Here is a 90,628-nt window from a genome sequence, read left to right as displayed (position 1 = left end):
CGTACATTGAAATAACAGGAAGCCATTGGAATAGGCGCCATAGAGGGTGACAGCCCCGTACTGGTAAAATGATATGTCGTTAGAGTAGGGCGGGACACGTGAAATCCTGTCTGAACATGGGGGGACCACCCTCCAAGCCTAAGTACTCGTATCTGACCGATAGTGAACAAGTACCGTGAGGGAAAGGTGAAAAGCACCCCTATAAGGGGAGTGAAACAGATCCTGAAATCGGACGCCTACAAGCAGTCGGAGGGACTTCATGTCCTGACGGCGTACCTTTTGTATAATGGGTCAGCGACTTAATCTCTCTAGCCAGCTTAAGCCGATAGGTGTAGGCACAGCGAAAGCGAGTCTTAATAGGGCGTTTGTTAGAGGGATTAGACCCGAAACCCGGTGATCTAGTTATGAGCAGGATGAAGGTGAGGTAACACTTACTGGAGGTCCGAACCCACTTCTGTTGAAAAAGAACGGGATGACTTGTGACTAGGGGTGAAAGGCCAATCAAACCGGGAGATAGCTGGTTCTCCGCGAAATCTATTTAGGTAGAGCGTCATTCGAATTCCTCTGGGGGTAGAGCACTGGATGGGCTATGGGGCCCCACCGGCTTACTGATCCTAACCAAACTCCGAATACCAGAGAGAACTGAATGGCAGACACACTGCGGGTGCTAAGGTCCGTAGTGGAAAGGGAAACAGCCCTGACCGACAGCTAAGGTCCCTAAGTTGTAGTTAAGTGGGAAAGGATGTAGGACTCCCAAAACAACCAGGAGGTTGGCTTAGAAGCAGCCATCCTTTAAAGAAAGCGTAACAGCTCACTGGTCTAATTAAGGGGTCCCGCGCCGAAAATGTAACGGGGCTTAAACTACACACCGAAGCTTCGGGTGTGCACTTTGTGCACGCGGTAGCGGAGCGTTCCGTAGGCGGATGAAGGGTAATCGTGAGGTTGCCTGGACGTATCGGAAGTGAGAATGCTGACACGAGTAGCGATAAAGAGTGTGAGAGACACTCTCGCCGAAAGTCCAAGGGTTCCTGCGTAAAGCTAATCTGCGCAGGGTTAGCCGGCCCCTAAGTCGAGGCAGAAATGCGTAGACGATGGGAACACTGTTAATATTCAGTGGCCAAGGGATGTGTGACGGATTGCGTATATTGTTCACCCTTATTGGATTGGGTGGGCCGTGAAGCAGTCCCTGGAAATAGCCTCCCTATTAGACCGTACCCTAAACCGACACAGGTGGACTGGTAGAGCATACCAAGGCGCTTGAGAGAACTGCGTTGAAGGAACTCGGCAAATTACTCCCGTAAGTTAGCGAGAAGGGAGCCCCGTTCGGAGGCAACTCTGGGCGGGGGGCACAGACCAGGGGGTGGCGACTGTTTACTAAAAACATAGGGCTCTGCGAAGTCGCAAGACGACGTATAGGGTCTGACGCCTGCCCGGTGCCGGAAGGTTAAAAGGCGATGTGCAAGCATCAAATTGAAGCCCCGGTAAACGGCGGCCGTAACTATAACGGTCCTAAGGTAGCGAAATTCCTTGTCGGGTAAGTTCCGACCTGCACGAATGGCGTAACGACTTCCCCACTGTCTCCAACGCAGACTCAGCGAAACTGAATTCCCCGTGAAGATGCGGGGTACCCGCGGTCAGACGGAAAGACCCCGTGCACCTTTACTATAGCTTTGCAGTGGCATTAGTGACAATTTGTGTAGGATAGGTGGGAGACTTTGAAGCCCTGGCGCTAGTTGGGGTGGAGTCGTTGGTGAAATACCACCCTGATTGTTATTGATGTCTAACCGCGGACCGTTATCCGGTTCCGGGACCCTGCATGGTGGGTAGTTTGACTGGGGCGGTCGCCTCCCAAAGAGTAACGGAGGCGCGCGAAGGTTGGCTCAGAGCGGTCGGAAATCGCTCGTTGAGTGCAATGGCATAAGCCAGCCTGACTGCGAGACTGACAAGTCGAGCAGAGTCGAAAGACGGCCATAGTGATCCGGTGGTCCCTCGTGGACGGGCCATCGCTCAACGGATAAAAGGTACGCCGGGGATAACAGGCTGATGATGCCCAAGAGTCCATATCGACGGCATTGTTTGGCACCTCGATGTCGGCTCATCGCATCCTGGGGCTGGAGCAGGTCCCAAGGGTTTGGCTGTTCGCCAATTAAAGCGGTACGTGAGCTGGGTTTAGAACGTCGTGAGACAGTTCGGTCCCTATCTGCCGTGGGTGTAGGAATATTGAGAGGATCTGCCCTTAGTACGAGAGGACCGGGGTGGACGTACCTCTGGTGGACCAGTTGTCGCGCCAGCGGCACAGCTGGGTAGCTATGTACGGACGGGATAACCGCTGAAGGCATCTAAGCGGGAAACCCCCCTCAAAACTAGTATTCCCTTGAGAACCGTGGAAGACCACCACGTTGATAGGCCGGGTGTGGAAGTGCGGCAACGCATGGAGCTAACCGGTACTAATTGTTCGATTGGCTTGATCATTTCTCATGCCAGTTGCTATGCCGCAACTGCGTATGAAGCATTATCTCATGCGTGGCGAACGGTCCGTTTCAACGGATCCTGCCACGAGCGTAACTGACATTAAAAACTCTCGCAATTTCAAAAGCCGTTTTCGCCGGCCTGGTGATTATGGCGCAGGGCCCCCACCCGTTCCCATCTCGAACACGGTCGTTAAATCCTGCAGCGCCGATGGTACTACGTCTCAAGGCGTGGGAGAGTAGGTCGTCGCCAGGCCTGCAAAGACGGCTTTTGAAAACCCTGTATGATTTGAAAAACACTTGGCAGGACGCCGCCCTTCGGGGCGGCGTTTTTGTTTGTCCGGACGCTTTTTCATCATTCCTTGCTCATGATTCCGCTTCGTTGGGGTATTGGCACGTTCCGTGCACCAATAGCACGATAACCAGTTGGGAGATGACCATGGATGAGCGAGTGCTGCGCGAGCAGGAAGCCTGGGATGAGGGGTTCGACCGGACCGGGTTCGAGGCCGTCTGGTCCCATGCCGGCGCCTATTGGGACGAGGAGGTCGACGCGCTGCTGAAGGCCGCCTTTGCGCCCCACGCCGATGGCCGCTTCCTCGAGATCGGGTCGGCGACCTGGCAGAGCTGGGTCCATCGCCTCGGCACGCCGGTCAAGGACCTGGTCTGCATCAACATATCCCAGACCGAAATCGACAACGGCCGTGCCGCCCTGACCGCAACCACGATCCAGCCCGACTTCCAGCTGATGGACGCCCATGATCTGGGTTTTGACGATGAAAGCTTCGACGTCGTCTTCGGCAAGGCGATCCTGCATCACCTCGACTATGCCGTCGCGCTTGACGAAATCGCCCGGATCCTGAAGCCCGGCGGGACGATGGTGTTCATGGAGCCGCTCGACTTCAACCCGGTGATGAAACTGGTCCGGCATTTAACGCCGGCCCTGCGCACGCCGGACGAAAAGCCGATCGATCATCCGCAATGGCGCCTGTTCGGGGAGCGATTCGACATGCAGCTGCATCCGATCCAGCTCGCCGCCGCAGCTGCCAGCCCGGTGTCGCAGAAGCTGTTCGCGAACCCGCAAAACCCGCTGACCCGCGCCGCCTGGGGACTTGACCGGCATTTACGGTCGGTACCCGGCCTCAGACTGTGGTTCCGCTCCGGCCTCATCGTTGGCCGCAAACGCGCGGACAGCGAAAAGCAGACACTCACCGCCGACTCACTCCTTCATTAAACCCTGTCGCCGCCGCGGCTCTGCCGCAATCGCGCGTGACAAAGGGGAAAAGGGAGAGAGATTCATGAAAAAACTTCTGTGTCTTGCGGCGCTTTGCCTTCTGGCGGGCTGTGGCGAGGTCGAAATGGCCCATGAAGAGGCTGCGATGATGGAGCCGGCGCCTGCCTTCGCGCCGCAGGCGGATTATGCTGCCGGCAGCGATGCCGCCTCCGGGCGCAAGATGGCGCAGCCCGCTGCGCCTGAAGGCGAATCAGAGCCGGTCGGCGGGCGCATGCTTGCCTATGAATACAGCGCAGAGCTGCAGGTGCCAGCGGCCAGGGTCAGCCCGGTGATGAAGGCTCATATGGCGGCGTGCGAATCGGCTGGCGCGGCAATCTGTCAAATTATTGCCAGCAATCAGGGCGGCTCGGGGGAAGACTGGGGCTGGGCATCGCTGGAGATGCGCGCCGCACGCGACTGGATGAGCGATTTCCGCACCGGACTGGAAGGCGATGCGCAGGCCGCCAATGGCAAGCTTGCCTCATCCTCCATGCGCGCCGAGGACCTGACCCGCACCATCACCGACATGACGGCCCGGCTGGAAGCCCAGAAGACCCTGCGCGGTCGGCTGCTCCTGCTGCTCGAAAAGGACACCGACCAGGTCGGCGATCTGCTGCAGATCGAGCGCGAACTCGCCCGCGTCCAGGGCGAGATCGAAAGCGCCGAAAGTTATCTGCGCGTCCTGCAGGCGCGGGTATCGATGGACAGGATGAACCTGTCCTATCAGACCCTGCCGCAGGCGGTCTCTTCCAGCACGTTCGACTCCCTCGGCCATGCGTTCAAGCGGTTCTTCGGCGTGCTGGCCGACAGCCTCGCGACCATGGTCCTGTTCTTCGCCGCGATCCTGCCCTGGCTGATCATCGCCGTGCCGGCATTGTGGCTGCTGGTCCGGGTCATCCGTGGACTGTTCAAGCGGCGCAAGACGGCTTGACCCGGGCAAGCCCGCCTCTCCGGGCGGGCCCGTTCCGGTGGATCATATCGTCGGAAGGGTGCCGCCGTCGATGACGAACTCCGCGCCGTGAATGGCCCCGGCGCGGTCCGAAACGAGAAAGGCGCACAACTCTGCCACTTCCTCCGGCATGGCGGGCCTGCCGAGGGGGATGCCCCCGAGCGCATCCATGATGCCCTGCCGGGCCGTTGCTTCATCCGTCCCAGCGCTTTGGGCAAGGCGGGTCACCAGTGCCTCGGACGCACCGGTCATGATCCAGCCGGGTGAAACGGTGTTTACCCGTATGCCTTTCGGCCCGATTTCTTTTGACAGCGCCTTGCTGTAGCTGGTCAGTGCGGCCTTCGCAGCGGCATAGGCCATCGTCGAGTCAGGCAGCGGCAGGCGCGCCTGTATCGACGAGACATGGAGGATGGCACCGGTTCCACGCTCGACCATGCCAGGCACGAGCAGCCGATCAAGCCGGACTGCCGCAAGCAAGTTCAGGTTCAGCTCCTGTTGCCAGAATTCTTCGGTCGCCTTGCTGAAACCGCCGCCGGGTGTCGATGATCCACCGAGACTGTGAACGATGATGTCGGGCACGCCGAACTCTGTCTTGATCGTGCGCGCCAGCGTCTCGATGCCGTCGATGGAAGACAGGTCGGCCTCTATGAACAGATCGGCGTCGCGCCGGTCCTCGGGCTGCTTGCGGGCGCTGGTGGCGATTATGGCGCCGGCGTCGGAGAAGCGTTTCAGGATGGCGCGGCCGGCACCCTTCGTGCCGCCGGTGACGAGGACCTTGAGATCATTGAATTCTTCCTGGTCTATCTGGAATTTTCGGGACATGATCACACCCTTGTTTCCAATGTGCTGATTTTGCCATCGCTCAGCATGAAGAAGAATCTGACGGCGACCGGGCTGCCGGGAAAGCTGCCCGTAACGCGGGCCTCGACTATCGTGTTTTCATTCTCGGCACGAGACGAGAGGACTTCAGCGGTCGGCGCATATTTCCCGGCGGCGTCCTTCATCCAGGCCTTGATTTCCGAATGGCCCTTGTAGGCATGACCCTCGTCTCTCACGCTGGCATCGAGGGCGAAGGCCGCCATGGCCGTATCGAAGTCACGCCTGTTGGTGGCCTCGAAATATTGATGGATACTGTCATGGAGGTCAGTCATGGTTTACTCCTTTATGGCTATTGATCTTGTTGTCGACCCCACATGGCGATAGGCTGAAATAATGACAAGTACGGACAAAAAAGTCGGGGACTTACCTGCAGGTAAGCATGAGCCGCTGAGCCGCGAGACGGCAGCCGCGGGCGTCGAGTCGGTCCTGAAAATGCTGGAAGGCCGCTGGAAGCTGGTCATCCTGTTCCATCTTTTTGGCGGCCAGGTGCTGCGCTTTTCCGAGCTGGAGCGGGCCATCCCCGGCATTTCCCAGAAGATGCTGATCCAGCAACTCCGCCAGCTGGAGGATGATGGCCTGGTCCACCGCGTGGTGTACCCTCAGGTTCCGCCAAAGGTAGAATATCGTCTGACCGATTGGGGGCAGGCGCTGTGTCCGGTGCTCGATCGCCTGTTGACCTGGGCGGCAGGCGGGCCCGAAGCGGGCCAGGGTGAAGCGTCGCGCGAGCCCAAGGCGCGGTAACCCGCGCGCTGACCGCCACCACGATACTGGCTGGGCGCCCGCATTCCGCCCCGATGCCGCGGGTGCGACCTAAACACCTGTAAAGGTGGGGAAATTTTCGTCAAAAAAACCGCAAAAAGCCCTTGAGTTTCTGGGCCGGGAAGCGCATAAGGCGTGTTCCGAAACGCCTGATCCGACAGGCACAGAGTTGATGCGGGATGGAGCAGTCCGGTAGCTCGTCAGGCTCATAACCTGAAGGTCATAGGTTCAAATCCTATTCCCGCACCCAATCAAGCCCTTGAAAACGTTACGGTTTTCGAGGGCTTTTCTTTTGGGCGGCGGGGGCGGGAAGGGGCGTGTCAGTTCCAGGTCCATACCATAAATAGCGACGAACAAGTCACTCAAGCGGGCGGCGGGTGCGCCAGCGCCGCCTCACCGTTACACGGGCGAACCTATCGCCCGGGCTGGTCGCGCCAGGCGGCCAGGGCGGCGTCTACCATTTCGGTGGCCTCGGCCGCACTGCGATAGCCGCCGAGCTTGATGGAAGCGGCGTCTTCCGGGTCTGGCAGTTGCTTGTAGACCCTGAAGAAGGCCTCGATCCGGCGCAGCTCGTCTGCCGGTAAATCCTCTGGCGACCGCACCCCGTCAAAGGCCGGATCCACGTCCGATGCCGGCACCGCGAGGATCTTGTGATCGGCCTCGCCATCATCGATCATCTCCAGCATCCCGATCGCGCGGACCCGGATCATGGCGCCGGGATGGACCGGCTGGCGCGTCAGTACCAGTGCATCGAGCGGGTCGCCATCGGCACCGAGCGAAGAGGGGATCGATCCGTAATTGGCCGGATAGGCGACCGGCATGGACAGGAACCGGTCGACGAAAAGATGACCCGTCTCGCTGTCGATCTCGTATTTTATCGAGGAGCCGGCGGGAATTTCGACGACGACGAAGAACTCGCCGCCGCCGTCGCTCTGGGGATAGGCGAAAGGATGGGTGACCGCACTCTGTGCGGCGGCCGGCGCTGCCAGCATGGTAGCCGGCGCCGCCAGCATGAGAGACAGGCACGCAACCTGTACGGATCGTCGCAACAGTCTTATCATCTGGCCACGCCCTTTGCTTCTGTTTGCCTCGCAGGTCACCCCTGCCAGGTCATTCCCGCCCGGTCATGTCGGCGAGACGCCATGCTACTCGGCGCTATCGCCGGCTTCGTCATCCGTGACCGGACCATGCATCATGACCGGCAGAAAGAAACTGTACTCATGGCGCTCAAGCGGTTCCGGATTGCCGGTCTGATAGGTATCGACCTGAACCATCCTGTCAGACATCACGGTGACCACACGGAACATCGGCGTGTGATTGGTCTCGTCGGGGATCTTGGTCCGCTCCAGGGCGGGCATGTGCAGATAGTGCACGCCGTCGATCTCCTTGGAATGGACGGTGCGGTCCATATCCATATGCAGATCGCCGGAAAGGATGGCGGCGAGGTTCGGCTGTGCCAGAACGGCGGCAAAGTTCGGATTGGTGATACCCTTTTCCGGGTTCTCCGGATAGGCACCGGCCTGCGCGCCATGCACGACCAGGAAGACCGGTTTGGGCAGGGCCGCCTCGATCTGCCCGACCATCCAGTCGATGCCCTCATCGTAGAAATCGCGGCTGTAATCGGGGGAGGCGAAGACCATCACGACCGGGCCGGCATCCAGGACATAGCGGTGGCTGGGGAACTCGGCTTTCCCTTCGTTCCAGCGGTTCGCATAGTCCAGGAACCGTTCAACGGTCGAATTGTATTCTTCATTGCCCATGATCGGATAGAAGGGCAGGGTCAGCGCCTGCAGCACCGGGGTTGCTGCCTCATATTGCAGCTCCGTCCCCTTATGCGCGATATCGCCGACACCGATCACGAAATCGATCCGTTCGCGCTGTGCCATCGCATTGATATCGCGCACGGCGTCGATGAAGTTCGGAAATTCGGCCAGCGGCTTGGGCTCGCCATCGCCCAGTACGGCAAAGCGCAGATCGACCTCCGCGGGCTGTTCCGCCATCGCGGTGCCGCTGGCTATCACTGTCAGGCTAATCATGCAAAGCGCCAGCAAATGCCGGGCCTTCTGCGCAAAAGGTCCTGCCATATGGCGATTGAAAAACGTCATGTTCTGATCTCCTCGTAAGCTCCGGAAAAGGCCCGGTCAGAAAATGCGTTGTCCCGAACGAGACCGCGCGATCGGTAGTAGAGTAAAAACATTGCCGAAGGCCGGCGTCCCCCCCATCAAGTGTTGTCTAGACGGATCATTCGTTGCACGCAACCCTCGGATCGCAACCCCGATTGGTATTCACAAAGCACAGTCGCAAAAAAGAAAACCGTGCGCAAACGGAAACAGGAAAACGGTCACAAAAGTGTTACTGTCCGAGGCTATGACTGCCCTCGGTATTTTATCAAACAGGGGAATTACAAATGAAGTCACTGTCAAACTGGGGCAGCCGTTTCCGGCGTGGCCTTTTCGTGTCGACCTGCCTGGCGACCTCGATCGCCTGGGGCGCCGCGCAAGCCGGAACGCTGACGGGCGAAGTCGCTGATGCTTCCGGCACCAGGGGCCTTGCCGATGCGCAGGTCACGATCGTCGAGCTTGGCCGTACGGAATATGTCGCCGCCGATGGCTCGTTCCGCTTTGCCGATGTTCCCGCCGGCACCTACACGCTGCGCGTCCGCTATCCTGGCGCCGAGGAAGTCGTCCGGACCACGACTGTCGGCGAGACCGATACGGTCACCGAAACCTTCGCCCTCGTCGCGATCGGGGACGACACGAATGGCGGTGACACGATCCTGGTCATCGGTCAGCGCGCCAACCTGCTCAGCGGTATTGCCCGCCAGCGCGCTTCCGACACGGTCGACACCGTCCTGACCCGCGACGCCATCGGTCAGTTCCCTGACCAGAACGTCGCCGAAGCGCTGCGCCGCGCGCCGGGCATCAACGTGCTGAACGACCAGGGCGAAGGCCGTTTCGTCTCGGTTCGCGGCCTCGACCCGAACCTCAACTCCTCCTCGATCAATGGCAACCGCGTCCTTGCAACCGGCGGTGACGAGCGCGCCGTTGCGCTCGACGTCATCCCATCCGAGCTGATCGAATCGATCGAGATCAAGAAATCGCTGACACCGGACATGGACGGTGACACGATCGGTGGCTCCATCGAGATCAACACGACCAGCGCCTTCGACCGCAAGAAGGACTATTATTCGGCCTCGATCGAAGGGTCCTATAACGACCTGAACGAAAAAACCTCGCCGAAAGGCAGCTTCGACTTCATCAAGCTGGTCGGTGACAATCTCGGCTTTTCCGGCGGGATCAGCTATTATGACCGCGAATTCGCAACCGACAATATCGAGATGGATGGCTGGGAAGAGACCGATGACGGCCTCGTCTATGCCGAGGATGTCGAATATCGCGACTATGATGTCCGCCGCGAGCGCTACGGCTTCACCCTTGGTGCAGACTATCGCCTGAACGAGAACACCACGCTTTATGCCCGCGGTCTCTATTCGAAGTTCGACGATACAGAACTGCGGCGCCGGCTGATCTTCGGCTTGAGCGAGGAGCCCACTTCCGGTTCTGACAATACAGCCTCCTTCGATTCCGCCGATGGCCGTATCCAGGTACGCCGGGATCTGAAAGACCGCGGCGAAGCCCAGACCATCAGCACCATCTCAGCCGGTGGTGAAACGTTCACCGGCCCCTGGACCATAAACTATGACGTGTCCTATTCCGAAGCCGATCAGAAGGAGCGTGGCTCGATCGATCCGATTCGTTTCCAGGAACGGTTCCAGTCTCCGGGCGATCTTGGTGTAACCTTCGACTATTCCGATCTCGAACTGCCAACCTACAACATCGATTTTGGAGCAGCGGCTTTCAACGATCCCTCGACCTATGGGTTTACGCTTCTGGAGCGGACCACCCGCGAGGACGCGGATGACAAGGAATCGTCTGTAAAGATCGACGTCGCGCGGGAGTTTGTTCTCGAGAATGGTACTTTCGAGGTTCAGACCGGTGCAAAGCTTCGCCAGCGTGACAAGACGCTGAACTTTGTCATCGATCTGTATGAAGACTTTGATGGTGACTTCACACTCGCCGATGTCGCCGGTTCCCAGACTTACGGTCTTGCTGATCTTGGTGTGCTTCCGGATCTTGGTGCAGTACACGACTTTATCGCGACCAACGGCCTTGAGTCTTTCGAGCTGAACGAGCTGGAGACAGAATTCGTGTCGACAGTTGAAAGCTATGAAGCTGACGAGAGCATTCTCGCCGGCTATCTGATGGGCAAATACAAGGCCGGTCCTTTGGGTGTCGTTGCGGGCGTCCGTATCGAGCGCACCGACGTCGACACCAGCGGTAATCGGGCTGAACTGATCGAGGAAGGTGCCGTGGTCGATGGTGTCACCCTTGATGAAGACACCTTTGTCGTGACGCCGGTCTCCTTCTCCGAGGAATATACCGATGTCCTGCCCAGCGTGAACGTCCGCTACGACGTATCCGAACGGGTTGTCGCCCGCTTCGGCGCGTTCCAGTCCATCGTCCGCCCGAGCTTTGGCAAGTTTGCTCCACGCTTCATCGTCGAGGAAAATGAGGACAACGAACGCTCCGGCGAATTCGGCAATCCGGAACTCGATCCCTACCGGGCTACGAACCTCGATGCCACGCTGGAATTCTACTTCTCGCCGGAATCAGTCATCCAGGGCGGCGTCTTCTACAAGAAGATCGACGACTTCATTGTCGACCAGGAATTCGAGAATGGCACCTTTGCCGGCATCGACTATGACGAAGCCGTCATTCCGGTCAATGGCGACTCCGCCGAAGTCATGGGCCTCGAGATTTCCTACGCCCAGGCCTTCACCATGCTGCCGGCTCCGTTCGACGGCCTGCTCGCCAATGTGAACTACACCTATACCGACGCCGAAGGCGAAGTGGATGGCCGCACCGTGCCGCTGCCGACATCGTCGAAAAATACCTACAACATCGTTGTTGGATATGAAAAAGGCCCGCTCAGCCTGCGTCTGTCGGGTGCCGGCCGGTCCGGCTATCTCGACGAGCTCGGCAGCAGCCCCGAGAGCGATCGCTACGTCAAGGACCACTTCCAGGTCGATGCCGCAGCCAGGTACCGGGTCCTCGACAGCGTGCAGCTGTTCGTCGAACTCGTGAACCTGAACGACGCCACCTACACCGCCTATCAGCGCGGACCGGTGCGCGACCGCCTGCTCCAGTATGAAGAGTACAGCTGGACCACCAAATTCGGTGTCAAGGCAACCTTCTAGGGTTCTGCCACCACGGCTACGCTTAAACGACCGGGGCCACGCATCGCGTGGCCCCTTTTATATTGGCGCGAGGAGAAATGCGGCTCGACTGTCACGTCCTCGACCAACTCGGTGGTGGTCTTGCCCCGATCGCGCGCAGAGCAATATTCAACTGCGGGCGGTTGTGAAGCGGGAAGGGCAGAAGATGTGCGGGCTGGAGTTCGTTCCGAATAGAAAGGCAGGTTTGGCGCGGCTCGCAGAGTTTACCCCCCGTGCCGGGATACCCTATGCGACAGGGCGGAACGTCGACCATGGACCTGGCGGGCCCAACAGCGTTTCAGCTCTGTCGCCATGGCTGCGGCACCGTCTGATCCTTGAGCAGGAAGTTATCGGCGCCGTCTTATCGCGCCATTCGCTCGCCGCAGCCGAGAAGTTCATCCAGGAGGTCTACTGGCGGGCGTATTTCAAGGGCTGGCTGGAACAGCGCCCGCAGATTTGGCAGCGCTACCGCGCCGATGTCGAGAGCCTTGTCGCCGAACTGGAGAACAACACAGGCCTGCGCACCGGCTACGAAAAGGCGGTTTCGGGGGCGACCGGCATTGAGTGCTTCGATCACTGGGCCCGGGAACTCGTCGATACAGGCTATCTGCACAATCACGCGCGGATGTGGTTCGCGTCGATCTGGATATTCACGTTGACACTGCCATGGCAGCTTGGGGCCGATTTCTTCTACAGGCACCTGGTCGATGGCGATGCTGCGTCGAACACGCTGAGCTGGCGCTGGGTTGGTGGCTTGCATACCAAGGGCAAGACCTATCTGGCGCAGGCGGACAATATCGCCAGATTCACCAATGGCCGTTTCAATCCGGCAGGCCAGCTGGTGGATAATGCTCCAGCGCTGCAAGAGCAGGAGGACGAGGCGATCGGTCCACTGCCGGCGCGTACCGAAATTGATCCGTCAGCGCCTTATCTTCTGCTTCTGCACGAGGATGATTGCCACGCCGCCAGCCTTGCCCTTCCGGGACGGCCGGCCGCCATCGCCGGTCTTGCCGCATCGCAAATGCGATCGCCCCTGCCGGTCAGTGAGGCTGTCAGCGACTTTACCGGCGCGGCGCTCGCCGATGGGTGCCGTGCCGCGACCAGCCATTTTGGTGCGGGCAATAACGCTGTCGTATTGCAGGCGTCAGAAGCTGGCTGGGCTGATCGCCTTGTCGCCCTGGCGCATTCCGCCAAGGCACGCCGGATCGTGACGCCTTACGCGCCTGTCGGCCCGGTTGCCGAAGCGCTGCAGCATGAAGGCCCTGCCTTCGATAAGGCAGGGCTGACATTCTGCCGTATACTGAGGCCGTATGATGCCGAAGCCTGGCCCCATGCGACAAAAGGTTTCTTCAAGCTGAAAAAGAAAATCCCGGGGCTGATAGAGCGCTTCTAGAACCGCCCGGCCACACCCGGGAAGACGACCGGGGTTTCGCTGCCGTCCTGTGCGACGGCGGACACGCCGAAGAAATAATTGTCGATGACGATGTTCTCCAGCGTGTATTCGGTGACATCGCCGACGAAGCGCGAATGGGTCCATTGCGGTTCGGTCGTCAGACGCCACCAGACGCGATAGCCGGCGAGATTGCCGGAATTTGCCGGCTTTTCCCAGGTCAGGGTCGTGTCCGGCGAGACCGCGCCTTCGATCTCGACATTGGCGGGGAAGGGCGGGGCGCCGGCAATGCCGGCCATGGTGATGGCATTCAGCGCAGTGAGCTTGGCGGCGTAATTCTCGTCGACGCCGGCCATCGTGTCGCCATAGACGGTTCCGTCCTCGGTGCGAAGATCCTGGTGCTGACGGTCATAATGCTCATGAACCTCCATGATGCGCACACCGGGAATGCCGGCCTCGTTGAAGGGGCGGTGGTGGCCGCCGCGGCGAAAGCGGTCGAGGCGATAGACCATCATCACGTCGAGATTGGTCATGTAGTCATCTGACAGCCTGTCGATATAGCGGGCGAGGTTGCGGGAGGGGGAATCGACCTCGCCGCCGGTGAAGCGGCGCAGATAGGCTTCGCGTTCGGTCTCGACAGCGCGCGTGCCTTCGGAAAAGACGCGCACGGTGGCATTGTCGATCACGCCGTCAATGCCCTCGATGTTGGAGATCATGTCATTGTTGAGAACGGCCTTGATCTGCCAGCCTTCCTCCAGCGCGTGGGCGGCGACGATCTCGCCGCCGAACAGGCCCTGTTCCTCGCCGGACAGGCCGGCATAGATGATCGAGCCGGCAAATTCGTATTTGGTCAGTACACGGGCCGCTTCCAGCGCGCCGGCCATGCCGGAGGCATTGTCATTGGCGCCGGGGGAATCGTCAGTGCCGTTCAGCGGGTCCGTCACCCGGCTGTCGATATCGCCGGACATCATCACGAAGCGGTTCGGGTCGAGCGTGCCACGCTGGATGGCAATGACGCTGACGACTTCCGTCGGCTCGGGGATACGGTCTTCGCCCTCGATCGTGTCGGAGATATACATCACCTCGAGGCAGCCGCCGCACTCGGCGGAAATCTTCTCAAATTCGTCAAAGATCCAGCGGCGGGCCGCGCCGATGCCGCGGGTGTCGCTCTCCGTCTCCGACAGGGTATGGCGGGTGCCGAAATCGACCAGCGTCTGGATATCGGCGCGGATGCGCTCGGGTGAGGGGGCATTGGCGATATCATAGAGCTTCATCACCTCGCCGGGAGGGGCGGTATCCTGCGCATAGGCGAAACCGGAAATGGCGGGAAGAAGGGCGGCGACGGCCGCGCTGGCGAATTTTTTCATCTCGGATACCCTCTTTGTCTGCGAAAGAGAGTAGCGGTGGTGGCGCAAAAGGCAAAGGCCAGGCGGTCAGGCAGAAGCGATACCGCCTATTGGCGTTTCATCAGGCCGGTTCGACGGTCGGCCAGGTCCGAAGTCGAAGAGTCGCCCTCAAGAGAAGCAGGCTGATCGCCACCGCCCTCGATCCAGAGTGTGCGGGTCGGATAGGCAAAGTCGATGCCTTCGTCCTGAAATTTCCGGTGGATCGATAGCAGGATCTTCTGATTGACGTTCATATAGTCCATCATCTCGCGGGTCAGCACGAAATAGACGATCTCGAACGAGATGGCGCTGTCGGCGAAGCTGAGCAGGTGAGCCCGGTCGAAGCGCACATTCTCGGTATTCTCGATGATGCCTTTCAGATAGCCGGGGATTTTCTCCAGCTGGTCATGCGGCGTCTGATAGGTGACGCCGATCTGGAAGAGAATGCGGCGCTCGGTCATGCGGCGGTAATTGCGGACCTCGGCGGCCAGAAGCTGGCTGTTGCCGATGACAAGTTCCTCGCCGGACAGCGATTTGATGCGCGTTGTCTTCAGGCCGATCTTCTCGACCGTGCCAAGCCGCGTGCCGTCCGAGCCATACTGGATGAAATCGCCCTTGGCGAAGGGCTTGTCGAAGAGGATCGACAGGGAGGCGAACAGGTCCTGGAAGATGTTCTGTGCGGCCAGGGCGATGGCGATGCCGCCGACACCGAGACCCGCGACAAGGGCGGTGACATCCACATTCATGTTCTGCAGGATCGTCATGCCGGCGATCAGGAAGATCACCACGTTCACAAGCACCGTCAGCACCGACATGGCGTTCTTGATGGTGCTGTCGTCGGAGGTGCTGCGCTCGGCCGCCCTGGTCAGGAAAGCCTTGGCCAGAACCCGCGCCCACAGGGCCAGCTGCAGGATGACGAGCACGGTGAAAGTTGTGCGCAAGAAGGCCAGATTGTCGTCGGACAGACTGAACACGAAAGGGGCGATCAGCGCGGCCACCCCGAAGATGATCACCAGGCTGTTCGTCCCTGAAACCAGGCTGGCGAGGACATTGCGAAAGCTGTTCGAGGGGTGCTTGCTGCTTTTCAGAACGCCCGCAATGATGGCGCGCAGGAACCTGAAAAACAGGTATAGAAGGGCGACAATGCCGATCCCGATCGCCCATTCCGGGCCATTGGCCTCGACGATCTGCCAAGCGGATATCAGCTTTTCCTGTATCTCACCGAAGAACCCGCTGGTCTGCTCGGCAATCTCGTCAAGCTGGATAAGCTCACCGTCATCCGGTCTTGTCTGGAAAATCATGTGCGCCCCTGCACCCATTCTATCGATACAAGCCTAATGCCTACAGGTCCTTTTGGTTCATGTTAACCCTGACCTCCCCGTGACAAAGAGAAAAGTTGCATCCTGGTCCGAGACGCCTATTAGTTTCTGCGAATAATGGAGTATTGAATGGCCGATCTTGTCCTTTCCGAAACGCTGAAACGTGTGAAGCCCTCGCCGACACTGGCCGTGACCCAGAAGGCCCGCGACCTGAAGGCCAAGGGTGTGAATGTCATCAGCCTTGGCGCCGGCGAGCCGGACTTCGACACGCCCGAGCACGTCAAGCAAGCCGCCATCGAGGCGATCGAGCGCGGCGAGACGAAATATACCGCCGTCGACGGCATCCCCGAGCTGAAAAAGGCGGTGGCCGAAAAGTTCAGGCGCGATAACGATCTGTCCTATACGACAGACCAGATCATCGTGACGCCGGGCGGCAAGTTCATGATCTTCGCCGCCATGATGGCAACCCTCAACCCGGGCGACGAAGTCATCATCCCGGCGCCATACTGGGTGTCCTATCCCGATATGGTGCTGCTTGCCGGCGGCAAGCCGGTGATCATCGAGACCAAGGCCGAGGACGGTTTCCGCCTGCGGCCCGAAGCGTTGAAGAAGGCGATCACCAAGAAGACCCGGTGGTTCATCTTCAACTCGCCGTCGAACCCGACCGGCTGCGCCTATTCCGCCGGCGAGCTGCAGGGCATTACTGACGTGTTGAAAGGCGCCGAGAAGGTTTGGGTACTGAGCGATGACATGTATGAGCATATCATCTATGACGGCTTCGAGTTCGTCACGCCGGCCCAGGTCGAGCCGGCACTGTTTGACCGCACCCTGACCATGAATGGTGCATCCAAGGCCTATGCCATGACCGGCTGGCGGATCGGTTATGCCGGTGGCCCGACCCAGCTGATCGCCGCCATGCGCAAGGTGATGAGCCAGTCGACGTCGAACCCGTGCTCGATCTCGCAATGGGCGGCCGTTGCCGCGCTTAACGGCGATCATGGCTTCCTGAAGGAGCGCAATGCGGCGTTCCGCGAGCGCCGCGACCTCGTCGTCTCCATGCTGAACGATGCCAAGGGGATCGAGTGCATGTCGCCGGAGGGGGCGTTCTACGTCTATCCGTCCTGCGCCGGGTGCATCGGCAAGACGTCCAGCACGGGTATCAAGATCGAGGATGACGAGAGCTTTGCCGCCGCATTGCTGGAAGAAGAGGCTGTCGCTGTCGTGCCGGGTGTCGCGTTCGGCCTGTCGCCGTTCTTCCGGATTTCCTACGCGACCGACAAGTCATCGCTCGAAGACGCCTGTTTCCGGATTCAGAAATTCTGCGACGCGCTGGAATAGGCCCCGACCGGTGCATTAATCAAATCGATATGAATTAGAGAGTTTATCGCCTTGATTAATGTCCCTGAGAGCCTATCTCATAGTAGAGATGAACAAGGGAGACCAGAACATGTCTGTTGATATTGGTATTGAAAAAGGCGACCGCGAAAAAGTGGCCGAGGCGCTGTCGAAGGCTCTCGCCGAGACCTACGCGATCTACATGAAGACCCATGGCTATCACTGGAACGTCACCGGCCCGCAATTCCGCACGCTGCACCTGATGTTCGAGGAGCAGTATCGCGATATGTGGGCTGCGCTCGACGAGCTGGCCGAACGCATCCGCGCACTGGGTGTCTACGCCCCGGGCTCGGGCCGCCGCATGGCGGAATTGAGCCAGATCGAGGAAGGCGACAATGACGTGCCCAGCGCCGACGTCATGATCGCCAACCTGACCAAGGACCATGAAGCGATCGCGACGCATCTGCGCGACTTCATCGAAGTCGCCGACGAGGCCGATGATGATGGCACCGAAGACCTTCTGATCGCGCGGCTGCAGTTCCACGAGAAGACCGCCTGGATGCTGCGCTCGATGCAGGGCTGATCTTCAGCTAATCCTGGATTTGGCGCTCTGTCTGAACAGCGCTGATAACAGGGCAAGGGAGGCTTCGGCCTCCCTTTTTTCGTGTCCCGGTAGCGAGTGTCTGTGCTGTGGATATACGGCTCGGACGGACAGGGTGCTTTTTGCGACCGCCAGCTTACATGGTGCTTACCGGCAATTGGATCATGGAGGATCTCATGACCTACTATTTCGCAAAAACCGTCTCAGGATCTTTTGAAGACGTTATTGAGCGGGTGACCGCAGCTCTCAAGGACGAAGGGTTTGGCGTGCTGACCGAAATCGATGTGTCGGCCACGATGAAGAAGAAGCTTGACAAGGATTTCCGTCCCTATCGCATTCTTGGCGCCTGCAACCCGCAAATGGCGTGGCAGGCATTGCAGGCAGAGGACAAGATCGGCGTCATGCTGCCCTGCAATGTGATCGTCCAGCAGATCGCGAATGACGAAGTCGAGGTGGCCGCGGTCGACCCTGTGGCGTCTATGTCCGCGGTGGGAAACGACAGTCTCGCCGGTATCGCTGCGGATGTGCGCGACAGACTGCAGAAGGTCATCGAAGGTCTCTGATCGAAAAAAGGCCGCCCGTCCGGGCAGCCTTCCGTCATTCCGCCGCTTCGGCGAGATGGTGTTCGGCCAGATATTTCTCTGCTTCCAGCGCCGCCATGCAGCCCATGCCGGCGGCGGTGACGGCCTGGCGATACGTCTCATCGGTGACGTCGCCGGCCGCGAAGACGCCGGGAACGCTGGTCGCCGTGGAATCTGGCGCAGTGATGATATAACCGCTGTCCTTCATGTCGACCTGGCCCCTGAACAGCTCCGTTGCCGGGCTGTGGCCAATGGCGACGAAGAAGCCATCGACCTCGATGTCAGAGGATTGGCCGGTCAGGCGGTTGTGCAGTTTCAGGCCGGTGACGCCAAGCGGCTGCTCCGTGCCCAGAACTTCCGCGATTTCCGTGTTCCAGATCACCTCGACCTTCGGGTTCTTGAACAAGCGGTCCTGCAGGATGCGTTCTGCGCGCAGCTCGTCGCGGCGGTGGATCAGGGTGACTTTCGAGGCGAAGTTGGTCAGAAACAGCGCCTCTTCGACGGCAGTATTGCCGCCGCCGACAACGGCGACATGCTTGTTGCGATAGAAGAACCCGTCGCAGGTGGCGCAGGCCGACACGCCGAAGCCTTGGAATTTCTGCTCGCTCGGCAGGCCCAGCCATTTGGCCTGGGCGCCGGTGGCGATGACGACGGCATCGGCGGTATAGATCGTGCCGCTGTCACCCTTGAACGTATAGGGACGCGTCTTCAGGTCCGCTTCGATGATGATATCGGAGATCATTTCCGTGCCGACATGCTCTGCCTGCTTCTGCATCTGCTCCATCAGCCAGGGGCCCTGGATGACATCGGCAAAGCCCGGATAGTTCTCGACATCGGTAGTGATCGTCAGCTGGCCGCCCGGCTGCAGGCCGTGCACGATGACAGGCTCCAGCATGGCGCGGGCGGCATAGATCGCCGCGGTATAGCCGGCCGGGCCGGACCCGATGATGAGAAGCTTGGCGTGTTTCTGGGACATGTCGTTTCCGCCTTTCAGAAGCTTGGTCAGCGGTGTTTATGTACTGGTCTTGGGGCCCGGTTCAAGGGCGGATTTACTTTGCCGCCATCCGTCCGAGCCAACGTTTGACCAGTTCCTTTGCCGCCCGGTCGGTCTCGCGCAGGGGTGAATAGGTCCAGTCGGCCAGTGGCAGGGCAAGGGGCCGGGTAATCCCTTGTTTTTTCAGGCTGTCATGGAAGCTGGCGAACTTGGTGCTGCCCTTTTCCATCGGCAGGATGTGGACCGGCTTGCCCGTCGTTGCCGCCTCTGTGATCATGTTGGTCGATTCCTGCGTCACCAGGATGTGATCGGCCAGTCCCAGCATGCCGGCATAGGGGTTCGCCAGCTGGCCGATCCTGTCGCCCTGCCAGAAGAAGACATTGTCGAAGCCGCCAAGGGCGTCATGGATCAGCGTTTCATTGATCTTGCCCGTGCGCCGGGACGTGGTGATCATCACCCCGGCGCCGTCAGTGGCGAGGGTTTTCAGCGTGCCGATAATCGTCTCGATCACCGCCGGCGTCATGCGGAAGGCCTTGCTGTCGCCGCCGATGAGGGCCGCGATGCGTGGCCGGGGCAGGTGGGGCAATGCCTCTTCCAGCAGCTTGGCATCCTCGGCCATCAGCGTTGCCGTGAGGCGCGTGGGCGCACCGTGGATGGAGATGACATTCGCGCCGGAGACGCCGTCATGATGGGGCGGAATGACCAGATCGAACCCGTCCAGCGGCACGCGCGGGTCCTGGGTCTGGACGACATAGCTGCGCCGCGTCTGGCGCACGGCGATCGAATACGGGATCGACAGCCGCCCGCAGCCGATCCACAGATCGGGCCATGGCTCATCCAGGCCCTGCTTGTCGGGGATATTGTCGCCATCGAGGACCTGGGCCAGCTTGCCGAAGGGGCGGCTCGCCCACATCCGGGCGGGCAGGGACTGCCACGGCCATTTTACCGAAATGCGCTTGATCGAGATGTCGAGGGGCACGAGGCGTCCGACCGCTTCCGCCAGCCCGAGGGCCTGGTTCTCGATACCTGCCCGACCGTCCGAGACGATCCAGCAGCTGCGCTTTTTGTCGGTGTCGCTCAAATCTCGTGGCGCTCCAGGTGGGTTAACGATGTAATATCAATTCATTAAGCATATGGACAGTAGATCGCAATCTTTCGATAAATGCTCTAAACAGGTAATCGGCCATGACGTTCCGGACTCTTACCCTCTTCCTGTTGCTCACGGCGCTTGCTGCCTGTGCCAGCGTGCCGGGCAAACGCCCTGTCCCATCCCTGACCAAACCGGTGGAGGGGCTGCAGACATCCGGCTTTTCAGGCGGTGGTCCGGGGCGGCGCAAGCATGACGGACTCGATATTTCTGCCCCCTATGGCGCGCCGGTCGTCGCGGTCACCGATGGCCGCGTGATCGCGGCGGAGAGTTACGGTGCCTATGGCCTGATCGTGCGGCTCGACCATGGTGGCGGGTTGCGCAGCATGTATGCGCATCTTTCCGTCATCGACGTGCGGGTCGGACATGAGGTCAAGGCGGGGCAGAAGATCGGCGAGATCGGAACCAGCGGTAACGCCACGGGGCCGCATCTGCACCTCGAGATGAGCCGGGATGGCGAATTGATCGACCCCGGCCGGTTCTTCATCTATCAGGAATACCGCCGCTGACCGGATCAACCCGCATTCAAATGAAATCGTTTGAATGCGGAAAAATTCATCTTCCAGAGTGCAAGGGCAGCGTCCCTGGCTCGATCCGGACGCCGGCTGAGCGAGGTCTGTGCTTTCAATCGCGTGGGCAGGTCTTGACCTCGCGTGTCAGTCCGTCGACGTCATATTGCCGGCTGAGGTCGATATCCTTGGTCAGGACAATGAAGTCGGCATCGGCAGCCATCTGGATATAGCTGGAGACCCGGACCTGGCCTAGGGGCTTGCCCTCTTCAAGGCAGGGCTGGACCATCAGGCTCATCGTGCCGCGGACCTCGCCCGGCGTTTCCGTTTTCCAGCGCTTGGCGGTGGCCTGGAACTGGCGGAAGCGGGCGCGGTCTGTCTCCGCCACCCAGAAGGTCACGATGTGATAACCCTCCTTCTGTTCCTTCGCCAGCATGGGGCTGTCGACAATGTCGGTCTGGGCCAGCGTGAACTTCTCCGCCACGCGCTCCTGCGTTTTCTCGCGTTCGACCGATAGCGACATGATCGCCCGACCGGGCGCAATATCATAATGCTCCGGCAGGCGCGCGGCGGCGCGAACCTCGGCCGGATCCATCGATAGCGGATCGGCATTGCGCATCTGCCACATGGTTGACAGCGGCATCGACGTACAGGCTGACAGCGTGAGAGCGGCGATGGCTGCGGCAAGACGTTTCATGGTGGTATCCATAATTGACGATGAAAAATTATTGTATTACGTTAAATTATGAATGCAAAGCGAGTGATCTGTCAATGCTGAAAAAGCGAACCATCATCCTCAGTGCCATGATGACGTGGGTCATCGTCGGCCTCATTCTCTCGATTATCGGATCGACGATCTGGGTTGTGTTCAATCCTGAGATCGTCATTGCAGAGCTGGCCCGGGAAATGGCCAATCTCGACGTGCCGGGTGATATCAGCCACACCAAGCGAGTGTTGATCGGGCTGCTGACGGTCCCCGCCATGGCGGTCTGGCTGATAATTCTGCTCAATCTGCACCGGCTGTTTGCCAATTTCGCCCGGGAGACCGTCTTTCACCGGCAGACCGTGGTCGCAGTGCGCCGTGCCGGCTTCTGGCTGATGGTGCTGGTTGTGGTTCATTTCTTCGCCTCGATGGGGTCAAGCCTCGCGCTCACCTATGATTTTCCGCCCGGCGAACGCACGCTGGCAATCACCTTCACCTCGCAGCACTTCATTCTGCTGTCGCTCGGCTTTGTCCTGTTGCTGATGGGCGTTGTCATGGACGAGGCGTTGAGGCTCGACGATGAAAACAGGCAGATCGTGTGATGGCGATTATTGTCAGGCTCGACATGATGCTGGCGCTCAGGAAGATGAAGGCCAAGGACCTGGCCGAGCAGATCGGCATCACCGAACAGAACGTGTCGCTGTTGCGGCAGGGCAAGGTGAAGGGCGTGCGGTTCGAGACGCTCGACCGCATCTGCGCAGTGCTCGATTGCAAGCCCGGCGATATTCTGGACAGGGAGGAATGATATGAGGCTATTACTGGCGAGCCTGGCTCTGAGCCTGGCGCTTGGTCTGTCGGCGTGCTCATCCTTGACGCCGTATGATTACGACGATCCGCGAAACAAGCGTCAGCAGGAAAGAGACAGCTGCCGCGAGGATCCGTATCAGGACCAGTGCCAGCCCGGCAGTTACTGAAATGAAAAAACCCGGCCGCGAAGGCCGGGTCTTGTGTCACTCTCTTGAGGCAGAGCCTATTTGTATTCCACCTTGAGAATCTCATAGGCGCGGGCGCCGCCCGGCGCAGCCACTTCGATCGAGTCGCCTTCTTCCTTGCCGATCAGGGCGCGGGAGATGGGCGAGGAGAGGGAAATCTTGCCCGCGGCAAGGTCGGCTTCGACATCGCCGACGATCTGATAGACCTTCTCTTCATCGGTATCCTCGTCGACCACGGTTACCGTGGCGCCGAACTTCACGGTCGAGCCGTTCAGCTTTGACACGTCGATCACCTGGGCGCGGGTATACTTGTCCTCGAGGTCGAGGATCTGGCCCTCGACCAGGCTCTGGCGCTCCTTGGCAGCGTGATATTCCGCGTTTTCCGACAGGTCGCCATGGGCGCGTGCTTCGGAAATCGCCTGAATGACGGCCGGTCGCTCCTGGGACTTCAGCCGCCTGATCTCGGATTCAAGTTTCGAATACCCCTCGGCGGTCATGGGGATCTTTTCCATGTCGGCTCCGTCTCCTTCGGAAAATAATAAAGGCCCGCATCATAGCGATGCGGGCGTCATGTAATCGTTTCGCGATCAGCTACAATAGGCCTGTAGCGGCAAAACTTCAAGAGTATCCTTCTGGAGGACCTCAATCGCCCGAACGGCGGCGCGGGCGCCGGCCACGGTGGTGATGCAGGGGATCTTGTTTTGCAGCGCCGTGGTGCGGATCGAACGGGAATCGGCGATGGACCGTGCCGTTTCCGTCGTGTTGAAGATCATCTGGACCTCGCCATTGACGAGGGCGTCGACGATATGCGGACGGCCTTCCAGCACCTTGTTGACCCGGCGGCATTCCAGCCCGTTTTCAACGAGGAATTCCTGCGTACCGCCGGTTGCCATCAGCGAAAAGCCGATCTCGGTCAGGCGCTTGGCGGCAGACAGGACCAGATCCTTGTCGGCATCCTTGACCGAGATGAACACGCAGCCTTCCAGCGGCGTCCTGATACCGGCGGCGATCATGCTCTTGGCCCGGGCGCGGTCGAAATTGGTGTCGAGGCCCATGACTTCTCCCGTGGAGCGCATTTCAGGGCCGAGCACCGTGTCGACGCCGGGAAAGCGCGAGAACGGGAAGACGACTTCCTTGACGGCGGTGTGATTCAGCTCACGGTCTTCGAGGTTGAATTCCGACAGTTTCATCCCGGCCATCACCTTGGCGGCGATGGCGGCGATGGGATAGCCGATGGTCTTGGCGACGAACGGCACGGTGCGCGAGGCACGCGGATTGACCTCGAGGATATAGATCGTGCTGCCCTGGATTGCATATTGGACATTCATCAGGCCGATGACGCCCAGTGCCTTGGCGAGCACTGTCGTCTGGGCCTTCAGCGCGGCGATGATGTCCTTGCTCAGTGTATAGGGCGGCAGGGAGCAGGCGCTGTCGCCGGAATGGACCCCGGCTTCCTCGATATGTTCCATCACCCCGGCGATGAAGACGTCCTCGCCATCGCAAATGGCATCGACATCGACCTCGACGGCATTTTGCAGATAGTGGTCGAGCAGCAGCGGCTCCTTCTTGTTGAAGGCGATCTCCGCACGGTCGAGATAGTTCTTCAGGCCTTCCGGTCCGCGGACGATTTCCATGGCCCGGCCGCCGAGAACATAGGAGGGCCGGGTGACCAGCGGGTAGCCGACCTGTTCGGCGAGATCCAGCGCTTCCTCGCGGGTCGAGGCAGTGGCGTTGTCCGGCTGCAGCATGCCAAGCCTGTTGACGAGGCCCTGGAACTGGAACCGGTCCTCGGCCAGGTCGATCGCCTCGACCGGCGTGCCGAGAATGGGCACGCCAGCGGCATTGAGCGCTTCTGCAAGCTTCAGCGGGGTTTGCCCGCCATATTGCACGATCACGCCGGCAAGCGTGCCGTTTTCGGTCTCGGCACGGACGATCTCCAGCACGTCTTCGGCTGTCAACGGCTCGAAATAGAGCCTGTCCGATGTGTCATAGTCGGTCGAGACGGTTTCCGGATTGCAGTTGACCATGATCGATTCGATGCCGATGTCGGCGAGCGCGAAGGCAGCATGGCAGCAGCAATAATCGAACTCGATGCCCTGGCCGATCCGGTTCGGGCCGCCGCCAAGGATGATGACTTTCTTCGCATCGGTCGGCTGGCTCTCCGACATGAACTTGCCGCCGACCGGCGGTTCGTAGGCGGAATACATATAGGGTGTCTTCGCGGCGAATTCCGCCGCGCAGGTGTCGATCCGCTTGTAGACCGGGTGGACGCCGAGCTTGTAGCGGTGGGCGCGCACTTCTTCTTCCGTGCCGTCGGCCAGTTGTGCCAGACGCTTGTCGGAAAAGCCCATGGCTTTCAGGTAGCGCAGGCTTTCCGGGTTCGAGGGGATGCCCTCGCGGGCGACTTTCTCTTCGGCCTCGACGATGCCCTGGATCTGGTCGAGGAACCACGGATCATAGGACGTGATCGCGCGCACCTGCTCGATCGGAATGCCATGGCGCAGCGCCTCTGCGGTCACGCGCAGGCGTTCCGGTGTCGGTGCGGCCAGCGCCGCGCGGAAGGCATTGACGTCATCGTCGCCGCCGAGCCCCTCGATCTTGATCGGATCGAGCCCGCACAGGCCGGTCTCCAGCGAGCGCAGCGCTTTCTGCAGGCTTTCCTGGAAGGTGCGGCCGATGGCCATGGCCTCGCCAACGGATTTCATCGCGGTGGTCAGCAGCGGCTTGGCACCGGGGAATTTCTCGAAGGCAAAGCGCGGGATCTTCACGACGACATAGTCGATGGTCGGCTCGAAACTCGCGGGTGTTGCGCCGGTGATGTCATTGTCGAGTTCATCGAGCGTGTAGCCGACGGCGAGCTTGGCCGCGATTTTTGCGATCGGGAAGCCGGTTGCCTTGGACGCCAGCGCCGAGGAGCGTGACACGCGCGGGTTCATCTCGATCACGACGAGGCGGCCATTTTCGGGGTTCACGGCGAATTGCACGTTGGAGCCACCGGTCTCGACGCCGATCTCGCGCAGCACCGCAATCGAGGCGTCGCGCATGATCTGGTATTCTTTGTCGGTCAGCGTCAGGGCCGGGGCGACGGTAATCGAATCGCCGGTATGCACGCCCATGGGGTCGATATTCTCGATCGAGCAGACGATGATGCAATTGTCCGCCTTGTCGCGGACGACTTCCATCTCGAATTCCTTCCAGCCGAGCAGGCTCTCGTCGATCAGCACCTGGCCGGTGGGCGAGGCCTCGATCCCGGCACGGACGATATGCTCGAATTCCTCGCGATTATAGGCAACGCCGCCGCCGGTGCCGCCGAGGGTGAAGGCGGGCCGGATGATGGCCGGCAGGCCGATCTCGTCGATCTGTTCCATGGCGATGGCAACGCCGCGGACGCGGTCATAGCCGGTGACCTTGCCGGCTTCGTTCTTGATCTTGGGCGAGGAGGCAATGGTCGCGCGCGGGTTTTCCAGGCCGATCCTGTCCATCGCCTCGCGGAAGCGCTCGCGGTCCTCGGCCTTGTCGATCACGTCGGCCTTGGCGCCGATCATCTCGACATTGTATTTTTCAAGAACGCCTGAGGCATCGAGGGCGAGAGCGCAGTTCAGCGCGGTTTGGCCGCCCATGGTTGGCAGGAGGGCGTCGGGACGTTCCTTCGCGATGATCTTTTCGACGAATTCCGGGGTGATCGGTTCGATATAGGTCGCGTCGGCGAGCTCCGGATCGGTCATGATCGTCGCCGGGTTCGAGTTGACCAGGATGATCCTGTAGCCTTCCTCCTTCAGGGCCTTGCAGGCCTGAACGCCGGAATAGTCGAACTCGCAGGCCTGCCCGATAACGATAGGGCCGGCGCCGATGATGAGGATGGAGGAGATGTCAGTTCTTTTGGGCATTGCTTACCTTCGAGCGCCTGTCAGGCGGACGCACGGACTCGCCCAGTCGGTCGATCCGCGTCATTGAATACATATTGTCGGCTAGAAGCGCGTTTTAGGGGAAGTCTGTTGCAGGTCCAAGACTTTTTCTCGCAAAAAATGCGAATTGGAATATGCGCCAACATGAAACTAATTGGTTGCCTTTTTATGGGAAACCAATTAGTTTCACAATATGACATACCAGGCATCACATGATTTGACACAGGGCGTCTTCCGGGCGCTCGCCGACCCGACGAGACGGGCGATTCTCCAGCAATTGCGCGACGGCCCCAGGGGCGTGAATGCGCTGGCGCAGGGCTTCGAGATGAGCCGGCCGGCCGTCGCCAAGCATCTGAAAATCCTCGAGGAGGGCCGGCTGATCACCGTCGAGCAGCGCGGCCGCGAACGGCTCAACCACCTGCAGCCGGAAATGCTGGCCGTGGCCCAGCGCTGGCTCGGCTTCTTCGATGCCTTCTGGGACGACAAGCTCGCAAACCTGAAACTTGAAGTGGAGAGAGATGATGACTGAAGCAACAAGAGCGGGGATGACCATCACCAAGACGCTGTTCCTCAAGGCCTCGCCCGAGCGGGTCTGGCGCTTCCTGACGAAGAAGGACCTGCTCGCGACTTGGTTCATGGCGGGCGGTGTGGATGTGGTCGAAGGCGGTGACTGGATCGCCGTGACCAATTCAGAAGGCAAGGAGGGCGAGCCGGTCTGTACCGGCACGGTGAAGGAATTCACACCGCCTGCCGATGGCAAGGACGGGAAACTGGTGCATAGCTTCACCCATAAATGGCTGGAGGGCGTCGACACCCTGTGCACCTGGACACTGGTTCGGGCCGAGGGCGGCACCATCCTGACGCTGGTGCATTCAGGCTTCGAGAGGGTCGCGGAGAACCCGTTTGCCATGGCAGCCGATCACGACAAGGGCTGGGACGAGCATTTCGTTCGTTTGCGCTTCGTCGTCGGCTAGGGCGCCGAGGCGGCTACCGCCTGCCGGCCAGCACCCTGTCGGCGACGAAGGGGTTGGTCTGGCGTTCCTGGCCGAAGGTCGACATCGGCCCGTGGCCGGGAATGAACGTCATGTCGTCACCAAGCGGCCAGAGCTTGGTGACGATGGACTCGATCAGGGCAGGGGGATCGCTCATCGGGAAATCCGTGCGCCCGACAGAGCCCTTGAAGATGACATCGCCGACAAAGGCGAGCCGCGCGGCCTGCGAATAGATCACCACGTGACCGGGCGTATGGCCGGGCGTCGTGACGACACCGAATTCGTTGCCGTCCAGCTCCAGCGTATCGCCGTCGCTCAGCCAGCGGTCGGGCGTGACATCCTCGCCGCCTTCCCAGCCCATCTTTTTCCAGCTCTCGCGCACGCGTTCGAGCCAATAGGTTTCGGGCTTCGCCGGCCCCTCGATGATGGCGCCGGTGCGGCGCTTGATCTCTTCTGCGGCGCCGGCATGGTCGAGATGGCCGTGGGTCAGCCAGATCTTCTCGATCCTCGCACCGATCTGCTCGGCCGCGGCCATGAGCTTGTCCGGCTCGCCGCCCGGATCGACGATCGCGGCGGCGCCGGAGGCGGCCCTGATGATCGAGCAATTTTGCTGGAACGGCGTGACCGGCACGATCTGGATCTTGAACGGGGGCTGTGGAGTCTGGTCTGTCATAGCCATCACTATAGGGGGTTTGACGGCGCATTGCATCCGGCTACTCGCGCAAATTTTTCTCAATTCTTAGCGGTCACACGGTAACCCGTCCTTTACCATATTGCGATTTGGCCAAGAAATTCAGTCAATTGATCCGGACAGGGATGGTTCAGGGTTAAGCGCCGTTAAGTCTGTTTGTTACGAGACTGGTAAGTCACGCATGTTTTACTCAAGCTGCGACAAAAGTGACATCGGGGGAACTTATGATGCACAGATCAGCACTTCTTACCGGCGCGGCGATTGCTGCAATTGCCACCTCTGCTTTGCCGCCGGCGATGGCTGCGGGGAGCGACGGACAGGACGAGGGTGAGATCACTGCCTATTTCGGACATATCGACCCCTTCTTTGGCCAGATCGACCCCTTCTTCGGGCAGATCGATCCGTTCTTCGGTCACATCAATCCTTTCTATGCGGATGGAAACAATAACAGCTTCGGCGACATCTCCCCATTCTGGGGGACGATCGAACCGTTCTGGGGAACGATCAATCCGTTCTTCGGCGACATCGCGCCGTTCTGGGGCGATATCAGCCCGTTCTTTGGCCATATAGATCCGTTCTACGAAACCGATCCTGAATTCTACGACAAGCTCTATGCCCATTATGGCGATCTTCGTCCTTTCTGGGGCGACATTGCCGCCTTCTGGGGCGATGTCGGCCCGATGTTCGGCGATATCGATGCCTTCTGGGGCGATATCCGTCCGTTCGAGGATCATGCAGGCGACTGGAGCGAGCTCGCGGCGATGCTGTCGGAAGTCGATGCCCAGGCCGGTCAGGTCTGGGGAGCGGCGATCGAGGCCAGGACCGGTCTGTCCTATCGCGAGGGTTTTGCCGACGCGCTTTACGCCAAATACGGGATCGACCTGGATGATCCGTCCACGCTGGAAGACCTTTCCGCCGGTGACCGGTCGATGTTCTTCATGGAGTTCTATGACGGGCTGATGGGTTTTTCCGGCGTCGACCATGTCGACCACTGGATGGCGACGATCAACTGGCGTCCGTCCATCACCCAGGATCTGGGGGGCGGGGCTGACGCCAGGATCGGGCTGCTCGATGCCAATGTAAACTTCAATGACGACCTGCTGGACAACATCTCCAAATCGGAGGGCTACAAGATTACCGGCAATTTCCACGGAGCCGCCGTTGGCAGCCTTCTGGTCGGCGCCCATGACGGCAAGGGCGTCATGGGGATTGCTCCCGATGCTGACGTCATTCTCTACAATCCTTTCGACGAAACCGGCACCAGCAACTGGGATGACATCGGCACGGGCATCGAAAAGCTGACCAGGCACAAGGTCGATGTGATCAACATGTCACTCGGCATGCCGGGCTGGACCTTCAATGAAGGCTGGTCGCAGATTCTCGGTAACAGCAAGCATCGCAACAAGCTCGAGGATGTCCTTGTGGTCAAGGCGGCCGGCAATGATGGCATCGCCCAGCAGATGGATGTGACCTGGAACGCAGATACGAACCTTCTCGACCAGTTGATCATCGTCGGTTCGGTCGGCCCGACGAAGCAGATTTCATGGTTCTCGAACACGCCGGGCGAAGCCTGTATCGTGACCTGGAACTACTGCGCGGAGCACAACAAGCTGAAGTACAAATATGTCGTCGCGCCGGGCGAAATGATTCTCGTCGCGGACGATGATGGCGGTGTACAGCGTGTCTCGGGCACGTCCTTCGCCGCGCCGCTGGTTTCCGGCACGGCGACGCTGATCATGGACCGCTGGCCCTGGCTGCAGCGCAACCCGGAACTGGTCGCCGATATCATCTTCAATACGGCTGAAGACCTGGGAGAGCCTGGCGTCGACAGTGTCTATGGCTGGGGGCTTCTCGATGTCGAGGCCGCTCTGTCGCCATACGCTTTCGACAGCCTCAGCATCTTCTCCGGGTGGAATTATGTCGCCCCGCAAAAGCTCAAGGACGCGATCCTGACGCCCGGGGTTCTTGATGTCTGGGAGGAAAAAGGTGTCGTCCTCTCCTCCTTCGAATATTACCCCGGCGGATATCGCGACTTCCTGATCCCGTTGTCTTCCCGGGTTGCCGGCGAGGAATATTCCAACTGGGCCAGCAAGCGACAGCGTACCCAGGGCTATCTTTACAAGCGCCTGATCGACTGGGCGAAGAACGGGTCCGGTTTCGCCGAGCAGCCGGGCTACACCGCCCCGGTCGGCGCCGGCCAGAACTGGCGCCTGTCGATGACGGCAACGCCGCGCTCCGTTGCCGAAGAACGGCGCATTGGCGAGGTGCCGTTTCATTCCGACCTGATGCTGGCCAGCGTCGATGGCGCCCTGACCATGCGCGCCGGGACGGGCGAGGCGACGCCGCTGTTCGCCGCCAGCGAGGCCTTCGGCTTTGCGTCCGACATCGACCCGATGTCCGGTGGCGTCAATCCCGTCTTCGGCTTTGCTTCGGGGTCCGGCTATGCTGGCACCGCCCTGAGCCTGACCGGGAATGCACAGGTCAGCCTGTCCTTTGCCGCTCGAATCAATGACCGCAAATATCAGGATGTCGATACCGGTCAGTTGCTGGCGGATGAGACCGGCCTTGCACCCTATCAGGCGCAGGCTGCCAGCCTTGGTTTCGACTACAGGCTGACTGACCGCGTCTCCATGAACGTGTCCTATACGGTGCTCGACGAGACCGACGGCCTTCTCGGCGCCCAGGGCGGCGGTGCCCTGTCTCTCGATGGCAAGGCCGGGACGTCCTCGACCACCATGGGTGTCGACGTTGCCTTGCCCCGCAATATGCTGCTCGGCATGTCGGCAACGCGCGCCGAAACGCAGGAAACCGAGTTCGAGGATTCGATCCTGTCACTGACAGATGGGGCAAGCTCCTCCGCCTATGAGGTCGCGATTCTGAAAAGAGGCATTGCCGGGATCGCCGACCAGTTGCGGTTCAGCTTTGCCCAGCCGCTTCACGTCGAGGACGGCGCGCTGGAAATGACCATGCTCGCCGTTGTCGATCGGGAAACGGGCGACCTTGGCCAGATGACCCAATATGTGCCGCTGGGCGGCAGCCGTCGCCCTTACGTGGCGGAACTGCTCTATGCCAGCCCTGTATTGAAAGGGCGTGGCAATCTCGGCACCTTCACACGGGCCGAGACGAACACCCGCTCGAGCAATGCCGGCATCGTGGAGTATTCCTTCGGCACAAATTTGAGACTTTCTTTCTGAAGCTGGACTGACCCCTGAAACTTGCTCCTTTTTCAGCAAGCCGGATCCCTCGGGATCCGGCTTATTTCTTAAGCCTTTTAAAGGGTTTTAAGTATGCTGAACAATTCCTGTCCGATGACGTTAGCGGAGGGATTTTCTAAACTGAATATCAACTTTGAGCCGCTAGGGTGGGTATCAAGGGGAAGGTTCTGAATGCCGGTTAATAAGCGTCTCATCAAGGCCGCAGTCCTTACGATCGGTCTCTGGCTCTCTCTGGCTACCGGACCCGCCATGGCGGAGAACGGTATTGCCGAGGCCGGTATGGCCGATACAGGCACGGTCGATAAGCCGTCCGAGCTGTCGACCGGCGATCTGTTCAATACCGCCAAGCAAATCATGATGGCCGATCCGGAGCAGGCCCTGCGCTATGCCCAGAGCGCCGAAACGCTGGCCCGTCGGGCCGAGGCCAGCGCCAGGCAGAAACAGGATATTGCAACCGCCTTCTGGCTCCAGGCTGAAGCGCTGCTGCGCCTCAACCGGTCGGAGGAGGCAGCCCCGCTGATCGAACGGGCGATCATCCTCGTCGGTAACCGCAAGAAACGCGAAAAGCTCGGCGGCGACCTGATGCTGACCCGTGGGCGCGTCTCCCGCGACAAGGGCGACATAGAGGATGCGCTGAAGAGCTATCAGGAAGCCCACGATATTTTTGCCGCCCTCGATGTCAGCCGCAGCCAGGCGATGGCCCTGCAAAGCATCGGCTCGATCTACAACGATGCCCGCGATTACCCGCGTGTCGTCGAATATTACCAGCGCAGCGCCGAGGTCTTCTCCGGCGACCCCGCCCTCGACATGTCTGCCACCAACAATCTCGCCAATGCCTACAAGAGCATGGGCGAGTATGAAAAGGCCGAGACCTATTACAACAAGGCGCTGGAACTGTCGCAGGGTTTTGAAAGCCCGATACTGGAAGCCCGCATACTGACCAATATCGCCTTCGTCCAGCTTCTTGCCGGCAAGCTGAATGTGTCCCAGCGGACACTCGAGGCCGGTTTCGCAGCGTCGGACCGCGCGGAGACGGAAGCCTGGGAGCCGTTCCTGTGGGGCGTGCAGGCGCATCTGGATTTCGCCCGCGGCGATCATGAAACCGCAGCAGCCAATATGGGCAAGCTGTTCGCCGGGACGCCGGTATCCGAAACCACGCTGCCATACATGGAATTTCACGAAACGGCAGTGCTGATCTATGAGCAGGCCGGTGAATTGCAGCTGGCGCTGGCCCATGCCAAGGCGCATCAACGCCTCGAGCAGACCGCTCTTGAGGCCGCAGGCTCTGCCAATGTCGCCCTGATGGGGGCGGAATTCGACTTCGCCAGTCAGCAACTCGAAATCGAGAAGCTCAAGACCGGCCAGCTGGAGCGCGATATCGCGCTCGCCCGGGCCCGAGACCGTCAGCAATACATGATAGCCGGCTTCTTCGCCCTGTTCGGTTTCGTCGTCGCCGCGGCGATGGCGATTGCCTATATCTCCATTCGCCGCAGCCGCAATTCCATCCGCAAGGCCAATGAGGAACTCCAGCGTTCCCACACCGAAATGCAGAAGACCAATGATGCTCTCGAAAAGGCAAACAATGCGAAGACGGAGTTCCTGGCCACGACCAGCCACGAGATCCGGACGCCCCTGAACGGCATTCTCGGCATGACGGAAGTCATTCTGAAGCATAACAATCTGGGTGCCGAGGACCGCGAGCGGGTCGAGACCGTGCGCAAGGCCGGCAATTCGCTCCTGCTGATCGTCAATGACATACTCGACGTCGCCAAGATTGAATCAGGCCGCATGAAGGTCGTGACGGCTCCGGTCAATATCCATGAAACCATTTCCGAGACGATCGGCCTGTGGCGTGAAAACGCCATCAACAAGGGACTGCGGGTCGAGACTGACCTCGACGACCTGCCGGGCATGATCGAGGCGGACGAGAAATATATCCGCCAGATCGTCTTCAACCTGCTCTCCAACGCGATCAAGTTCACCGAAAAGGGCGCCATTGCCATCAATGGCTGGACCGGCCCCGACCAAACCTTCAGCATACAGATACGTGACAGCGGCATCGGTATCCCGGATCACGAGCTTGAAAACATCTTCAAGACATTCCAGCAGGTCGACTCCGGCGCGAACCGCAAATATGGCGGCACCGGTCTTGGCCTGTCCATCTGCCGCAAGCTCGCGCGCCTGATGGAGGGCGACCTGGTGGTGGCAAGCGAGATGGGTATCGGCTCGACATTCACCCTGACCCTGCCGCTGAAAATTCTCTCCAATACGCGCAGCACCGCGGCAGCGGTAAAGGCGGAAAGCCTGCCAGCGCGTCTGATGCAGCTCGACGTGCTCGTCGCCGAAGACAACAAGGTCAACCAGATCGTCATCGACTCCCTGCTGAAGGGATGCGTACGCAGCGCGGATATCGTCGAGGACGGGACCCAGGTCCTCGAAGCCCTGAAGCTGAAGCAATATGACCTGATCCTGATGGACAAGCAGATGCCCGGCATGGACGGCGTTGCCGCAACCCAGGCGATCAGGACCGCCAACAAGCCCTGGAGCAACATCTATATCATCGCCGTGACGGCGGATGCGTTCGATGGCGCGCGGGAAGAACTGATGGCGCAGGGCATGGATGACTATCTTGCCAAGCCGATCAGCCAGAACGCCCTTGTCGCCGTCATGCAGCAGGCACTCGACCGCAAGCTGACCCGGCAGGACGACCGCAAGCAGCGCGCCTCCATCTCCGCCTGACGGGCCCGATCCTCTGCGTCTTCGAGTATCGGCGCAGCAGGTTCCTCCGGACGATCTGAGCCATCAAGGGTTTTGCTTTCAAATGCGTTTTGAGCATCCCGGGGTTCACGCCACTGGTGAGACCCGGCATGGATGGCGTCGTATATCGCGCGAGGCTGGCTCCTGGCGGAGCAAGGATGGTGACCCCGACAGGATTCGAACCTGTGGCCCCCAGATTAGGAATCTGATGCTCTATCCTGCTGAGCTACGGGGTCATCCGGACTTGCCTTAGCCGGTTTTGGCAAGCGCGAAAAGACCCGGGCTTTCAATTAAACCACGGTAAAACCAGTTATTTACCATATGAATATCGCCTTGCCCGCGTCATAATCACGCCCAATAACGAGGAGAGGCTGCCAGCAGGCAGCCGAGGGAGAGTACTCATGGAACGCAAGGGTCTGATTATCGCGGGTGTGTTCGTCCTGATCGCCTTTGCGGCGGGGCTGTTCATCGGGCGGGTCGGGTCGCGGCCGATCACGGCGGGCGATTTCGCCCAAAACACGCGCCCGGCGATCGAGAGCGTCTCCCAGGCCAACCAGGCCTTCGACCAGCAGCGCGAGTTCGAGACCATCCGCGCCGAGGATGCGCCCAGAGCGGGCGATGGCGCGGGCGATGGGGCGGGAGAGGACGGCTTCGGCTTTTCGCGCCTGTCGCTGGATACCTCCGGCGATGTGCCGCGCGCGTGCTTCTCCTTCACCGGCAATCTCGTGTCCTCCGGTACGGTGAATTATGCTGACTATGTCCGGTTCGAGCCCTCGGTCCAGGCCGTCACGGAAGCGACCGGCAACACGCTGTGCGTTTCCGGCGTGGCGTTCGACACGACCTATCAGGCGACCCTGCGCGAGGGCCTGCCCGGCGCCGACGGCGCGGCGCTGGAGCGCGCCGAGGGCGTCACCGTCGCCTTTGGCGACAAGCCGTCTTACGTTGGCTTCGTCGGCAACGGCGTGATCCTGCCGCGCATGGAGGCTGACGGTGTCGGCTTCGAGACCGTCAATGTCGAATCCCTGAAAATCTCCGTCTACCGCGTTGCCGAGCGCGGCCTCGTCTACAAGCGCATCACCGAAGGCGATGGCGCGGCGGAAGGCAGCTATGGCTATCCGTGGGGGGATGAAAGCGCCCTCGATGACGGGGTCAAGGTCTGGGAAGGCGAACTGCCCGTGGCGATGGATCGCAATGAGCGTGTCGTCACCGTGTTCCCGCTCGGGGCGGCCCTGGGCGAGGCGCGGGAGGAAAGCGGCGGGCTGAAACCCGGTGCCTATTTCCTCGACGTCGAGGATGCCTCTGATGGTGTCGACGAGTACCAGCCGGCGCGGGCCTGGCGATGGATCATGTTCACCGACATGGCGCTGTCCGCCTATTATGGCGACGATGGCATCGACCTCGTCGTCCGCTCGCTCGAGACCGCCCGGCCGCTCTCCAAGGTCGCGGTCAAGCTGATCGCCCGCAATAACGAGGTGCTGGCCGAAGGCACCACCGATGGCGACGGCCTCGTGCGCTTCCCCGGTCCGGTCACGCGGGGCGAGGGCGCGCTGGCGCCGCAAATGATCGTCGCCTATGGTCCGAAGGACGATTTCGCTGCCATCGACCTGTCGCGCTCGCCGCTCGATCTGTCAGACCGCAATGTCGATGGCCGTTATACCAGCGGCGCCGTCGACAGCTATATGTGGTTCGATCGCGGCATCTATCGCCCCGGCGAGACGGCGCATATCTCCGGCATGATCCGCGACGATTCCGGCAATGCCATCGAGGGGCGCCCGGCGACGCTGACCCTGCGCCGGCCGAACTATACCGAGGCCGAGGTGATCCGCATCGAGGAGATGGTCGTCGGCGGATTCACGACTGACTTTGCAGTACCCGCTTCCGCCCCGCGCGGTATGTGGACGGCGACCCTCGTCGTCGATGGCACGCAGGAGGAATATAGCGAGAGCTTTGCGGTGGAGGATTTCGTGCCCCAGCGCATCGCGGTCGAGGTCGAGGCGGATGAAGACACGGCGCTGTTCGCCGGCGAGCGCCGCGCGGTCGAGGTCGATGCCCGCTTCCTCTATGGCGCGCCGGGCTCGGGCCTCGCCGTGGAGGGCGATGCCCGTCTGCGGGTCGATCCCAATCCGTTCCCGGACTATTCCGAGTTCCGGTTCGGCGATACCGAGAGCTATTTCACCGAGCGCTATCTGCGCCTTGGCGAGACCATGACCGATGGCGACGGCGAGGCGACGCTGACGCTCGCCATCGACACTGACATCGAGGCCAATGGGATGCCGCTGCGGGCCGATCTCGTCGTCGGCGTCGCCGAGCCCGGCGGCCGTTTCGTCCAGGAAAGCGCCCGCGTGCCGGTGCGCACGCTGGAGCGCTATGTCGGCATCCGCCAGGATGAAGGCGAGCGCCGCTCCAATGACGAGAATCTTGCCTTCTCCCTGCTGGCGCTCGACCGCGCCGGCGCGCCGGTCGATGAGGCGACTCTGGAATGGCGCCTGATCGAGGAAGACTATCGCTTCGAATGGTACCGCCAGAATGACGAATGGCGCTGGCGTCGCGACTATCAGGATATCCTGATCGCAACCGGTACGCTCGACACCGATCAAGACGGCCTCGCCAAGCTGTCCAGCGACCTCGACTATGGCTCCTACCGGCTGGAAGTGAGCGACGCCGAGACCGGCGTGCGTACCAGCCATCGCTTCTATTCCGGCTATGCGTCCTATGCGTCCGGCGCCGACACGCCGGACCAGGCGAGCCTGACCGCGCCCGACCGGCCGGTCAAACCCGGTTCGCGTGCCAAAATCACCCTGTCCGCGCCCTATGCCGGCGAGGCGACCATCGTCGTCGCGACCGACCGCATCCACTCGATCCAGCGGGTACGGATCGATGAGGCGACGCGCGAGATCAATATCGAGACCGACCCGTCCTGGGGTGGTGGTTTCTACGTCCTCGCGACGGTCGTCACGCCGCGCGACGCTGTCGACCAGCCGGTCCCGCGCCGGGCCATGGGCGTTGTCTATGTGCCCTTCGACATGGATACACGCACCCTCGACCTCGCCTTCGATATCGATGACATGATCCGTCCGCGCCAGCAGCTTGCCCTGCCGGTGGAGGTGACCGGCGCAACGGCGGGCGAGGCGGTGATGATGACCGTTGCCGCCGTTGATGAAGGCATTCTGCGCCTGACCAAGTTCGCGGCGCCCGATCCGGCGGACTTCTTCTTCGGCAAGAAATCGCTCGGCGTGCAGATCTATGACGATTACGGACGGCTCCTTAACCCGAACCTTGCCGCGCCGACCCGCTTCGGCGGCGACCAGCTCGGCGGGGAAGGGCTGACCGTGGTGCCGACCAGGACCGTGGCGCTGTTCAATGGCATCCTGACGATCAATGGCGATGGCACGGTCGATGTGCCGCTCGACATTCCCGACTTCAATGGCGAATTGCGCCTGATGGCCGTCGCATGGACCGACGACAAGGTCGGCTCGGCGGCACAGGCCCTGACGGTGCGCGATACCGTCCCGGCGGAGCTGGCGCTGCCGCGCTTCCTCGGGCCGGACGACACCGCCTCGACGACGCTGCTGATCGACAATGTCGATGGCCGCAGCGGTGTCTATACCGTCACTGTCGACGGCGTCGGACCGGTCGATATCGACGAAACCCTGAACCTCAACCTCGCCAAGGACCAGCGCCAGGACGCGCTGTTCTCGCTCACCGCCAGCGATGTCGGCATCGGCGAGGTGCTGCTGGCGGTCGACGGCCCGCAGGATTTCGCCGTCCAGCGCGCCTATCCGATCCAGGTGCGCGCGCCGTATTTCCCGGTGACGCAGGTGACGACCGAGGCGATGCAGGCGGGGGCGACCTATACGCCGTCGCGCGACCTGATCGCCGGTTACTATCCGGGCTCGACCGAGGTGACGGTATCGTTCTCGCCGCTGCGCGGGATCGATCCCAAGCCGCTGCTGGAAAGCCTCTACCGCTATCCCTATGGGTGTACGGAGCAACTGGTCTCTACGTCCTTCCCGCTGCTGTTCGCCGATGACCTTGGTGCTATGGCAGGGGCGCAGACCGACATGTCGCTGCGCCCGCGCGTGCAGGAGGCGATCAACAAGATCCTCGCGCGGCAGTCGACCGACGGCGCGTTTGGCCTGTGGCGGGCCGGTGACGGCAATGCGGAAGGCTGGATCGGCGCCTATGTCACCGATTTCCTGTACCGGGCGAAACAACAGGGCTACGCCGTGCCGGATACGGCGCTGGCCTCGGCCTATGACGCCATCGAAGAACTGACGAGTACGGATCGCTGGCTCTCGGTCGGCTACATCACCCGCGTCGAGGAAGGCACTATCTATGCCGACCGGCAGGAAAACCTGCGCCGCCGCGCCGCCGCCTATTCCTTCTATGTGCTTGCCCGTGCCGGCCGGGCGGACCTGTCCGACCTGCGCTACTTCTCGGACAATTTCCTTGGCGATGTCCCGAGCCCGCTCGCCCGTGCCCATGCCGGGGCGGCGCTGGCCCTGATGGGCGATCGTGCCCGCGCCAATCGTGCCTTCGATCTGGCTGCCGAGACCATCGGCTACAGCAATGCGGAGAATTACTACCAGTCGCCGCTGCGCGACGTGGCGGCGATGATCCCGCTCGCTGCCGAAGTCGGTGCGGACGCTCTCGTCGCCCAGCTGACGGAGGATCTGGAAGGCCTGCAGAGCGAGGCGAGCTATCTCAACACGCAGGAAAAAGCCTTCCTGCTGCTCGCCAGCGCTACGCTGCTCGACCGGGCGGGCGACGTCGCCATCGCCATGAACGGTGCCGAGGCAACAGGCCAGGCGGCTCCGGCCTTTGATCTCATGCCCGCCGACATCACCGGCGGCGTCACCTTCACCAATGCGGGGCAGGGCACGGTATACCGCTCGGTCGCCGTTTTCGGCACGCCGGTCGAGGCACCGCCCGCTGTCGATGAAGGTTTTGCCCTGGCCAAGTCGGTCTTCACCCTCGATGGCCGCCCGGCGAGCCTCGATACGGTCAGCCAGAACGACCGCTATGTCATCGCGCTCAGCGGCCAGCCGCAGGACCAGCTGCTCCATGCCACCATTATCGTCGACATGCTGCCGCCGGGCTTCGAGATCGAAAGCGTGCTGGAGCCGGGCGATGCTGGCGAGGAGGGCATCTATCGCTGGCTCGGCGAGCTGTCCTACACCAAGGTCGCCGAGGCCCGGGATGACCGCTTTGTCGCCGCGCTCGATATCCGCCGCAGCGCCGACCGTGCCGGCTCGGGCCGGTTCGCGCTCGCCTATGTCGTGCGGGCGGTGACGCCGGGCGAGTATGTCTTCCCCGGCGCCGTCGTCGAGGACATGTACCGCCCGGGTATTTTCGCCCGCACCGGCACCGGCCGTCTCACGGTCGCTGCGGCGCAATAGGGGCAGGCGGATGATCAGCCGCAGACCGTTCTGGCAAAGGGCGGGGATTGCCCTGGTTCTCCTGCCCCTTGTGCTGTTGGGCGGCATCGTGCTGGCGGACCGGCTGTTCCCGCCACCGCTCGACCAGGTCCGCACGAGCGCCGTCGCCCTCGACCGCAACGGAGAATGGCTTCACGGATTCACGGTGGTCGACCGCGACGGCGAGCGCCGCTGGCGGCTGCAGGCGGATCTGGAGGATATCGACCCGGTCTTTGTCGAGCGCCTGATCGCCATCGAGGACAAGCGCTTCCATAGCCATCCCGGCGTCGACCCGCTGGCGGTTTTCCGCGCCACCGGCTCGCTCATCCGCCACGGCGAAATCGTCTCCGGCGCCTCGACCATCACCATGCAGACCGCCCGCCTGCTCGAGCCGCGCCCGCGCACGATCCCGTCAAAGCTGGTCGAGATGGTCCGTGCCCTGCAGCTGGAGGCGCGCCTGTCCAAGGCGGAGATCCTCGAGCTCTACCTGACCCTCGCGCCCTATGGGGGGAATGTCGAGGGCGTGCGCGCCGCAAGTCTGACATGGTTCGGCAAGGAGCCGTCGCAGCTGACCGATGCCCAGCAGGCGCTGCTGATCTCGCTGCCGCAGGCGCCCGAAGCACGCCGTCCCGACCGCCGGCCGCAAGCTGCCGCTGCCGGCCGCCGCATCATCCTCGCCAAGCTGGAACAGGCCGGAGCGATCAGTCCATCGCTGGCCGACGAAGCCGATGAGGCGGTTCTGCCCTCGGCCCGCCAGCCCTTGCCCCGCCACGCCTGGCATGCCGCATACGCTGCCGCCGCGGCGATGCCGCAGGGCGGGGAGGCGCGCCTCAGCCTCGACGGGCGGCTGCAGGCGATGGCCGAGCGCATGGCATCCGATTACAGCAAGACGTCGGGCGACACCGCCAATGCCGCGATCCTGGTCGTGCAGAATGACGGTCGCAAGGTGCGGGCGCTGGCGGGCTCAGCCGGTCTCGATCTGCCCGGCGGCTGGATCGACATGACCGCCGCGCGCCGCTCGCCCGGCTCGACGCTGAAGCCCTTCATCTACGGCCTTGCCTTCGAGGATGGCCTTGCGACAGGGCGTACGCTGATCGATGATGCGCCCTATTCCTTCGATGGCTACAAGCCGGAGAATTTCAACCGGGAATTCAACGGCGATGTCACCCTCGCCGAGGCCCTGCAGCACTCTCTCAATGTGCCCGCCGTGCTGACGCTCGACAAGATCGGCCCGGACCGCTTCGCCGCGTCGCTGAAGGCATCCGGTGTCGTTGCGCAAATGCCCGACACTACCGACCATCGCGCCAGCCTCGCCATCGCCCTCGGCGGCCTCGGCCTCAGCGCCCGCGATCTCGCCATGCTCTATGCCGGGCTCGCCGATGGCGGCGAGATCCTGCCGCTCGACTGGCTGGCTGACGGGGAGGGGCGAGGGTCTCAGTCCTACCGTCTCATGAGCGCCGGCAATGCCGCCGAGATCACCGCGATCCTCAAATCCGCGCCGACGCCTGCCGGCCGTACGCCGACGGCGCTCACGGCCCGCGCCCCGCAGATCGCGTTCAAGACCGGCACGTCCTATGGCTATCGCGATGCCTGGGCTGCCGGGTACACGGATGAGTATACCGTCATCGTCTGGACCGGCCATGCCAGCGGTCAGCCGCGCCCGGGCGAGACCGGCCGTGATGCCGCCCTGCCGGTCATGTTCGCTGTCTTCGACCGGCTGGAGGCGCTCTCCCGTCCCGAGGCAAGACCCGCCCTTCCCGAGGACACGCTGAAAGCCGGCGATGCGCTGGCGCGGCTCGACCGGGACGAGCGCAGGGGCGCGCCGGAAATCGTCTTCCCTGAAAACGGCATTGCTCTCTACCTCTCCAGCCGCGACAGCGCCAAGGGTTATACGCTGGCTGCCCGCGGCGGGCAGGGGGGCTATCGCTGGTATGTCGATGGCTTTCCTGTCATGCGTGACGAGATCGGCAACAGGCCGGTGTGGAAACCGTCCGGACCCGGTTTTTATGAGATTACCGTCGTCGATGCCGCCGGGCGCGCCGCGACCTCATCCATCAGCGTGACGAGCGCCGGGTGATCGGCGCCGCGCTGAGTCTCGCCCTGGGCGCTGCCCTTCAGGCCGGCGCTGACAGCGCGAGCGATGGGCGATGCTTCGAGTATGAAGCTGCAGCCTATTGCCTTGCCGGTGTCGCAGCGCCATCACGCGTCGATCTCGATCCGGCGGAAAGTGCGATCGCAGACGCCGCCGCGGCAGCCCTTCAAGCGGCCCTCGAAGCGGCCATTGCGGCTGGCGATCTTTTCCTCGAACCCGTTGGCGCGCCTGACCGCTGGGGCCGCATGCCCGTTCTCGCCTTCGCTGAAGACACCACCGAGCCGCTTCAGGTCAGATTGATCGAACAGGGCCATCTCTCCATCCTGCCGGATCAGCTGCCCGCCGCGTTCGACGACCGCTTCCGCGCCGCGCAGCTGACGGCGCAGGTCACCGGGCGCGGCGTTTGGGCGACCGAGTCGCTTCGTGTTCTGTATGCTGATGATGCCGGTGAGGGCGAGGGGCAGTTGCGCTTCGTGCGCGGCCGGGTGCGCTATGCCTATGAGGGGCGCGACTGGACTTATCTGAATTTCGGGCGCGACTACCGGACCGACTTCACCATCATGATCAAGCCGCGCCTGGCGCAGAAGATGACCGAGGCCGGGCAGCCGCCATCGTCTTTCGAGGGCCGCCGCATCGAGGTATACGGCCTGATCCACCAAGAAAATGGCCCCGCCGTCGAGCTGACGAGCGGGGCCAATATCAGGATCATTCCGGACTAGAAACGCTCATCCGGAAGCGTTCAGGCAGCGACCTTCTTCTTGGAGAGGGAGTCTTCCATCTCCTTGATCGCGTCCTTCTGGCTGACCTTGCGCACGGCGGCGACTTCGCGGCCCATGCGGTCCAGAGCCTGTTCATAGAGCTGGCGCTCGGAATAGCTCTGCTCCGGCTGGTCGTCGGACCGGTACAGGTCGCGGACAACCTCGGCGACGGATTTCAGATCGCCGGAATTGATCTTCGCTTCATATTCCTGTGCCCGGCGCGACCACATGGTGCGTTTGATCCGGGCCCGGCCCTGCAGCATGTGGATCGCCTTGTCGATGATCTCCGGCGAGGAGAGCGGGCGCATGCCGCTTTCTGCAGCACGGTCGGTCGGGACGCGAAGCTTCATCTTTTCATGGTCGAAATCGATCACGTAGAGCTCGATCTTCATGTTGGCGATCTCTTGCGTCTCGATATCGGTGATCTTGCCGACGCCATGGGCCGGGTACACGATCTGGTCATTGACCTTGTATTTCGGGGCATCTTCCTGCGATTTCCGGGCGGCCTTCGCGGACGCCGCCTTGGCGCCGCCGGATTTGGCTGCGCCGGTTTTTGCTGTGGAAGACTTGGCAGCGGCAGCCTTGCGCGACGACTTCTTCGCGGTGGCGGCCGGCTTGGTCTCGGTCTTCGGGTCGACTTTTTTGGCGGATGCTGTACTCACGTTTTTCTCTTTACTCTCGGGTTCAGGTGATTGCGTTTTCGCGGGTTTCTTGCCGGTTTTGGCGGTTGCGGCTGGTTTTGCCGTCGTTGCCGTGCCGGTCTTCTTGGGGGAGTCCTTTTTCGGTTTCGATGCCGTCGCTTGGGCTGATTTCGGCGCCGCTTTCGGGGCAGCGGAAACCTTCCTCGTCGCGGCTTTTTTCGGCGCTGCCTGGGAGGCGGCTACCTTCCTCGCCGCCGGCTTGGCAGCGGCCTTCTTGGCCACCGGCTGTTTCGGCGCAGCGGCCTTTTTGCCGGCGGGCTTGGCGGTTGCGGCCTTCTTGACCGCCGCCTTGCGGGCTGTGGGCTTGGAGGCAGGTTTGGCCGCAGCGTTGGCCGCCGTTTTCGTCGCAGCGCTCTTGCGAGTGGTGGCGGGTTTCTTCGTGGCAGGCGATTTGGATTTGGTCGATTTCTTGGTCGTCTTGGCGGTCGTTTTCTTGGCTGCTGTAGCCATAATTAATCTTCCCTTCGTTCGCCATGCCCGCTACACCTACTTGCAGGGGCAGGCCAGACGTCTCAGACCGTCTCCGGTGTGCCGATAAAGTGAGGTCAGTGCCGTTCGATGGTTACATCGAACCCGGACAGCAGACCCCGCTTACTGCTTACATGGGATCTGACGATCCTTCACCAAAAGCCGGTTTCAGCCCGGTCACCGCCAGCGGGGACCGGGAAAAACCAATTGATCCAAGCATATAGCACAAATTTAGCCAGTTTTCCACTTCAATTTTTCGCAATAGCGAAACGACGAAGCGGTCAGCGGCCCTGGGAGACGCCGAAAATCAGTCTCCTTCACCCGGTTTCGGGCTGAACAGCGTTTCCAGCTTGTTCTTCATCTCGGCATATTTGTCCGCGTCGGGCAGCGGGTCCTTCTGCCGCGTGATGTTCGGCCAGGCTTCGGCATACTGGGCGTTCAGCTCGGTCCATTTTCCGTCGGGATCCTCGGTGTCGGGCTTGATCGCCTCGACCGGGCATTCCGGCTCGCACACGCCGCAATCGATGCATTCATCCGGCTTGATGGCGAGGAAGTTCTCGCCCTCATAGAAGCAGTCGACCGGGCAGACCTCCACACAGTCGGTGTATTTGCACATGATGCAGGCATCGGTGACGACGTAGGTCATGGGCGGGCGTAACTCCTGTCCGATAGGCCGGCCGGCGCGAGGCAGGCCAAAAATTCAGTCTAAATCCAAGCACGCGCTTATGGCGTGAACTTGGCCACATGGCAAGATGGGTGCGACGAGGGCGCGTTCAAGCCGTCACAAGCGTTTATGACTGGCGTTGCTCGACCCGGCGGCGGGCTTCCTGCGCTTCCTGGTCGGACATGTAGATCAGGCCACAGAGGCGGCGCACGATCATGTCCTCATAGGGGTCGCGGGCATCGTCGGACAGGATGATCTGCCACATGCCCTCGACCAGCTGGATCTTTTCTTCCGCAGTCAGGCCGTTCTTCACGGTCGAGGAGAAGCGATAGAGGTCATTCGCCTCGGCCTGGGCTTCTTCTGCCCTTTCGCGCAGGGAAAGCGCCTCGGCATCATCGATGCCGAATTGCTGTTTGACCAGCTTGGCAATCAGGCCCTTTTCCTTGTCGGTGTAGATCTCGTCGGCGCGGGCAGCCTCGACCAGCAGGGCGGTGAAGGCCACGCGGTTCTGCTCCCCGGCGCTGACAGTGTCCTGCGTCTCGGCCTTGTCGCCTTTCAGTGTCGAAAACAGCTTGTCGAACATATCGGTCTCCTGATTTTATCCTGATCTAGGTTGCTTGGCGCAGCGCGTCGAGGTCGGCGCCGCGAATGGCATTGAGGTTGCGGCTGATCTTGCCTGCATCCCAATACCACCAGGCGATCTCTTGCAGCGCCTTGATCGTGGTGTCATCGAAGCGCGTCTTGATCACCTCCGCCGGGTTGCCGCCGGCAATGGCGAAGGCGGGGATATCCCTTGTTACCACGGACGACGTTGCGATGATCGCGCCATTGCCGATGGTCACGCCCGGCATGATGCGGACATCGCGCCCAATCCACACATCATGACCGACCACCGTGTCGCCGCGATAGCTTACCGCCCAGCTCGCCGGATCGAAGCCTTCCTCCCAGCCGCCGCCGAAAATGTTGAACGGATAGGTTGAGAACCCGCCCATGGCATGGTTGGCGCCGTTCATGATGAAGGTGACATTGGTCGCCAGCGCGCAGAATTTCCCGATGATGAGCCTGTCACCAGTGAAATCGTAATGGTACAGAACGTTTTTCGTCGCGAAATCCTTCGCGCCATCCGGGTCGTCATAATAGGTATAGTCACCGACCTCGATCAGCGGCGTGTCGATGAAATTCTTCAGATAGCTGACACGCTCGTGGCCCGGCAGGGGATGGGGATTGGCCGGATCGGGACCGGTTCTTCTCGCGTCACTCACGTCTCGTCCTCCCTCAACTGGTCGAGCGCCCGGCGGTCCTTCTTGGTCGGGCGCCCGGCACCCTGCTCGCGGGCGAAGGGCAGGGCAGGCTTTTCCGCGCGCGGCGGCGGCGGCGGTGACTGGTCGTCATAGAGGGCGCGCGCCTCCGGCGCGGGGCCGCGGCGTGGCGCGGTCGAGGCGATCTCGATGATGAACAGACGCTCGCCGCGGCTGAAGGACAGTGTGTCGCCCGGCTGGATGCAGAAGCTCGCCTTGGCGATGCGCTGGGTGGTGCCGGCCCGGGTCACGCGGATATCGCCCGCGGCCGCGGCCTTGCCGGCGAGGGTGCGCGTCTTGAAGAAGCGCGCGCACCACAGCCATTTGTCAATACGCTGACTATCCTGTCCTCTGTCCTGTTCTGCGCCTTGCGCTGGAGTCATCAGGACTTGTCTTTCAGGGCGGCCAGGATAGCGAAGGGCGAGTCCGGATCGGCTTCCTTGGTCTTGCGGCTCGGCCCGGCGGTGAAGGTTCGCGGCCCCTTGTCCTTGAACGGCGGCTTGCCGCCCTTGCCTTTGGGTCCGCCTTTGCGACCATCCCTGCGGCCATCCGCGTTGTCGGCGCGCTTGCCGCGCGCTTCGCCGGCCGGCTTGCCATCGCGCTGCTCACCGGTCTTGCGGCGTGGTTTGTTGGTGTGGCGCGGCGCGAGCTTCCACAGGGTGACCTCGACCTCCTCCATCTCGACGGACTCCGGCACGGCGTCGGCGTCTGTGGGACTGGCCTCCGCGGGACTGGCCTCCGCGGGACTGGCCTCAGCGCTGGCCGCAAGACTGGCCGAGGAGCTGGTCCCGGCGGCGTCGGCCATCTGCGCTTCAGCGGCCGTTGCCTCTGTCGCCGGGGCGCCGTCCTCGATCGTGTCGGCGGTTTCGGCCTGGACCTCTGCCTGCTCAGGCACGGTCTGGACGGTTTCCGGATTCGCTTGCGTTTCGGCGGTTTTCTCCGTTGCCGGATCAATCGCGCCCTCGACGGTTTCGTCTTTCGTGGCCTCGACTTCCGATGCGCCTTCAGACGCCGCCGGCGTGTCAGTCTTCCCGTCAGCTCTGGCGGTGGCAGGCTGTTCTTTCGGCACCATCTTCTTGACGGTATTCTTGCGCAGGCCGAGGGATTTCAGGATCGACTCGAACTCCTCGCCGGAACAGCCGACAAGCGACATCATTTTCGATGTCGGCTCGAAGCCCTCGCGCATGTCCGCCTTCTCGCGGGCACCGCGTATTTCCTGCGACAGGCGCTCCAGCATGTCGATGCGCACGGCGCGCTGACCCGACGGACGATAGCCGAGCGCGTAATAATAGGCATGCGGAACATCCGGGTTCAGCACGAAGGAGGTCAGACCCGCCTTCGGCCTGTCCATCTGGCTGATGTCCTTTTCGCTCCACAGCGCCCACAGCGCCGTCAGCATCTCGGCCGGGGCGGGCTTCAGCAGCGCCGGCAGGAAGATCGTGTACTCGCCGAAGCGCACGCCGAGCTTGCGCAGCTTGCCGCGCTCGTTCTGGTCCAGTGCCTTGACCTCGTCGGCGACCTGGGCGCGCGATGTCGCGCCGAAATTCTCGATCAGCCGATAGCCGAGACCGCGCGACGTGCCAGCGAGGATATCGCGCTGGGCTGCCTTGTCCTCGTCGCCTTCCATGCCCTCTGCAGGCTGTTTCGGAGCGACCTGGTTCACCGCCTTCTGCAGCGACATCAAGGGCAGCAGCAGGCCTTCGACCTTGTCGGCGAACCAGTTGCGAATGCGCGCCTCGATCCGGGGCAGGGAGTGGACCGGCAGATGCTCCATCGCGACGAGCCGGATTTCCGGGCGCAGCGGCAGCGGGCCTTTTTCCAGCCTGGCGACGGCTGAATTGCGCCACCAGATGGTGTTGCCGTCGCGCAGGGAGAAGTCCTTGTCCTTCGCATTGGCCAGCGCGGAGGCGCGGGCGGCAAGCTCCGGTTTCAGGGCCTTCAGCGCCGCATGGCGCACGGCCTTGGCGTGGGGCCCCTTGGCGCGCGGGTCGAGCATGAACTGGAACCCGATCAGGCGGCCTACAAATTCGCCTTCCACTATGACTTCTCCTTCCGGCGTCACGCCCGCCAACAGCGGCGCGTCATCTTTCAGTTTCTTCAACAGGACCGAGGTGCGCCGGTCAATGAATCTTTGAGTGAGTTTCTGGTGCAGCGCGTCGGACAGGGCATCTTCTATCGCCCGGGCCTTTTCCTGCCAATAGGCGGAATTTTCCAGCCAGCCCGATTTATGGGTAAGATAGGTCCAGGTGCGCACATGGGCAATGCGCGCCGACAGGGCATCGACATCGCCGTCGGTGCGCTCCAGCCGCTCCAGCTTGGGCCGCAGCCAGCCCTCGGCGATGCGGCCCCGGTCCATCAGCTGGCGATAGATCTCCGCCAGCATCTGGGCGTGCTGGTCGGGCGAGACATTGCGGAAATCGGGCGTCTGGCAGATGTCCCACAGCAGGCGCAGCGCCGCGCCACCGCCGGTCGCCATCGCGCGGATATCCTCGAACTTGGCAAGCCGCTTGAGCGCATCCTCATCCTCGTCGACGCGACTGCGGACAAGCTCTCGCCGGGGCGGCTTCTTGTCCAGCGCATTCATCAGCGCGGGCAGGGAGCCGAATTCCAGCGCGTTGGACCGCCATTGCAAGGCGGTGACCGGTTCGAACTCGTGGTTCTCGATCAGCTCCGCCGTCTCTTCGTCGATCGGTACGCAGTCAGCCGTGGTGCCGAAAGTGCCATCGCGGATGTGGCGCCCGGCGCGCCCGGCAATCTGCGCCATCTCCGCCGGCATCAGCAGGCGGTTATTGACCCCGTCGAACTTGCGCAGCGCGGCGAAGGCGACATGGTCGATGTCCATGTTCAGCCCCATGCCGATCGCATCCGTCGCGACGAGGTAATCGACTTCGCCGGACTGGTACAGCTCTGCCTGGGCATTGCGGGTGCGCGGGCTGAGCGCGCCCATGATGATCGCCGCGCCGCCACGCTGGCGCCTGATCAGCTCGGCAATGGAATAGACGCTGTCGGCGGAGAACGCCACGATGGCGGAGCGGCGCGGCAGGCGGGTCGCTTTCTTGTGGCCGATGAACTCCAGCTTGGAAAACCGCTCGCGCGAGACAAAGCCGATATCGGGGATCAGGCGGCGCAGGATCGGCTTCATCGTGTCCGAGCCGAGCAGCAGCGTCTCCGACAGGCCGCGGGCATGGAGCAGGCGGTGGGTGAAGATGCGCCCGCGCTCGCGGTCGGCGGCGAGCTGGATCTCGTCGATCGCCAAGAAGGCGACCTCGCGCTCCATCGGCATCGCCTCGACCGTGCAGACGAAATATTTCGCATTGGGCGGGATGATCTTTTCCTCGCCGGTCACGAGCGCGACCTCGCGCGGCGATTTGCGCGCCACCATCTTCTCGAACACTTCGCGGGCGAGCAGACGCAGCGGCAGGCCGATCATGCCGCTCTCATGGGCGGCCATGCGATCGAGCGCATAATGCGTCTTGCCGGTATTGGTGGGGCCCAGCACGGCGGTGACCGGGCGGTTTATCACCATCGAGCGCGGCAGGGTTTGTTGAGGGTTCACGAACATTGCAATCCCGTCCGAAATAGCGGCGCCCGCGGGACAATGCCAGTGAATGAGCGGCAATGGTCAAAAAATAATCCGGTTTGGCACGGATTTTTGCCTTGAAGGCCACCAAAATCGGAACGCTGCACGAACGAACCGCGCACGAATCACTGACATCGGTCAGTTCCGATTTTGTTCTTTTTCTTTGAATCCTTATTTACCCCCGAGTCGGTTCGGAAGCAAAACGGATTCGCTATCAGGCGCCGGAGCGATGCAGCAAGCTATGTGGCGGGCTTGCGCCGGAAGGGCACATTCGTCGTCGTATAGGTGAGTACCCGCCACAGCCATTCCAGCGGGCCGTAGCGGAAATGGACGAACCACAGCCGCGCGATGACGAGCTGGATGGCGAAGGCGACGACACCGAGCAGGAACGCCTGCGCCTGTGTCAGGTCATCCCACAGGCCGAAGCCGAAGCCATAATATAGCGGCACGAAGACCAGCGACTGGCCGATATACAGGGTCAGGGTCATGCGCCCCGCCGGGGCGAGGGTGCCGAGGATCTTCTCGCCGAAACCACGCCATAGCTCGACGAAGATCAGCACCTGAACCGCCATGAAGGAGATGTCGATGATGTTCGACCAGCCCATGCCGAACCAGGCCCGTGCCAGCGGGCCGTTCGTCTCGGGGATCGCCTCGGTCAGGGCAGGCTGGATCTGGTTCATGCCGACCGCCAGCACCGCGAACACGACGAGGGCGATGCGCCGCTGGGTGACGAACCGGCCGAGGTCGCGGAAGAAGCCGATCCGCCCCAGCACGAGCCCGACCAGGAACAGCCCGATGATCTGGATGACCCGCCCCGTAGCCCAGTAGAACCCGACCTTCTGGGCATTGCCGTCGACAAGATTGACGGCGATCACATCGAGGAAGCTGCCGGTGGCGAAGACCTGTATCGTCGGATCGGACCAGAAGGCCGGCGGCTCGTTCGCCCAGGGCGCGCCTTGAATGGCGGCGATGGTCAACAGAACCATTTGCGGCTGCAGGAAGCAGAAGGCGGCGATGCCAAGCAGCGCCTTGTTCGAGCGGATACGGTTGAAGATCAGCAGCAGCAGCCCGAGCGGCGCAAGGATGGTGAGAATATCGCCGCGATAAATCAGCCCGTGCAGGTAACCGAGCGCGAACAGAACCGTCAGCCGCCAGGCGAAGCGCTTCGTGAAATCGATGCCCCGGGTCGCTGCCCGGTCCATGATGATATGGAAGGAAAGCCCGAAGCACAGCGCGAACAGGGCAAATGCCTTGCCGGCAAACAGGTCGAAAACCCAGTCATGGATCGGGCTCGGCTCCGTCGTCAGCCAGTACAGTTCGAAAAACTCGATTGCATGAATCAGGAAGAGCCCCATCAGGGCGAAGCCGCGCAGCGCGTCGACCACGTCCAAGCGCTCGAAAAACTGCGGTCCCTTCTGCTGCGTCATGCCGTTCCCCTCGGTCTCGTTCTTGCGCTCACGCTAGGGCGACTTGGGCAAGGCTTCCAGCTTTTTCGAGACGTCATCGCGCGCCTTGGCGGTCGGCAAGCGCTTTGGCATCGTCATCAGGCAGGCCCGGTGGCGATCTGTTTCAGCGACTTGATCAGCTCGGAATAGATGATCGGCTTGCGAAGCAGTTTCACGTTTTCCGCCCATGGGCCGATCTGGTCCGCCGAATAGCCTGACACGATCAGAAGCGGTATGCCCATCTCCTGCAGGCGGTCGACCACGGGACGGGCGCTTGCATCATGCAGATTGGCATCGAGCACGGCACCATCGACGTTCACGCCATCCTGCAGGAAGGCGAGGGCGGTCTCGACGCTCTGGGCCATATGGGCGACTTCGAACCCTGCCTGCGACAGCGTCGACTCGATCTCCATGGCGATCAATGGTTCGTCATCGACGACAAGAATGCGCTGTCCCATCACGATCTCCCTGTCTGTTCTGTCCTGTTCAGGACCTTGTCCAGCGGGGCGGACAGGGACCATTTCAGCCCGTCCGGATCATAATGAAGATCGACCTCGCCGCTGACGGCGTGGCCCGCCATGCGTTCGATCACCGTCCTGCCGAAGCCGGTTTTCTCCGGCGCCTTGACGGCCGGACCGTCGCGCTCTTGCCATGAGATGATGAACATTGCGCTCTCCTGGATCATCTTGACGGTCCAGACAATATGGACGGTCCCGGTCTCATTGCTGAACGCGCCATATTTCAGCGCATTCGTGGATAACTCGTGCAGCGCCATGCCGATGCCCTGGGCCGCCGCAGGGGAAACCGTTATGGACTCACCGTCCAGCACCAGCCGGGAGAGCTGGCTGTCGCCCAGATGCCCCAGTTGCGAGGTGACGAGATCGCGCATCCGCACGCCCTGCCACTCGCCCTGGATGATCAGGTCCTGGGAGGCGGCGAGGCCGGCGAGGCGGTTGGACAGGTCTTCGGCAAAGGTCGCCGGGTCTGACAGCCGGGACGTCTGGCGGGCGACCGACTGGACCACGGTCAGCAGGTTGCGGGCGCGGTGGTTGACCTCGGCCATCAGCAGGTGGATGCGCTCTTCCTGTTCCTTGCGCAGCGTGATGTCGTGGGCGGCACCGATGATGTGGGTCACCGTACCGTCTGCGCTCCGGGTATAGGCCATCTCCTGGCTCAGCAGCCAGATCCACTCGCCATCGGCCGAGCGCAGGCGGTATTCGAACTCGATGGTTTCCTCTGGCGCCAGCGTGATCTGGTTTTCCTGATGCGCCCGGTAGCGGGCGAAATCGTCCGGATGCATCAGGCTGGAGAGCATCCCGTCGCCCATCGCCCTCAATTCCTCCGGTTGATAGCCGAGGGTCACGATCACATTCCGGTTCATCCAGTCATTGCGCTGGTTCTGGATGTCGTAGACATAGAGCATTGTCGGCGCGATATCGGTGATGCTCTTCAGGAAGGTCTGGCTCTCGTTCAGGGCCTGGGTGCGTTCTTCGACCCGGCGCTCCAGCTCCATCCGGGCTGCTTCGAGGTCGGCGAGGGTGCGCTTGTGGGCTTCGATCTCGTCCGTCAGCTGGCCATTGACGAGCTGCAACTGGCTGGGCGAGGGGATCGCCAGCGCCTTCGGGATCAGCGGGAAGATGGCGATGGCGGTGACGACGGAGACGACCGCGGTGGCGCCCTTGACCCAGCCCTCGGTCTCGTAGATCGGCGCCCACAGGGTGATCAGGCCGACGACATGCGTCAGCCCGCACAGGGTAATGAAGGCGACGAACATCCAGGCGAGGTTCTTCATTTCCAGGTCGCCGCGCCGCTTGACGAAAATGAAGATCGCGACGGGAATGGCGAAATAGGCCAGCGCGGTCAGCAGGTCCGACAGTCCGTGAAGGCCGACGAGCCACGGCTTCCACATCAGGCAATAGCCATGCGCGACATAGGAATTGTGTAACATGCCTTCCATGGGGCCGCTCCTTTACCCTGTGTTTGTCGCACCATACTGCGCTGTGAATGCTATGACACTGTTTTTCGAGGCTGATCTTGCTCTGGATCGAAGGCCATCACATATCGAGTTGATCCGCGCTCGCGTGACAGGCTAGCGTCACAACGCTATAGAAGCGGCTGCAACCCGCGCGCTTATCAGTCAGGAATTCCTTGTGACAGACCCGGCCCTCTCCATCCTCATCCCGGTTTACAATGAGGAAGCCTCAATCAGCGCGCTGTTGCAGGAGATTCTCGACAAGAAGCCGGCCGGCATCGGCGCCGAGATCATCGTCATCAATGATGGCAGCGACGACGGCACCGCCGGCGCAGTCGAAGCCTTCGCTGCGGGCCATCCGGACGTCCGGCTGATCACCCACCCGCAGCGCTCCGGCAAGAGCGCGGCCCTGCGCACCGGCGCGCTCGCCGGCAGGGGGCTGTGGATGGGCACGCTCGATGGCGATGGCCAGGACGATCCCGCGGACCTGTTCGCCATGGCCGGCGAGGTTGACCTGTCGCGCATCGGCGCGGTCGGTCTCGTCGGCGGTGTGCGCCGCGAGCGCACCGACGGCTCCTCGCGCAAATTCGCCTCGCGCTTTGCCAACGGCCTGCGCCAGAGCCTGCTGAAAGACGACTGCCCGGACACGGCCTGCGGTCTGAAACTCCTGCCGCGCGAGCTGTTCCTGCAATTTCCCTTCTTCGATGCGCTGCATCGCTACCTGCCGGCCTTCACCCGGCATTTCGGCTTCGAGACGCGCTATGTGAAGGTCGACAACCGGCCACGCCAGGCCGGCGTTTCCAAATATTCCAATATCGGCCGCGCCGTTGCCGGCATCTTCGACCTGACCGGTGTCGTCTGGCTGATGCGCCGGACCAAGACGCCGGGCCGGGACTTCGTCGCCGAAATGGCCATGAGCAAGCGGACCGGTTGAGCCCTATGAAAAGCGTGCAGGATATTCTCAAGCTCGATTTTGACGCCAGGGCGCTGTCGCCCCGGGCCTGGGCGGCACTGATCATCATCGCCCTGATCTCGACGCTGCCGGGTTTCACCACGCTGCCGCCGATCGACCGCGACGAGTCGCGCTATTCCCAGGCCGCGCGCCAGATGATGGAGACCGGCGACTACATCGACATCCGGTTCCAGGACCAGAACCGCTATGTCAAACCGGTCGGCATCTACTGGCTGCAGGTGGTCACCGCGACACCGCTCGGCGGGGAAGACGCACCGATCTGGGCGCACCGCCTGCCATCCCTGTTCGCGACGATTTTCGTCGTCGGGCTGACGGCGTGGTTCGGCACGCGGCTGGGCGGGGCCGGGGTCGGGCTCGCCGCCGGTATCCTGCTCGCGATCTCGATGTCGGCGAGCGTCGATGCCCGCATGGCCAAGACCGATGCCGTGCTGATGGCGGCAACCGCCGTCTCGATGGTGGCGCTCTATTTTATCGTCGTCAGGGAAAGGGCCGAAACGCTCGCCTTCCGCGGGGCGCCACTGGCGTTCTGGGCGGCGACGGGTGTCGGCCTGCTGGTGAAGGGCCCGATCATCCTGATCGTGTCGGTTCCGGCGCTGATCGTGCTTGCCCTGTGGCGGCGCGACCTGTCCTTCATCAAGCGCCTGCACGTGCTGCCCGGCATCGCCGTGATGCTGGCGGTGTTCCTGCCCTGGTTCGTGGCGATCATGATCGAAACGCAGGGCGAGTTCTGGCAGGATTCCATCGGCCATGCGCTGATGGGCAAGGTCGCCAAGGGCGATGATTCCCATGGCGCACCGCCGGGCTATCACACGCTGCTATCCTTCGTCACTTTCTGGCCCGGTATCCTGCTGATCGCCCTCGGCGCGGTCGCGGCCTGGCAGCGGCGGAGCGAGCCGGCAGTGCAATTCATCGTCGCGTGGCTGCTGCCGTTCTGGATCATTTATGAACTGGTTGCGACCAAGCTACCCCATTACACCCTGCCGGTCTTCCCGGCGCTGGCGCTGATCGCAGCCTTCGGCCTGCGCGACGGCGTGGAACTGGCGAGAAGCCGGGGCGTGCGCATTGCCCACTGGATCATCGTGGCGCTGTTTGCCCTCGTGAGTATACTGATCGGCTTCCTGCCCTTCCTGCTCGCCGGGGAAATGGAAACCACCGCCCCGGGCACGGCGTGGCTTGGCGCCCTTGCCGGCATCGCAGTGGCGGGAACGGGCATCTATCTTGCGCTGAAGCCGGGCTTCAACCGCCTGCCGCCGCTGGTTCTCTCGACTCTTGGCGTCTACATCTTCACCTTCGGCGCCGTGCTGCCAAACATGGACCGGTTCTGGCTGTCGCGGGAGCTGAAGAGCGAGATCACGGCGCTTGGCGGCTGCACGGCCCCGCATCTTGCCACTATCGACTATCGCGAGCCGAGCCTCGTCTTCAATTTCGGCACCGAGACGCTGCTCGGCGACGAGGCGAGCGTGCTCGCCCATCTCGCAGAAAACCGGTCCTGCGGCATCGCCGCCATCGGCCAGGGCGACTATGTCAGCTTCCTTGAGGCAGCCGCGCAGGCGGGTGTGCCGCTGAAAATCCTCGGCCAGGTGCAGGGCTACAATTACACCAAGGGCCGCAACATCACGCTGACCATCCTCAGCCATAGCGAGTCGGAATATCCTGTGCCCGCTACGGGGAATGGAGCGACGGGAAACGGAGCGTGAGATGACGGATAGCGGCCAGATCGATAAAACTCAGCCGGAGCCGAGTTTCGACATGATCGACGTGGCGCCGGGGCGGCGGCTGCACTATCTCATCGACGGCCCCGAAGAGGCGCCCTTTGTGCTCTACGATGCCGGTGCCTTCGGCATCTATGCCGACGGCTGGTGGATCAAGGAGAACCTGAAGCAGGATTTTCGGGTCTGCCTCTACGACCGCGCCGGCATGGGGGCGAGCGACGCTGTGCCAGACGATGTCTCGCCGAACCCGAAATTCCACGTCGAGGACATGCGCCGCCTGTGTGCCGCGCTCGGCCAGTCGGATCCCTTCATCCTGCTCGGTCATTCCATGGCCGGGTTGCGCCTGCAAACTTACGCCAATCTGTATCCGGAAGAATTACGCGGTCTCGTCTTTATCGATGCCCTTTCGCCACAACAGCTCGCAAAGACGCAGGGGCGGTTCCTGTGGTCCAATTACGGCTTTCTGCTTGGCACGGCGGTTTTCGGCGCCAAAAAAGGGCTCGCTTCGCCAATTGCCCGCTATTTCCCGAATAACTTCAAGCTGCAGGGCCAGGCGCGGGCCGACAAGATCTGGTCCTATGGCTCGGACCGCCACCTCGGCGCCACGCGCGACGAAGTCGCCGCCATCGATCACGATGCCAACTATTTCCAGGGCAGCGGGTTCGAGCGCTTGGCCATTGCGATCTATGCCTCGACCATGCTCAACGGCATGAACAGGGCAATGGCCGATCGCGCCAGCATCAGCTCGGGGTTCGGCAAATATGTCGAGTTCCCCAAGGATGACCATGTCACCATTCTGACAGGCACCAGCTGTGATGCGATCTGCGAGACCGTGCGGGCGATGCATCGTCACACCGCCCGCTGATCGGGATTATTCTCCGAGCCTGTAGCTCTGACCGTCAGGCCCGGTGATGCGGATGTCCTGGGCCTCGAGACGGGCATTGATGATGCCGTAATCGCCTTCCATCCGTACCGGGACGTAAGCGAAATTGGCCGTGCGCAGCTCTTCCGGCACCGCCGCAAGATAGACGTGGCCATCGGGCATGGATTCAGCAATCTTCTCCGGCTTGAAGCCAGCCACACGCTTCTGGCGGATCGTGCACCGGATCGCCGGGCCGGTGTAGCCATCGCGCGAGCGCAGGTCATTGCCGCCATCGCGCGAGATGGTCATGTCCCAGCGCCGCTTGCCGTCATAGATCTTCAGGACACGGTCGCACGGGTCCTTGCCTTCCGGCGTGTCGGTGAAGCCCATCATGATCTGGGCGCCGATCGGGTCGACTGTCCCGGCGGCATGGCTTTGCGGCACCGGCCAGTAGAGATCATATTGCGGGTCCGACCACAGGCTGAACCGGTTGTCGCTTCCGTTGCGCACCAGCTCGACATATTGGTGGCCATCATCCTCTTTCTCGAGCTTCTGGTAAAAGAGAGAGGTCAGCTTGCCATCCTGCAGCGTGCCGACCGACAGGCTGTCCGTCTCGGTTTGGGAAAACCAGCGGGCGACGCCCTTCTGTTCGATGCGATAGTCGATCTTGTAGGCTTCACTGCCGATATCGGCGACCATCTTGATCCGCCCGATATCGAAGCCGGCAGCGCGGCCGCTATAGGTCGCCTCGTAGCGCACGGCATCCTGCAACGGCACGGCGGGTACGGTCGGGCGCTCGAAAATGTAATCGACCGCGAAATGCTCCTTCCACTCCGGCGAGTTGACCGGCAGGTTGACGTCCGTGCTCAGCGAAACCTGGGCAAGGGCGGCAGCTCCGAGGCCGAAACCGGCGAGCGCTGTGGCGCCAGCCAGCGATTTGCGTGAAATCTTTCGCAGTAGGTTTTTCATGGTGGTCCCTTTATGACACAATTTCTTTTGTCACGTTGTAACGGCTAATTCGGGCGAAAATGCCCTGATTGCGGGCGGAATTGTGGTATTTGATCACAATTTCATGAGCCAGACCCGTTAAACTCTGTTGATGTGGCCATCCCCCGATTTGCCCGTCGAGCGAAAGCTGCATCGACCCGGCATATATTAACGCCTGAAAATTGGTTGGGGAAGCTTGACGGGAAAGAGGCTCTCAAGTATGTGCAGTCGCTCGATTTGACAGATTTTCCGCCGACCTTTCCGGCGGCCCCGGAATAGCAAGGATAATGACCCATGTCCCGCGTATGTGAACTGACTGGCAAAGGCCCGATCACGGGTAACAATGTCTCACACGCCCATAACAAGACGAAGCGCCGCTACCTGCCGAATCTGTGCAGGGTGACGCTGCAGAGCGAAGGCCTCGGCCGTTCGTTCAAATTCCGCATTTCGGCACACGCCTTGCGTTCTGTCGATCATGTTGGCGGCCTTGATGCTTTCCTGATGAAAGCCAAGGACGAGCAGCTGTCTTCCGCTGCGCTGAAAGTGAAGAAAGAAGTCCAGCGCTCCGCGACGGCTTAAGAGCCGATAAATTTTTCTCTGCTCTGCGGCGTGGTTTTGAGGTAAAATCGCTATCATGTCGCAGGGTATCGAGTCAGAAACAGTCAATGTAAGCGAGTATTTCCGCAAGCGGGAGGAAACGGCGGCAGACCGCGTCCGCCGCCAGCTCCAGCGGGCTCTTTACAGATCCTGGCAGATTCTGAAATACGCGCTGTTTGTCGCGCCGATCTTCATCACCTCCATCCTGCTGCTCGACCTGCCGCTGCGCCTGTATGACGGGCTGACCGGCGGTCAGGACAATATCTCGCCCAGCAACTGGCTCAGCTGGGGCGAGGGGCTGCTGGTTCTTTCCATGCCTGTTCTGATCTGCATCACGCGCTGTCATGGCGCGGTCTATGCCGGGCGCGTCATGGGCGTCGCGTGGATGCTGACCGCCATCGCCATCGTCGCCATGCTTTTCTATCTCGCCCCGCAATTGCAGCCTGGCGACATGCCGGGCGTACGGTTCATGGTCGGCTTCTTCGTCAGCTGGTATATCGGCCAGCTCATCGCAGTCCATATCTACGACGTCACCCGCGGCGGACGCTGGTGGCGGGCACCGTTTTACGGGGTGGTTTTCGGATTCGGCGTTCAGGCGCTGATCTATTTCCCCGTGGTCTATTCGACCGGCGGCGGTTTGCAGAACGTGCCCTGGCTCAGCTGGCTGATCGTCGATTTCTGCATCAAGGCCGTGCTGGCGCTGGCCTTCCTGCCATTCTACCGCTCGCTGCGCCGCTCCCTGCGACCGCATCTGGGGCTGGGCGGGTATTAGAGCGTTTCCCGGTGAAGTGGAAACCGGTTCACCGTGAGGAAACGCGACAAACAAGGAATCCAGGCCCTTTCAGCGCTGCGACAGAAAGCTCAAAGGGTCTACAGCGGATATCAAGGCCTGTCGGTCACCAGCCAGCTCATCAGCACCGTGCGCTGGGCGATATTGAAATTGTCATCCGAGATCATGACCAGCACCAGCTGCCCGTCCTCGCGGCGGCGCAAATCCAGCCCTTCCATGTTGTCCACGCCGTGCAGCGCATTGAGCGAGGCCAGTTCCTCCGGCTCGATCAGCGCGCCCGGCTGCAGGGCGGACAAAGGAAAGCGCGTCACGCGGGCGCGCACGCCGCGGGCACGTGAATAGGCGCGCTCGACGACATAGATGTCCCCGGTCGCCGGGTCCTGCGCCATGTCCGTAGGGGAAAACTCCTCCGCCGGGACATACTGAAACGGCGACCAGTCCCCGGTGCCCTCGGCGTGGATGTCCGGCGGTGAGATCCAGCCCGGCCGCTCGGCCCGGCCGTCGGCCGTCCCTTCGGCAATCGCGACGATGCGGCCATCGGTCAGCAAGGCGACCGACTCCATCGATTCGTTGTTGGGCAGTTTTTCCAGCAAATCCTTGGGCATGACCCGCGCGGCAATGGTGAACTCATCGCCTTCCCGGGCGTAATATTCCAGCCGGTGCTCGCGCTCGAAGCCGACAATGGCACCGCCATCGGGCGTCAGGGCCAACGCTTCGGCATCGGCCCGGGCGCCGGTGATGATCTCGCCGCCATAGAAGGTGAAATTGGCCAGCGCCCCGCCGGACAGCGCCTCGACCGCGCCATTGTCCGCAAACGTCACATCCGCCCGCAACCATTTCGCCCGGTCGGAAATCGCATAGAGCCGGCCCTCGTCCGCGGCGAAGCGCAAGCCCGAAAAGCCGCCGAATGAGTCATCGGGCGAGGTCAGCACCAGCGCCCCGGCGAGGCTTAACCTGCCGATCGTCAGCGGCGCCGGCTCGCCGGTCGCGCTGTCCTCGCCATAGGGGCGGGCGGTGATCTCTATCGGTTGCCACGCCGCGCCGGTCTCGCGCTGGGCCGCCACGGATTTGGGGGCGTCAGCCGAGTGGCCGATCCAGGCAGACGACAGGGCGGACGCCATGGCAGGGGCGGCGATACCGATCGCCAGCGCTGCCGCCGTCAGTCTCAGGCCGTGAAGGGACAGGCGCATTGGCAACTCCGGTTTACTGTCTGCTGCGTGTACTGAAGGTCGTGCTGCCCGCCTTGCCCGAGTCTGCCTTGGGCTTGCCGAGCATGTGGCCGCGTGCATCATAGGGCAGGCGGAAGGCGTTCTCGTCGAACAGTTCGGCCAGCTTGTCGACCATGGCGCCGCCAAGCTGTTCGGCGTCGGCAATCGTCAGCGCGCGGGAATAGAAGCGGGTCACGTCATGGCCGATGCCGATGGCGATCAGCTGCACCGGCGAGCGTGTCTCGATCACCTTGATCACCTCGCGCAGATGCTTCTCCAGATAGGCCCCGCCATTGGTCGAGGAGGTCGTGTCATCGACCGGCGCGCCGTCGGAGATGACCATCAGGATGCGCCGCGCCTCGGGCCGCCGCACCAGCCGGTCATGCGCCCACAGCAGCGCCTCGCCGTCGATATTCTCCTTCAACAGGCCTTCCTTCATCATCAGCCCGAGATTCTGCCGCGCCCGGCGCCACGGCGCATCGGCGGCCTTGTAGACGATATGACGAAGATCGTTCAGCCGCCCCGGCTGTTCCGGCCGGCCATCGGCAGCCCATTTCTCGCGTGACTGGCCGCCTTTCCAGGCGCGCGTCGTAAAGCCGAGGATCTCGGTCTTGACCGAGCAGCGCTCCAGCGTGCGGGCAAGAATATCCGCACACGTCGCCGCGATCGAAATCGGCCGCCCGCGCATCGAGCCGGAATTGTCGATCAGCAGCGTCACGGTCGTGTCGCGGAACTCCAGGTCCTTCTCCTGCTTGTAGGAAAGCGGCTGCGACGGATCTGCGATGACCCGGGCGAGCCGCGCGGCATCGAGAATGCCTTCATCCAGATCGAACTGCCAGGCACGGTTCTGCTGCGCCATCAGCTTGCGCTGCAGGCGGTTGGCCAGCTTGGATACCACCGTGTGCAGATTTTCCAGCTGCTGGTCGAGCAGGCGGCGCAGGCGCGTCAGCTCCTCCGGGTCGCACAGATCCACCGCCTCGGCGATCTCGTCGAACTCGCGGGTATAGACCTTGTAATTGGCGCTTGTATCGCCCTCGAAGACCGGCCGGGCCGCCGCGCCCTGCATCTCGTCGGCGGACATCTGGTCGAGCTGGCTTTCCTGCTCCTCGGGGCTCTCCTCGTCGCTTTCCCCGTCCATGCCCTCGCCGAAATCGGGCACGGACTCGTCCGGCGTGTCGGAGCCGGTGTCGTCATCATCCTCGTCCTGATCGTCGTCGTCATCGGGCTCGTCCTGCTCGTCCTCGTCAGGGGCGTCGCTCTCGTCGTCGGTTTCTTCCTCGTCGCCGAGGTCTTCGCCCGGGACAAGGTCACGGATGATCGAGCGGGCAAGATGGGCAAAGCTCGACTGGTCATGCAGCACCGAGGCGTCTTTCAGCAGATCGAGCGACCTGCCGGCCTTGGCCTCGATCTCCTCGCGCCACATATCGACCAGCGTCGCGGCCGATTTGGGCACCGCCCGCCCGGTCATCCGCTCGCGCGCGATCAGCCCGGCAATGTCGGACAGGGGCACGTCCTGGCGGTCTTCCATCCGGGCATAGCCCTTGTCGTGGCAGGTCTTTTCAAGGACGGCATCGATATTGTCGCCTACGCCGCGCAGCGCGTTCGAGCCGACGGCCTCGACCCGGGCCTCCTCCAGCGCCTTGAACATGGCGCGGCTCTCCCCCGTCGGCGGCTCCATCTGCATATGGGTCATGCTGTCGTGATGGGCGAGGCGCAGCGCCGCGATATCGGCCTGGCCGCGGGCGATGGCGGCAGCCTCGCGCGACAGCTTGCGCGGCGGCAGCGGAATGCGCGCCTTCTTGCCGACCACGCTCGATGCATCGCCGCCAAACGACACGTCCACTTCCTCCTGCGAGGACAGGGCGCGGGTGGTGTGGATGAGGGCGCGCTTGAACGCCTCGATGGGGGATTCGGTCTGATCGCTCATGGGGCTAACATAGGCCGTTTCCGGGTGAAGTGGAAACCGGTTCACCGCAAGGAAACGCAACAATCAGGCAATCGAGGCCCTTTGAGCGTCTCGACCGTAACACGACAGGGTCCAGGGCCGATGCGGCGCGCGTGAAACAGCGCTAACCGGCGATGTTCCGGTATCATCCGGGAATACGAAGCATCGCGCGCAGGCCGTCCTGCGGCGATCTGTCGAGTACGATATCCCCGCCATGGGCGCGCGCGACATCGCGCACCACGGTCAGCCCCAGGCCGATACCCGGCGTGTTCTGGTTGCGCGCATTGTCGAGGCGCGAGAACGGCTTGAACGCCTCGGCATATTCCGCCGGGTCGATACCGGGCCCGTCATCGTCGATGATGATCTCGATATTCCCGTCCGCCCGCCGTGTCGTCAGGCACACGATGCGGCCATGCTTGAACGCATTGCTGACGAGGTTGGAGATCGCCCGCTTCATCGAATTGCGCCGCGCGTCAATCTGCAGGCCCCTCTGCAAATCCGTCTGCAGCCGCTTGCCGGTGCGGGCACTGTCGTCGACCACCTCGTTGACCAGCTCGGTCAGGTCGAACAGCACCGGCTCCTCGGCGTTCTGGCTGCGCGCGAAAGACAGATAGCCCTCCAGCATCGTCTCCATCTCGTCGACATCGTTCTTCATGTCGCGCACATCGTCCGTTTCCGGCTGCATCGCCAGCGCCAGTTTCAGCCGGGTGAGGGGCGTGCGCAGATCGTGGCTGACACCGGCCAGCATCGTCGTGCGCTGGTTCAGATGGCGCTTGATCCTCTGGCGCATGGCGATGAAGGCATTGCCCGCAGCCCGCACCTCGCGCGCACCGGACGGCTTGAACTCGGGCATGTCACGGCCGAGGCCGAAAGCCTCCGCCGCCGCCGCCAGCCGGGTGATCGAGCGCACCTGGTTGCGCATGAACACGATCGAGACATAGCCGAGCAGCAGCGTCGCCGCGATCAGCCACAGGATGAAGAACTGCCCATTGGTCACGAACACCCGCTCGCGCAGCGGCAGGAAGACGAGATAGCCGTCATCGAGCTGTACACGGATTTCGACATAGGCCCAGTAGCCCGCGGTATTGTACCAGAACGGGTGGCGCAGACTGTCTTCCAGCTGCCGCTCCAGCGTCGAATCGAGCACGGAGAACAGCGACACCTTGTCATTCTCGGGGATCTGCCCGAACGTCTGGAAGCGCACCGCCATGTCGAGATCCTCGCGCGACAGGCGCATCACCTCCTCTCGGGCGGCGTCATCCTCCGCCTGCAGATAAAGCTCGGTGACCAGCGCGATATTGCCCGCCACATTGGCCGACAGATTACCGGTCACTTCCTCCCAGTGGCGGTTGAAGAAGATATAGGTGACGACAGACTGGGTCACGAACAGGGGCAGGGCGACGATCAGCAGCGTGCGCGCAAACAGGCTCTTCGGGGCGATGCGGCGCAACAGGCTCACGGTCAGTCCACCATCAGCGCATAGCCGACGCCGCGCACGGTCTGCAGGATCATCGGGTTGCGCGGATCGTCCTCGATCTTCTTGCGCAGGCGGGTGACCTGCACGTCGATCGACCGGTCCATGGCGGCGGAGGTCTTCTCGGCCAGCGCCGCGCGGGAGATCGGCGCACCCGGCTTCTGCACCAGCGTGCGCAACAGATCCAGTTCGCCGCTGGTCAGCTTCACCATGTCGCCGGCGCGTTTCAGCTCGCCCCGGGCCGGGTGGAACACGCAATCGCCGAAGGAAAATTCCGTCTTGCGCGCGCCATCGGCCTCGCGCCGTTTCATCAGGTTGCGGATGCGCAGCAGCAGCTCGCGCGGCTCGAACGGCTTGGCCATGTAATCGTCGGCGCCGCGTTCCAGCCCCTCGATCCGGTCGCCGGACTGGCCCCGCGCGGTCAACAGGATGATCGGCACCGAGGATGTCTCGCGCAGCGACTGGGTCAGCTCGAACCCGGTCTCGCCCGGCATCATCACGTCGAGGATCAGCAGGTCGAAGGACAGCCCCGCCATCAGCTTGCGCGCCTGCGCCGCACTGCTTGCCGTCGTCGCGTGATAACCATTGTCCTTCAGGAAACGCTTGAGCAGCTCGCAGATGCGCGAATCGTCATCGACGATCAGGATATGCGGGGCATCCTCATCCGGGGCGATGGCACTCTTGCTCACGGGGCAGGCTGTTCCTTCATGTCTTCTTGTTGGCGGATCATGCCGCCTACACTAGCACGCAATTTGCCCGGAAAAACAGCCGCAAGAACCGGGTCCCCGGCGGGCATCGCCTACGGTTTTTCCTGCAATACCGGCAGGGCAGCGCGGGTGTACTGATAGCCGGTGAACAGGGTCAGTGCCGCGGCGATCCATAACAGCACGAGCCCGAGCGCGACCATCGTCCCGCCCCAGGGCACCAGCAACACGGCAATGGCAACGAACTGCGCCGTGGTCTTCACCTTGGCCAGCGGCGAGACGGCGAGCACGCTGCGCCCCGCCAGCGCTTCGCGCAGACCGGCGACCCAGATCTCGCGCAACAGGATCGACAGCCCGGCCAGGATGTGGATGCCGTAAAGCTCCCCGGTCATGACCAGCAGGAACAGCGCCGCGGTCGTCAGCAGCTTGTCTGCAATCGGGTCGAGCATGGCCCCGAGCCGCGACGTCTCGCCCCGCGCCCGGGCAACCCGCCCGTCGAGGAAGTCCGTCGCCCCGGCGGCAAGAAACAGCAACAGCGCCGTCCACTGCGCCGGATCGCCCGGCGCGAACATCACCGCAGTAAACGGCACGATCAGGAAGATTCGCAGCAGTGTCAGAGCATTGGCCATGGGCGAAATGTGTAGGGTGATCCGGGGGGATGGGGAAGGAGATTTGCGGGGTCGCAGCGCTGTTCCTGTTGCCGGAGTAGGCCTTCCCGAAAGGCCCTCACCCGAAATCAGCAGGCTGATTTTGACCTCTCCCCCCAACACACACAGGGAGAGGTAGGGACCGATCTTGAATTTTGCGCAATGCCCTACCTCTCCCTCCCGGGAGAGGTCGAAATTCCTGCAGGGAATTTCGGGTGAGGGCCCTGATAACGCCCGACCAAAAAACGCCCACGATACTTATCCCCGCCCATCGCCACGCGGCTATATTCACCGCAGGCCATGGTGAGGATCATGGCCGAGGGGATGGCCGGGGGCGTGACCTGCGCCTGACGCCATCCCATCAGGTTTCTGCCGGCAATTGAGGGTGTGTACAGCTTTGCATCGTCCGGCGGAACGGCGTCCCACGGTAGCCCGTGGGCGGGAGAGCTATGCAATTTGGCCCCGCATCGAACGCCGCCGTGCATGGCGAGAGCTATGCCAGTCATTTTATTATTTCAGAGGCGATGGCCGCCATGCACGGGCCCCCTCATAATTCTCGACACCGCGAGCATTGCTTGCCGGTGCTTGAAGTGCTGCCTCTCTTGTCGTCCCGGCCAGGCGCAGCGCGAGCCGGGATCCATGAGGCGACTTGCAAATGATCCAGTGAATCATTTGCAGCGCCGAATGCCAGAGGCGGTGAGGGGGCGAAACAACAGAACCGCATGCGGCACCGATCTTTCATCAAGGCACCGTCTCTGGAAAACAGGTCCCGGGTTCACCCTGACGGGTGCCCCGGCATGACAAGAATTGATGGGTCTCCACAAGTAGCAGACACCGGTGAAACACCCACTGCGCTCGCCTCAAAACCGGCGCGGCCCCTCCAGATGGAGAGGCCGCTGCCCGGCAAAAGAACGGGAGAGAGAGCGGGGTTAACCCCGGTCTTCCAGCCGGGCGAGGCGCAGTTCTATTTTCTTCAGCTCGCGCAATATGTTCAGCATGCGGATACGGTCCCACAGCCATTGCTTCAGGCCGATCTGCATGGTCCAGGCGGCCCAGCCGGCGGCGGCCCACAGGATCAGCCCGCGGGTCGTGTCGGCCTCGAACATCTGCCACACGGCCCACAGGCCAAGGCCCGACATGACGAAGGTCAGCGCCGTGGCCAGCATCGCCCAGACTTTCAGCTTGCCCTGGAAGGAAAAGCCGAGGCTCTCGAACATGCCCTTCTCGCTGTCGAGCTTGTCGAGGAAGGCCCGGTCATCGGCACTCAGCGGGCCGCCCAGGCCCTCTCTCAGTCTATCGTCAAAATCCGGCATTTCAGTCTCCTTTCAGAAGCGTTTTCAGTCGTTGCCGCGCGTGGAAGATGCGCGACTTGGCGGTGCCGGTGGGCACGCCCGTCGCGATGGCGATCTCGGCGAGCGTCAGCCCCTCGCCGAAATAGAGGATGGCGGCGGTCCGGTGGTCCGGGCTCAGCATTCCGAGCGCCTGGGTGATCGCCGCGTGATCTTCCGCCCCCGCCATGACCGGCAGCGCCAGCGGGTCCGCGCCGCTATCGTGCCGGGCGCGGGATCGCTGCTCGTGGCGGATGCGGTCGGCGCATTTGCGGTGGAGGATGCCGAACGCCCAGGCCGGGAATTTCGCCGGGTCGGACAGGCCGTGCCAGCCACGGCAGATACCGGTCCATGCTTCCTGCACCGCCTCGCGGGCCTGGTCGTCGTCGCGCAGCAGTCGCCTTGCGACCCGGATGAGCCGCGGCTGCCAGCGTGCGGCCAGCCGTTCCGCGGCGCCCGCCTCGCCGGCCTTGATCAGCGTGACGAGCAGCTCGTCATAGACCCTGTCTGTTTGCGTCTGCGTCACCGCCTGCATCCAATCCCTGTTCGCAAGTGTAGTCGCCGGCGGCGGCCAAAAGGTTCAACGCAACGCAGCAAAATCCTGCGAGGCGACCCCTGGCATCCGGCCTGCCGCTCCTGTTTACGCCGGTTCGGGCAGAATCATTACGGTCATGTCAGCCGCGACAGGTTCCCGGCGCAGTACCGTTAAAGGGGTGTCAGGGAGAAACCAACCACCCGAAAGGAACCACCCATGATCAGGAAATCAATGTTGATCGCCGCCGGCAGCCTCGCTGCACTGTCCATTTCAACCGCCGCGATGGCGCAAGGTGACCGGGGCAAAGACATGTTCGAGCGGGTCGATACCAATGGCGACGGCGTCATCACCCCCGCCGAGCGCGACGCCGCCAAGCTGGCCATGTTCATCGAGCTCGATGCCGATGGCAATGGCTATGTCACCGAGGAGGAAATGAAGGCTGCTCAGGAAGCCCGCCGTACGGGAATGAAAGAGCGGATGGCCGAACGGATCGCCGAGCGCCGCGCCGGTGCCGGCAACGAGGCGCGTGATCGCGGCAATCCTGTCGACCGTCTCGATACGGATGGTGACGGTGTCATTTCTCAGGCCGAGTTCCTCGCCCATGAGCCGGAACATCTCGACAAGGTCGACACCGATGGTGATGGCAATATCACCCGCGCCGAGGCCGACGCCGCCCGCGAGGCGATGCGCGAAACCATGAAACAGCGCTGGGCGGATCGCAAATCCGGCAAATCCGGAACCGGCAGGGAGGACTGACCTCCCCTCGACAGGCCTGACTATCCCGCCTTTCCAGCGGTCCGGCAGCGATGCCGGACCGGTCTTATTTGGCGCCGTGGAAGTGGTCGTAAATGCGCGTCGCCATTGCCTCGGAAATGCCCTCGACGGCGGCAAGGTCCTCCGCCTTGGCGCGGGCAACGGCCTTGGCCGAGCCGAAATGATGCAACAGCGCCTTCTTGCGCTTGCCGCCGACGCCCTCGATCGAATCGAGCGGGTTTGTCGTCATCTGCCTCTTGCGCCGCGCCCGGTGCGAGCCGATGGCAAAGCGATGCGCCTCGTCGCGCAGGCGCTGCAGGTAATAGAGGACCGGGCTGCGCGCTTCCAGCGTGAAGGGCGGCTTGCCGGGGATGAAGAACTGCTCGCCGGTCGCCGAGGCCGTGCGGTCGGTGCGCTTGCGCCCGCGCTCGTCCTCGCGCCTGCCCTTGGCGATGGAGACGAGCATGATCTCGCCTTGTTCCGTCTGCGGACCGATGGCGAGACCGGCGTCTTCCATCACCGCTCTGGCGGCTGAAAGCTGGCCCGCGCCGCCATCGATGACGACGAGGCCCGGCCAGTTGTCGGAGCCCGGCGTCTCTTCCTTGACGAGGCGGGAGAAGCGCCGCGTCAGCACTTCGCGCATCATGCCGAAATCGTCGCCGGGCGTGATCTCGTCGGACTTGATGTTGAACTTGCGATAGGCGTTCTTGCGGAAGCCTTCCTCGCCAGCGACGATCATCCCGCCCAGCGCATTGGTGCCGGAGATGTGGGAGTTGTCATAGACTTCGATGCGGGCAGGGGGCTGGTCCATGCCGAGCGTCTCGCACAGCTGGGCCATCAGCTTCTTCTGGCTGGCGCTTTCCGACAGCCGCCGGCCAAGCGCCTCGCGGGCATTCATCAGCGCGTGATTGACGAGGTCGCGCTTCTCGCCGCGCTGGGGCGCGAGAATTTCGATCTTGTGCCCGGCCTTGATGGCGAGCGCTTCCATCAGCAGCGGGGCCTCCTCGATCTCCTCGCTGATCAGGATCAGCCGCGGCGCCTCGCGCCCGTCATAGAACTGGGCAAGGAAGGCCTGCAGGATCTCCGCACTCGTATCTTCCCGGTCATGACGCGGAAAGAAATTGTGGTTGCCCCAGTTCTGCCCGGCACGGAAAAAGAAGGTCTGGATACAGGCCTGTCCGCCCTCGTGATGCAGGGCGAAGACATCGGCATTCGTGACCGTGCCCGGATTGATGTCCTGGCTCTCCTGAACATAGGTCAGCGCCCGGATCCGGTCGCGCAGGGATGCGGCGCGTTCGAAGTCGAGATCCTCCGAGGCGCGCTCCATCTCGGCGGACAATTCGCCCTGGATCTGCCGGTTCTTGCCGTTGAGGAAGTCGACTGCATCCCTGACCAGCGCGTCATAGCCCTCCCTGTCGACAAGATCGACGCAGGGTGCCGCGCAGCGCTTGATCTGGTGCAGCAGGCAGGGGCGGGTGCGGCCCTCATAGACGCTGTCGGTGCAGGTGCGCAGGAGGAACGCCTTCTGCAGCGTGTTGATGGTGCGGTTGACCGCCCCGGCAGAGGCGAAGGGGCCGAAATAATGGCCCTTGCGTTTCTGCGCGCCGCGATGCTTGACGATCTGCGGGGCGGTATGGTCGGTCGCGATCAGGATGTAGGGGAACGACTTGTCGTCGCGCAGCAGCACGTTGAATTTCGGCTTGAGCTGCTTGATCAGGTTCGCCTCGAGCAGAAGGCTCTCGGTCTCGGTCTCGGTGACGACGAATTCCATCGACCGGGTCTCGGCGATCATGCGCATGATGCGGTTGGAATGGCCCGTGCCCTTGGCATAGTTGGCGACGCGCCGCTTCAGGTTCCGCGCCTTGCCGACATAGAGGATATCCCCGCCATCGCCGACCATGCGATAAACGCCGGGCTTTTCCGGCAGGCGCTTGACCTGGTCGGCGATAAGGGCGGCGCCTTTCAGCGCGGAAGGGGGGGTCGGTGAATCGGTCATGGAACAGTTCTATAGATAGAAAAACCGGCGGTCGGTGCAAGCCGCCGCCGGTTGTATGCGCCGATGCGCGCAACGGCCTAGTCGGCCATCATCTGGTCACGCAGGGCGCGAAACTCATTGCCCTCATACCAGTTTGGCTGAATGTCCGAATACGCCATATAGGCGCCGGTGTCGCGGAGCACTTCCAGCGTGCTGACGATGCCGCTGAGGTCCCAGTCCGGCGAATATTCGTCAGACGGCGCGTGATAATGGTTCTCGGTGTAGTCGTCGCTGAAGACGCGGCCGGCGTCCTCGCCACCCTCGACAAGGTCGATACCGCTATCGGCATAGAGCATCGGCACGCCCTTCTTGGCGAGGGAGATGTGGTCGGAGCGATAGAAATAGCCGGCCTGCGGGTTGGCGTCGGGTCGCAGATACATGTTCCGGTTCGCGCCAGCGGCTTCAAGCAGGGCTTCCAGTTCGGAGGCGCCATAACCGATGACGACGAGATCCCTCGCCGGCGGCGTGGGGAGCAGCGCGTCGATATTCACCCCGCCGACGATCGCGTCGAGCGGGACGATCGGATAGTCCGCCATATAGGCAGAGCCAAGCAGCCCGGATTCTTCCGCTGTCACGGCAACGAAGAGCAGCGAGCGTTCGGGCGCGGTTTCGGCAGCCGCAAAGCTGCGGGCAATCTCGACGATACCAACGGTGCCGGTGGCATTATCGACGGCACCGTTATAGATCGCATCCTCGTCCGGTTCAGCGTCGGCGATGCGGCCGATATGATCCCAGTGGGCCATGTAGAGGACGTACTCATCCGGCATCTCGCTGCCCGGCAGGATCGCCGCGACATTGGCAGAATTGCTGCGCGAAATGGTGTTGGCGATCTTGCCGCTGGCCGACAGCCCGGTCATGGGCACGGGGGCAAAATCTGCCGTCAGCGCGGAAGCCGCCTGTTCGGCAAAATCCAGCCCGGCGCTGGCGAACAGCTCGGTCGCGACATCCTCGGTGATCCACGCTTCCATGTCGGCGCGGTTGCCGGCATCCGGGCGCTGCAGGTCGATCTGCGGGCCGCTCCAGGAGCCTTCGACCACGCCCCAACCATAGGAGGCGGGCGCGGTCTGGTGCACGATGATCGCCGCATCGGCGCCCTGGCGCGCGGCCTCCTCGAACTTGTAGGTCCAGCGGCCGTAATAGGTCATCGCCTTGCCGTTGAACATGTCCTCGTCTTCCAGATAGAAGCCGGGATCATTGATCAGCATGACGACCGTCTTGCCCTCGGCGTCGATGCCCTCATAGTCGTTCCAGCCATATTCCGGCGCGACGATGCCGAAGCCGACAAAGACCATGTCGCTGTCATCGAAGGTGACGTTCTCGACGACATTCTTGGTCCAGAACACGGTCTCGGCGCCATAGGCAAGCGTGCGCGAGGCGCCGTCATCCTCGTTGATGGTCAGATAGGACTGGCGCGGATCGGCGGTGATCTCGACCAGCGGCACGTCCTGTCGATAGCTGTCGCCCAGCGCCGGTTCCAGGCCGATGTCGCTGAACTGCTGTTCCAGCCAGGCGACTGTCTTCTGGCCGCCCGGCGTGGCCGGGGCGCGGCCTTCGAACGCGTCAGAGGCGAGGGTTGCGATCCCGCTTCTCAGGGCCTCTGTATCGATCGCGGGCAGGGACGGGATGGCGGGTATGTCGAAGGAGGCTGACGCCATTTGCGGGTTCGCATCGCCCTCTGCGGTAACCGGCATGGCCGCATCGGAGACCGGGGCTTCCAGTTCGGCTCCGCCATTTTCAGGCGGCGGTGTGTCTTCGGTACAGGCAGCAACCGCCAACACCGAGATGGCGGCCAGTGCGCCGGCTTTGGTAAGGATGGTTCTGGTCATATGTCAGGCTCCCTGATCAAGTCGTTTGGTTCTGGTGATCTCGACCCCGGCGGCCTCCGCTTCCTCGATCGCCTCGGGCTTTTCTACCCGCACTTTAACAGACAGGCTCATGGGATGGGCAAGACATTCAGCCGCGATCCGTTCGGCCAGTGTTTCGACCAGCCTGATATGGCCGTCGGCGAGGATTTCCCGGATTGTCTCGACCAGCCGGTTGTAGCAGACAACGTCTTCGAGACTGTCGGAGACCGGATCGGCAGGCTCCTGGACCTCGACCTCGAGGCTGATCACCACCGGCTGGGTCCGGCCCATCTCGCTATCATAGGCACCGATATTGGCGTCGAGCTTCAGGCCACGCACGAAAATCGTTCGATGCGGGGCACCTTCACCCTGGCGCGGATGGAGGGCGCGCAGCGTGTCGGTCTGGCTTGTCTGTTTCAAAAGGCAGTTCCTATTCGTTTACGGTCACGTCCGGCGTTTCCCACGCCAGGTGCTGGCCCCCGTCGACGGCGATCATCTGGCCCGTTACGGCGCGGGAGTCGACCAGATAAATCAGGGCGGCGGCGATATCGTGCGGGTCCGGCCCCTTGCGCAGGATCAGCGCATCGTTCTGGGCCTGCCAGTCCGCATCCGACTGGCGGGCGTTCTTCAGCGTCGGACCCGGCCCGATGGCATTCACGCGGATGCCCCTGGGGCCGAGGTCCTGAGCCAGCGTCCGGGTCGCCGTCCACAGGGCGGATTTGGACAGGGTATAGGAGAAAAAGCGTGGCGTCAGGGCCCATACTCGCTGGTCGATGATGTTGGCGATCATGTTGTTGCAGCCGTGCTCTGCCTGCCCGGCAAAGGCCTTGGCGAGCAGCATTGGCGCCAGAAGATTGGCATTCATATGAGCGTGCCAGCCATCGAGACTGAAGTCGCCGAGGCTGTCATTTTCAAACAGGGAGGCGTTGTTGACGAGCAGGCTCAGGGGACCCATCGCCCTGCTGACTGCCGGCACCAGATCCGATGTCTTGTCAGCATCCGTGAGGTCGCCCTGGAAGGTCTGCGCCTTTCCGCCGGCCGATTCTATCAGGGATGCCGTTTCGGATGCAGGGCCTTCTGAGGAATTATAGTGAACCGCGACGTCGAAGCCTGCCTTCGCCAGCGCCACGCAAAGCGCCCGCCCGACCCGCACGCCCCCGCCGGTGACGAGGGCAGTGCCCCGTGATGCGGAATTGCTTGGTGTGTTGCCGTCGCTCATGGGCGTCTCGCAAGGTCAGACGATGCCGGCATTGATACCGAGGAACATGATATAGGCGACATAACCAGCGGCCATGACCGCGCCCAGAAGCCTTGTGATGGTGCCGCGGGCATAGATCAGAATTGCCAGGACGAGCGCGGCGACAGCCATCACCGGCATATCGATGAAGCGCATCTCGAACGGGAAAAAGGATGGTGTGGCGCCCGGCGCGACCGAGGCAATACCGGCTGCGCCGCCTACAAAGAGAATGTTGAAGATGTTCGAGCCGACGATATTGCCGACCGCGACATCGGCATGTTTCTTCACGGCGGCGGCAACCACTGTCGCCAGTTCCGGCAGCGAGGTGCCGAAGGCGACGATGGTCAGCCCGATCAGTTCCTCGCGGATGCCGAGCGTGCTGGCAAGCGCCGAACCATTGTCGATCAGCAGATGCGCACCGATCGGCAGGCCGACGAGACCGAGGATCAGGAACAGGGGCGTCTTCCACGCACTGCCGCTTGTCTCGCTATATTCCTCGATATCATCGAGCAGGGCCTCTTCGCTGCTGTCACCCTTCATGGCGTGGACACCGACATAGGCAATATAGGCAAGGATCATCGCCATGAGGATCAGACCCCAGACCAACGCCAGAATGCCGGAGTAGAAGGCCATGAAAATGAACGCGGCGGTGGCAACAAGCATGACTGTCGCATGACGCCGCAACCCTTTCAGATGCAGGGCCATCGGCGTGATCACGGCGGGCAGGCCAAGTACGAGCAGGATGTTGGCGATGTTCGAGCCGATGATATTGCCCATCGCGATACCGTTATCGCCGCCATTGAGCACATCCTGAAGCGAGACGACGAATTCCGGTGCCGACGTGCCGAAGGCGACGATCGTCAGCGAGATCAGCAGGGTCGGAATTTTGAGCTGGGTTGCCAGATTGACAGCGCCGCGTACCAGCAGGTCACCCGCAACCAGCAGGATGAGAAGGCCGACGACGATAAAACCGATCTGAATAAGCATGCCTGGCTAAATCTCCCGCGTGATGGTCAGTCTGGTCCACTCGACGATCAGTCGACGGCGTTCTTTTCCAGCTTGTTGAGCACGGCAAAGGACAGGATGAACAGGCTGATCACCACCAACGGCGCGATGTTGAGCACGAAGAACGCAATTGTCAGGGCGATGAGAACGACAATGAGAGCCATGTGTTATCTCCGGAAGATAGGAATGTAAGCGCCGTATATAGGCTGCCCCGTTTGCGGCGTCACCCTTAAATTGGGGCGGTTTTCCTATTGCGTCGCACCATATACACTCGTGGCGGCAAAACGGAGCGCGTCGCCGCCGGTTACTCCCGTACTTGCGTTGATCGGGCGGGCTGCGATAAGCGCAACCAATTACCAGGCTGACCCGAGGGGGCATTAAATGGCTTATACCTGCATCGAAACCAAAACCGATGACCGCGTTTTCATCATCACGCTGAACCGGCCCAAGGCGCTCAATGCGCTGAACCTGCAGCTGATGGACGAATTGACGGATGCCCTGAAGAAGGGGGACAAGGACCCGCAGATCGGGGCGATGATCATTACCGGCTCCGAAAAGGCGTTCGCGGCGGGGGCCGACATCAAGGAGATGGCGGACAAGTCCTATATGGACGCCTACAAGAACGACTTCATTACGGCAAACTGGGAGCAGGCCGCCAAGTGCCGCAAGCCGGTGATCGCGGCGGTGGCGGGCTATGCGCTGGGCGGCGGCTGTGAACTCGCGATGATGTGCGATTTCATCATCGCGGCCGACAATGCGAAATTCGGCCAGCCGGAGATCAGCATCGGCGCCATCCCGGGCGCAGGCGGCACCCAGCGCCTGACCCGCTTCATCGGCAAGTCGAAGGCGATGGAGATGTGTCTGACGGGCCGCATGATGAACGCCGATGAAGCCGAACGCTGCGGGCTGGTCTCGCGCATCGTCCCCGTCGCCGACCTGATGCAGGACGCGCTGGAGACGGCGCGCAAGATCGCGGGATTCTCAGCGCCGTCGGTAATGATGTGCAAGGAAGCGGTGAACCGGTCGTATGAGACGAGCCTTGCCGAAGGCATGCTGTTCGAGCGCCGGACCTTCCACTCGGTCTTTGCCACGGAAGACCAGAAAGAGGGCATGGCAGCCTTCATCGAGAAGCGCAAGCCGGGCTTCAAGAACGCGTAGAGGGACCGGCTCACGAGCCGTGAGATTGTCCCGCAGGGACTGCCAGCTAGATCAAGGGGTTGAATGGAAAACCTAATCATGAGCTTTGCCCTGATCGGGGTGATCGGGGTCGGTGCGCAATGGTTTGCCTGGCGGCTGAACCTGCCGGCGATCGTATTGATGTCGCTTGCCGGCCTGCTGGTCGGCCCGGTGCTCGGCCTGATCAGCCCCGAAGAGGATTTCGGCGAGTTCTACAGCCCGATCATCGCGGTCGCTGTGGCGGTGATCCTGTTCGAGGGCGGTCTCTCGCTGAAATTCGAGGAGATCAAGGGCTCTGTCGGCAGCGCCGTGCTGCGTCTCGTCATACCCGGTGTGTTCATCGCCTGGATCCTGGGCTCGCTGGCCGCTTACTACCTCGCCGGACTGTCCTGGACCGTCTCGATCCTGTTCGCCGGCATCATGGTGGTGACAGGCCCGACGGTGATCATGCCTCTGCTGCGCCAGGCGCGTCTCGCCCAGAAACCGGCCGCGCTGTTGAAGTGGGAAGGTATCATCAACGACCCGATCGGCGCCGTCCTGGCCGTCGGCGTCTATGAATATATCAGCCTTCAGCAAGGCGGCTATTCCGGGGCCGAGGCAGTCGGCAGCGTCTTCCTCGGTACGATCCTTGCCGTCGGCTGGGGCATTATCCTCGGCCGGATGATCGTCATCGCCTTTATCCGGGGCTGGGTGCCTGAATATCTCAAGCCGCCCGTGCTGCTGACCACCGTGCTGGTCGGGTTCGAGGTCGCCAACCTGTTGCAGGAAGAGGCGGGACTGCTCGCCGTCACCGCCATGGGTGTCACCATCGCCAACTCCAAGCTGCCATCCATCAACCAGATCCGGCACTTCAAGGAAAACATCGCTGTCCTGTTCGTCTCCGGCGTGTTCGTCATCCTCACGGCCAACCTGACCTGGGACACGATTTCGGCAGCGTTGAACTGGCAGACTCTGGCCTTCGTGTCCGCAATGATCTTCATCGTCCGGCCGGTCACCATCATCCTGTCTCTGCTCGGCACCGACCTGAAATGGTCGGAGCGCTTACTGGTCGCGTGGATCGCGCCGCGGGGGATTGTCGCCGTTGCCGTTTCCGGTTTCTTCGCCGGTGTCCTGGTGGACCTTGGCATGCCCGACGGAGAGCAGATGATCCCGCTCGCCTTCGCCATGGTTTTTGCGACTGTCGTCATCCATGGCTTCACCATTACACCGCTGGCGAAAATGCTGAATCTGGCGTCTTCTTCCAAGCCCGGCTTTCTCATCGTCGGCTCGACCACATGGTCGGTGGCGCTGGCAAAGAAGTTGATGGATCTTGGCAAGCATGTGGTTATCGCCGACGATAGCTGGCGGGCGCTCAGGCCGGCCCGTCAGGCCGGGGTGCCGACCTATTATGGCGAGATCCTGTCGGAGGTGACCGAACACCATCTCGACCTCAACCAGTTCGGCTTCCTGCTCGCTGTGGGCGGCAACGAGGCTCATAACTCCCTTGTCTGTACCGACCTCGCCCCGGAAATGGGCCGGGCCGTGATCTTCCAGGTCTCGACAAGGGCGAAGGAGGACAATGAGCGCCGCTCTTTGTCCTATGCCCTGCAGGGCCGCACGCTGTTTGCCAGCCGCACCGGCCTCGATGAATTGTTGCGCCGCCATTATGCCGGCTGGGTGTTCCAGGTGACCCGCCTGTCGGAGGAATATCCGCCCGAGCGCTATCTCAAGGATCTTGGCGAAGGCGAGCCGATGATGATGATCCGCAAGGAACAGATATTCATTGCTTCCGGCGACAGTCCGCTAAAGCCGGAAGCCGGCGATACGATCCTCGCCTATGTGCCGCCTGAGGCGTTGAAGGTGCGGGCCGAGCCGGAGAATGACGAGGAGAGCTCACGGGACGAAAAGGGTGAGATCGAACGCAAGAAGGAAGAGGCGCTCAATCATCTGCCGAATGACGGAAAACCGGAAACGCCCTGATCATCAGCGCGCTGGTCATCAAGGACCTTCGTCAAGGGCAGGAGCCGCCACTTTGTCCCGGGCTTCTGGCACGCTAAGAAAATATTAACCTCGCGGTAAGTGTTGCGGTGATAGCCCTTTAACGAAGGTGAACGCAATGCTGCCCACTCGTCGTCTTGCCCGGTCCGGCGGCTCCCTGCTGGATGACTATATCGACCGCTACAGCGATGCGCTGGCGCGGCGGAGGGCCAATATTACCCTGCGGGCAGCCAAGATCGAGGCAGAACTGGCCTACCGGTCTCGCGGCGATTTCCTCGCCAATATGAACCACGAGCTGCGCACACCGCTGAACGCCATTGTCGGTTTTGCGACGATGATGAAGGACGCCAAGCGATACGGCCTGAGCGAACAGCAGACGAGCGAATATCTCGACTATATCCTGCAATCGGCTGACCTGCTGCTCGGCCATATCAACACATTGCTGGAGCTTGCTGCGGCCGAAAGCGGCGGTGCCAGGCTGAACCAGCAGGCAACGCCGGTCCTCGACATTCTCGAGGAAGTCGTGAATCGCCTGAAGCCGATGGCCGAGGGCGCCGATGTCACCCTGTCGCTGAGCGTCGATGACGACCTGCCGGACATTTTCATCGACCCTGACAAGGTGATCACCGCCATCTCGCACCTGGTCGAGAATGCGATCACCTATTGCGATGCTGGCGGCGAGACGAAAGTCATCGCCCGCATGGGCCGCAAGCAGGACAACCGCAACTGGGTCTATCTGGCGGTACAGGACAATGGTATCGGCATGACTCCGCAGGAACTCGACAGGGCGCTGCGCATATTCGAGCAGGTACATCAGGGCCTCGACCGCAAATATGAGGGGGTCGGCATCGGCTTGCCGATCGCCAAGTCTTTTATCGAACTCAACGGGGGACGGTTCAGCGTGAAGAGCATGAAAGGATCCGGCACGACCGTGCGCATGGCCCTGCCGGCCGGGGAGCTGTCGATGATGACCGGCGAGCCGGCCGCCAGTGCGATGCCGGCGAGGATGGCGGGCTAGATGAGCGAACAGGCGCAGGCACGGCCGGCACCGGGCACGGAGCGTCCGCGCGAGGAAACCGTGACGAGTTTCCGCCGGATCGCGGATGAGCAGCTGCGCATGCGTATCGGCAAGGTCGTCTCGGTCAGCGGCTCGCGGGTCCTGATGATGATCGACCTGCCGGAGGATCATGAAGCCGAACACATGCCACGCATCGGCGACGCGGTCTGTCTCGAGACGGGCAGGGCGGATATCGTTGCGAGCGTGGCGGGCTTGAGCGCACCTGCCGCCGGCATTGGCGAGGAGGAGGGCAATGTCCTGATCGCAGAGCTCGGCATTATCGGCGAGTTTCGTGTCGGTGAAGCCGGCGCGCGCCTGTTCCGCCGCGGCATCACGGCCTATCCCTCGCTCGGCGATATCGCGGCCTCGCTGACGCTGGAGGACAAGTCGGTACTCTATGGCACCCGCAACGAGAATTATTACCGCGTGGGCGAGATGAGCGATGGCTCGGCCCTGCCGGCAGTGATTGACGCGCGGGCGCTGCTCGACAGCAATTTCGCGATCATTGGCATGAGCGGGGCCGGCAAGACATGTGCTGCCGCCTCAATCGTGCGGACGCTGATCCAGAACCGGCACCCCTGCCGGACGGTGGTGATCGACCTCAACAATGAGTACACGAACTGTTTCGGCAAGGTCGCCAACGTCATGCGGCTCGGCTCTGGCTCGCTGTCGCACTGGATGCTGACCTTTCGCGAACTGGTCCACATGATCATGGCGAGTGCCGGGCGGCTGAGCGAAGCCGAGCTGGAATTGCTCGGCGAGGCAGTCTGCGCCGCCCGCCGGCGCTATCTCCAGGCGAATCCGAGCAGCTATGTGCGCGAGGGGACAGAGCTTTCCACCGTCAATGTCGACATGCCGCTGCCTTACCGGTTCAGCGATGTGGTCGGCTATCTCGACCGTAGTGCGCATACGGACCAGCGCTATGACGGCGAGACCTTCCGGCGCCTGCGCACGCGGCTCGTCACCGTCGCCAAGGACCCGCATTTCAAGACCTTCCTGTCGAGTGCCGGAGCGCAGGATTCCCTTGCGGCTTTCCTGTCAAAGCTGCTGCGCATCCCGGTCGAGGGCAAGCCGGTCACCGTGCTCCAGCTCGCCGACCAGTCACAGGATGTGACCGAAGTCGTCGTTTCCGCTGTTACCCGCTACATGCAGCTCGTGGCCAGTGCGACTGAACAGTCAACGCCCTTCCTGTTGCTGCTTGAGGAGGCGCATCGATTCCTGCCGGCTGATACCGGCGATGCCAGCCTGTCGAGCCGCACCCTCGGAAAGATCATCGAGAAGAGCGGCAAGAACAACGTCAGTATCGGCATGATCACGTCGCAGCCGCGCTCTCTCAGCCGGAAGGCCTGGGAATATTGCAACACTCTCTTTGCCATGCGCATGGCGAGCGCCAGTGACAAGGACTATTTGCACGAAGTCACGCCGGAAAGCGCGACCGACACGCTGTCGTCGGTCGGCGTTCTCGGCAATGGCGAGGCTGCAGCCGTGGGGCAGGGCGCACCCGTGCCGATGCGATTCCGATTCCGCCGCTTGCCCGATGCAAGCCTGCCGTCTGAAAGCCGCAGCCGCCGGGTCAGCAGCGACGGGCTTGCGTCACTGAACCGCAGCGCGGACAAGGACGCGCTTCAGGACGTCCTCGACCAGTGGCGCTATGGCGTCGGCGCGCGAGACTAGATCAGACTGCATTCAGTGGACTGCTTTGAATACAGAAGAGTTGACCGTTTCCATGGCGCTGGAGCGGCCCCTAATCGTCCATGGTGATGACGATCTTGCCGGTCGCCTCGCGCTTCTCCAGCATTTCCAGCGCCTTGGCAGCGTCCTTCAGGGTGAACCGCTCGGTGATGCGCGGCTTGATCTTGCCATCCTTGTACAGAGCGAACAGCTCCTCGACATTCTTCGCATGGGATTTCGGATCGCGCATCACGCCCGCGCCCCAGAACACGCCAACGATCTGGCAGCTTTTCAGCAGGGTCAGGTTCAGCGGGATCGAGGGAATGCCAGCGGGGAAACCAACGACGAGAAAGCGCCCTTCCCAGGCCAGCGCCCGCAGGGCGGGTTCGGCATAGGCACCGCCGACCGCATCATAGACGACATCGACGCCGTCGCCGCCGGCCATGGTCTTGATCTGGCGCGACAGGTCTTTCGAGTTGTCCTTGTTCAATTCGGTGTCGTAGACGATGGTCTCGTCCGCGCCTATTTGCTTGCAGAATTCCGCCTTGGAATGGGAGGAGACACCGGCGATGACGCGGGCGCCCATGGCCTTGCCCAGTTCGATCGCGGCCGACCCGACGCCGCCCGACGCGCCGGAGATGAACAGGCTCTCGCCTGCCTGCAGATGGGCGCGGTCCTTCAGGGCGTAGTAGGACGTGCCATAGGTCATCATGAAGGCCGCAGCCTCCTCGAACGGCATGTCGCCGGGCAGGGGCAGGAGACCCGTCTCGTGGGCAATGGCATGGGTCGCGTAACCGCCCTGCTGCGTGAGCAGTGCGAAAACCCGGTCGCCCTCCTTGAACCGTGTCACGCCTTCGCCAACCCGCTCTACGACGCCCGCTACCTCGCTTCCGGGCGCAAAGGGCCGCGGTGGCTTGAACTGATAGAGATCGCGGATGACAAGTGTGTCGGGGAAATTGGCGCTGGCGGCCCTGACTGCAATCAGCACCTCTCCCTGGCCGGGGACGGGCGTCACCATCTCTCGCAATTCCAGGGTTTCAGGGCCACCGGGCTTGTCGCTGATCAGGGCTTTCATATGCGTTTCCTCCTTGCGGTTTGTGGCAATTGTTAGCAGGCTCAACCAGAATAAAAACAACACGACGCAGTTGGAGGAAGATCGGTGGCGGTGGAAGAAAACCTGAAAGGGCGCAGCAAGGGCTATCGCTATTACGTGCTGCTGCTGCTCACACTGGTCTATGCCTTCAACTTCATCGACCGCCAGATCCTCGGTATTCTCGCCCCCTATATCCAGGCCGATCTCGGCCTCGATGACGGCCAGATCGGCCTGCTGGCCGGTTTTTTCTTCGCCCTGTTCTATACGGTCGTCGGCATTCCGATTGCGCTGCTGGCGGACCGGTTCAACCGCGTGAATATCGTCGCCGTGTCGCTGGCGGTCTGGAGCGGGTTTACCGCAGTGTCCGGTCTCGCGGTCAATTACCTGCAGCTCGCGCTCGCCCGGGCCGGTGTCGGCATTGGCGAGGCCGGTGGCTCGCCGCCATCTCACTCGATGATCTCCGACCTGTTCAGCAAGGAAGAGCGGGGCACGGCGCTTGGCATCTATTCCCTCGGCATACCGCTCGGGATCATGGCGGCCTACTTCGCATCGGCTGCGTTGCTCGGCCAGCCTAATCTCGACTGGCGGACCGTGTTCATCGCCGTTGGCCTCCCCGGCGTAGTGCTGGCTGTCATCCTGCGCCTGACGGTGCGGGAGCCAAAACGCGGCGCGATGGATGTGGCTGACGCGGCGGTGCCGCAGCAGCCATTGGGCAAATCCATCGGCCAGCTGTTATCCGTGCCGTCCTGGTGGGGCATGTGTTTCGGTATTTCCTTCTCTTCCTTTGGTGCCTATGCGCTCGGCGCGTTTATCATCATCTATCTGGGCCGGACATTCCCGGAGGTGCCGCTGCCGCGCGTGCTGGTCATCTTCGGCATTCTGAACGGTATCGCCTATGCCGGCGGGACGTTCATCGGTGGCATCGTCGCCGACCGGTGGGGGCGCAGGACGAAGGCCGGCTACGCCTGGGCACCTGCCGTCGCCTTGCTGATCGGCGCACCCTGCCTGATACTGGCCTTCTGGGTGCAGAGCTTTGCCATGGCGATGACGCTGACCGCGGTCTATCTGTTCCTGTCGGGCTTCTATCTCGGGCCGTCCTTTTCCATCGCCCAGACGCTCGCGCCGATCCGGGTACGGGCGATGTCGACGGCGCTGTTTTTCTTCATTCTCAACCTTGTCGCTCTCGGCGGCGGGCCGACCTATGTCGGCTGGGTATCCACCATGCTGACAGAGGCCCATGGCGCCGAACAGGCGCTGCGCCTGTCGATGACGTCGCTGGCCGTTCCCTACGCCATCGGCATCATCGCCTTTATATGGACAGGCACGCGGTTGCCGAAAGACTGGGAGCGGACACAGGCGCGCAATGCCGGGCTTGACTTGGCCCGCTGATGTCGCGCACAGCGTTGCGATGGAACTAGATTTTGACACGATTGCCGAGCTGACAAGGGGGGCAGCCCGCGTCTCGCTGGTCCTTTTTTGTGCAGCCTTCGTGACCGAAGCGCTGCCGCTGAATATCGCGAACAAGCGCCGGTCGTGGTGGCCTTTCATCATCGCCGAGGGCCTGCATCTCGCCTTGCTCTTCGTCTATTTCATCGTCGCCTGGCGATTGCCGGGGCCATGGTATGCGTGGCCGGTCTATGGTTGGGCGCTGGTCAGCTATTCCTGGGTGATCATTACCGTCATCAGCCGCTGGGGACGGGGACGGGGGCTGGCCGTGCCGGTCTATATCACCTGGTATATCTGGATGCTATTCGCCGGGGCGCATCTGATCCATATCGCCGGACCGCAGCAGGCGGCGTCGATAAACTGGGTTCTGCTCGGGATTACGCTTGCCGCCGGGGTGCTGCGCATTGTCCTGATGCTAAAACAACGCTAGCACAGGGCTCGCCAAGCGGGCCTTCTCGCCCCTGAACAACACTGCCTGTGAGATTCCATGACCAAGCGCATCCTGATCACGTCCGCCCTGCCATACATCAACGGCATCAAGCATCTCGGCAATCTCGTCGGCTCCATGCTGCCAGCCGATGTCTATGCGCGGTTCGAGCGGGCGCGGGGCAACGACGTGCTCTATATCTGCGCTACCGACGAGCATGGCACACCGGCCGAGCTTGCCGCCCGCGCTGCCGGACAGTCCGTCGAGGAATATTGCGCCGAACAGCACGAGATCCAGAAGACAGCAGGCGAGGCCTTCGGCCTGTCATACGATCATTTCGGCCGCTCGTCTGACCCGTCCAATCACAAGCTGACCCAGTATTTCGCCCATGTCCTGGAAGAAAACGGCCTGATCGAGGAGCGTGCTGACGAGCAGGTCTATTCGGTCACCGATGAGCGCTTCCTGCCGGACCGCTATGTCGAGGGTACATGCCCCCATTGCGGGTTTGAAAAGGCGCGCGGCGACCAGTGCGATAATTGCGGCAATCTGCTCGACCCGGTCGACCTGATCGAGCCCTATTCGGCGATATCCGGCTCACGCGATATCGAGGTGCGCGAGACGCGGCATCTCTATCTGTTGCAGTCCAAGCTGCAGGAAAAGATTGCCTCGTGGGTCGACGGTCAGCAGCGCTGGCCCTCTCTGACGAAATCCATCGCCAAGAAGTGGCTCAACGAGGGCCTGCGCGACCGGTCGATTACCCGCGACCTGAAATGGGGCGTACCCGTCGCGTATAATGGTACGCCGCGGCCGGGGTTCGAGAACAAGGTCTTCTATGTATGGTTCGACGCGCCGATCGAGTATATCGCGGCAACCGAGGAGTGGGCGAAAAAGTCGGGCGAGGACTGGCAGAGCTGGTGGCGTACCGACAAGGGCGCTGACGAGGTCACTTATGTGCAATTCATGGGCAAGGACAATGTCGCCTTCCACACGGTCTCCTTTCCGTGCACGCTGCTGGGCACCGAAGAGCCGTGGAAGACGGTCGATACGCTGAAGAGCCTCAACTGGCTGACCTGGTATGGCGGCAAGTTCTCGACCTCGCAGGGCCGGGGCATCTTCATGGATCAGGCACTGGAGCTCTTGCCTGCCGATACGTGGCGCTGGTATCTGATGGCCAATGCGCCGGAGAGCGATGACACGTCCTTCACGCTGGAAAGCTTCGCTGGGTCGGTAAACAAGGACCTCGCCGACGTGCTCGGCAATTTCGTCAACCGCATTACGCGTTTTTGCAATTCCAAGTTCGGGCTGGAAGTCCCCGCTGGCGGCACGGCGGGCGCGGCCGAACACGCGCTCTATGCCGAGATTGACAGGCGGCTTCCGGCCTATACGGAGTATCTGGCGCAGATGGAATTCCGCAAGGCGTTCGCCGAGCTGCGGGCGATGTGGGTGTCGGGCAATGAATATCTGCAGGTCGCCGCGCCATGGACAGCCTACAAGACCGATCCGGAACAGGCCGCTGTCGGCGTTCGCACGGGGCTGAACCTGATCCGCCTGTTCGGCGTTCTGTCCCAGCCGGTCATCCCGTTCATGTCAGCCAGGATCATGGCAATCTTCGGCGAGACCGAACCCTACCCCGCCTGGCCGGAAGGCAAGGCGGTTGATATTCTCTCGACGGTAAAGCCCGGCACGGCGTTTGAGCTACCGGAAGTGCTGGTGACCAAGGTCGAGGACACGCAGATCGAGGAATGGAAAGACCGCTTCAAGGCGCCTTGAGAAGGTGCCAGAGTTTCATTTGCGTGCGGCCTTGCTGCGCGGCATGATGGCCGGGACGCAGGCCTGAGATAGCTTGCCAGTCTCGACCTATTCGAGGAAACACCATGATCAGCCCCGACCATATCCGCCTGATGGCGGTCTATAACAAGTGGCAGAACGAGTCTCTGCTTGGTGCGGCTGACGGGCTGAGTGAGATGGAACGCCGCCTCGATCGGGGGGCCTTCTTCCGCTCCATCCACGAGACGCTGAACCATATTCTGTGGGCTGACCAGATATGGATGAGCCGGCTGGCCGGGACCCCCGCACCGAAAGCGCCGGGCATTCCGGCATCTGTGAGCCAGATCGATGGCTGGGATGCGTTGAAGGCGGCGCGGGTTGATTTCGACAGACAGATGATCGACTGGTCTCGCACCGTCTCCCCCGCCGACCTTGAGGGAGATCTCAGCTGGTATTCCGGTGCGGCGAAGCGTGAAATTTCCAAGGCGCGCTGGGTTCTCATCACCCACATGTTCAACCATGGCACCCACCATCGCGGGCAGGTCCACGCGATGCTCACCGCCGCCGGCGCGAAACCTGACGATACGGATATTCCGTTCATGCCGCAGGCTTATTCCGACATGCTGAAACAGGCGTGAGACGGGTACAATTTTAGTAAATTCTTTTCGGCTGCGTTCACTGCCTGCCGCTAGAAAGTCGCTTGGGGGGGAACAGTGCCGAGTGAGTTATGCGTTTTTTGTTCATCGCATTGGGGGCCATTACCGTGCTTGGTGCCGCCGGCACCGCCTGGTTTTTCCTCGTCCGTGAGAAGGGCCCTGAAAACCTGTCGGACCTCTTGATCACTCACACCGAAACCGGTGTCGTGATGACGGAGGACGAGGACAATCTTGCGCCTCTCGGGACGCTGTACGAAATCCGGTACTGGCAGGACGGCACGTTCGACTACACGTCTCATACTCTGGTCCGGACCGGCTATTACAGCGTTTCCGGCTCGACGCTGTGCCGGTCCTTCAACCCCCTCGCAGTCAGGGACAATTGCGTGCAGGTTTTCAAGCGCGATGGCGGTGGTTATGAGGCGCGCACTCCGGCAACTGACGACGTCCGCTATTCCTTCCTGCTGGAGTGAGTTGAGACCGGCCACGCTGTGGCGTCCAGATCGAGGTCCGGGAACTCGCCCGCCTCGAACCCGGGCTCTCTCCCGCCACGGGCCTTTGCATCGAAATCGCGCATCAGGCGCAGGCCGATGGGGAAGAGCAGGATCAGCGCGAACAGGTTGGTCAGCGCCAGCACACCCATGGTGAGATCGGCGAAAGCGAAGGCCGAACCGAAGTCGATGGTTGCGCCGACAACGATGAAGCCGAGGGTCGCGATCCGGAACAGATGATAGGTCAGCTTGTGGTCACGGCTGAAAAAACTCAGTGCATTCTCACCCAAAAAGTAATTGTACATGATCGACGAGAAGACGAAGAGCAGGAGCGCGAAGGCGATGAAGCCCTGCGCCCAGCCGCCGATGTGATCGGCCAGGGCATTCTGTGTCAGGACGACCCCGTCAAGATCCGTCGTCATTGGCTGGATGTCCGACAGCAGGATGATCGACGCCGTACAGGTGCAGATCAGCATCGTGTCGATGAAGACGGAAAGCGCCTGTACGACGCCCTGGCGGGCCGGGTGGCGCACATGGGCGACGGCCGCGACATTCGGGGCGGAACCCAGCCCGGCTTCATTCGAGAACAGGCCGCGCCGCATACCATTCGTCACGGCCGCGCCGATGCCACCGCCGATAGCGGCGTCGAGCCCGAAGGCGCCAGCGAAGATGCGACTGAATACGGACGGCAACTCGCTGGCATTCATCGCAATTACGACAACCACCATGACGATATAGATGAGCGCCATGATCGGCACGACATACTCAGTCACCGCCGTGATACGATTAATGCCGCCGAAGATGACGAGCGCAATGACGGCAGCAAGCGCCAGTCCTGTGGCGATAGGGGGCACGCTGAACGCGTCGGCCATGGAGGTCGAGATCGCATAGCTCTGCAGTACGCTGAAGGCGAAGCCGAAGGTAACCAGGAGCAGGATCGAGTAGAAGCCGGCGAGCCATATTGCGCCCTTGCCGAGCCGCTTGGACAGGCCGTGCTTGATGTAATAGGCAGGTCCGCCGCGAAAGGTGCCGGTGTCCGGCTCCAGCCGCTTATACGCCTGGGCCAGGGTGCATTCGAAAAAGCTTGTTGCCATGCCGACGAGGCCGACGACCCACATCCAGAAGATGGCACCCGGTCCGCCGAGTGAAATCGCCACGGCGACACCGGCGATGTTGCCCGCGCCGACGCGGCCCGCGACGGACAATGCCAGCGCCTGAAACGATGTCGGCTTGCCGTCCTCGGCTTTTCCGAAGGCCTCGCCGAAGATCGAGAACATGTGGATGAAATGGCGCACCTGCACGAAGCGCGACTGGATGGTGAACCACAGGCCGATAGGGATCAGCACGTAGATCAGCACGCTGCCCCATAAAAAGTCGTTCAGAAATCCAATCATCGTTCCCCGGTCTGTTGCTTTGTTTCTTACCTAGTGCCGGAGGGCATGTTGACGAATTTAGGCCGCGCACCGACGGGGCATGTTGGCGCGGCAGCTTGATATCGGCCTTGTATCCGCGAGGCTGCGCTGAGCAAAGGATGGCTTGCGATGTAGAGAGGCCTCAGGCTGGCTTTGCGTCCGTTCCCTTCATGACGAACAGGACGAGAAAAAGCAGCCAGGACAGAATGATGCCTGCCGGCCCCACGACGAAAAGCGGGATCAGTTGATTTTCTCCTGAAATGCTGAGGCGCGTTCCGGTTGTGGTCTCTCGGCGCCAGTGTGCAAGCGCTTGCTTGCGCTGGCGGAGGGGATCAGGCACGGTGTGGTCGTCGGGGAATATGGTTAAGGGAAGTCTTATGCGACAGATGCTGACAGGTGCCGCCCTTGCGGCGATCGGGTTCTTTGCCGGATCGGCAAATGCTGCCGATCTGAAGGCGGACATCGCGGCGGACTACGGCTATCTGGAAGGCCTGTACAAGACCCTGCATGCCAACCCGGAACTGTCCTTCATGGAGGTCGAAACGGCGCGCCGGATGGCGGCTGAGTTCCGCAAGCTCGGATTTGATGTCACAGAGGGGGTCGGCAAGACCGGCGTCGTCGGCGTGATGCAGAATGGCGACGGGCCCGTGGTGACCCTGCGCGCCGATATGGATGGCCTGCCGGTCGCCGAGCAGACGGGCCTGGCCTATGCCTCGAAGGCAACGGGTGAAAACCGCTTCGGCGAGGTGCAGCCGATCATGCATGCCTGCGGGCACGACGTGCACATGACATCCCTGATCGGTGCCGCGCGCCAGCTCGTCGAGCGCAAGGGCGAGTGGTCCGGCACGCTGATCCTGATCGCGCAGCCTGCGGAGGAAATCGGCCTCGGTGCCCGCGCGATGCTGGACGACGGGCTTTATGAACGCTTTCCGCGACCCGACTATGTTGTCGCGCTGCACGATTCCGCCAGCCTCGCTGCGGGCAAGGTTGCCTATACACCGGGTTGGGCGCTCGCCAATGTCGATAGCGTCGATATCTATGTGAGGGGTATTGGCGGGCACGGTGCCTATCCGCAGACGACGAAAGACCCGGTCGTTATCGGCGCAAGCATCGTCACTGCTCTGCAGACGCTCGTCTCGCGCGAAATCTCGCCGCTGGAACCGGCCGTCGTCACCGTCGGGGCGTTCAACGCCGGGGCCAAGCACAATATCATTTCCGACGAGGCCCATCTGCAGCTGACTGTCCGATCCTATACGGATGAAGTACGCGCCAGGCTGCTCGACGGCATCCAGCGGATCGCACGGGCCCAGGCCGCCTCTGCCGGTCTGCCGGAGGATCTTTATCCGCGCATCGAGATCGAGGAAGACTATACGCCGTCGACCTATAACGACCCGGCGCTGGCGGAGCGTCTCGCCGGCCGTTTCCGGGACCGGTTCGGCGAAGAAAACGTCATCCAGGCCGACCCGGTCATGGGTGGCGAGGATTTTGCCTGGTATGGGCGCCTCGAGCCGAAGATCCCGACCATGATTTTCTGGATAGGAGCCGTGGCGCCGGGGAAGGTTGCTGCCGCGCAAGCCGGGGGCGACCCGCTGCCATCGCTGCACTCGCCGTTCTTTGCGCCGCAACCGCGCCCGACCATCCTCACAGGGGTCGAGGCGATGACCGCCGCGGCTCTCGACCTGTTGCAGCCCGCTATCAGTGAGTAGGAGACCCTCATGGGACTGATCATCAGACTGTCTGCCTTCGTCGCCCTCGCGACGGTTCTCGTCTATGTCGGCAATACGCTGTCCTATCGCATGGACATGCGGGATTTCGGGGCAGCATTCGGCTTCTCGTTCCAGATGGTGTTGCCGATGCTGATCATCGCCGGTGTCGCTGGTGTGCTTGGCTTGATCGGGCTTTTCATCAAGCGGGCGGGGTCGGGCCTTTTTGCCATCCTGTCGGCACTGGTGCTCCTCGCCTGCACAGCCGGGCCGCTCGGCATCCGCCACAACGCTTCACAGGTGCCGCCAATCCACGACATCACGACCGACACGGAGACGCCGCCGGCATTCGTTGCCGTCGTGCCATTGCGGGCCGAAACCGGCGCGACAAACCCGCCCGAGTATGACCGCGAGCAGACCGCGCAACAGCTCGAAGCCTATCCGGAACTCGATACCGTCACCGTCGATGCCGACTATGGCACCGTCTTCGATGTCTCCCTTGATGTGCTGCAGGAAATGGGTCTGGTCATTGTCGAGGCAGACGAGGCCGGCGGCCGGATCGAGGCGACCCATACCAGCCGTTGGTGGGGCTTCAAGGACGACGTCGTGATCCGCTTCAACCGTGAGGATACGCCGCTGTCGATCGACATGCGCTCGAAATCCCGCATCGGAGGCTCGGATGTCGGTGCCAATGCCAAGCGCATCGAAACCTTTTTCAGCAAGCTGGAAGAAAAACTGCAATAGGGCCCGGACCACTCAGCCGGCCCTTCACCGGTTCCGTTTCGCCAACTCGCCGAACAGTCCGTCGCGAAGCCATTTGTGACGCGGGTCATGGGTCCAGTTCGGATGCCACGCCCCGTTCATGGCGATGGGCGGTAGCGGCACCGGCGGCTCGAAACAGTAGAACTTGTCGGGCAGGACGCTGAACAGCGCGGAGGGCGCTGTGAGGATTGCATCGGTGTTCATGACAGTCGCGAGCGCTATGAGGAAGCCGGCCGTGCGGTAGGCAATGTGCCGCGTATCGCCATTCTCGGCCAGCACCTCGTCGACGACGCCTTTTTCCTTCCCCTCCGGATTGATCAGGGCGTGCTCGTAGCGGAGATAACCCTCCAGCGTGACCTTTCGTTCTGACAACGGGTGGCTCTTGCGGACGCAGGACATGAACCGGTCGCTGAAGATCGGTTTCTGCACGAACTGATCGAAATCGACGCGCGGCCTGTTCCTGGCAAGCCGCATATCCGGCATGATGACGAGGTCGATCTGGCCTGAGACAAGTTCGCGCGCCGAGGCATAGCTGAGATCGACGATGTCGAGCTCCAGCGCCGGGGCGCGGGGCTTGATCGCCTGAATCCATGCATGGGAGATGATGACGCCGATATAATCGAAGCTGGCGATCCGTACCCGGCCTTTCTGCGTTGCCGGATCGAATTCCTCGTTGGCGCGCATGACATCGCGGAGGCTTTCTATCATCCGCGCAACGGCAGGCTGCAGGCGCTCTGCCTTGGGTGTCGGCAGCATGGCCCGCCCGGATTTGACCAGAAGCGGATCTCCGAAAAGTTCACGCAGGCGGGCGAGGGCGCGGCTGGTTGCGGGCTGGGACAGGCTCAGGCGGCGCGCGGCATCGGTAACGCTGCGCTCCGTCAGTAGCCAGTGAAGCGCCATAAGCAGGTTGAGGTCGAGAGATTCAAGGGAACGGTCATTCATGCGGATAGCGTATAACAAAGATGAATATTATGTATTTGAAGCATATTACGTCCGGGATTACCTCTCAAACGAAAATGATCGCCCTAACTGGAGATTTTGCCATGACGATGAGAGTTTCAGCTGCCCTGACTATCCTTGGCCTGCTCAGCTTTGCGCTGCCTGCAAATGCCGGCACGCAGGACGACATCGAGGATTGTCGCGCGGCTTTGACCGAGGAGGGCACGTTGAAGATGGATGAGTATCGCCTCAGCTTCGAAAAGAAGAAGGGCAATTCCAATCGCGTGCTGACACTTGAAGCGATCCCCAATGCCGGCGGCGCAAAATACATCGTCACCTGTACGTTCAAGAAGAACAAGATCGAAGCCGTTTCTGTCGAAGCGGCGGCCTGAAGCCCGAGCTTCAACCCCGGAGTCTCCACGCCAGAGCCTCTACCGCAGAGCTTCCTATGGACTTGTGCGCCCGCATGAGTTCGTCTTGGCCCCGCTGCGCCGACCGCAGCGGGGTTTTTTCAGGCCTGGTCTGTCGACTTGCGCGCGATCGCGACCATATCGGGTCAATGAAAAAGTTTGCCATCCGCCTCATCGTCACAATTTTCTCCCTTGCGGTCGGGGGTCTTGCTTCCGCCGGTCCGATGCTTGAGGATTTTGACTATCCTTGGGAAGTGAAGCGCCATGCGCTTGTCTCCCAGCAGCAGGTCATGGAGATGGCCTATATGGATGTGGCTCCCGAAGACGCGAATGGGAAAGCCGTCGTTCTTCTCCACGGCAAGAATTTCTGCAGTGCCACTTGGGGCGCGACCATGCAAATCCTGCTCGATGAGGGTTACAGGGTTATAGCGCCGGACCAGATCGGCTTTTGCAAATCATCCAAGCCTGCTGGTTACCAGTACGGCCTGCATACGCTT

Annotated in this window: 77 protein-coding genes, 2 tRNA genes and 2 rRNA genes (2 of these 81 running past the window's edge); 41 read left to right on the top strand and 40 right to left on the bottom strand. The window is 62.0% G+C overall.

Annotated elements, in window-relative coordinates:
- From IEV88_RS07515 to IEV88_RS07500, 4 genes are all read left to right on the top strand, one after another.
- A 23S ribosomal RNA gene (locus IEV88_RS07515) occupies positions 1 to 2,472 on the top strand (it extends 328 nt beyond the left edge of the window).
- A gap of 137 nt (positions 2,473 to 2,609) precedes the next feature.
- A 5S ribosomal RNA gene (gene rrf, locus IEV88_RS07510) occupies positions 2,610 to 2,724 on the top strand.
- A 183-nt stretch (positions 2,725 to 2,907) separates the two neighbouring features.
- Positions 2,908 to 3,699, top strand: a complete 792-nt coding sequence (locus tag IEV88_RS07505) for a class I SAM-dependent methyltransferase (RefSeq protein ID WP_188481208.1) — start codon at positions 2,908 to 2,910, stop codon at positions 3,697 to 3,699.
- 64 nt (positions 3,700 to 3,763) lie between these two features.
- Complete coding sequence (locus tag IEV88_RS07500; RefSeq protein WP_188159034.1) at positions 3,764 to 4,669, top strand: DUF4349 domain-containing protein; 906 nt, start codon at positions 3,764 to 3,766, stop codon at positions 4,667 to 4,669.
- 42 nt (positions 4,670 to 4,711) lie between these two features.
- Here IEV88_RS07500 and IEV88_RS07495 read toward each other — a convergent pair whose 3' ends face one another.
- Together IEV88_RS07495 and IEV88_RS07490 are read right to left on the bottom strand one after the other, a co-directional pair.
- On the bottom strand, positions 4,712 to 5,509 hold the full coding sequence (locus IEV88_RS07495) for an SDR family oxidoreductase (RefSeq protein WP_188159035.1): 798 nt from the start codon (positions 5,507 to 5,509) through the stop codon (positions 4,712 to 4,714).
- A gap of 2 nt (positions 5,510 to 5,511) precedes the next feature.
- Positions 5,512 to 5,838: a nuclear transport factor 2 family protein gene (locus IEV88_RS07490; RefSeq protein WP_188159036.1), complete on the bottom strand. Its 327-nt coding sequence runs from the start codon at positions 5,836 to 5,838 to the stop codon at positions 5,512 to 5,514.
- Between the two features lie 61 nt (positions 5,839 to 5,899).
- Here IEV88_RS07490 and IEV88_RS07485 point away from each other — a divergent pair, with 61 nt between their 5' ends.
- The gene (locus IEV88_RS07485) at positions 5,900 to 6,307 is read left to right on the top strand and encodes a winged helix-turn-helix transcriptional regulator (protein WP_188159037.1); all 408 of its coding nucleotides are present in this window, start codon (positions 5,900 to 5,902) and stop codon (positions 6,305 to 6,307) included.
- Positions 6,308 to 6,498: 191 nt separating this feature from the next.
- Positions 6,499 to 6,575 (top strand) — tRNA-Met (locus tag IEV88_RS07480).
- A 163-nt stretch (positions 6,576 to 6,738) separates the two neighbouring features.
- Here the strand turns inward: IEV88_RS07480 and IEV88_RS07475 are convergent.
- Both IEV88_RS07475 and IEV88_RS07470 read right to left on the bottom strand, forming a co-directional pair.
- Complete coding sequence (locus tag IEV88_RS07475) at positions 6,739 to 7,386, bottom strand: inorganic diphosphatase (RefSeq protein WP_206711248.1); 648 nt, start codon at positions 7,384 to 7,386, stop codon at positions 6,739 to 6,741.
- Between the two features lie 84 nt (positions 7,387 to 7,470).
- Positions 7,471 to 8,430, bottom strand: coding sequence for a metallophosphoesterase family protein (locus IEV88_RS07470; protein WP_206711249.1), 960 nt, complete (start codon positions 8,428 to 8,430; stop codon positions 7,471 to 7,473).
- A 302-nt stretch (positions 8,431 to 8,732) separates the two neighbouring features.
- On the opposite strand from IEV88_RS07470, the gene IEV88_RS07465 reads away from it, so the two are divergent.
- Together IEV88_RS07465 and IEV88_RS07460 are read left to right on the top strand one after the other, a co-directional pair.
- Positions 8,733 to 11,582, top strand: a complete 2,850-nt coding sequence (locus tag IEV88_RS07465) for a TonB-dependent receptor (RefSeq protein ID WP_188159038.1) — start codon at positions 8,733 to 8,735, stop codon at positions 11,580 to 11,582.
- A gap of 223 nt (positions 11,583 to 11,805) precedes the next feature.
- Positions 11,806 to 12,993 (top strand): FAD-binding domain-containing protein, encoded by a 1,188-nt coding sequence (locus IEV88_RS07460; RefSeq protein WP_206711250.1) that lies wholly within the window; start codon positions 11,806 to 11,808, stop codon positions 12,991 to 12,993.
- On the opposite strand, the gene IEV88_RS07455 is transcribed toward IEV88_RS07460, so the two are convergent.
- Positions 12,990 to 14,357, bottom strand: coding sequence for a M28 family metallopeptidase (locus IEV88_RS07455; RefSeq protein ID WP_188159040.1), 1,368 nt, complete (start codon positions 14,355 to 14,357; stop codon positions 12,990 to 12,992). The genes IEV88_RS07460 and IEV88_RS07455 overlap by 4 nt on opposite strands.
- Before the next feature lie 86 nt (positions 14,358 to 14,443).
- Positions 14,444 to 15,676, bottom strand: coding sequence for a mechanosensitive ion channel family protein (locus IEV88_RS07450; RefSeq protein WP_188159041.1), 1,233 nt, complete (start codon positions 15,674 to 15,676; stop codon positions 14,444 to 14,446).
- A gap of 147 nt (positions 15,677 to 15,823) precedes the next feature.
- Between IEV88_RS07450 and IEV88_RS07445 the strand changes: the two genes are divergently transcribed.
- From IEV88_RS07445 to IEV88_RS07435, 3 genes are all read left to right on the top strand, one after another.
- Complete coding sequence (locus tag IEV88_RS07445) at positions 15,824 to 17,032, top strand: pyridoxal phosphate-dependent aminotransferase (protein WP_188159042.1); 1,209 nt, start codon at positions 15,824 to 15,826, stop codon at positions 17,030 to 17,032.
- A gap of 88 nt (positions 17,033 to 17,120) precedes the next feature.
- Positions 17,121 to 17,612 (top strand): Dps family protein, encoded by a 492-nt coding sequence (locus IEV88_RS07440; RefSeq protein WP_206711251.1) that lies wholly within the window; start codon positions 17,121 to 17,123, stop codon positions 17,610 to 17,612.
- A gap of 194 nt (positions 17,613 to 17,806) precedes the next feature.
- Positions 17,807 to 18,193, top strand: a complete 387-nt coding sequence (locus tag IEV88_RS07435) for a DUF302 domain-containing protein (protein WP_188159253.1) — start codon at positions 17,807 to 17,809, stop codon at positions 18,191 to 18,193.
- A 34-nt stretch (positions 18,194 to 18,227) separates the two neighbouring features.
- Here the strand turns inward: IEV88_RS07435 and trxB are convergent, their stop codons facing one another.
- Both trxB and IEV88_RS07425 read right to left on the bottom strand, forming a co-directional pair.
- The gene (gene trxB, locus IEV88_RS07430) at positions 18,228 to 19,187 is read right to left on the bottom strand and encodes a thioredoxin-disulfide reductase (RefSeq protein ID WP_188159044.1); all 960 of its coding nucleotides are present in this window, start codon (positions 19,185 to 19,187) and stop codon (positions 18,228 to 18,230) included.
- Positions 19,188 to 19,260: 73 nt separating this feature from the next.
- Positions 19,261 to 20,286, bottom strand: coding sequence for a mitochondrial fission ELM1 family protein (locus IEV88_RS07425; RefSeq protein ID WP_188159045.1), 1,026 nt, complete (start codon positions 20,284 to 20,286; stop codon positions 19,261 to 19,263).
- 104 nt (positions 20,287 to 20,390) lie between these two features.
- On the opposite strand from IEV88_RS07425, the gene IEV88_RS07420 reads away from it, so the two are divergent.
- The gene (locus tag IEV88_RS07420) at positions 20,391 to 20,861 is read left to right on the top strand and encodes a M23 family metallopeptidase (protein ID WP_188159046.1); all 471 of its coding nucleotides are present in this window, start codon (positions 20,391 to 20,393) and stop codon (positions 20,859 to 20,861) included.
- Between the two features lie 115 nt (positions 20,862 to 20,976).
- On the opposite strand, the gene IEV88_RS07415 is transcribed toward IEV88_RS07420, so the two are convergent.
- The gene (locus IEV88_RS07415) at positions 20,977 to 21,558 is read right to left on the bottom strand and encodes a hypothetical protein (RefSeq protein ID WP_188159047.1); all 582 of its coding nucleotides are present in this window, start codon (positions 21,556 to 21,558) and stop codon (positions 20,977 to 20,979) included.
- 74 nt (positions 21,559 to 21,632) lie between these two features.
- Between IEV88_RS07415 and IEV88_RS07410 the strand changes: the two genes are divergently transcribed.
- The 3 genes from IEV88_RS07410 to IEV88_RS07400 are packed head-to-tail and all read left to right on the top strand — an operon-like array spanning position 21,633 to position 22,538.
- Positions 21,633 to 22,166, top strand: a complete 534-nt coding sequence (locus IEV88_RS07410; RefSeq protein WP_188159048.1) for a DUF2975 domain-containing protein — start codon at positions 21,633 to 21,635, stop codon at positions 22,164 to 22,166.
- A complete protein-coding gene (locus IEV88_RS07405; RefSeq protein WP_188159049.1) occupies positions 22,166 to 22,369 on the top strand; it encodes a helix-turn-helix domain-containing protein in 204 nt (67 codons plus the stop codon). Before IEV88_RS07410 ends, IEV88_RS07405 begins: the two co-directional genes overlap by 1 nt.
- A 1-nt stretch (position 22,370) precedes the next feature.
- A complete protein-coding gene (locus IEV88_RS07400; protein WP_188159050.1) occupies positions 22,371 to 22,538 on the top strand; it encodes a hypothetical protein in 168 nt (55 codons plus the stop codon).
- 56 nt (positions 22,539 to 22,594) lie between these two features.
- On the opposite strand, the gene greA is transcribed toward IEV88_RS07400, so the two are convergent.
- Together greA and carB are read right to left on the bottom strand one after the other, a co-directional pair.
- A complete protein-coding gene (gene greA, locus IEV88_RS07395) occupies positions 22,595 to 23,068 on the bottom strand; it encodes a transcription elongation factor GreA (protein ID WP_188159051.1) in 474 nt (157 codons plus the stop codon).
- A gap of 75 nt (positions 23,069 to 23,143) precedes the next feature.
- Complete coding sequence (carB, locus tag IEV88_RS07390; protein WP_188159052.1) at positions 23,144 to 26,443, bottom strand: carbamoyl-phosphate synthase large subunit; 3,300 nt, start codon at positions 26,441 to 26,443, stop codon at positions 23,144 to 23,146.
- A gap of 235 nt (positions 26,444 to 26,678) precedes the next feature.
- Between carB and IEV88_RS07385 the strand changes: the two genes are divergently transcribed.
- Both IEV88_RS07385 and IEV88_RS07380 read left to right on the top strand, forming a co-directional pair.
- Positions 26,679 to 26,990 carry an ArsR/SmtB family transcription factor gene (locus IEV88_RS07385; protein ID WP_206711252.1) on the top strand — a complete coding sequence of 104 codons (312 nt, stop codon included), beginning with the start codon at positions 26,679 to 26,681 and terminating at the stop codon, positions 26,988 to 26,990.
- Complete coding sequence (locus IEV88_RS07380) at positions 26,983 to 27,435, top strand: SRPBCC family protein (protein WP_188159054.1); 453 nt, start codon at positions 26,983 to 26,985, stop codon at positions 27,433 to 27,435. Before IEV88_RS07385 ends, IEV88_RS07380 begins: the two co-directional genes overlap by 8 nt.
- A 13-nt stretch (positions 27,436 to 27,448) precedes the next feature.
- Here the strand turns inward: IEV88_RS07380 and IEV88_RS07375 are convergent, their stop codons facing one another.
- Positions 27,449 to 28,126: an MBL fold metallo-hydrolase gene (locus IEV88_RS07375; protein ID WP_188159055.1), complete on the bottom strand. Its 678-nt coding sequence runs from the start codon at positions 28,124 to 28,126 to the stop codon at positions 27,449 to 27,451.
- Positions 28,127 to 28,368: 242 nt separating this feature from the next.
- Between IEV88_RS07375 and IEV88_RS07370 the strand changes: the two genes are divergently transcribed.
- On the top strand, positions 28,369 to 31,338 hold the full coding sequence (locus IEV88_RS07370) for a S8 family peptidase (protein ID WP_188159056.1): 2,970 nt from the start codon (positions 28,369 to 28,371) through the stop codon (positions 31,336 to 31,338).
- Positions 31,339 to 31,530: 192 nt separating this feature from the next.
- Entirely contained in the window at positions 31,531 to 34,098 is a 2,568-nt protein-coding gene (locus tag IEV88_RS07365; RefSeq protein WP_188159057.1) for an ATP-binding protein, read from the top strand.
- 177 nt (positions 34,099 to 34,275) lie between these two features.
- On the opposite strand, the gene IEV88_RS07360 is transcribed toward IEV88_RS07365, so the two are convergent.
- Positions 34,276 to 34,352, bottom strand: a tRNA-Arg gene (locus IEV88_RS07360).
- 165 nt (positions 34,353 to 34,517) lie between these two features.
- Between IEV88_RS07360 and IEV88_RS07355 the strand changes: the two genes are divergently transcribed.
- From IEV88_RS07355 to IEV88_RS07345, 3 genes are read left to right on the top strand one after another with little or no spacing between them, the layout of a single operon-like run.
- A complete protein-coding gene (locus tag IEV88_RS07355) occupies positions 34,518 to 39,515 on the top strand; it encodes an alpha-2-macroglobulin family protein (protein ID WP_188159058.1) in 4,998 nt (1,665 codons plus the stop codon).
- A gap of 10 nt (positions 39,516 to 39,525) precedes the next feature.
- Positions 39,526 to 41,610 carry a penicillin-binding protein 1C gene (pbpC, locus tag IEV88_RS07350; protein ID WP_188159059.1) on the top strand — a complete coding sequence of 695 codons (2,085 nt, stop codon included), beginning with the start codon at positions 39,526 to 39,528 and terminating at the stop codon, positions 41,608 to 41,610.
- The gene (locus IEV88_RS07345; protein ID WP_188159060.1) at positions 41,607 to 42,344 is read left to right on the top strand and encodes a hypothetical protein; all 738 of its coding nucleotides are present in this window, start codon (positions 41,607 to 41,609) and stop codon (positions 42,342 to 42,344) included. The genes pbpC and IEV88_RS07345 overlap by 4 nt, the downstream gene beginning before the upstream one ends.
- Positions 42,345 to 42,364: 20 nt before the next feature.
- Here IEV88_RS07345 and IEV88_RS15245 read toward each other — a convergent pair whose 3' ends face one another.
- The 10 genes from IEV88_RS15245 to IEV88_RS07300 form a co-directional block, all read right to left on the bottom strand.
- Positions 42,365 to 43,045, bottom strand: coding sequence for a CarD family transcriptional regulator (locus IEV88_RS15245; protein ID WP_206711254.1), 681 nt, complete (start codon positions 43,043 to 43,045; stop codon positions 42,365 to 42,367).
- 22 nt (positions 43,046 to 43,067) lie between these two features.
- Positions 43,068 to 43,559 carry a hypothetical protein gene (locus tag IEV88_RS15240; protein ID WP_206711255.1) on the bottom strand — a complete coding sequence of 164 codons (492 nt, stop codon included), beginning with the start codon at positions 43,557 to 43,559 and terminating at the stop codon, positions 43,068 to 43,070.
- Positions 43,560 to 43,859: 300 nt separating this feature from the next.
- Positions 43,860 to 44,198: a ferredoxin FdxA gene (gene fdxA / locus IEV88_RS07335; RefSeq protein ID WP_188159062.1), complete on the bottom strand. Its 339-nt coding sequence runs from the start codon at positions 44,196 to 44,198 to the stop codon at positions 43,860 to 43,862.
- A gap of 145 nt (positions 44,199 to 44,343) precedes the next feature.
- Positions 44,344 to 44,799 carry a tellurite resistance TerB family protein gene (locus IEV88_RS07330; protein ID WP_188159063.1) on the bottom strand — a complete coding sequence of 152 codons (456 nt, stop codon included), beginning with the start codon at positions 44,797 to 44,799 and terminating at the stop codon, positions 44,344 to 44,346.
- A 25-nt stretch (positions 44,800 to 44,824) separates the two neighbouring features.
- Positions 44,825 to 45,478 (bottom strand): CatB-related O-acetyltransferase, encoded by a 654-nt coding sequence (locus IEV88_RS07325; protein ID WP_188159064.1) that lies wholly within the window; start codon positions 45,476 to 45,478, stop codon positions 44,825 to 44,827.
- Positions 45,475 to 45,897: an RNA-binding S4 domain-containing protein gene (locus IEV88_RS07320; RefSeq protein WP_188159065.1), complete on the bottom strand. Its 423-nt coding sequence runs from the start codon at positions 45,895 to 45,897 to the stop codon at positions 45,475 to 45,477. The genes IEV88_RS07325 and IEV88_RS07320 overlap by 4 nt, the downstream gene beginning before the upstream one ends.
- The gene (locus tag IEV88_RS07315) at positions 45,897 to 49,070 is read right to left on the bottom strand and encodes a helicase-related protein (protein ID WP_206711256.1); all 3,174 of its coding nucleotides are present in this window, start codon (positions 49,068 to 49,070) and stop codon (positions 45,897 to 45,899) included. Before IEV88_RS07315 ends, IEV88_RS07320 begins: the two co-directional genes overlap by 1 nt.
- Positions 49,071 to 49,333: 263 nt before the next feature.
- A complete protein-coding gene (locus IEV88_RS07310) occupies positions 49,334 to 50,521 on the bottom strand; it encodes a DUF418 domain-containing protein (protein WP_188159066.1) in 1,188 nt (395 codons plus the stop codon).
- 116 nt (positions 50,522 to 50,637) lie between these two features.
- Positions 50,638 to 50,997, bottom strand: coding sequence for a response regulator (locus tag IEV88_RS07305; RefSeq protein WP_188159067.1), 360 nt, complete (start codon positions 50,995 to 50,997; stop codon positions 50,638 to 50,640).
- On the bottom strand, positions 50,997 to 52,496 hold the full coding sequence (locus tag IEV88_RS07300; RefSeq protein ID WP_188159068.1) for a sensor histidine kinase: 1,500 nt from the start codon (positions 52,494 to 52,496) through the stop codon (positions 50,997 to 50,999). The genes IEV88_RS07305 and IEV88_RS07300 overlap by 1 nt, the downstream gene beginning before the upstream one ends.
- Positions 52,497 to 52,689: 193 nt before the next feature.
- On the opposite strand from IEV88_RS07300, the gene IEV88_RS07295 reads away from it, so the two are divergent.
- The 3 genes from IEV88_RS07295 to IEV88_RS07285 are packed head-to-tail and all read left to right on the top strand — an operon-like array spanning position 52,690 to position 56,061.
- Complete coding sequence (locus IEV88_RS07295; RefSeq protein ID WP_188159069.1) at positions 52,690 to 53,445, top strand: glycosyltransferase family 2 protein; 756 nt, start codon at positions 52,690 to 52,692, stop codon at positions 53,443 to 53,445.
- 5 nt (positions 53,446 to 53,450) lie between these two features.
- Positions 53,451 to 55,181, top strand: coding sequence for an ArnT family glycosyltransferase (locus IEV88_RS07290; protein WP_229731491.1), 1,731 nt, complete (start codon positions 53,451 to 53,453; stop codon positions 55,179 to 55,181).
- A gap of 1 nt (position 55,182) precedes the next feature.
- Positions 55,183 to 56,061, top strand: a complete 879-nt coding sequence (locus tag IEV88_RS07285; protein WP_188159071.1) for an alpha/beta hydrolase — start codon at positions 55,183 to 55,185, stop codon at positions 56,059 to 56,061.
- Positions 56,062 to 56,067: 6 nt separating this feature from the next.
- Here IEV88_RS07285 and IEV88_RS07280 read toward each other — a convergent pair whose 3' ends face one another.
- Positions 56,068 to 57,027 (bottom strand): DUF3108 domain-containing protein, encoded by a 960-nt coding sequence (locus tag IEV88_RS07280; RefSeq protein WP_188159072.1) that lies wholly within the window; start codon positions 57,025 to 57,027, stop codon positions 56,068 to 56,070.
- A 312-nt stretch (positions 57,028 to 57,339) separates the two neighbouring features.
- On the opposite strand from IEV88_RS07280, the gene rpmB reads away from it, so the two are divergent.
- Both rpmB and IEV88_RS07270 read left to right on the top strand, forming a co-directional pair.
- Positions 57,340 to 57,624, top strand: a complete 285-nt coding sequence (gene rpmB, locus IEV88_RS07275) for a 50S ribosomal protein L28 (protein WP_188159073.1) — start codon at positions 57,340 to 57,342, stop codon at positions 57,622 to 57,624.
- A gap of 55 nt (positions 57,625 to 57,679) precedes the next feature.
- Entirely contained in the window at positions 57,680 to 58,414 is a 735-nt protein-coding gene (locus tag IEV88_RS07270) for a VUT family protein (RefSeq protein ID WP_188159074.1), read from the top strand.
- Positions 58,415 to 58,524: 110 nt separating this feature from the next.
- Here the strand turns inward: IEV88_RS07270 and IEV88_RS07265 are convergent, their stop codons facing one another.
- The 7 genes from IEV88_RS07265 to IEV88_RS07235 form a co-directional block, all read right to left on the bottom strand.
- The gene (locus IEV88_RS07265) at positions 58,525 to 59,622 is read right to left on the bottom strand and encodes an esterase-like activity of phytase family protein (RefSeq protein WP_188159075.1); all 1,098 of its coding nucleotides are present in this window, start codon (positions 59,620 to 59,622) and stop codon (positions 58,525 to 58,527) included.
- Positions 59,623 to 59,635: 13 nt separating this feature from the next.
- Entirely contained in the window at positions 59,636 to 61,567 is a 1,932-nt protein-coding gene (cobT, locus tag IEV88_RS07260; protein ID WP_188159076.1) for a cobaltochelatase subunit CobT, read from the bottom strand.
- Positions 61,568 to 61,730: 163 nt separating this feature from the next.
- The gene (locus IEV88_RS07255; protein WP_188159077.1) at positions 61,731 to 63,044 is read right to left on the bottom strand and encodes an ATP-binding protein; all 1,314 of its coding nucleotides are present in this window, start codon (positions 63,042 to 63,044) and stop codon (positions 61,731 to 61,733) included.
- Positions 63,045 to 63,046: 2 nt separating this feature from the next.
- A complete protein-coding gene (locus IEV88_RS07250; RefSeq protein ID WP_188159078.1) occupies positions 63,047 to 63,748 on the bottom strand; it encodes a response regulator in 702 nt (233 codons plus the stop codon).
- Positions 63,749 to 63,858: 110 nt separating this feature from the next.
- Positions 63,859 to 64,392, bottom strand: coding sequence for a CDP-diacylglycerol--glycerol-3-phosphate 3-phosphatidyltransferase (gene pgsA / locus IEV88_RS07245; protein WP_194420142.1), 534 nt, complete (start codon positions 64,390 to 64,392; stop codon positions 63,859 to 63,861).
- Positions 64,393 to 65,339: 947 nt separating this feature from the next.
- Entirely contained in the window at positions 65,340 to 65,723 is a 384-nt protein-coding gene (locus IEV88_RS07240) for a DUF6768 family protein (RefSeq protein ID WP_188159079.1), read from the bottom strand.
- A gap of 1 nt (position 65,724) precedes the next feature.
- Positions 65,725 to 66,264: an RNA polymerase sigma factor gene (locus IEV88_RS07235; protein WP_188159080.1), complete on the bottom strand. Its 540-nt coding sequence runs from the start codon at positions 66,262 to 66,264 to the stop codon at positions 65,725 to 65,727.
- Positions 66,265 to 66,489: 225 nt separating this feature from the next.
- Here IEV88_RS07235 and IEV88_RS07230 point away from each other — a divergent pair, with 225 nt between their 5' ends.
- A complete protein-coding gene (locus IEV88_RS07230) occupies positions 66,490 to 67,029 on the top strand; it encodes an EF-hand domain-containing protein (RefSeq protein WP_188159081.1) in 540 nt (179 codons plus the stop codon).
- A gap of 64 nt (positions 67,030 to 67,093) precedes the next feature.
- Here the strand turns inward: IEV88_RS07230 and uvrC are convergent, their stop codons facing one another.
- From uvrC to IEV88_RS15315, 6 genes are all read right to left on the bottom strand, one after another.
- Positions 67,094 to 69,022 (bottom strand): excinuclease ABC subunit UvrC, encoded by a 1,929-nt coding sequence (uvrC, locus tag IEV88_RS07225; RefSeq protein ID WP_188159082.1) that lies wholly within the window; start codon positions 69,020 to 69,022, stop codon positions 67,094 to 67,096.
- A 77-nt stretch (positions 69,023 to 69,099) separates the two neighbouring features.
- The gene (locus IEV88_RS07220; RefSeq protein WP_188159083.1) at positions 69,100 to 70,887 is read right to left on the bottom strand and encodes a M28 family metallopeptidase; all 1,788 of its coding nucleotides are present in this window, start codon (positions 70,885 to 70,887) and stop codon (positions 69,100 to 69,102) included.
- Positions 70,888 to 70,890: 3 nt separating this feature from the next.
- Positions 70,891 to 71,325, bottom strand: coding sequence for a dihydroneopterin aldolase (gene folB / locus IEV88_RS07215; protein ID WP_206711257.1), 435 nt, complete (start codon positions 71,323 to 71,325; stop codon positions 70,891 to 70,893).
- A 10-nt stretch (positions 71,326 to 71,335) separates the two neighbouring features.
- Positions 71,336 to 72,124, bottom strand: coding sequence for an SDR family oxidoreductase (locus tag IEV88_RS07210; protein ID WP_188159084.1), 789 nt, complete (start codon positions 72,122 to 72,124; stop codon positions 71,336 to 71,338).
- A 15-nt stretch (positions 72,125 to 72,139) separates the two neighbouring features.
- On the bottom strand, positions 72,140 to 73,129 hold the full coding sequence (locus IEV88_RS07205) for a calcium/sodium antiporter (protein ID WP_188159085.1): 990 nt from the start codon (positions 73,127 to 73,129) through the stop codon (positions 72,140 to 72,142).
- 47 nt (positions 73,130 to 73,176) lie between these two features.
- Positions 73,177 to 73,311 (bottom strand): hypothetical protein, encoded by a 135-nt coding sequence (locus IEV88_RS15315; protein WP_268235249.1) that lies wholly within the window; start codon positions 73,309 to 73,311, stop codon positions 73,177 to 73,179.
- Between the two features lie 217 nt (positions 73,312 to 73,528).
- Between IEV88_RS15315 and IEV88_RS07200 the strand changes: the two genes are divergently transcribed.
- The 4 genes from IEV88_RS07200 to IEV88_RS07185 all read left to right on the top strand — a co-directional run bounded on the left by IEV88_RS07200 (position 73,529) and on the right by IEV88_RS07185 (position 79,031).
- Entirely contained in the window at positions 73,529 to 74,305 is a 777-nt protein-coding gene (locus IEV88_RS07200) for an enoyl-CoA hydratase (RefSeq protein ID WP_188159086.1), read from the top strand.
- A 78-nt stretch (positions 74,306 to 74,383) separates the two neighbouring features.
- Positions 74,384 to 76,282 carry a cation:proton antiporter gene (locus IEV88_RS07195; RefSeq protein WP_229731432.1) on the top strand — a complete coding sequence of 633 codons (1,899 nt, stop codon included), beginning with the start codon at positions 74,384 to 74,386 and terminating at the stop codon, positions 76,280 to 76,282.
- Positions 76,283 to 76,418: 136 nt separating this feature from the next.
- Complete coding sequence (locus IEV88_RS07190; RefSeq protein ID WP_188159088.1) at positions 76,419 to 77,318, top strand: sensor histidine kinase; 900 nt, start codon at positions 76,419 to 76,421, stop codon at positions 77,316 to 77,318.
- Entirely contained in the window at positions 77,319 to 79,031 is a 1,713-nt protein-coding gene (locus tag IEV88_RS07185; protein WP_188159089.1) for an ATP-binding protein, read from the top strand. It begins immediately after the preceding gene.
- 70 nt (positions 79,032 to 79,101) lie between these two features.
- On the opposite strand, the gene IEV88_RS07180 is transcribed toward IEV88_RS07185, so the two are convergent.
- The gene (locus IEV88_RS07180) at positions 79,102 to 80,103 is read right to left on the bottom strand and encodes an NADPH:quinone oxidoreductase family protein (protein ID WP_188159090.1); all 1,002 of its coding nucleotides are present in this window, start codon (positions 80,101 to 80,103) and stop codon (positions 79,102 to 79,104) included.
- Between the two features lie 84 nt (positions 80,104 to 80,187).
- On the opposite strand from IEV88_RS07180, the gene IEV88_RS07175 reads away from it, so the two are divergent.
- From IEV88_RS07175 to IEV88_RS07155, 5 genes are all read left to right on the top strand, one after another.
- A complete protein-coding gene (locus IEV88_RS07175) occupies positions 80,188 to 81,510 on the top strand; it encodes a spinster family MFS transporter (RefSeq protein WP_188159091.1) in 1,323 nt (440 codons plus the stop codon).
- Between the two features lie 19 nt (positions 81,511 to 81,529).
- The gene (locus IEV88_RS07170) at positions 81,530 to 81,997 is read left to right on the top strand and encodes a hypothetical protein (RefSeq protein WP_188159092.1); all 468 of its coding nucleotides are present in this window, start codon (positions 81,530 to 81,532) and stop codon (positions 81,995 to 81,997) included.
- Between the two features lie 57 nt (positions 81,998 to 82,054).
- Complete coding sequence (gene metG, locus IEV88_RS07165; protein WP_188159093.1) at positions 82,055 to 83,764, top strand: methionine--tRNA ligase; 1,710 nt, start codon at positions 82,055 to 82,057, stop codon at positions 83,762 to 83,764.
- Between the two features lie 104 nt (positions 83,765 to 83,868).
- The gene (locus IEV88_RS07160) at positions 83,869 to 84,399 is read left to right on the top strand and encodes a DinB family protein (protein WP_188159094.1); all 531 of its coding nucleotides are present in this window, start codon (positions 83,869 to 83,871) and stop codon (positions 84,397 to 84,399) included.
- Positions 84,400 to 84,488: 89 nt separating this feature from the next.
- Entirely contained in the window at positions 84,489 to 84,887 is a 399-nt protein-coding gene (locus tag IEV88_RS07155; RefSeq protein ID WP_188159095.1) for a hypothetical protein, read from the top strand.
- Here the strand turns inward: IEV88_RS07155 and IEV88_RS07150 are convergent.
- Positions 84,866 to 86,299, bottom strand: a complete 1,434-nt coding sequence (locus IEV88_RS07150; protein WP_188159096.1) for an alanine/glycine:cation symporter family protein — start codon at positions 86,297 to 86,299, stop codon at positions 84,866 to 84,868. The genes IEV88_RS07155 and IEV88_RS07150 overlap by 22 nt on opposite strands.
- A gap of 395 nt (positions 86,300 to 86,694) precedes the next feature.
- On the opposite strand from IEV88_RS07150, the gene IEV88_RS07145 reads away from it, so the two are divergent.
- Both IEV88_RS07145 and IEV88_RS07140 read left to right on the top strand, forming a co-directional pair.
- On the top strand, positions 86,695 to 88,023 hold the full coding sequence (locus IEV88_RS07145; protein WP_188159097.1) for an amidohydrolase: 1,329 nt from the start codon (positions 86,695 to 86,697) through the stop codon (positions 88,021 to 88,023).
- A gap of 9 nt (positions 88,024 to 88,032) precedes the next feature.
- Positions 88,033 to 88,764 (top strand): DUF1499 domain-containing protein, encoded by a 732-nt coding sequence (locus IEV88_RS07140; protein WP_188159098.1) that lies wholly within the window; start codon positions 88,033 to 88,035, stop codon positions 88,762 to 88,764.
- 24 nt (positions 88,765 to 88,788) lie between these two features.
- Here the strand turns inward: IEV88_RS07140 and IEV88_RS07135 are convergent, their stop codons facing one another.
- Positions 88,789 to 89,724 carry a LysR family transcriptional regulator gene (locus tag IEV88_RS07135; RefSeq protein ID WP_188159099.1) on the bottom strand — a complete coding sequence of 312 codons (936 nt, stop codon included), beginning with the start codon at positions 89,722 to 89,724 and terminating at the stop codon, positions 88,789 to 88,791.
- Between the two features lie 101 nt (positions 89,725 to 89,825).
- Between IEV88_RS07135 and IEV88_RS07130 the strand changes: the two genes are divergently transcribed.
- A complete protein-coding gene (locus IEV88_RS07130; RefSeq protein ID WP_188159100.1) occupies positions 89,826 to 90,113 on the top strand; it encodes a hypothetical protein in 288 nt (95 codons plus the stop codon).
- Between the two features lie 167 nt (positions 90,114 to 90,280).
- Positions 90,281 to 90,628, top strand: partial view of an alpha/beta hydrolase gene (locus tag IEV88_RS07125; protein WP_188159101.1) — the start only. The gene runs 645 nt beyond the window's last position; only the first 348 of its 993 coding nucleotides appear in the window; it begins with the start codon at positions 90,281 to 90,283; its stop codon lies beyond the right edge, outside the window.

The sequence above is a fragment of the Aquisalinus flavus genome (genome assembly GCF_014640095.1).
GTDB lineage: Bacteria > Pseudomonadota > Alphaproteobacteria > Caulobacterales > Parvularculaceae > Aquisalinus > Aquisalinus flavus.
Note: the sequence above shows the minus strand (reverse complement) of the source record. Positions and strands in the feature narration are given on the sequence as shown.

Coding starts and splice junctions, on each gene's coding strand:
- IEV88_RS07435 (WP_188159253.1), top strand. CDS start 17,807: ATGACCTACTATTTCGCAAAAACCGTCTCAGGATCTTTTGAAGACGTT.
- IEV88_RS07220 (WP_188159083.1), bottom strand. CDS start 70,887: ATGACCAGAACCATCCTTACCAAAGCCGGCGCACTGGCCGCCATCTCG.
- IEV88_RS07160 (WP_188159094.1), top strand. CDS start 83,869: ATGATCAGCCCCGACCATATCCGCCTGATGGCGGTCTATAACAAGTGG.
- IEV88_RS07200 (WP_188159086.1), top strand. CDS start 73,529: ATGGCTTATACCTGCATCGAAACCAAAACCGATGACCGCGTTTTCATC.
- IEV88_RS07155 (WP_188159095.1), top strand. CDS start 84,489: ATGCGTTTTTTGTTCATCGCATTGGGGGCCATTACCGTGCTTGGTGCC.
- IEV88_RS07265 (WP_188159075.1), bottom strand. CDS start 59,622: ATGCGCCTGTCCCTTCACGGCCTGAGACTGACGGCGGCAGCGCTGGCG.
- IEV88_RS07420 (WP_188159046.1), top strand. CDS start 20,391: ATGACGTTCCGGACTCTTACCCTCTTCCTGTTGCTCACGGCGCTTGCT.
- IEV88_RS07400 (WP_188159050.1), top strand. CDS start 22,371: ATGAGGCTATTACTGGCGAGCCTGGCTCTGAGCCTGGCGCTTGGTCTG.
- IEV88_RS07490 (WP_188159036.1), bottom strand. CDS start 5,838: ATGACTGACCTCCATGACAGTATCCATCAATATTTCGAGGCCACCAAC.
- IEV88_RS07140 (WP_188159098.1), top strand. CDS start 88,033: ATGGGACTGATCATCAGACTGTCTGCCTTCGTCGCCCTCGCGACGGTT.
- IEV88_RS07475 (WP_206711248.1), bottom strand. CDS start 7,386: ATGATAAGACTGTTGCGACGATCCGTACAGGTTGCGTGCCTGTCTCTC.
- uvrC (WP_188159082.1), bottom strand. CDS start 69,022: ATGACCGATTCACCGACCCCCCCTTCCGCGCTGAAAGGCGCCGCCCTT.
- IEV88_RS07500 (WP_188159034.1), top strand. CDS start 3,764: ATGAAAAAACTTCTGTGTCTTGCGGCGCTTTGCCTTCTGGCGGGCTGT.
- IEV88_RS07195 (WP_229731432.1), top strand. CDS start 74,384: ATGAGCTTTGCCCTGATCGGGGTGATCGGGGTCGGTGCGCAATGGTTT.
- IEV88_RS07415 (WP_188159047.1), bottom strand. CDS start 21,558: ATGAAACGTCTTGCCGCAGCCATCGCCGCTCTCACGCTGTCAGCCTGT.
- IEV88_RS07135 (WP_188159099.1), bottom strand. CDS start 89,724: ATGAATGACCGTTCCCTTGAATCTCTCGACCTCAACCTGCTTATGGCG.
- IEV88_RS07180 (WP_188159090.1), bottom strand. CDS start 80,103: ATGAAAGCCCTGATCAGCGACAAGCCCGGTGGCCCTGAAACCCTGGAA.
- IEV88_RS07310 (WP_188159066.1), bottom strand. CDS start 50,521: ATGACGCAGCAGAAGGGACCGCAGTTTTTCGAGCGCTTGGACGTGGTC.
- IEV88_RS07455 (WP_188159040.1), bottom strand. CDS start 14,357: ATGAAAAAATTCGCCAGCGCGGCCGTCGCCGCCCTTCTTCCCGCCATT.
- IEV88_RS07470 (WP_206711249.1), bottom strand. CDS start 8,430: ATGACGTTTTTCAATCGCCATATGGCAGGACCTTTTGCGCAGAAGGCC.
- fdxA (WP_188159062.1), bottom strand. CDS start 44,198: ATGACCTACGTCGTCACCGATGCCTGCATCATGTGCAAATACACCGAC.
- IEV88_RS07210 (WP_188159084.1), bottom strand. CDS start 72,124: ATGAGCGACGGCAACACACCAAGCAATTCCGCATCACGGGGCACTGCC.
- IEV88_RS07190 (WP_188159088.1), top strand. CDS start 76,419: ATGCTGCCCACTCGTCGTCTTGCCCGGTCCGGCGGCTCCCTGCTGGAT.
- cobT (WP_188159076.1), bottom strand. CDS start 61,567: ATGAGCGATCAGACCGAATCCCCCATCGAGGCGTTCAAGCGCGCCCTC.
- IEV88_RS07305 (WP_188159067.1), bottom strand. CDS start 50,997: ATGGGACAGCGCATTCTTGTCGTCGATGACGAACCATTGATCGCCATG.
- IEV88_RS07240 (WP_188159079.1), bottom strand. CDS start 65,723: ATGCCGGATTTTGACGATAGACTGAGAGAGGGCCTGGGCGGCCCGCTG.
- carB (WP_188159052.1), bottom strand. CDS start 26,443: ATGCCCAAAAGAACTGACATCTCCTCCATCCTCATCATCGGCGCCGGC.
- IEV88_RS07290 (WP_229731491.1), top strand. CDS start 53,451: ATGAAAAGCGTGCAGGATATTCTCAAGCTCGATTTTGACGCCAGGGCG.
- greA (WP_188159051.1), bottom strand. CDS start 23,068: ATGGAAAAGATCCCCATGACCGCCGAGGGGTATTCGAAACTTGAATCC.
- metG (WP_188159093.1), top strand. CDS start 82,055: ATGACCAAGCGCATCCTGATCACGTCCGCCCTGCCATACATCAACGGC.
- IEV88_RS07365 (WP_188159057.1), top strand. CDS start 31,531: ATGCCGGTTAATAAGCGTCTCATCAAGGCCGCAGTCCTTACGATCGGT.
- IEV88_RS07485 (WP_188159037.1), top strand. CDS start 5,900: ATGACAAGTACGGACAAAAAAGTCGGGGACTTACCTGCAGGTAAGCAT.
- IEV88_RS07405 (WP_188159049.1), top strand. CDS start 22,166: ATGGCGATTATTGTCAGGCTCGACATGATGCTGGCGCTCAGGAAGATG.
- IEV88_RS07270 (WP_188159074.1), top strand. CDS start 57,680: ATGTCGCAGGGTATCGAGTCAGAAACAGTCAATGTAAGCGAGTATTTC.
- trxB (WP_188159044.1), bottom strand. CDS start 19,187: ATGTCCCAGAAACACGCCAAGCTTCTCATCATCGGGTCCGGCCCGGCC.
- IEV88_RS15315 (WP_268235249.1), bottom strand. CDS start 73,311: ATGGCTCTCATTGTCGTTCTCATCGCCCTGACAATTGCGTTCTTCGTG.
- IEV88_RS07170 (WP_188159092.1), top strand. CDS start 81,530: ATGGAACTAGATTTTGACACGATTGCCGAGCTGACAAGGGGGGCAGCC.
- IEV88_RS07185 (WP_188159089.1), top strand. CDS start 77,319: ATGAGCGAACAGGCGCAGGCACGGCCGGCACCGGGCACGGAGCGTCCG.
- IEV88_RS07150 (WP_188159096.1), bottom strand. CDS start 86,299: ATGATTGGATTTCTGAACGACTTTTTATGGGGCAGCGTGCTGATCTAC.
- IEV88_RS07375 (WP_188159055.1), bottom strand. CDS start 28,126: ATGACAGACCAGACTCCACAGCCCCCGTTCAAGATCCAGATCGTGCCG.
- IEV88_RS07205 (WP_188159085.1), bottom strand. CDS start 73,129: ATGCTTATTCAGATCGGTTTTATCGTCGTCGGCCTTCTCATCCTGCTG.
- IEV88_RS07445 (WP_188159042.1), top strand. CDS start 15,824: ATGGCCGATCTTGTCCTTTCCGAAACGCTGAAACGTGTGAAGCCCTCG.
- IEV88_RS07410 (WP_188159048.1), top strand. CDS start 21,633: ATGCTGAAAAAGCGAACCATCATCCTCAGTGCCATGATGACGTGGGTC.
- IEV88_RS07230 (WP_188159081.1), top strand. CDS start 66,490: ATGATCAGGAAATCAATGTTGATCGCCGCCGGCAGCCTCGCTGCACTG.
- IEV88_RS07300 (WP_188159068.1), bottom strand. CDS start 52,496: ATGGAAGGCATGTTACACAATTCCTATGTCGCGCATGGCTATTGCCTG.
- IEV88_RS07380 (WP_188159054.1), top strand. CDS start 26,983: ATGACTGAAGCAACAAGAGCGGGGATGACCATCACCAAGACGCTGTTC.
- IEV88_RS07320 (WP_188159065.1), bottom strand. CDS start 45,897: ATGACTCCAGCGCAAGGCGCAGAACAGGACAGAGGACAGGATAGTCAG.
- IEV88_RS07280 (WP_188159072.1), bottom strand. CDS start 57,027: ATGAAAAACCTACTGCGAAAGATTTCACGCAAATCGCTGGCTGGCGCC.
- IEV88_RS07495 (WP_188159035.1), bottom strand. CDS start 5,509: ATGTCCCGAAAATTCCAGATAGACCAGGAAGAATTCAATGATCTCAAG.
- IEV88_RS07450 (WP_188159041.1), bottom strand. CDS start 15,676: ATGATTTTCCAGACAAGACCGGATGACGGTGAGCTTATCCAGCTTGAC.
- IEV88_RS15240 (WP_206711255.1), bottom strand. CDS start 43,559: ATGGCGAACGAAGGGAAGATTAATTATGGCTACAGCAGCCAAGAAAAC.
- IEV88_RS07370 (WP_188159056.1), top strand. CDS start 28,369: ATGATGCACAGATCAGCACTTCTTACCGGCGCGGCGATTGCTGCAATT.
- IEV88_RS07505 (WP_188481208.1), top strand. CDS start 2,908: ATGGATGAGCGAGTGCTGCGCGAGCAGGAAGCCTGGGATGAGGGGTTC.
- IEV88_RS07465 (WP_188159038.1), top strand. CDS start 8,733: ATGAAGTCACTGTCAAACTGGGGCAGCCGTTTCCGGCGTGGCCTTTTC.
- IEV88_RS07145 (WP_188159097.1), top strand. CDS start 86,695: ATGCGACAGATGCTGACAGGTGCCGCCCTTGCGGCGATCGGGTTCTTT.
- IEV88_RS07285 (WP_188159071.1), top strand. CDS start 55,183: ATGACGGATAGCGGCCAGATCGATAAAACTCAGCCGGAGCCGAGTTTC.
- pgsA (WP_194420142.1), bottom strand. CDS start 64,392: ATGGCCAATGCTCTGACACTGCTGCGAATCTTCCTGATCGTGCCGTTT.
- IEV88_RS07130 (WP_188159100.1), top strand. CDS start 89,826: ATGACGATGAGAGTTTCAGCTGCCCTGACTATCCTTGGCCTGCTCAGC.
- pbpC (WP_188159059.1), top strand. CDS start 39,526: ATGATCAGCCGCAGACCGTTCTGGCAAAGGGCGGGGATTGCCCTGGTT.
- IEV88_RS07355 (WP_188159058.1), top strand. CDS start 34,518: ATGGAACGCAAGGGTCTGATTATCGCGGGTGTGTTCGTCCTGATCGCC.
- rpmB (WP_188159073.1), top strand. CDS start 57,340: ATGTCCCGCGTATGTGAACTGACTGGCAAAGGCCCGATCACGGGTAAC.
- IEV88_RS07440 (WP_206711251.1), top strand. CDS start 17,121: ATGAACAAGGGAGACCAGAACATGTCTGTTGATATTGGTATTGAAAAA.
- IEV88_RS07330 (WP_188159063.1), bottom strand. CDS start 44,799: ATGTTCGACAAGCTGTTTTCGACACTGAAAGGCGACAAGGCCGAGACG.